Origin of the sequence: Lysinibacillus sp. NPDC093190 (assembly GCF_050280425.1) — a bacterium.
Lineage (GTDB): Bacteria > Bacillota > Bacilli > Bacillales_A > Planococcaceae > Lysinibacillus.
In genome coordinates this window covers 1-85,194 of record NZ_JBNNVG010000024.1, presented here as the reverse complement: position 1 = coordinate 85,194, position 85,194 = coordinate 1, and the positions used below count along the sequence as shown (strand labels likewise).

Here is an 85,194-nt window from a genome sequence, read left to right as displayed (position 1 = left end):
TATATCAACAACCGACCAAGAAAATGTCTTGGTTGGAAAACTGCAAACGAGGCTTTTAATGAGCAATTGTTGCACTTAATTTGACAAATCATCATTCAAAAAAACTTCTAACCCCAAATTTGATTAAGTAAAAATTGTAAGCATAATAATAAGGCTCATCACCAAAAGTTCGGGATATTATGTAATAAAAAGTTGATTGGAAAGGGAGCTAGCCAGTAGGGGAACAAAGGTTAAAGATATAACGTCCTGAGATATGCCTTCGTGGCCAATATCGTTTTACCCAATGGAACGGCCCCCCACGTATGAGGCCATTTTAAGATTTTTTCTTTTAAACAGTTGTTGACAACCAAAATAATTCGGAGTACAATTCACTTGAAAACTATATGTCCTCGTTAGGTGAGGCTCCTATGCAAACATAGGCCACTGCCCAGAAATATCGAAAGATACCCATGGGTAGAACAGGAATTGCCGAATTAAGGCTTTTCATAAGGTGGCTAAGAAATGATATCATTTCTTTACGGTGTATAGTGCTAAAACTCGATTAAGGGGAATCGAACGTACTTTTTTGTTTTTTCGTGCGCTTTTCACCCCCTCTAAATCGTTAGAGGGGTTTTTTATTTTATTTGACTAAAAAGGGGGAAACATGTGATGGATAGTTATTCGATATGGCATTTCATATTTTTAAATAATTCGAATATGGCAAAAGGCAGCGTTTTTGCGTTCAGTCCGCATATGTCCCTTTCTTCAAAAACCCAATTATGAATTTCCCGCAAAATTGGAGTTTACCAAGATAGGTTTATTTGATGTGTACGTCGAACAAGATACATTCTAAGCAAGAAGCTCCCTTTTTTACGGGAGCTTTTTTATATTATTTTTATTTTAGTGGCATTCTATAAAAAGAAATGAAGAGGTGATTGACGATGATAATGACAGTAGAAATGATAATCAAGTTAAGTCTAGCTTTACTATTCGGATTATTGATTGGGATTGATAGACAGATTAAACAAAAACAACTTGGCATAAGACCTAGTATGGTCATCTGTATTGCCAGCTGTTTATTAACAATTGTATCCATAGAAGCATTCGGAAAATTTGGAGGTGCCAATCATCCGAATATGGATCCGATGCGACTTGCTGCGCAGATTGTAAGCGGAGTTGGCTTCATTGGTGCTGGCGTTATTTTACGAAGAAGTAACGAGGTTATTTCTGGTCTTACTTCCGCTGCACTAATCTGGTCAGCTTCTGCCCTTGGAATTTCTATCGGGGCAGGGTTTTATCTAGAAGCAACATGTGCTGTCATCCTATTGATAGCGGCAGTCAACATTGTGCCCTTCTTCATTAAAACATTAGGTCTATCAACACTTAACCGACAGGATATTTCATTAAAGATTATCGTGGAATCGAATTATCGTATGACAGAATTAATTAAAATGATTAAGCATAGAGGGCAAAATGGATCTTCAAAAAAATATGAATATAAAATTCGGCATTTCAAGCTCAAAGATATTGATAACGATCACCAATTAATTGACTTAATTCTTTCGGTACCAGAAAACCAATATACGACGGAGATTTATTATTATGTCAAAAAGATTGATCACGTCCTGAGTGTCGAAATTGAGAATTTGTAATAGAAAGGAGCGTCAATAATGATTAGACTACATCAATATAAATATAAAGAAGAGTACACATACTACATGTTGCAATCTTTAAAGTCTGGAAAAAAAGATTCTTTTCGAAAGGATTTTCTAGATTTACATCCTATGGATCAAGCAACATTTTTTACAGAACTTAGTGAGGAAAAACGCTTCACAATTTATTCTTTTTTAACTCCGTCTGAATTTGGAGAAATTTTTAGCGAGCTAGAACCAGCCATGCAGAAAAAATGTATTATAGAGATTGACCGTCCATTTGCAGTGGAGATGTTAAATGAATTACCTCCAGATGACGCCACAGATTTCTTGGGGCTACTATCATATAAAGAAGCCGATTTTTATTTAGAATGCATGGAAAAAGATGAAGCCGATGATATTAAGCAATTACTTCAATACAAAAAAGGGTCAGTGGGAGCCTTGATGACAACAGACGTAGTAATAGTTGCAAAAGATGATTTAGTAATTGATGTGTTTGAACGCCTAAAGCATAGTGAAGCAGATGCAGAAACTTTTTATTACTTATATGTTACAGATACGAATAAACAATTGCTTGGAGTCGTATCATTACGAGAGCTAATAATTTCACCACCAGAGTGTCGAATGCGTGAAATTATGAACTCCGGAATAATTTCAGTATCTGCCCATACAAACCAATCTGAAGTAATCCAAATCATTCGGAAATATGGTCTTTTAGCAGTCCCTGTAGTAACTGAGAACCTTGAACTACTTGGAATTGTTACTTTTGATGATGTGCTGACTTATCTATAAAGATATTGATATATTTTATAGTACATCACACTCAAAGAGAAGTAATTGTATCAATTATGCCTCGGCATAATTGCGTCCGGAGGCTTTAGGGCAACATGATGTTGGTCACTCAGTCGTGTGTTGCTGTCGCTTCGCTTTCGCACAGATAAATTGCCACAGGACGTGGCGTTCTTAGACTGAGTTCCTCTATTTCAGCGGATGTCTTTTGTACCGAAAGCGTAGCGACAGGTACAGATGTTTGGACACCCGCTGAAATAAGTTAAATTAATTTTAAACAGTTACTTCCTCAAAACTAATTATTATTTTTCAAAAAGTTTTCTACCCGATTAACTAATTCTTCCCTGTTATAAGAATTATAAAGTGCGCTGGCTAAACGAACTGGATCCCCAAAGAAAAAGCGTTCATACAGTGTTTGTCTTGTACCAAAGCTACTCATCGTTAAATCCCAAGCTAAGCGGAATTTTTTGACGCGCTCCTCTCCACCATCCTGAAAAGACTGTAAATAATGCTCAAGTTCACCGTCATCCGCTGTAAATGCTTTTTCACTTGGAATGGACATTAATCCGCTTGCGCCAAGTAACTGGATAATTTCTGTAAAGGTCGGATATACTTTAGGGAACATCTGAATAGCTACTTGTACTGTTGGAAGGTCAGGTCTTATAAAACCAAAGTCATCTCTTTTCGCTTCTATTTCAGACTTTAACAGTAAGGCCTTCATCGTTTCTAATGTCACGATGATATCAACAACCTTTTGATGCACATGTTGGTATTCGCCGATATTTATCGTATTTATTATTGACTGTACAACACCTAAGACAAATTCTGTTTTGGCAATTTGACGTGTAAGAACTTGATGTAAACCATATGTCTGAAAACCACTTACGTTCAAAAAGTTATTGGCAACTTCCACATTCTCATAATAAAAGACGCGTTCCCAAGGTACTACAACATTATCAAATACAACGATTGCATCCATTTCCTCGTAACGACTACTTAATGGATAATCAAAAGCCGATTCCCCTCCGACAAATGATTGTCTGCATAAAAACTTTAAACCTTTTGTATTACTTGGTATTGAGAAAGCAAAGCCTTTTCCTTCATCAAAACCATTTGTTGATATAACAAGGAGTTCATCTGTAATTCCTCCCTGTGTCGCTAGTAATCTCGCACCTTTAATTACTAACCCCTCGCTCGTTTTAGCTACAATTTTAGCAGCAATTGTAACATCTTCATCTTCAAAATAAAATTTTTGACGGTTTACTTGTGGCTCGATAAATGTATGTGTCATCGTCAAATCGTTCTCTCGAGCATACTCATAGAATTTTAATAAATGCTGGGGGAAACAATTTGGCTTATCTTTCAAATATTCTGCTATGGATGCCAGAGCCATTAATGTCGTATTCATGTAATCTGGACTTCTCCCCATAAGGCCATGATTAGATAATGCCCACTCTCGTATTGCATTTCGTCTTTTCACGAGATCTTCGACTGTCACCGCTTGAAGAAAAGACATACCTACACGGTTATTACTCGTTGGTGAAACATATGTCATCTTTTCAAGCAATGCCTCTTCATTTTGTAAATCAAAAAGCCTTGCCTGACTTTGCATTACTCCCTTAAATGCTGGATGCTCCGACACCTTCCCTGTGACAACTTTCCCATCAATCGAAATATATGTTTTTAAAGCGTCAATACGGTCAATATATTGCTGTCCTGTAATTACTGGCATGCAGTCACCCCTAAACGTTACAAATGTTTTATACTTTTTCAGTATATGAAATTCCCTAATATTAGGTTCCACTTTATCCAACTGTATTATAGCAAAATCTCAAATTATCTAAACTGTACTATTTTATAAATACAGTTGAAAATCACCTTTATTGCACAATTTTTCAGTTACTTTAGATAAAAACGGTTTCAATTAGCACTTTTTTAACGAGTTCAATTTTGTGACACATTCACAAAAAAGCCCTCTTCGACTAGTACAGAATTGCTAGATTTTTTATATATCCAGGTGTAAGATAGCTTCGTAACTAAATCAAATACATCTTTTTATTAAAGGAGAATATATATGAACAAACAAATCATCTCGTACGTGGCGGAAATGGAAGCTGCTTTAATGAATAAAATGGAGGATCATAATGAAGAGAACCTTTTATTTTCTATTGCTTCAGACATGATTGCCAAAGAAAAAGATCAATTTAAAAATGTTTGCCAAGCATATGAAGTAGTTAAACATCACCTAGTTGGCATCCACTAAATCACTTATGCCTCAGCATAAGTGCGTCCGGAATCGGAAAGGAGTTCTTTGTGTTTGCACAAAGAACTCCTTTCCGATTCTGTGACATCCACTGCTTTAGGTCAACAGATGTTTTTTGTGCGAAAGCGTAGTGCTAACGCAGCGACAGGTACAGATGTTTGGACACCCGCTGAAAGAAGTTAAAAAAATTGCACAACAAAACCCGATCAATTCGAATTGATCGGGTTTTGTATTTTACTGCGCATATGGCAGGACCATTTTTTGGAATTGTATAAATGTTGTTTGTTGATTACTGGACAAGCGTTTAATTTGATATACATCATCGTACGGATTGTTATAGCCAATCTTCGTTGAAAATGCCATCGTGAATCCAGCTTCCTTTACCGCATTAATGATGTTGGCATTATATTGTCCAAACGGATAAGCAAAAGCTTTAGCCTTTGGAATAATTGTTGTGCTACGTTGTAAATCCTGAACAACCTCATGATATGGGATTAGAAGCATTTTGCCTTTATTCCCTACTAAGTCATGTAAATTATAAGTGTGTGATCCATACGCAAAAACATCTTGCATATTTGTCATGTCCTGACGTGAAAGTGCCTGTAAATCATTATAATTAAAAATTTGCCCATCATTCGAATTTTCATTACGGTAAGTAATTAAAAATTGTGTAGCTTTAAAGCCATTGTTTTTAAGTACTGGATACGCATATTCACGTGTCGACAATAGGCCATCATCAAAAGTTAAAACAATTGAGTAGGCAGGCAGTGTTATTTCATTGCGCATGAAACGCAAGAATTCGTCTACAGAAATGGTTTCGTAGTTTTTACTTTTTAAATACTGCATTTCTTTTGCAAATTGAACATCTGTCATCGTAGTACTTACATTTTTGAAACGTCCAAGCTCATGCTCTTTTAGAAAATGATGATACATCATTACAGGAACGCCACGATCAATCGCTACTTTAGAGCTATGGATATATCCTTCACGGCCGCCAAGTACTGTTACGTACCAATCCCCTTCTTTCCGCAATATCGGATAACGGCGATTTGTATCTAGTTTAGCAAATGGCTGTAACACTTTTGTTGTTTTATCATAAATTTCACTATTTGCAGAAATAGGGATGAAATACTCATTTTTCATGGTATTGTCCTTACCAACATTTATATACGAAGGCGTATTTAAAAATTTCACCTTTGATTTTTCTGCATAAATATATGATTTTCCCCAACGAACTTGAACATATGTTGGATCCATTGATTCTACAACCTCTAGCTGTTGTCCTTTCATTAACGTAGCAATAGCCATTTCTTTTTCACGGCGGAAATCATAAAGAATTACGTTTTCTAACGCCTCTATATAGCCATTTTGTTTAATAGGAGGAGTTGTAGTTGGTTTTTCAATAGGCTTTGTAGTATTCGTATTTGTTGTACCCTGACCTTTTTCTTCCACAACAAAATTACTATGTACATACCCTAAGCGTCCGTTCACAGCAATTCCATACCAATTACCCATTTTACTATATATAGGGAAGTGAACTCCCTCTGACAATGTGGCAAATTGAACAAGTTTATTGCCAGTATTATCGTAAATCGGTGCAACGCTTGTTGGGACAATATAGTCCTTTATTTTAGCAACAGCTGGGACTGTATTTTTATAGTTTTTTGCTGAAACAACCTTTGTATAACGTTTTTCAACATAACCATAATAACCACCCCAACGAATCTGCCACCAATTGGCTCCATAATCTTTTGTTACTTCAAAAGTTTGCCCTGCTGATAATGTTCCCACCTGAACTAGTGAGCCTGAACGATTATCAAAGACAGTTGCTTCCTCATTCACTTGGATGACGGTATTATTTGCATATGCTTTTTCTGCAAAAGGTAACAGCATCATGAACAGAAGCAATACTAGCATGCGTTTCACTATATTCACCTCATAAAATTTTTTCATCTTTTACTCATTTAAATAATCATACGGCGAGACACCATCCATTCCAATCAATGGATGGATATATGGTTCTGTTTCTACCGTTAGCTTGAAATCAATGGATTGTTTTTCATTTTGTAAATCTTCGTTTAATGGAACCATTTCTGCTTCTACAACTTCCTCTGCAACATTCATTGGATTGAGCCTTGCACGTAGAGACGTAAAGCGCTGTAAATCATCCGTACGCTGTAAACCATCTGCTAGCACATCAGGTTCACCACATAAAATCAAGAAATTTTTTGCACGCGTAATACCTGTATATAACAAATTACGACGCAGCATTTTAGAATAGCCTCGTACCACCGGCATTATAACTGTCTGGAACTCAGAGCCTTGCGATTTATGAATTGAACAACAGTAGGCAAGTGTCAATTGATTGAGATCACTCCGTTGATAAGTTACTTCAATACCGTCGAATGACACAACAAGTAAATCTTGTTTCTCAATTGTTTCCTTTGCCTTTATAATACTGATTACCTCACCCATATCACCATTAAAAACATTGCTCTCTGGTTGATTGACAAGCTGTAAGACTTTATCCTTTATGCGATATGTGACATCACCAAAGACGAGCTCTTTTCTAGTACCAGTGTCGTTTGGATTAATAAGATCCTGAATCATTTTATTTAAATTATCTATTCCTGCTGGACCTTTGTACATTGGTGCTAACACTTGGATATTACGAATTTCTTGACCTTTCGCAACCGCACTTTTCACAACTTGTGTAACAACGCTTGCTACCTGATCTGAGGAAGCTTTAATAAATGAACGGTCAGACGTTTTTAATGTTAGATCATTTGTGATATTACCACGTTTAATTTGATGAGCAAGTTCAATAATCGTTGAGCCCTCTGCTTGTCGATAAACCTCTGTTAATTCGACAGTAGGTATTTGCCCGGAAGCCAACAAATCCTTTAACACCTGTCCTGGTCCTACTGGTGGAAGCTGATCTTGATCGCCCACAAATACAACTTGCACATCCTCATGCAAGGACTTTAATAATTGATGCGCGAGCCAAGTATCGACCATCGACATTTCGTCTACAATAATGAGTTTCCCTGTAACCTCACGCTCAGTTTCTTCCTCTTTCTCCTGACCAGTAAAGCCTAGCAATCGATGGATTGTCATAGCTGGAAGTTCTGTTGATTCCGATAAACGCTTGGCAGCACGTCCTGTTGGAGCACATAAAATAATCGGAAAGGGCTCTTCTTTTTGTGCGTATTCCTTCGGGTTTAATGATAGTCCGTGTAACTTTGCATACACTTCTACTACACCCCGAACAACAGTTGTTTTACCTGTACCGGGTCCACCAGTTAAAATCATAACAGCCGAGTTTAAAGCTTGTTCAATAGCATTCGCTTGTGTTTCAGCATATGTGACATTGAGCATCTCTTCTGTTTCACCAATCGCTTTGCGTATTTCAGCCTTACTAAAATGTTCAGCCTTATTGTTACGTTCGATTAAAGCTAATATTTTTGATGCAATTCCTACTTCTGAGAAATATAGAGATGGTAAATATAATCTCGTTTCTTCCCCACAAATTTTACTTTCCTCACGCAATTCGATGCAAGCTTTAGAAATAGTCTCAAAAGGAATTACCTCTCGTTGGCTTTGCTCAAGCATATCTTTTACTAGCGGTAACACATGTTCTGCATCTAGATATACATGCCCATCCGATAATGCTGCTGTATTTAGAGTATGTAAAATCGCCGCCTTAATACGGTCTGGATGATTGCCAGTAATCCCTAATTTTGAACCTAGCTCGTCGGCACGAAAGAAACCAACACCCTCTACATCTTCAATAAGGCGGTATGGGTTTTCAGTTAATAATTCAACGGCCTCTGTTCGGTATATTTGGTAAATTTTCATACCGAGCTGTGGTCCGAAACCCCATTCATTCAGTTGAATCATCACTCGTTCTAAGCCTAAATTTTGTTCAATCGTACGATGGATAACCTCTTTTTTTTCAGCAGATAGTCGAGGTACAGCATCGAGCGCATTTGCGTCCTCTAAAATAAGACGTAACGCATTTGCCCCTAGTTTCTCTACGATTGTTTCAGCAGTTTTTTTTCCGATTCCAACAAACAAGTCACTCGATAAGTAATGAATAATTCCTTGCTCTGTTGCTGGCACTTCCTTTGTAAATGTCTCTACTTGAAATTGCACACCATATTTTGGATGTTGTCTCAATAATCCTGTAAAACGATATTGTTCATCCATCTGTAACGTCGGGAAATATCCAACAACTATTATTTCCTTATCCTCATACTGTAAGTTGGTCTCTTGAATTTTCACACGAACTATCGAATACATATTTTGTGCATTATGGAAGATAGAGACGATTGGACGTCCGAGTATAAAAAATTTATTTTGTTCAAATAAATCAAGATTCTCTGCCATTTTCGGTTCGTCCTTTCGTGTTTATTTCAATCATTATATTTTACCACACCATAATGTGAAAAATCGTTTAAAAAGAGAATTCACTAAATTCTTTTATAATTAGTTTGATAAATAACATTTCACGGTTATTATCAACCTTTACATGCTATGATATAAGTGAATTTGTTGCACGGAAGGATTGTGAAACTATTGGAATTTAGACCTTGTATCGATTTACACGATGGCAAAGTAAAACAAATTGTTGGTAGCACATTAGGTCATAAAGATCAAGAAGTTATTGAGAACTTTATTTCAAATCATGACTCTAGTTATTATGCAAAAATGTTTGCCACGGATCAATTAACAGGTGGTCACGTCATTATGCTAGGTAACGGAAACGAAGAAGCCGCATTAGCAGCACTAGCAGAATATCCTCAAGGGTTGCAGGTTGGTGGCGGCATCACCACGGAAAATGCAAAAAAGTATATTGATGCGGGAGCTACCCATGTTATTGTCACATCATTTATATTCAATGATGCCAAACTCCATTTAGATCGACTAAAGCAATTAGTACAGATTATTGGTAAACAGCATCTTGTCATCGATTTAAGCTGCCGTATGCGTGATGGAAAATGGTTTGTTGTTACTGATAAATGGACAAAGTTTAGTAATTTTGAAGTAAATGCTGAGTCTATTGCATTTATCGAAAATTTCTGTGATGAATTACTTATTCACGCTGTTGATGTGGAAGGAAAACAAGGCGGTATGCAGGAAAGCTTAGTGCAAGATTTAGCCACTTGGACAACTATTCCAACAACATATGCTGGCGGAATTCGATCTTTAGAAGACTTAAAGAAATTTAAAAATATCTCAAATGATAAACTTCATGTGACAATCGGTAGCGCTCTTTCAATTTTTGGTGGAGATTTATCTTATTCAGATGTGGTGCATTATTGCAAAAAAGGCGGGGTATTGTGAAGTTAATATATAAGGATTATGTTTTCCCTTTTCAAGAAACAAATTTAGAACGCATTATAGACGGTAAATATTTTAAGATAAATACGAAGGATAATTCTCTTTCGTTACATATACAGCTAGATGATGAACAAATGCTACTTGAGTTTTCAAAATCTTTAAAGGCAACATGCGGCTTCTTACGTGATCAAGAAACAGAGCCTTATATTGGCATTTATATCGATTTACAAATATTCGTTGATGAATTTAATAAACGATACAACTTAAATGCTGAAATTATCGTTGATTACGAAGGGGACTAAACACCCCCTTTTTTTAAATTTTACAATGTAAATTTATGAAACAAGACAATACATAGATTCAGAGCACTTATTTCTATTTAGTCGCTATTTTTGTTAAGCTAATATTGAATATTATATATTTAGTTACTTAGTTGTGAACTAACAACTAAAAGAAAGGATTTTATGTAATATGAAAAATGAACTTGAAGCAACCACTATAAAAACTCTGCAAACAGAATTAACACGCTTCTTTTTAAACTATAAATTTGCCTTGCAGGAAATTGAAACGAAAATAAATATTTTACAAGAAGAGTTCCAGCTAATTCATGAATATAACCCGATTGAGCATTTATCAACTCGAGTAAAGTCACCAAAAAGTATAATAATAAAGGTCAAGAAAAAGAACATTGAGCCATCTATTGAAGCGATTCGTGAAAACATTCGTGATATTGCAGGTGTCCGAATTACATGCTCCTTTGTAGAAGATATATATAAAGTGAGTACGATGCTTCAGGCACAAAATGATATTGAAGTTGTGGATGTAAAAGATTATATTGCAGATCCAAAGGAAAATGGCTATCAAAGCTTGCATCTTATTATAAAAATCCCAATTTTTATGTCTGATCGTATGGAAAAGGTCTATGTCGAAATTCAAATTCGTACGATTGCAATGGACTTCTGGGCCAGCCTTGAACATAAAATCTATTACAAATACAACAAGGAAGTACCTGAACATATTCGTTTTGAGTTGAAGGAGGCTGCCATTCAAGTAGCTGAACTCGATCGAAAAATGGAACGACTGAATGAAGAAATCAATATTTTAAAAGCGAACGAAGCAGAATCATCATTTTTAGAAACTACTCCAATTGCACATTTAGCACAATATATATATCAACTATCATTTGATGACCATTCAGAGGATGATGAGGACAAAAATAAATAAGGATGCTAAACTAGTTTCGGCATCCTTTCAAGTTGTTGAAAAACTATTACGTCAATGAATTAAGCTCCCCTTTAAATAAAGTATTACTCTTCGGCAAAACGAGGGGTTGATACACTTTAATATATATTTGTTCTCTTGTAGACAATTTGAAAGGATGCCAACGTAATTTTGGCATCCTTTCAGTGTTTAAGAGCTTAAATGATTTTAGTTAAATCGCTGTGCAATCATATCATAAATATAACGTGCTTGGTCGTATTCTGGCTGTAAAGTAAAGGCTTGTTTTAGGTGGTACATGGCATCTTCTGTTTGCTCAGTAGATACCGCATATAATACACCTAAATTATAATGTGCATCTGCGTTATTCCAATCCTGTTCAATCAAATAATCTAATTCCTTTTTACCTTCTTCAAACATTTCTAATGCACATAGCACGATTGCATATGCTAGACGAATTTGTGTATCTTCTGGCGCAAGCTCTGAAGCTCGTTGTAAATATGGCAGTGCAAGCTTCGGATTTTCCATTCGCTCAAAACATTTGCCCATCATATAATACACATCTGCGCCTTCAATTTTATGTTTTAGTGCTTGCTCATAAAGCTTTACTGCTTCCGCATATCGTTCCGCATTAAAATATAAATTTGCTAAACCATAATAAGCAGTTGCTGCCATTTCATCAACAGTGATTGCTTTTTGGAAAAAACGCTCTGCACGTTCAGTATCCTCTAAGACCGCTAAGAGATTTCCAAAATTTACATAACCAATTGAATTTTCAGGCTCCGCTTCAATTGCTTGAGTAAAAAGTTGTGCAGCATCCTCGTAGCGCTTTTCCTGAAACGCTTGAATGCCCTGCTCGTTAAAATTCATTATTTTTCTTCACCTCTATGTAGCGAAAGACTACCTAAACTCTATACGCTTTAGGAAAGAGTATAAGCAGTCTTTTCGCAAATTAACCTACATATGTTAGTTTTTCATTATTTTTGAAAACTTCGTCGATTGTACCGCCACCCAAACATTCTTCACCGTCATATAGTACAACAGCTTGTCCAGGTGTAATCGCACGTACTGGCTCAGCAAACGTAATATGTGTACGTCCATCTTCTAAAATTTCCACTTCTACTGGTGTATCTGTTTGACGATAACGGAATTTTGCTGTGCATGAAAATTTCCCGGGCAATTTTTTTGTCGAAGTATAGTTCATTTTCACAGCAGTCAGTGAAGTAGAAAATAGTGAATCATTATTGAAACCTTGTCCCACTAGTAACACATTGCGCTCCAAATCTTTCCCTAACACGAACCAAGGTTCACCGTCACCACCAATTCCAAGACCATGACGTTGACCAAGTGTATAGTACATTAATCCGTCATGCTGGCCCATCAGGACACCATCCATCGTCTCCATTTTACCAGGTTGAGCTGGTAAAAATTGACTTAAAAATTCTTTGAAATTACGCTCTCCAATAAAGCAAATTCCTGTTGAATCCTTTTTCTTCGCTGTAGCTAACCCAGCTTCCTCCGCAATTTTACGGACTTCCTTTTTCTCAATATGTCCAATTGGGAACATTACATGCGACAATTGTTCCTGTGATAATTGGTTTAAGAAATACGTTTGATCTTTATTATTATCAATACCACGAAGCATTTTAACTTCGCCATCGCCACTACGATCAATTTGAGCATAGTGACCTGTCGCTAAATAATCAGCACCAAGATCCATCGCATGCTCTAAAAACGCTTTAAATTTAATTTCCTTATTACACATAACATCAGGATTTGGTGTGCGTCCTGCTTTATATTCTTCTAAAAAGTATGTGAAAACCTTATCCCAATATTGCTTTTCAAAATTCACTGCATAGTAAGGAATCCCGATTTGATTACATACTTTAATAACATCATCATAGTCTTCTGTAGCTGTACAAACGCCATTTTCGTCTGTATCATCCCAGTTTTTCATAAAAATCCCGATTACTTCATATCCTTGTTGTTTTAGTAAATATGCAGCAACCGAAGAATCTACCCCACCCGACATGCCGACAACAACACGAATTTGTGAGGGGTCACGTGTTTCTTTCATTTTGGTCACCTTTTCTTTTATTCAAATTCAAAGCAAACTATTTTTTCGCTAGTCTTTTCACAATCGCTGCTGTTTTTTCAGCCGCATGTTGTGCATCAGCTTCTGTTAAACCTTGACCGAAGCTAAAGCGGATCGAGTTGCGTAATTCCTCTGCGCCTTGTCCAAACATCGCTACTAAAACGTGTGATGGATCAATCGAACCAGCTGTGCACGCAGAACCACTCGATACGCAAATACCTGCCATATCAAGATTTACTAGGAATGACTCTACTTCCATACCAGAAAAACTTACATTTAAAACGTGTGGGAGCGTATTTTCTAAATCTCCATTCATATGAAATGCTAGATTTTCCTTCGTGAAAACATCCAACATAATTTGCTTAAAGCGATTGTATAGCGCACGCTTCTCTTCTCGCAACTCATTTGCAATTTGCACTGCAGTAGCAAAGCCAATCACTGCAGGCACATTTTCAGTTCCTGCACGACGTTTTTTCTCATGCGCTCCCCCTAATGCATAACTAGTAAATGGTGTTCCTGTTTTTTGGTAAAGGAAACCAATACCTTTAGGACCATTAATTTTATGTGCGGAAACACTTAGTAAATCAACCTGTAAATCAGCAACATTAATTGACTCTAAACCATATACCTGAACAGCATCTGTATGGAAAACAGCCTTATGTTCACGTAACAAGTCACCAATTTCAGCAATCGGTTGAATCGTACCAACTTCATTATTGCCGTACATAATCGTTACTAAAATTGTATCCTCACGTAATGCATTTCGCACGTCTTCTACAGAAACACGTCCTTTTTCATCAACCGGTAAATATGTCACATCAAAGCCATCTCGCTCAAGCTTTTCACAAGTATGTAACACAGCGTGATGTTCAATTTGTGTGGTAATGATATGCTTCCCTTCAGCAGCCCGTGCATAAACAGTGCCAAAAATAGCCGTATTATCCGCCTCTGTTCCGCCACTTGTTATAATAATTTCCCCAGGTTGAGCACCAATTGATTGGGCAAGTATTTCACGTGCATTATCTAAATATTTACGTGCCTCTCGACCTATCCCATGAATACTTGATGCATTCCCATAAACCTGTTGCATTGCTATAGTCATAGCGTCTATTACTTTGTCATTCATTGGTGATGACGCTGCATGATCGAGATAAATATATGAATTCATGTTGAAAACTCCTTTGTACGAAAAGCGCTAAAGACTCAGCTCCCTTCCTCAGGATAGGGAGATGTGCTTTAGCCTAATTTTAAATATAGAACATATAGCCTTCCGCTACATTTTCCTCAGTATATTGAGCTAGATCCTCAATTGTCGTTGTATCCAATACATTTTTCACAGCATCACGAATGCGGAGCCATAACTCTCGCTGAGGTGCTTCTTCATTTTCAATACCTTCTACTGGTTGAATTGGACCCTCTAACACACTAATAACATTAGCCGCCGAAATTTCACTTGGTGGATTTGCTAGCATATACCCACCATATGCACCGCGTACACTTTTCACTAAGCCAGAATTACGTAATGGTGAAACCAACTGCTCTAAGTATGCCTCAGAAAGCTCCTTTTCAGCAGCGATTTTGCGTAGTGGAATAGGTCCTTCTCCATAATGCTTTGCTAATTCAATCATAATCGTTAGCCCATAACGGCCCTTTGTAGAAATTTTCATTTTATCACCCTCAAATAGTCTAGTCAAAAATACTACCAACAGTATATCATAATCTCCTCTCGAAGAACTCGGAAATACTCTCGGGAGGTTATGATATACTATTAATTGCGCCTTTGTATAGTTAGGCAAAATACTATTAACGCTTCATTATAAGCACAAAAAAACATAATAATTGAAAAACAGTTGAAAGGGGGAATTTTTAATGCATAATGAACCACTCGCTTATCGCATGCGTCCTTTAACCCTTGAAGAGATTGTAGGACACCAAGATTTTATCGGCCTAAACACCGCTCTTTATAAAATGATTCAAAATGAACATGTTCCATCCATGCTACTATACGGTGAGCCAGGTATCGGTAAAACGTCAATAGCGAATGCCATAGCAGGAAGCTCGAAGCTTCCCTTTTTCGCACTAAATGCTACTCGCGCTGGTAAAAAGGACGTTGAGGATATTGTACAGGAAGCTCGAATATCTGGGAAAGTCCTTCTTTTTTTAGATGAAATTCATCGTTTTAATAAATTACAGCAAGATGCTTTATTACCACATGTTGAAAACGGTTCAATCGTGTTAATTGGAGCTACGACGGAAAATCCGTACCATGATGTTAATCCCGCTATTCGCTCACGTTGCGGAGAAATATATCAACTAAAACGTTTAACGAAAGAAAATATAATCGAACTTATAAAAAAAGCACTTTCTGATGAAAAACGCGGGCTAGCTAAACATCATTTTGTATTAACAGATCATCAAATTGAGCAAATTGCTGAAGCAGCTAATGGTGACGCACGGAAGGCATTAACTTTGCTTGAATCAATTTATTATGCAAGTGATGAAGTAGACGGTCAAACCATTGCTGCTGATCATATCATTGAGCATCTTATCGGCAGAATTGGCGTTTATGGTGATAAAAAAGGATCCCATTTTTATAATTTACTATCTGCATTACAAAAATCAGTTCGTGGAAGTGATACGAATGCAGCATTGTACTATTTAGCTCATTTATTGGAAACAGGTGATTTAGTAGCTGTTAGTCGACGTTTACTTGTTATGGCTTATGAGGATATAGGCCTTGCCAATCCTGATGTAGGACCTCATATGCTTGCGGCTGTACAAGCGGCTGAACGTTTAGGGCTACCCGAGGCGCGTATTCCGCTTGCAAGTGCTGTTATTGAAATGTGCCTTGCATCCAAATCCAATTCTGCAATTATAGCTATCGATGCCGCCATTGCTAGCATTCATGAAGGAAAAACAGGCGATATTCCACATCATCTACGCGATGCTCATTATGAAGGGGCAAAAGATTTAGGTCATGTAGGTTATCAATATCCCCATAACAGCCCTGTTGGAACATTCGGTGGCTGGATCGACCAGCAATATTTACCCGATGAGCTTGTGGGCACCGAATTTTATAAACCTGTTATTGCGGGTGAAGAAAAACGAATGGCAGGAATATACGAAAAGCTTAAATCTTTTCATAAAGATGAAAAGTAATATCGTTCCTTGACTAGGTTACTGAAAAACATACTATAATGTTTTTTCATGAAATAGGGCACTTCAATAACTAGAAGCGCCTTATTTTTTTATCTTATTACTTTCCCTTAAAAGCAGGACTGACTGCTAAGCAATCACCCTGTAAAGGTTGCCTTATTGGTTGTATAGCGCTTATTGTAAAATTGGTTTAATATATCTTCTACATTTCTCATTGATGGTAATTTAGTCGTATCTTCTTTTTCCTCTTTTTCTTTTTCAATATCATGTAAATAATGAAGGAAATTGTGGGTTTGATAGAGTAGACTAGCAAACTCCTGGGCGTTCTCCCGTACTTCAGTGCGAATTGCTTTTACAGCAATTGCTTGACCAATTGATTGCTCTCTTGACGGAGAGGTTTGATCATCTACATGATCATCTGTAGTTCTATATAATAATTTTAATGCCTCATAAACTTCCTTGTTATCACTAAAACGTTCCTTTATCCACCGTAAGACAAACTGTAATAGGACAACGGCATAAATGAGTGACAGATACTCATCTCCAAAAGATTTTTTCGACAAACGTTTAAAGTAGTCGGCTTGTGTCACCAGTTCGAATATGATGAAACGAATTGGATACAGGAGCGCATGTCCACTGTTGATATATAATTTTTCTCGATCTTTATACATAGCCAACCAAAAATCCCTAACTAATGAGATAGATTTTCTTGTCGAGAGAGCTAATTGACATTGGATAAGCTCATGTTCAAGTGTTGGTTGGATAAGCTGTCGAAATAGAAGTTCCTCATCCTCACTTACTAATAAGAGTGGTTTTTCTAATTTCGCCAAATCGATTTCAATACCGTTTATTAACATTGCACAGCCCCCTTCTTAAAATACTTATTGTATGGAATAAACCATAATCATCACCATAACGTAGGGTTGAGTTTCATTGTGATTGGTACTCCAATCAACTTAAATATGGTGTACGTTTTGATGATGAGGCATAAACCTTACACATAGATTTTCAATTTTTTAACTATATTTCGACAAAAATTTATAAATCCCTTTTAAGAAAAAAGTCATTTTTTTATTTCCTACAACAAAATTTTAACACTACTATAACGATCTTCTCACAAAATCTATTAACATTCACAAAAAAATCTGCAAAAATTTAAGAGTTGGAAATCCAATCCTCCCTCACAAAGCAGTGTGCTGTAAGGATTGGTAGATCAACCGCAAAAACTTAGCAGATTCTAGATTACTATTTTATTTTAAGAAAATGATTCAATCACTCCTAAATTATTTCGTAATTTCATTATCAACAAATACTTTAAATTGTTGCAAGCATTGTTTGACTGCACCTTTTTGTTCAAGTACTGCATTTCGTAGTGATACTGTTTTCTCTTCATCCCCTACGACTTCACTATAAAGTGCAAAAATTGCTGATAATAATTGCTCATTCTCTTCTTGGTCAATGCTAGGTAAAGAATAGGCAGCAACAGTTAATAATTGCTCAACTTTTTCAGGTGTTTTTTGTAACTCATTGGATGAATAATAAGTTGATGCCGCTAAAAAGTAGCAAAGCTTTGCACAACAATCTATAAACAAATGCCAATATGTATTTGCACTTGGTAATTCACCCGCTCTATTGTTTAGATATTCTTTATAAAATGTTGTAGCTTGTGTATATAAAGGATTTAGTCCTTTCATAGCCTTTGGATAATTATTAGATGTATCCAAATAATCAAATACAATATCATTCATTTTCTCTTGAAGCTTTACAATGTCTAAATGATCACGAATTACTTGAATTTCCATTTTACCACTCTCCGATGTTGTCATTTGTTTTCTAAACGTCATTCCTACTCCCCTAAGCAGTCCTGCACATTCCAAACAAACTGATTTATTATCTATTGGAATTATTAAAATTATAGCAATAAACCAAATAAAGAAGTGGACACATGAAAAAAATAAGGCAATTTAGTGAATTAATAGCATTTTTGAGCACGTAAAGCGAACAATTTTGGTAAAATTATATTCTTTGTACATAATCATCAAATAAAGATTGCTCTTTCGTTCGATCAACAATTTCGATAATACTTCCTTGTGCATATATTTTTATTCTTTTTTGTGGTATATAAAAATAGGCAGTGTTTGTAATTAACCACTCACTAAGCGTTAGTTCACTGCCTGGCTGTTGATTTGTCAATATATGTTTATGTCGAAGTATATCCGCCATTTTGTAAAAACCGTCTGATAGCTCGAAAGCCGAAACATCAAAATTAAAAATAGGGCTAACAACCTGGCCAACATCAAAAATGTGTATCGTTTGCCCTTCTTCATCGATAGCTAATTCTACTGTGCTAATTTCATCGAATAGATTTAAGCCTCTATATTCCATTTGATAGATTTTCTCCATCATAAAACGCCTCCTATTATAGGTTCTACAGCAAATGTTGGAGGAGTCATAATGCGTCTCTTCAACATAAATTGAATAGAAATCCTAATAAATATCTTAGACCCCTTTTTTACAATGTTCCTATTGTAACATAGAAAAAGCAGCTGTCTTCAATCGAGACAGCCGCTTCCATAAAATGGTTCAATATCAGCTTTTTATTTTTATCGAGAAATTATTTAAGTTTATCGATAAATATTATTAATTTATCGGTGAAAATTCTTAATTTATCGCCCAACTTTTTAAATTTATCGACATAACAGATTTTTCAAAGTTTTTTAACCTTGTACACGTGTAATTTTTACATCTTTTAAGATTGTATTTACTACCCAACTTGCTGCAATTAAACCAGCTACTGAAGGAACAAATGCATTGGAAGATGGAGGCATTTTAGCTTTACGGATAGCTGCATCTGGTTTTCCGACATGCTCCACAACATCTGGACGAACTACAATAGGACTCTCATCTGAGAACACAACTGTTACTCCTTTATGAATACCATCCTTACGTAATTTTGTACGAATTACTTTAGCTAATGGGTCCGTATGCGTTTTAGAAATATCCGCAATTTTGAAACGAGTAGGATCCATTTTATTTGCTGCTCCCATACTAGATATCATTGGAATATTGCGCTTTAGACATTCCTTCATAATATGAATTTTATACATCACTGTATCACTCGCATCAATGACATAATCTATGCCTTGTGCGAAAAATTCCTCATATGTTTCCTCCGTGTAAAACATGTGCATATCAATTACTTCACATTCTGGATTAATATCAGCAATACGCTCTTTCATGACACCTGACTTAGATTTTCCAACCGTTGAAAGATAGGCAACTAATTGACGATTAACATTCGTAATATCTACATTATCCTTATCCACCAAAATAATGCGGCCAATACCACTTCGTGCACATGCCTCAGCAGCAAATGATCCTACACCGCCTACGCCAAGAATGGCTACCGTTGTATTTTTTAATTTTTCGAGTCCCTCTGTTCCTATTGCGAGCTCATTACGTGAAAATTGATGTAACATCCTTACACTCTCCGTCTATTGAATTTTGATACCGCTTTAACGGGCAGTCATTTATCTTTACCGCAAGCGAAGCGTCAGGTATAACACTCCCACCTCAACATCTAGTGAATGCAAAGAAGTTAGGTGGGCGATACACTGCCCGTAAAAGCCCGATTTGTGATCAGCGGTAGATAGAGCCCCCACAGATTACTTTATTAGTAAACCTAGTTATATACTAAGATAAAATCAAACCTATCTTACATTTTATCACGATATTCATCAAGTGAAAATTATAACTAAAAAAATTAAGTATTCCTAATCAAACACTTTATTAAGTATGTAAAGTTTGAATTGAACCCATAAAAATCTATATGTTCACAGCTTGAAGTAGAAAATTTAGGCAATTGAATAGCACACGTAATCCAATTGCCTTTAGTCTTATCACTTTCATTCCTGTTCATAATTTTTGGAGAAAGATTTCGCAAAATCTGAGCAGAGCTGAACGTTTATTTGCTTGAAAGCTGCAATTGCTGCCCCGCCAATTGGTTGTAAGACTGGTGCCATAAATTGCAATGGTATCTCGTCAGCTTGTGCGAATTGCTGTAATTTCGGTACAAAATATGTTTCATTATTAAAAACGCCACCTACCAATACGACAGGTACGTCCCCTTCCTCCCAAGTCATATGAGAGTAACATGCTTTAATCGCTACATAATATTTCTTACAAGCATCCTCAATGATCTGAATAGCAACACGATCTCCTTTTTCTGCCCCATCAAAAACATATTTACTTAACGGTGCAATCACTGTCCGAGGATGCTCCTCTCCATATATACACTCAATTAATTGTGGTACATTTTCCACAGAAAAATAACGCAATACAACATCTGTTAAAGCTGTTGGGTCTCCTCGTCCATCATAGCTTTGAAAAATAGCCTTCAGCACTTGAACCCCTAAATCATAGCCACTACCCTCATCATCAAAAAGATAACCCCAGCCCCCTACTCTATGAAAATGTTGCTCACGATCGTAGCCCATTGTGATGGCGCCTGTCCCTGCAATTTGCACAATACCTGCCTGCCCAAGTGTACCTGCATAAAGTGCAATTAGAGCATCATTATCAACAATAACATGTGCTGTTTTAGGAATGTATTGACGTACTATCGATTTTACAACTTCTTCTGCCTGTAGCTCCTTAACTCCAGCCATGCCAGCAAAACAACTATCTATGGCTGCAAATACTTGCAGATTTTGTTGTTGTAAATTTTGTAGTATATCATGAATCGTTGACTTAAAATATTGAATACCCATAGCTGTTGGGTTACTCCGAGTCGTTACTACTTTAGCATAAACATTGCCCAGTTCATCACAAATCACTGCTGATGTTTTCGTTCCACCACCGTCAATCGCTAATACATACATAATCTTCGCTCCTTTCTTCTTGGGTTAATTTCTCCTTGGCTTAATTGTAGCTGTCGCTTTGCTTTCGCTACAAAAACAATAGCCGAATCAAGAAAAAAGGGATTAAGCACTATCAACTAATAGCTTAACCCCTTCTTCTGTAATCATTTTGTAAAGCCAAATGATGCCCATGGCTGAATATTTGCTAATAAGAATTGCTCTTCTTCTACAACTCTTGCCACAACATTTGTTGATCCGGCATTCGGCATTTCCTTTAAAACAATTTGAAGCTCACCCTTATAACGTACATCTAAATTATTATCGATTGTCACATCCCCCAATTTTAATGGGTGGCTATCGTGTGCAGGGAAGTCACCATTTTTATATTTAACACGAGATTGTGTACTACGGATTACATAATCCGAAACATCGCCACGATTAAAATGTGGCTCCTTAAAAAGGATTGCTTCTTCTAAAACAGACGTTTCAACAGACTGCTCAACCTTCAGTTCTAGCTTATGGCGATTTAATTGGCCTAATGCACGTATTTCTTCCTGGGAAGCATACATATTGCCGATAATACAATCATCTATTAAACCCGTGTGCCATAAATCCTTTGCTTGCACAGTAATTGGCAGATGACGATGTTCTTCTAATGTTGGCAAGCCATGCTCAGTTTTTTCCCAAGGCCCAAACATAGCATGCTGTGATGAAATCATTGCTGCTGTTCGAATATGATTTGCTTTAAATTGTTGAGATGTTTGTAAAAAATGTTGACGTGATAGACCTGTGAAACGTCTCGGATAAAAATTATGACAACCAATAATATGATCTTTATTCGGTTGATAGGATAATATATTTTCTACATATTTCGTACCGTTACTAATATTTAATTCTATTTTTAAATTACTTGAATCGAGAGACATAAACGCTTCCTCCTGGCCAGAAAAACCCATATCTAAGCGCAATGCCGCTAAATGATAATGCTCCTTAAAGTAACCGATATCTTTAAACGTTAAGTCTAAATCTTCAAAAACAGCCGGTGCAATATCAGCTGAAATTTCAAAGCCAAGCTGCTGCGCAAATTTATTGATTTGCTGTAATTTTTGTCGTTCCTGATCGTTATTTAACGACATAAGACAAGTAAATATTCGATCAAAACCATTGTCATGAGCGAGCTGAACATATCGCTTCATATCTTCTAGTGTACTATGTTGAGGATATAGTGAAATCCCTAATCTTTTCAATTTAAATACCTCCGTTAGCTCACAATTACACTTCTACTTTTTGACTCTCTAATTTTGTAACTTGCTGTTCGTTTTTAGACTCTGCTTCAGCAGCTCGCTGTTCGTTCTGTTTCGCCATGCGGTTTGCCATTGAAATGAACGGTAAATAAATACAAACTGCGATTACAATTAAGACAATACTAAGGGCGGCGCCTTGCCAAGATTGAGTTGCTAAGAATCCATTAATAATCGGTGGCGTTGTCCATGGTGGTGAAACCGTAGCTGCTGGCACAAAGCCCCACTTCGTTGCAAAGAAAGCAATTGTTACGTTGACCATTGGTGTCAAAATAAACGGTACAAATAACACTGGGTTTAACACGATTGGAAGACCGAAAAGTAACGGTTCATTAATATTAAAAAGCCCTGGTGCCGCCGACAATTTTCCGACGGTATTATATTGTTTATTCTTTCTAGCAAAAAGGAAAATAGCAATAATAAGTGCTATTGTTGTCCCGGAACCACCCATATTGATGAAGGCATCAAAGAATGGTTTATTTACGATGTATGGCGCTACTTCACCAGATGAAATCGCTTTTACATTCGCTTCAATAGCTGGTAAATTTATTGTTTGCATAAATGGTTCGATAATGTTAGCACCATGAACACCTAATGTCCATAAAAACGTAGGAATGAATGCTAAAAGTAAAGCCGCAATCCATGAATTCGTTAAGCCCATAAACGGCTCTTGAATGGCTGAGTAGAATGAACCGACAATATCAGGAATATCAAAGCCTGCCGAAATAATTGTACGAACTAGAGCAAATAAACCAATTGTAATAATAGCAGGTAATAATGCAGCGAAAGATTTTGAAACAGCCGGTGGTACTCCATTCGGCATTTTAATTAGCAGCTTAGGATTGCCAGTCAATTTACAAAATAATTCAGTTGACAGCAACGCAATAATAATGGCAATAAATATACCACCTGTACCTGTCGTTAACCCTGTTAATCCACCTTCACCAAAGGTACCAAACGTCAAATAAGTTGAAAAGCTGATTACACCGGCAGAAAGTCCGTCCTTGTCGTAACTTTTCGCAAGATTGTAAGCAATTGTAAAAGCTAATAACAGAGAGATGATTCCAAATGTTGCTCCCCAAACATTGCCGCCCCACTGTGTCCAAGTTTCATGCTTCCAGATGGCATCGAGCGCATTTTGATAGAATTTGATAGGCAAATTATTCACAAGAACCGCAAGTGACCCAACAATTGTCAATGGCATGATCGTAATAAATCCATCTCGAATTGCAACTAAATGACGCTGATTCCCTACTCTAGCTGCGACTGGCACAAATTTTTCTTCTAAAAAACGGAACATTTCACACACTCCCTTTACTTTTTATTGTGACATCAAGGTTTGATGCTATTCCCCTTTGATTCGTTCATACAACTCAATCATTTCAGATGCTAAATCACGAAAGGTAATGGCATTCATTAAATGATCCTGTGCGTGAATTAACAGCATCGACACTTCTACTTTTTCTCCCCTTGCCTCTTGTGACAGTAGAGCTGTCTGAGAATGATGCGCTTCAATCAATGAATCGTTAGCTAACTGTATTTTTTCCTTTGCTTCCTGAATCTGCCCATTTTTTGCTAGCTGGATAGCCTCCATACACTCACTTTTCGTATTACCACTGTGCACAATCAGTCCCATAATGGATTCCATCAAAACTGTTTCTTCCATTGCTGTCTCCCCCTTAACCTATCAACGTTAACGCCTGCTTTAAAACATTTTCGCCATTCATCATGCCGTAATCCGCCATGTTAATGACTTCAATCGGAAAATTCATTGCCTTGTATTTTTTTTCATATGTCCCTTTTAAGTAACGGACTTGTGGACCCAATAGCAGCACATCCGCCATTTTAGTAGCTAATACTTTATCAACCTCACCTTCAGCAATCGCATAAATATCTGCCTCAATGTTTTGTTCTTGTGCGGCTTTTTGCATCTTTGACACTAGCAAACTAGTACTCATTCCCGCTACGCACACTAGCATAATATTTTTCATCAAAACACTCCTTTTCATGATAAAGTTCGTCTTTCTAGCAAACTTTAATTTTTGTAATTTCCAACTATGAAATCGCTTTCTTAAATTGAGAATAGCACCTATTGGTATATACCACAATATACTTTTTACACAATTTACTCCCTTAGGAAAAAGCTTCAAAAACTGGGCTATAACGTTGTTGCAGACTACTGAAAGGATTCACCTAGCTGGTATAGTCCAGAAAAAAACTTAAAAAATTTTAATTTTCCGAATTAAATGATCAAAAGTTATTCATTCATATTCACTTTTGAATAAATGTCTCTCATACATTGTTAATTTGCTTTTAAAAATATTCATAGAAGGCTGGTTTATTAGATGGTAACGCTAACTGCCATCGATCAATTATCTCTTCAGCCAATTGTTTATTTGCATACATGACCGCATCCTTTACAGAAAGATAGCCAACCATCATCGCTGAAAAAAGATTAATTGGTAATGTTAACATATGCATTTCTGGGATAGAATTTGTCTCAATAATCGAGACATCCCCACTTTTATTTATTTTATATACGTGCTCATTCCAACTACAAAACGCATCTTCAATTTGAATATATAACAGTTCCTGAATATCGCCCCACGGATAATGTTGCATAAACCTCATAGCGTCAACTATCCTTACCATCACATCTTGAACGACTTCCTTTTTAAACTGTGGTTCTTTAAAATAGAAGCCAAATTGATGGTTGTTAGAAGTAACTCCCTTGATGCTATTTACACTCGCCGCATGCGACGTTATAAAACGCCAAATTGCTTGTTCTGCTTGTAAATCCTCAGCTATAAAATCATGAATCTCAAACGTTCCATCCTGAATGATATAACGAATATAACCTGCAATTTTATCATCTTTAAAATAGGACGCAAAATGACTATCAGGCATCCTTCTCTCTATTCTTTTCCACCACGCGTCATCTCGTAGCATACTTCCATTATGGAAAAGTGCCTGTGCATTATGAAAATCCTTAATCGCCTGAAAAAGATCACGATCTGGCCATTCAAAGCTCATACGTTTTACTACGTCCAACTGCTTTCCGAAAGAAGGAAACATCGACTGAGGAATCGTATAATATAGCTTCTCAAAAAACAATTCCCATCCAAAATAACGATAAAAGGATATAGAAAACGGGGCTAACACAGAAATACTTTGCCCACTCTCTCGCATTTTCTTCAGTGCCTCTGTCATAAGCTTTTTGATAATGCCCCGCTGCCGATACTCAGGATAGCTTGCAACAAAGCCAATTCCACCCATATCATAATTTTTACCATGGATTGTCATATTAAGTGGCAATATTAATAGCTGTCCAACTACTTTATGTTCATCGTAAGCACCCAATGTTGTGCTATGCTCAACCCAATAATGAAAATCATCTCGCCGCGCATCAGTATACTTATTAGGAAAACAATAATCTCTTAATTGATGTACCTGCTTATAATCTTCTGGGGGAATTATTTTTATTTCCATATGCAAAATCACCTCCTTCCAACACTGAATATTCCCGCAAGCCCCTGAGATACAACAATGCCTTTTATTTTTAGCATTCCTCTCCAATTCCTTTAGAAACAATTACTTCTGTTATTGTTTGAAAAAGCTTCTCAGCATCGGGCCCATCTGCTGAAATTTCTACAATGCTTCCGGGTGCTACTCCTTGTGCCATAACACCCATAATTGATTTTAAATTGACCGATTTCTCTTTATACGTTAACTGAACATCACACTCAAATGGTGTGACTGCAGTTACAAGTAAAGCTGCGGGTCTAGCATGTAGTCCCTCCGGCGCTGTTATTTTATATATTTTCTTCATAGATATCCCTCCGCTTGTCATTTAAAGTTAATTCGATGTTGATAATAGGCAATCATAGCCTCATTATGAGACGAATCTGAGTCAACATTATTGCTTTTAAAAACTGGTAATACTTCGTCAGATATGGCCATGATCTCAATGACTTCACTGAATAATACATTTAAAATAATTGAACCAATAACTGTAGAGGAGGGTGCATACTGTATTTCATTGTGATGTAGCAAACCATCTCCTATTGGTATATGCGTATCGATAACTATATCTACTACATCCTCTAAGCGCTGTCCACTTTGATGGCGGCTCGGCTGTTCGCAATATGCAAGAGATTGCAGAGACATGACCAGCACTCCTGCTTCTTTCGCTAAAAATGCTACATCTATAGGTGCTTGATTTCTCCCGGATGTTGAAATAACAATGCAAACATCATTTTCATGAAAATCAAAATGATCTTTATACTGTTCAATGATAGTCGGGTCCTTCTCATTTTCAGATGACGTCATTGCTCCTGCGTGTAATGTTAAAGGTTCTATAATGATAGGACGTACAGGTACAAGCCCTCCCGCACGATAAAAACCGTCCTGTGCTAAAAGATGAGAATGGCCACAACCAAATAATTGGACAATTCCCCCGCGTTGAAGCCTTTGTACAATTAATTGTGCGGCTTCTTTTATTTGGGCATATTCTTGCTCCTTCACGACCTGCATTAGCTTTTGAATTTCTAGAAAATATGCATCCATAGAATCACCTTTTAATTTCACTAATGAATTTGTATCGATCAGCTCGATAAGTACTTCGCACAAGCTCAAACGGAACTCCATCTGATAAATAACTTGTACGTTTAATAATTAACACAGGTGCAGTATGATTGATTTGCAAAAATTTACTATCTTCTTTTGGAACAATAGCTGCCTCCATTTGCTGAATAGCATTTCCAATTTTTTGATGGAATTTTGCTTCGATTAACGCATACAATGACCCCATTATTTTCTTTTCATCTAATTCTGGATATACTCTTACTGGAATATATGTTCTTTCGATTGCCATTGGCTTGGAATCTGCACTACGAATTCGTACAACGAAGAATACCTCTTCGCCTGGCTCTAACATCAAATCTCCTGCAATATCAACTGTTGGTACGATTTTCTCAAAGCGTAAAACTTTACTGCTTGGTTCCATCCCTCTAGCCCGCATATCCTCTGTGAAACTTGTTAATCCTTTTAGCGGTTGTTCTAATTTTGGATTAGCGACATATGTACCTCTCCCTTTTTCACGATACAGCAAACCGCTATTGACTAAATTTGTGATTGATTGACGAACAGTCATTCTACTAACATCAAACTGCGTAGAAAGTTCTCGCTCAGAAGGTATATTTTCTCCGATTTTGTATTCTTCTAAATAAATCCGTTGTTTAATGATTTCTTCTATTTGTATATAGATAGGTATATGAGAATTTTTATCTAACAAGTGTTGCACCATCCTTATCGCCTCTTTACTTTCATTTCTCAAATACAACTTTACCCCGACAAATAGTTTTTTGTACATTTAAATTTTCATCCAGTAATACAAAATCTGCATCATAGCCTTCTTCAATACGACCTTTAGTCGCTAACTGTAATTGCTTAGCAGCATTCGTAGAGGACATTGCGACAATTTCCCGCAATGAGCAATTGGTAATTGCTTTCATATTTTTTACTGCCTGCTCCATCGTTAGCACACTTCCAGCTAAAGCCCCATTAGATAAATGAGCCCCATCCTTAGAAACATGAACGGTTTGACCTCCTAAATCATAATCACCGTAATGTAAGCCTTTAGCCCGCATCGCATCGGTAATTAAGATAATGCCCTTTGCACCTTTCATACGATAGGCTAGCTTTACAGCTTGAGGATGACTATGCACAAAATCTGCGATAATTTCTGTCTTTACCTGATCCTCTAAAAGCACTGCACCAACGACACCTGGATTACGATGATGGAAAGGGCGCATTTGGTTATATAAATGTGTAGCCTGCCTTACTCCCATTGCTACTGCCTTATCCACTTCCTCAATCAATGCATCAGAATGACCAATGGAAGCAATAACATTTAAATCCTTTAACGATTCAATAAACGTAAAGCCTCCCTCTATCTCAGGTGCAATTGTTACTTGTTTAATGCGTTGCTTACTTAAGTTCTGCCAGGATGCAAATTGCTCAGTAGACGGTAAAATAATGTACTCTATTGGCTGAGCACCTGCCCGTTTTTTCGATACATATGGCCCTTCTACATGTATACCTAATAAACTCGCCTCATCATCATTACTTTCAAATTGAGCAACATTAGCTAAAGCGCTTTCAATTGCTTCTATAGATTGCGTCATTGTAGTAGCAAGGAAGCCTGTAACGCCTTCCTCTACTAATGAGCGCGCCATTTGATGTAATGCTAATTGTGTAGCATCCATCACATCATGCCCAGCAGAGCCATGTATATGCATATCAATATAGCCAGGTAGCAGTAACCAATTTTTATCTTTGCCATCTATATAACGCTCGGCCTTATCGTATAAGTTATTACTTATTTTGATAATTCTACCATTTTCAATGAGTAGGTTGCCCTTAAAAGGTGCTTCATCATGATTGACTATCGTAACATTGGAAATTAAAAGCGTATTTTTCAATAGATCACCCCCTAAGCGTTTTTGAGGAGCTTGACTGAAGCTAACAAGCAACTATTCTATTCGGTATAGTTGTCTATACCAATTATATGATGATTTCCCAAAAATAAAAAGTGATTTTTTCATATTTTCTAAATTTTTATTCAACACATAATTTACAAACTATTAAACTATTCTAACTTTCACTTCTCTTAGAAGCAGAAGATTCCTAAGAACACCTTCGTACCAAAAGTTTGGATTAGGTTGAATCCTGCTTTTTGTAGTTGTATTTTTGAATAAACCAATTACTTGCACTAAAAAAAGGAGCTATTTTAAATGCTCCTTTTGTGCTTATTAATTATGTATGACGAATCCCGATTGTGCCGTTATGCCAAGAAACATTCGTTTTGAACCCGCATTTCGCAGGGGGGTGCCCGCTTTGCAGCTTTAAACGTCCCGCTCCGCATGGGGCTTGTTTGCGACTACAAAATGAAAGCTCCCGATTCTAAAGTGTTCGGTCAAAACTGTTAAGTAGAGCTAGCAATTAGACAAACACATCAGGATTCGTATTACAGTTATAATAACATTACATTTCTGATAATTCAAACTATTTTCTTTTAAAAAATCTAAATTCTTGCGAAAAAGCAAAAAATACCTAGATTCCCAACAGTTTTTGCTAGGAAATCCAGGTATTTAGAAGTACTAATTATTTTCTGAATGGTTTGATGGCTAAACTTAACTCACTCAATTGATCAGGAGACACTTCACTCGGTGCGTTTGTCATTAAGCAACTAGCACTTGCCGTTTTCGGGAATGCAATTGTGTCACGTAAGTTAGTGCGGCCAGCAAGTAACATGACAAAGCGGTCAAGACCAAATGCAAGACCTCCATGTGGTGGTACACCGTATTCAAATGCTTCTAATAAGTAGCCAAATTGAGCTCTTGCTTCTTCTTCTGTGAAACCAAGTAAATTAAACATTTTTTCTTGTAATTCACGTTCATAAATACGTAATGAACCTCCACCAAGCTCATAACCGTTTAATACGATATCGTATGCTTGTGCGCGGACAGCAGAAGGATCCGTTTCCATTAATTGAATATCTTCGTCAAATGGACGTGTGAATGGATGGTGTGCTGCTTTATAGCGACCATCTTCTTCAGAGTACTCTAATAATGGCCAATCTGTAATCCATAGGAATGCAAATTGTGATTCATCTATTAAGCTTAAGTCTTGACCTAATTTCGTACGAAGTGCACCTAATGAAGCTGCTACAACAGACGCTTGATCAGCTACAAATACTAAAATATCGCCCACTTCAGCTTTCATACGTTCGATTAATGCAGCTGCTAATGCTTCGTCAAAGAATTTTGCAATCGGTCCGTTTAAGCCCTCTTCCGTTACTTTTAACCAAGCAAGACCTTTTGCTCCGTAAATACCAACGAATTTTGTTAGCTCGTCCATGTCTTTACGAGAGTATTTATCTGCTGCACCTTTAATGTTGATACTCTTTACTTGCTTGCCTTGTGCTACTGTATCAGCAAACACTTTGAAATCACAGCCATCAAAAATGTCATTTAAATCAACAAGCTCTAAACCAAAACGCACGTCCGGTTTATCAGAACCGTAACGATCCATTGCTTCTTGATATTTCATACGTTGGAACGGAGCAGGGATATCAATGCCTTTTACTTCTTTCATAACTGCTTGGATTAAGCGTTCGTTCATTTCTATAATTTCTTCTTGCGTTAAAAAGCTTGTTTCAATGTCAACTTGTGTAAACTCTGGTTGACGGTCAGCACGTAAGTCTTCATCTCGGAAACAACGTGCGATTTGGAAGTATTTTTCGAAACCAGACACCATTAATAATTGCTTAAATAGCTGTGGTGATTGTGGTAATGCATAAAATTCACCTTCATGAACACGTGATGGCACTAAATAGTCACGAGCTCCTTCTGGAGATGATTTTGTTAAAATTGGCGTCTCTACTTCTAAAAAGCCTTCATTTTGTAAGAAGTTTCGAATTGTACGAGTAACGTCTGAACGCATTTTGAATGTATCAAACATAACAGGACGACGTAGGTCAAGATAACGATATTTTAAACGTAAATCTTCAGAAACGTCAGTGCGATCTTCGATTTGGAATGGTGTTGTTTTTGCCGTATTAATGACGATTAATTTTGTCGCTTCAACCTCAATTTTACCGTTTGGTACATTTGGGTTAATTTGATCTTCTGAACGAAGAATGACTGTCCCTTCCACTTCGATTACATACTCACTACGCACTTTATCAGCTAGTGCGTGTGCTTCTGCAACATCAGGGCTAAAGACAACTTGTGTAATTCCAGTACGGTCACGTAAATCAATGAAAATTAAACCACCTAGGTCGCGACGACGTTGTACCCAACCTTTTAATACGACTTTTTCGCCTTTTAATGCTTCTGAAAGTTCGTTACTAGCATGTGTTCTTGTTGCCATTTAATTAATTCCTCCAAAATTTATTTGGCTCATCACCATAACTTTTGATGATGGACCGTTTATTTTAAATATGTAGCATACACTTCCTACTAAGTAGTAAATCAATGCCATTGAAAATTAGATATCAGTTCTTTGTTAGATGAATTAACTGTCCAAAATGACGTTGGTATTTGAATCATTTGGACAGTTAATCCTGTAATGATATAAACGCTTTATGTTTTAACAGCTTGTGTTCGTTTATTGTTTTAATAGATAGTTCACTAACTCTGAGAATGCTACTTTTTGTTGTTCCCCTGATTCCATATGTTTAACAGTAGCTACTTGCTCTTCAAGTTCTGTTTCGCCTAAAACAATCGTATATTTCGCACCTAAACGGTCTGCGGATTTCATTTGAGCTTTCATTTTGCGATCTAAATAATCCATCTCTGTAGAAATGCCCTTTGCACGGAAGGTACTTGTTAATTCAACCGTTTTTAGCTTCGCTTCTTCGCCCATAGCAATCATATAGACATCGAGCCCTGATGCTGTGTCTAATTCAACACCCTCAGCTTCAAGCGCAAGCAACAAACGCTCAATACTTAATGCGAAACCGATACCTGGTACTTCTGGTCCTCCGATTTCTTGCACAAGGCCATTATAGCGCCCCCCACCACAAAGTGTAGTAATTGCTCCAAAGCCAGAAGCCGTTGACATAATTTCAAAAGTCGTATGATTGTAGTAATCAAGGCCCCTTACAAGATTTGGATCGACCTCATACGTAATTCCAAGTGTATCTAAATACGTTTTAACTTGAGCGAAATATGCTGCTGATTCCTCTGTTAGAAAATCAGTTAATGCCGGTGCAGATTTCATTAATGGGTGCTCGCGGTCTACCTTACAGTCCAAAATGCGCAGTGGATTTTTTGACAAACGATTTTGGCAGTCCGAACAAAACTCATGAATATGTGGTTCGAAGTGTTGTAGCAGTGCTGTGCGGTGTGTATCACGTGTTTCTTTGTCGCCAAGTGAATTAATGACTAATTTTAAATCCTTTAAACCTGCTGATTCATATACATCCATTGCTAGTGCAATAACTTCCGCATCAATAGCTGGATCAGCTGAACCAATTGCTTCTACTCCAAATTGAACAAATTGACGGTAGCGCCCTGCTTGTTGACGTTCATAACGGAACATTGGTCCTAAATATGAAAGCTTTACTGGTTGATCAGGTGCACCAAACATTTTATGCTCAACATAAGCGCGAACTACTCCAGCTGTATTCTCCGGACGTAATGTTAATGAACGGCCACCGCGATCTTCAAATGTATACATTTCCTTTTGAACAACATCTGTTGTTTCACCGACACCACGTGCAAATAAATCTGTTTGCTCAAAAATTGGTGTGCGAATTTCATTGTAGCGATAGACACGACAGATATCACGGATAATCGCTTCTATCTTTTGCCATTTTTCTGATTGACCTGGCAAAATATCTTGTGTCCCTCGTGGCACTTTAAAACTCATATAAAAACCTCCTTTATTAATTGCTTATGAGCAAGCTCTTCTGGACTTCTCTCATTTTTTTGTCCATAAAAAAAGCCCTCGCCCCCTGCACAATGCAAGGGACGAGAGCTATACAAGCTTCCGCGGTTCCACCCTAGTTGACGCATCAAATACATGCGTCCTCCTCCTAATCGGATAACGGCCGATTCCGTTTTTTCCTACTAAGCATTACTTTTCAGAAAAAAGCCTCTCAAGTGTTGTTCACGAAATACATTTTTGTAGGAAAGATTTCAGCCTAGGTCTCTCCCTCTCTTCTTCAATAGAGGTATACGCTACTTGCTTGGTCATAAGCGATTAATCATTTTTTGATTACCCTTTATGTTAGTCACAACAAAAGGCAATGTCAACTGTTTTTGTTTTTTTCACCACACATTCGCTAAAAAAACAAATTCCATTACCTTTTTCCCACGAATTCTATTACAAAAGCATGGTAAAATAGCACAAGATAGGAGGAATCTGATGAGGACAAAACTTTTAAATATTAGTATCATCTTCGTACTAGTGCTAATGATTGCGATTCCAAGCATGAATACTATTCAAAGTGCACTAGCCGACACCAGTGATTTAAAAGTAACTGGAACTATTCTTCATTTACGTGAGGGACCTGGACTGTCTTATCCAATCATTAAGACATTAGGTGAGGGTGATCCGTTAACTTCTATTAGCCGTGAAGGCGATTGGATTCAAGTAAAAGCAGGCGATTACGAAGGTTGGGTAGCATCCTGGCTAACAGCTTCAATAAACGATAAACAAACGATTGATCAAACCTTGATTTCACAGGTCGATCGTCTAAATGTCCGTACTGAGCCTGACGTATCTTCAGCAGTTCTTGGACAATTATCAATTGGCAGCCAAGCAAAACTTATTGAAAAAAATGGCGAATGGGCGAAAATAGATTGGAACGGACTAGTAGGTTGGGTATCTACTGACTATGTTACAATCAATGACCTACCTGAAAAGAAGGCTAAAGCTGAGACTGAGACAGATGAACCTAAAGTTGAAGTTTCCACAAAAAAAGTCAACAAAGATACAACATTTACTGTTTTAGTAGATGCACTTAATGTGCGCCAAAATCCAGACTTAAATACTAAAAAAATAGGAACTGTTTCAAAAGGACAAGCCTTTAAAGTGCTGTCTCAAGAGCATAACTGGGTACAAATTCAATATAGCGATAAAAAAGCAGGCTGGGTTTATAGCTTTTATGGCACTTTTTCAAATATAGAAAATACGACATCTAAATCTTCTTCTTCCTCAGAGCTTGAATCTGTCACAATTATTTATAATGGGACTAACTTACGGACAGATGCAACAACAACTGCTGATGTTGTTGCACGTGTAGATGCTGGTGAAACCTACCCTATTGTAGGCGCTAAAAATGACTTTTATGAAATACAAATAGATGACAAAACTGCATTTGTAGCGAACTGGGTCGTTACTACTGCTTCGTCCAGCAAAGCTGCTACTACGATAAAAAAAGAAAAATCTGAACCACGCAAGAAAGGCACTTTAAATGGACTAACTATTGTCGTAGATGCTGGACATGGTGGAAATGATCACGGCACTACAGGACAACGTGGAACAAATGAGAAGGAAATTACATTGAAAACGGCATCCCTTCTTGCTTCAAAGTTGAGTGCTGCTGGAGCAAATGTTGTTATGACAAGAGAATCAGATGAATATATTGCACTCCGTAAACGTGTATCAATTGCGCACCAGAATGAGGCAGATGCTTTTATCAGTATTCATTATGATGCAACAGACGATAGCTCCATTAATGGCTTCACCTCATATTATATGAACAGTAATCAACAAGGTCTTGCAGAGGCAATAAATAATGGACTCTCAAATAAAATCGATTTAAAGAATCGCGGGACTCAACAAGGAAATTATTTAGTTCTACGAGAAAATCGTCAAAAAGCAGTACTCATTGAGCTAGGATACTTAAGTAATGGTAGTGAAGAACGTATTATTACAACCGCTAAATTCCGGGAACAAGCTACTCTCGGCATCTACCAAGGTATTTTAAATTACTTTAACAAGAATCAATAAAGATCAATTATGCCTCGGCATAGTTGATTGTGGGATAAATAAATAAGCTGCAAAGGAAAGTAGACTTGTACTTCCCTTGCAGCTTATTTATTTTTACTAGTCCACTACGAGATTGTTTTATATGACTCTTTCGTTATAGAAGTTATTAGTTAATGGAACTGAATCAATCCTAAGTTATGGTGTTTACCTTCAGTACTCACTGTCAAATACTATACACATGCTAAAACGAAAAAAGGCCTCCAACTCACATTACATAAGTATAGAAGTCCTTTATGCGCGCTTATTTTTTCCTCGTTGCTAACGTAACCCATACAATTTCCTTCATACGAATGAAAAAAGGTGTACGGTTAACCTCTACTACGATATCATCAGGTAATACAGAGATTAATTTTCCTTGCTGGATATTTTCCCTAGTTTGCACTACAATTGCCTGACCAATCATCATGTTAAGAGTTTCGTATAAATATGGATTTGATATGCTTCCTGCTTGCGTCATCTTTAATGCACTTCCTTCCTACAAAACTAACCATACTATTTAATGTATGAAGGAATCATAGGAAATGTACCATTTATTTGGACTCAAGAAGTATTGTAATCGGGCCATCATTTGTAAGTGCAACATCCATCATTGCACCAAATATTCCTGTCTCCACATGTAAACCGTGTTCACGTAAGGCATTATTAAAAGCCTCCCATAACGGCTCCGCAACTTCTGGTCTTGCTGCACTTGTAAAACTTGGACGATTCCCCTTTTTTGCATCCCCATACAATGTAAATTGCGAGACGGATAGAATAGCCCCTCCTTGCTCTAGAATGGAATGATTCATTTTTCCATCAGCATCTTCCCAAAGGCGGAGATTAGCTACTTTTTTTGCTAAATATACAACATCCTCTTGCGTGTCCTCGTGTGTAATGCCAACTAGAAGAACATAACCGCTATCAATAGCTCCCGTTACTTTTCCGTCAACCGTAACAGAGGCTGCTTTACTACGCTGTAAAACTACTTTCATTCTTTAAAACCTCAATTCTCGCTTTGAATGCACCAGAAGATCCACCTTCAGTACATAATAAAGTTGCTACTGTCCAACCATCCCAATTAGTTAATAACACGTTGTACTGAATATATATCAGGTGTTTGCTTAATACGTTCCACTACTTTATGCAAATGCGAAATATTTGAAATCGAAATCGTTAAATGAATCGTTGCCATTTTATCACGATCTGCACGACCACTCACTGCTAAAATATTCGTTTTCGTTTCGCTAACAATTTGCATGATTTCATTTAAAATACCTGGTCTGTCGAATGCTGAAACTTCAATATCGACAGGGTATTCTTTTTTCTCCGGAGTAAGTCCGTTTTCCCATTCAACTTCTATTAAGCGCTCCTGCTCATCATCGACTTGAATATTTGGACAGTCTGCACGGTGCACTGAAACACCTCTACCTTTCGTAATGAAGCCTACAATCTCATCTCCAGGAACTGGCGTACAGCAACGAGAAAGTCGAATAAGCATATTGTCGATATCTTTTACGATAACGCCCGATTCCGTACGTTTTTGTGGAATAGGGTTTTTCATTTTTTGTTCAATTTTTTCAAGCGCTTCTTCCTGTTCACGCTCTTTGCGACGTTTTTCCGCTAGACGATTAACAACTTGCTGAGCTGTAATTCCATTCACGCCGACAGCTGCATATATATCTTCTTCATTTGTATAGTTAAATTTTTCACATACACGCTTCAAGTTTTCCGCTGACATTGTTTCTTTTACATCAAAATCTTGTGCACGGATTTCCTTTTCTATCATCTCTTTACCTTTGATGATATTTTCCTCACGAAGATGACGTTTGAAAAACTGCTTTATTTTATTTTTCGCCTGTGAGGATTGAGCTATTTTCAGCCAATCACGGCTCGGACCAAATGATTGCTTAGAAGTTAAAATTTCAATAATATCTCCCGTTTTTAACGGTGTATCAAGCGGTACCATTTTACCATTGATTTTCGCGCCAATTGTACGATTTCCAACTTCTGAATGCACACGGTATGCGAAGTCGATTGGTACAGAGCCTGCTGGTAATTCAATGACATCTCCTTCAGGTGTGAAGACGTAGACCATATCAGAGAATAAATCAAACTTTAACGATTCCATAAATTCTTCAGCATTAGAAGATTCGTTTTGGAATTCTAAAATTTCTCGGAACCACGTTAATTTTTGGTCGACATTTTGTTTTTCATTATCAACTTTTTTACCTTCCTTATACGCCCAATGCGCTGCAATCCCGTACTCCGCAATTTTATGCATTTCCTTCGTACGAATTTGGACTTCTAGTGGGTCACCATAAGGACCAATTACTGTTGTATGCAGTGATTGATATAGGTTTTGTTTTGGCATCGCAATATAATCTTTAAAACGTCCAGGCATCGGCTTCCATAATGTATGCACAATCCCAAGTACGGCATAGCAATCTTTAATACTATCGACAAGTACACGAATGGCTAATAAATCATAAATCTCGTTGAATTGTTTCTTTTGTAACACCATCTTACGATAAATACTGTAAATATGTTTTGGGCGACCATAAATATCCGCTTCAATTTCAACCTCTGTAAGCTGTGACTTCATTTCAGCCATTACATTTTCTAAATATGCTTCACGCTCATCACGTTTTTTCTTCATAAGACTGACAATGCGATAATATTGCTGTGGATTTAAATAACGAAGTGCTGTATCCTCAAGCTCCCATTTAACAGTCGAAATCCCAAGACGATGCGCAAGTGGTGCAAAAATTTCAAGCGTTTCTTTAGAAATACGGCGTTGTTTTTCTGCTGGTAAATGCTTTAACGTGCGCATATTATGTAGACGGTCTGCCAGTTTAATTAAAATGACACGTATATCCTGGGCCATAGCTACAAACATTTTTCGATGATTTTCTGCTTGTTGCGCTTCTTTAGATAAATATTTAATTTTCCCTAGCTTTGTTACACCGTCTACAAGCATCGCAACCTCTTCGCCGAATTCACGAACCAAATCGTCGCGCGTAAAATCCGTATCCTCGACAACATCATGTAAAAAACCAGCCGCAACTGTTTCAGGATCCATTTGTAATTCAGCTAAAATACCAGCTACTTGCACAGGGTGAATAATATACGGTTCACCTGAGCTTCGGAATTGCTCAATATGGGCATCCCTTGCTAATTCATATGCTTTTTTCACGAATGCGACATTTTCATCATTCATGTAGGATTTGACTAACTCAAAAACGTCCTCAGGAGTCAAAATTTGCTCTTTCGCCATAACATGTCCACCTTGCCCGTCAAATTTTTCAGATTAGATATAAACTTAATTGTATAAAATTTTATGGGCTATTGTAAAGTAACTGTGTCATTTTGTTTAGTTATTCTCGTGAACAATGTGAAAAATGGAAAAAATATTCTCCATAATGAATAAAAAGACCCTTTGCGAATGCAATATTTCGCAAAGAGTCTCTCTTATCGTATCATAGTTGTTACTTATTTATTATACGCTACAGCAATTTTTGTACCAATTACTGCATTATTTTTTACTAATGCAATATTGGCATCCAGGCTTTTACCTTCTGTTAATTCTTTAACTTTTCCAAGTAAGAATGGTGTCACGTTTTTACCTTGAATACCATTTTCTTCTGCTTCTACAAGAGCTTTTTCAATAATTCCTGTAATGAATGAATGCTCAAGTGCTTCAGACTCTGGAATTGGGTTAGCAATGACAGCTCCACCTTTTAAGCCTAATTGCCATTTTGCACGTAGCATTTCTGCCACTTCCTCTGGTGTATCAATCTTGAAGTTTACATCAAAACCGCTTTGACGTGTATAGAATGCTGGTAGTTCATCAGTACCGTACCCAACGACTGGCACACCTTTTGTTTCAAGATATTCTAAAGTTAAACCAATATCTAAAATAGACTTAGCACCCGCACAAATTACAGCAACATTTGTTTGTGCTAATTCTTCTAAATCTGCTGAAATATCCATTGTTGTTTCAGCACCACGGTGTACGCCACCGATACCGCCAGTTACAAAAATTTCAATACCAACTAGCTCCGCACAAATCATTGTTGCAGCTACAGTTGTCGCTCCTAATTTTTTTGTTGCTAAAAGATAGCCTAAGTCACGACGAGATGCTTTTGCTACATCTTGTGCATTACCGAACATTTCAAGTTCTTCATCTGATAAACCAATTTTGATTTTACCATCGATTAATGCAATAGTTGCTGGTACTGCACCATTATCACGAACTATTTGTTCTACTTCACGTGCTGTTTGTACATTTTGTGGATATGGCATTCCGTGAGAAATAATTGTTGATTCTAATGCTACGATTGGTAAGCCTTTTGCTTGTCCTGCTTTTACTTCTTCTGATAATACGATGAATTCTTTCATGTTGTTATTCCTCCATTTCACTGTTTAACAAATCAACTGATAGCTCAGGTCTTACTGTATATGGGGATGCAAGCGTATTTTTGGCATTCGTTAAGCCTGCATCAATACAAGTTGCAAAGGATTGACCAGTAAGCCAGCTGTGAATTACAGCACTGACAAAGGCGTCTCCTGCACCTGTTACATCTTCAATTTTTTCTATAGCTTTCGCTGAGAAATGACTTGGTATGGTTGTAGTTGAAGCTGCATACACACCCTTGCTACCCGCTGTAATAATTACATGTTCAGCACCTAATGTAAGAAGTTGCTGTAAAGCCTTTTCATAATGCGCAGAGTTTTCGATTTTATGACCTACAATCGTCTCTGCTTCATCTGTGTTACAAATAAACCACGTTACACCTTGCAACGTATCCGGTAATCGATTCATTTTTGGTGAAGATACCGGTACGATGACAAATGGAATGTCACGTGCAATCGCAACCTGCTGTATGTAAGCCACTGTTTCCTTTGGACAGTTTAAGTCCATAATAAAGCAGCCCGCATTCATCAGCATTGCCTCATGTTTTTTTAGCAAACTTGGCAATAAAAGATCATATACTTCCATATTTGCTACCGCTAAAGCTAGCTCGCCCTGCTCATCCATAACCGCAGTATAGGAACCAGTCGAAGCGTCAGGTAGCTGCTCCACATAACGTAAATTCATAAATGGCTCTGAAGCTTCTTGAATCACTTGCCAATCAGCATCTTTGCCGGCAGTAGTCAGCATTGTTACCTGATGATTTAATCTGCCTAAGTTTTCAGCAATGTTACGGCCAACACCACCTACACTAAATGAAGAGCTAGCAGGATTGGATGTACCTAATTGGACATTCCCCTTTACATGAAATTTTCGGTCAAGATTGGCTCCACCGATACAAATAATTTCATTTTCCTCTGGCAAAATATAAGCACGCCCTACAATTTTCCCCTGCTTCGTTAAGCTCGACACTAAATTAGCAAGGACTGGTCTAGATAGATTCATCTTATCTGCCATCTCTTGCTGAGACATAAACGGATTCTGGCGAATTAATGCAAGGACCGCCTGTTCTCTTTCATTCATAGCATCACCTTTTGTTATATTTGTTTACATTATAAACTTTTGTTTAGTCGATGTCAAAAAGATTTTAAACAAAAAAGTTGAAGCCGATTTTTTTTGCGCGAAAGCGAAGCGGCAGAATTTCAGGTTTTTGCGGCGTTCCTTGCTTGGTTAGCGGCGCAATTTTATGTTTTGGCGGCGTTAGTCCTTTGGTTAGCGGCGAAACTCACACTTTTAGCGGCGAATTCCAATATAAGTTGGACAATTGTTTTCTGTGCGAAAGCGTAGTGTTAACGAAGCGGCAGCATCAAACAAAATCGGAGGAACGTCTCGATGCTCCAAAATGCCGATCGTTGATAAAATTTCGAAAATCGACGAATCGCACCCACAGGAAAGCGAGTAACCTAGTTATCAAGTATTGGCTTGATGAGGTGTTTGTTTTTTTACGATGATGACAAATAAACTTGCCAATGCACAGAACATCCCAGCAAGGAAAAAGGCCCAAGTATATGAATCGAAAAACTTATAAATAAGGCCTCCACCATAAGCAGCAACTGCAGCTCCTGCTTGATGCGAAGCGAAAATCCACCCATAAATAATGCCACTTTTATTTGTACCAAAAATTTGTCTTGAAATACTAATCGTTGGAGGTACTGTAGCAATCCAATCTAATCCATAAAATATCGTAAAGATTGTCAGTAATGTGAGTGAGCCTTGCATTAATGCATACGGGAGTATAAGCAAAGACGCTCCTCTTAAAAGGTAATACCAAAACAATAACCATCGATTATCAAATCGATCAGACAACCATCCTGATAAAGTGGTGCCAACGAGATTAAACACTCCCATAAAAGAAAGAAAGGATGCAGCGGTTATTAAAGGCACACCAAAGCTAATACAGTAAGAAACGAAATGAGTACCAACTAACCCACTCGTTGAAAGCCCGCAAATAAAAAAACTTCCCGCTAGTAACCAAAATTCTTTCTTCTTTATAGCCTCAAATAAACCGTTAAAAGCAATACTAATCGGGTTTTTCTTATGATTCTCTTGTTGCATTTCTAGATCTTCTTCCATCCCATAAGGAAGAATTCCTATATCCTGTGGTTTATTTTTAATAAATATAGAAATAGTGATGAACATAACAATACTTAAAATGAGAATTAATCCAATCGCCCATCGCCAAGAATAATGCTCAATAATAATTGCTAATATAGGAAGGAGAATTAACTGCCCTGTTGCAGTACTTGCCGTTAAAATCCCTACGGCCAACCCTCTGCTTTTCACAAACCAACGATTGGCTACATAAGGACTTAACACAGTTAAAAAGACACTTGCTCCTAAGCCAATAATACAGCCCCATATAATAATTAATTGCCATGACTGTGTCATGAAAAGCGTAAGCATCATGCCTATGAATAATGTAGCCATCGCACCTAGCATCATTTTCTTTAATCCTACTATTTCTAGTAATGCCGCCATAAACGGGCCTGAAAAACCATATAAAAATAGACTCACTGCAAAAGCTAAGGCAATTAAAGATCGATCCCAATTAAATTCTTTTTCAAAGGAATCTATAAAAACTCCTGATGATGACATTGTAATCCCTGCAACAATAATTGAGAAAAATGTTATAACCAAAATAAACCAACTGTAATGAATACGCTTCATCTTAACACCTTCATTTCTTGAAAGTTTTTTGAAATACTCTTTAATGAAAAAGATTACAGCTCAATATATGTATATGCATATATTACTTTGATAAATACTTTTCTAAAGCATGTATATACATATATAATCTTAGTAATCGCATTTATTACTGTCAAGGAACATTTTCCAGCTTAACAAAATAAATCAATAAGGCTACTATAATATTGAACCAACTCGAAAAGGAGTACGGAGCAATGAAAAATATAGATTACACACAAATATGTGTATGTGCAAACCTTCGAAAAAAAACAAGAGTCGTGACACAACTGTATGATAAATTACTACTGCCCACTGGCTTAAAAGTTACACAATACTCCATGCTAGCAAATATCGACCATCAACAATCAGTTTCTATAAGTAGACTAGGTGAAATTTTGCTGCTCGATCAAACAACCATTACACGCAATGTTAACTTGTTAAAGCAAAATGGCTATGTGGATATTACGAGAGATCCGCAAGATGCTCGAACAAAGGTCATTACACTAACTGAAAAAGGGGTTGAAAAATTAAACGAGGCAGCTCCAATTTGGGAAGATATCCAAGAAAGAATTATCAATGATATTGGCATAGAGAAATACGAGGATTTTTATGAAACATTGAAAACTATGCAAAAAATAATTCAATCTTATGATGAAGAATAAAAAAGTAGACATAAACAATAGTTACTAGCATTTTAAGAATCCATTTTGAAAATGATTGATCAAATTGGATTCTTCATGCTGTTCTAAAACTAATATCCCACTGAAATTAAGGTGTCATATTAAATGAAGTATGGCTCTGCTTTAGCACAAAATCATTTGTTGCTGTCGCTATGTTTTCACCATAAATTAGAGTGAGATGCCAAGTGAAGTAGTTGATTGGAGTGGAGACTGAGCGACTCCTCGGGGATTAGCGTCACAGATGAGACCCTGGAGCGAGCAGAGCGAGTGAAGCGGCTCATCGGACGCCCCCAGGAAGCTTTGCTCTGTGCGAAAGCGAAGCGACAGCAACAAAGCGCTCGGTCGGAACGGAAATCAACCACTCGTTTTGCCGAAGTAAGAAGTCAACCTAGCACAGTTCCCCTTTTGACAAAATAATTGCTTGCCCTCCTACCATAACTCTTGGATTATTTTTATTTATTAATTTTGTAAGGATGTTAGAAGGTCTGCCCATACTATGCCCTTGAAAGAACGAGTACTCTTGATCAAATTCATTTAGTATGTGGTTATGAAAAAGATAATAAGTTAATGCCCATTTGAAGTACCCGTTGCGGCTTCCTCATCAATACCGTAGAGTGGGCAAAAGTTCCTACTCTCTGCTATCCCTTCTTCTGTGTCGAGCGTAAATGCATGAACGCCTCCCACTTTATTAATCTTTGTATATTCAGCGAGTGCTTTAAAATCAGGATTTAACGCATACAAATCATCCTTTGTTTTTATTGGAAGCATTATATCCCAAAGACCAGTGCTTGCAGCTTGAGGCACTAAATTGAAATTTATATCTCCTATTTGGCTTTTATCAATCTTGAAAAGGTTAGACAAAATATCATAATCATCGAATATTTTTCCTAACTGAGGTTCAGCTTGCTCCATCATGATAAATGATTGATTCACTACAACAGTAAGTGTGCCAGCGAGTGTTTTCATAAAATATGTATTATTATCTTCAATAGCACAACTGTCTAATAATGCCTTGAAGGATGCAATTGTAGCATGTCCACAAAGCTCAACCTGTGCAGTCGGCGTAAAAAACTTTATATCAAAATTTTCATTGTCTATTTTTTTAATAAATGCTGTTTCTGAAAATCGAACTTCTGCAGCAAATTTCTGCATAAACTCTTCATCTAAATTTTCATGGATCACTACGCCTGCTGGATTACCACCAAATTTTGTTTCTGTAAAAGCATCAATTACATAATATGACAAAGCTAACTCCCCCTTAATAATTAATTTAAAATATCTTTATTCGATATTCCTCATATAAATCATAAATAAAAAAAACGCCACAAAAATGTGACGCTTTTCATTCTGTTGAAGAACTATTATGCCAATGAACTCCAATCAACCAATTCATTTAGCAAGTAACCAATCATTTATTAATATTGAATAAGTGTTTTTATGTTTATGTCGCCAAGTTTTGCACGACCGTTTAGCTCTGTTAATTCGATAAGGAATGCACAGCCAACAACTTGACCACCTAATTGTTCAATTAAACGTACAGTCGCTTCAACTGTACCACCTGTCGCAAGTAAATCATCACAGATTAATACTTTTTGACCTGGTTTAATTGCATCTTTGTGCATTGTAAGCGTATCTTTACCGTACTCAAGCCCGTAGTCAGCACTTATCACTTCACGTGGTAATTTTCCTGGCTTACGAACAGGCGCAAAACCAATTTCAAGCGCATATGCAACTGGACATCCGATAATGAAGCCTCGAGCCTCAGGACCTACTATAATTTCAGCACCTAATTCTTTTGCGTAACTTACGATTTGATCTGTTGCATATTTGTATGCAGGACCGTTATCCATAATTGTTGTAATATCTTTGAAGCTGATGCCCTCTTTCGGCCAGTTTTCAACCGTTGTTACGTATTGCTTTAAATCCATATTATTGTTCCTCCTACGAAACTTTTTCGTATATTAATGTAATCGTTCATCAAACCATTGTTTTAATTCTATATAAGGGGCATATACAAGCTTCTGCTCCATTTCAATCTGTTCTGAACGCTGTTTGTAAGACGGTGCCTCTGTAAGTGCCTGTTTTGGTGCATTCACGTTGACAGTCGTCAGTCCACTCTCCATTTTAACAAAACCAAGCTCAAAAAACACCTGTGTCATAAATTTTAATGCATCTAATGGCCAACCTGTATGCTTTGCTAATTCAGCCAAATGCATATTCAGTGGAAAAGCAGGGCGATTTTTTAAAAACTTATAATACCAGGAGAATTGCTCACGCGTAGGCAATCCATTGAAATACTGTGAATCAGGCATGTAAAAGTGTGCATAAATACGGGAAGATGCTGTTTTTTGTAATACATTTTCTAACATTTGAACATTTTGTGGCAAATCTAATAGCACGATATAATTGCTTTGTTTTACATTTGAAAGCGTAGGATCCACTGCTAGGATCGGTACACTAAAAAGTGATTGGTAATAGGTCACCGTCTCTGAACGGAAGGCGATGAATGTTGCCTCCTCTTTTGGGACCGTATTTAACCAGCGTGATGTTTGTCGTATACCACGAATATCAAATAATTGCCATTCAGTAGTTTGGACATCTTCTATCATAAATTGTGCTTTTTTACGTCCCTGCCACTCGTTAATTTGTAAATCCCCAGTAAACGATACTTTTATTCCATATGTTAGCTCGTCGTGTAAATGTCCTTTATTGAAACCGACACTATCCAATTTTTCATAGCCATCCGTCAATTCCATTTTTATATGATTTTCTGCTGCCCCAATTTTCCGCATGGAGGATATTTCTACATCTTCGAGCACATAAACAGGCTTTGGAAAATCCGTACCATATGGACCAAGCGTTGAAATTTCTTCAATCGCATCTGCTGAAATTTCATCCATTTTTAATGGGATATCAATATTGAGTACTGGTGTTAATTGTTCTTCTGATAAACAAGCTTTTGCTTGAGTATCTAAGCGTGATCTTAATTCATCCACATGCTCAATAGATAATGTCATCCCCGCTGCCATAGGATGCCCACCAAAATGAGGTAATATATCTCGATTCTTCGCTAGTTCATTATACAAATGGAAGCCTTCAATACTACGAGCTGAGCCTTTAGCTGTTCCTTTTTCATAGTCTAGTGACAGTACAATTGTTGGACGATAATAAAGCTCTACAAGACGAGATGCGACAATCCCTACTACCCCAGCATTCCAACCTTCTCCCACAATAACTAAAACGAGTGAGTCCCCAATTTTTTTATCTGATTCAATGAGAGCAATGGCCTCATCTGTAATACTCTTTACAATATCTTTGCGCTCACTATTACACGTATTAAGCTGTTTTGCCAATGCTGTTGCCTTAGCATTATCCTCAGCCATTAATAGCTCTACACCTGGGGCTGCTTCTCCAAGTCGACCAACTGCATTTAAGCGCGGTCCAAAGTAAAAACCGATTGTTTCTTCGTTAATTTTAGCTTGCTCTGCACTGGCTACTTCACACATTGCTTGTACCCAAGGGCTGAGTGAACGGCGCATTTCTTCTATTCCTCGTTTTACTAGGTAGCGGTTTTCATCAACTAATGGTACTAAATCCGCTACTGTTCCAACAGCGACATATTCAATTAAATGCGTTGGTAGTTCTCCATATAGAGCATGAGCTAACTTAAAAGCTACACCCACACCTGCAAGCTCGCCAAATGGATAGTGTCCTTCTGGTATACGAGGATGTAAAATAATATCGGCAGGTGGTAATTCATCGCCTGGTTCATGGTGATCTGTAACGATAACATCCATACCTAGTTCCTTCGCGACACGAATCGGTTCAATGCCTGAAATACCATTATCAACTGTAATAATTAGCTGAACGCCCTCGTCATACGCTTCACGAAATAGTGCTTCATGCGGTCCATAGCCGTGAATAAAACGATTCGGTATTTTAAACGAAACATCGGCACCGAGATCAAACAACACATTCAGCATTACCGTCGTGCTAGTGACACCATCCGCGTCATAATCGCCATATACTAGGATTTTCTCTCCGTTTTCAAGCGCTTGCTCAATTCGTGCCACAGCTTCTGCCATACCATGCATTAAAAACGGATCGTGGATACTTGTTTCTGTCATATTTAATAAGCTCTCTGCGTCAGCAGTTGTTTCGCAGCCTCGTGCTGCTAAAATTTTCGCTGCAATCGCAGAAAGTTGTAGGTCATTTTGTAATGTTTGGACAAGCTTAGCGTCTGGGCGCTCTACCTGCCATCTCTTTTTCGATAGAATCATCTTTTCACTTCCTTACGAAAGCTATTATACCTAAAATCTAGCCTATCCGCACTATCCGTCAGAATGATAGTTTTACCTGTCAATTTGTGGCAGTCCGTCGTTTCTACTTATATCTATCAGTCTCAAAAGAAAAAAGCCCACTCTATTAAAGAGTAGACTTCTCAAGCACACCTTTTGAAACAGAAACTAATGCTTCAACCTTCTCTAATTTCCCTTCATGCAATGCTGTCACGATTGCACTACCTACGATTACACCATCACTAAGTGCCCCCATGCTTACCACTTGTTCGGGAGTGGAAATGCCAAAGCCAGCCAGTACTGGTATTTGGCTTGCTTCACGTAAGCGAGCAAAATGATCCTTTAAATCATTAGCAAAGCTTGTGCGAGCCCCTGTGATTCCATTGACTGTCACAGCATAGACAAAACCTTGACTGGCCTCCGCGATACGTGCAATTCGCTCTGGTGGACTTGTTAACGAGACAAGCTGGACGATGTCGATACCATGAGGATTTAATGTGTCACGTAAAACGGCACTTTCTTCAAGTGGTACATCAGGAACGATTAATCCTTTAACGCCCCCCGCCACACAATCGTTAGCAAAAGCCTCTAACCCGTAAGCTAAAACAGGATTAAAATAAGTCATAACAACTAACGGAACTTGAATTTCTTCTTTAAATGAAGCTAATACTTCTAGCACTTTACGTAATGTCACACCTTCTGCTAAAGCCCGTTCACCTGCTTGCTCTATCGTCGGCCCATCCGCTACAGGATCCGTGAACGGTATACCCACTTCAATGGCTGTTACCCCCATTTGCTGTAGCTTTAGGATCGTTGGCTTCAAAGTTTCTAGACCCCCATCGCCCGCCATAATATATGGTATAAATGCTTTATTACCAGCGATTTTCGTTTGTTCAATTGCCTGCTGAAGTGTTGTCATTACATATCTCCTCCTAATGCTTTACGAACAGTATGAACATCTTTATCTCCTCGGCCGGATAAGCACACAACAATGATGTCATCTGTAGACATTGTCTTCGCGAGTTTTGCTGTATAGGCAATGGCATGAGAGCTTTCTAGTGCTGGTAGTATACCTTCTGTTCTACTTAGTAACTGTAAGCCCTCAAGTGCTTCACTATCTGTGATCGAATCAAATTTAACACGCCCTATATCATGTAAATAACAATGCTCTGGCCCCTTCCCTGGATAATCTAGACCAGCTGAAATAGAATGTGCTTCTTGCACGAAGCCATTTTCATCTTGTAATAAATACATGTATGCACCATGTAAAACTCCTAGCTGTCCACCGGCAATTGCTGCTGCATGCTTTCCTGTCTCAATGCCACTGCCTGCAGCCTCTACTCCGTATAGCGCTACAGTTTCATCATCGACAAAAGGATGGAACATACCGATTGCATTACTACCACCACCTATACAAGCAACGACTGCATCTGGTAAACGTCCTTCCTTAGCTAAAATCTGCTCTCTAGTTTCAACACCAATTACACGTTGAAAATCCCTTACGATTTTCGGGAATGGATGTGGTCCTAAAGCTGAACCTAAAATATAATGAGTATCTTCAACATTTGTCACCCAGTAGCGCAGTGCTGCATTAACAGCATCCTTTAATGTTTTTGAACCTGTTTCTACAGACTCTACTTTGGTACCGAGTAACTCCATACGAAACACATTCAACTGTTGGCGTTTTATATCCTCTTCTCCCATAAATACAACACATTCAAGATTCAATAATGCGCATGCAGTTGCCGTGGCCACTCCATGCTGTCCCGCGCCTGTTTCTGCCACTATTTTCCTTTTCCCCATTCGTTTTGCAAGAAGCGCTTGACCAATTGCATTATTAATCTTATGGGCTCCAGTGTGATTTAAATCTTCACGCTTTAAATAAACCTTCGCGCCTCCTAGCACCTTTGTTAAATTTTCTGCGTAATACAACGGCGTCTCACGACCGACATATTGTTGTAAATAATAGGCCAGTTCCTCAGTAAATGTTTGATCATTCATTGCCTCATCATAGGCCGTTTCTAATTCCAACAAAGCTGTCATTAATGTTTCCGGAACAAATTGTCCACCAAATTTTCCGTAACGCCCTTCCTTTGTCGGAACACTATTTGCAATTGAATTCATCATTATGCTCTCCCCTTCTGCACTGCCTGTAAAAATGCGTTTATTTTGGCTATGTCTTTTACACCGTCTGTCTCTACACCACTCGATACATCTACCATAAATGGCGACACTAGTGATACTGCTTCTTCAATATTTTCAGCTTGCAAACCACCTGCTAAAATTATTTTTTCTCGAGGAATCCCTACCATCTCTAAGAAGGTCCAATCAAACGTGTGACCACTACCTCCTTTAAAATCTGTCCCTGGTGCATCAAATAAGTAATAGTCTGCATCATATTTTGCAGCAGCCTGAACATCTTCAACACCTCTTACGGACAAAGCTTTAATGGCTGGATAGCCTTGCTGACGAATAAACTCCGGAGATTCTTCCCCGTGGTATTGCACATAATCTAATGGCACGCTTTCTACCGCTGTGCGTAATTCCTCTGCACTTGGATTGACAAAAACACCAATTTTTAAAACACTCTCTGGCACATGTTTGGCTAATTGCTGTGCCTGTTCAACCGTCACCCGTCGTTTACTTGGCGCAAAGACAAAACCAATTGCATCTGCTCCTGCCTCTACTGCTACCTGCACATGCTGTTGTTCCTTCAGTCCACAAATTTTTATCTTCGTCATACAGATGCCCCCATCTTATTGACCTGTAAACTTTTTAACGCAGTACCCGCATTACCACTGCGCATTAATGACTCACCTACAAGAACGCCACTAGCTCCCATGGTTGCCACCACTTTAGCGTCTTCTTGCGTCCAAATCCCACTTTCACTTATTAATACTTTCTCTTCTTCGAACGGAAAAGCTTTAGCAATTTCACGTGTCCGTTCTAAGCTCACCTCAAAGGTACGTAAATCACGGTTATTGACGCCAATTAATTTGGCACCAACTGCAATAGCACGTTCAAGCTCCTCAAGATCATGCACCTCAACTAACACCTCTAGATTTAAGCTTGTTGCATAGCTATACAGGTCACGTAATGCCTCATCTGTTAACGCGGCTACAATTAGTAAAATAATAGATGCACCTGATGCCTTTGCAAATCGAATTTGCACACGATCGATCATAAAGTCCTTACAAAGAAGTGGCGTTTGAACAGCAGTTGCAACTGCCGCTAAATCATCAAAGGAGCCTTTAAAAAACTGTTTATCTGTTAAAACAGAAATGGCCGCTGCTCCAGCTTCTGCATAAGCTTTTGCCTGCGCAACCGGATCTGCCCCTTCTGCGATTAGCCCCTTCGAGGGGGAAGCACGCTTCATTTCAGAAATAACCTGTAATGTTTCAGCTTTTCTCAATCGTTCAAATAATGACGGACGCAGCTTTTCTGTAAAATTAGCTAACGGGTCGGGCTGTTCAAGTAACGCACTAACTTCTAGCTTTTTTTGTTCGAGAATTTTATTTAAGATATTCATTGTCGGACCTCCACTTCTTTAATATGCTCACTATAAGCAACGACTGCCTCTAATTTTCGTAGTGCACGCCCGCTAAAAATACTATCCTTCGCCATTTCTACACCTTCTTTAACGGTTTCAGCCATTCCATAGCTGAACAACCCAATACCAGTATTCAATAAAACTGTGTCAAAATAAGCACTTTGTTCACCAGCTAATAATTTACGCATAATCGCAGCATTTTCATCTGCATTACCTCCACGAATAGCCTCTAATGGGGCATAGCGAAGACCCGCATCCTCTGCAGTTAATGAAAATGGAATTAAGTCACCCTTATCTACTAGGACAAAAGTATTTTGACCAGCTAAAGAAGCCTCATCCAAACCTAGTGGCCCAGAAACGACCATTGCTCGTTCACGCCCGAGCATTTGTAATACGGAAGCATACTCCATGACAAAATTAGGACGGTTAATGCCTGTAAATTGCGTCGATAGAGGCACTGGATTCGTGAGTGGACCGACAAGATTAAATATTGTTGGCTTACCTAGTGCCCGACGTACCTCGCCAATCCTCTTTAATTTCGGATGGACATTTGGAGCATATAAAAAGGCTATTCCTTCTTTCTCTAACAGATCAACAGTTTGTTCAATGGAAATATTCGTATGAATACCGAGTGCTTCTAAAACATCCGAGCTTCCTGATGCCGAAGAAATTTTACGATTGCCGTGCTTCGCCATTTTGACACCTGCCCCTGCTAATACAAAGGCGCAAGTTGTACTTATATTAAATGTATTAAGACCATCCCCTCCAGTACCGCAATTATCCATATAGACACCTGCTTTGGCTGGTACGTCTAATGCAAAGGAACGCATAATTGTGGCTAATGCCGCTACTTCATGTGCTGTTTCACCTTTGACAGATAGTGCCGTTAAAAAGCTTGCGATTTGTTCCTTCGGTGTGTCATCTTGGAACATCCAGTTTGCTGCCTGTAGCATTTCCTCATACATTAAATGCTCTCGTTGTTGAACTTTTTGACGAATACCGTCCATTAGTGTTGACCTCCTTCTTTTTCAAGTAGCTGTAAAAATTCCTGTTCGTCTTTTTCTACCTGTTTTAATACTTCTTTGACGTTTGTGTATTTGGTCACCGTTACAGTTGATTGCATATGCATCGTTTCATTTTCTATAACAATGGATTTTCCTGTTAAAGCAAAATCAAGATGACCGTTAAAACCAATAAATCCGAGAGCTCCTCCAAAAATCCCTGAAGTTTGACTAGATTTTTCTAAATAGTCTTTTGCCTGATCCTTTGGAATACCTATTGATGCAAAGGGTGGTAACGTTGCAGCTAATACATCAAGTGCATGAAGCATCGGTAATATTTGCCCTTCAACTCTCGATGTCATGTGTAATGCATGCTTTGAACGCTCAATTCTCATCGCCTCAATGACTTGAATGGAATCTCGGAAGCACACAGACTGTAACTCTTGTCGCACGGCAGAAACAAGTACAGCATGTGACTTTCTAATATTTGTGTTTTCATAGAGCTTTCGTTCCTGTTCTAAGTCTTGACCTTTTGTGGAACCTCTAGGATATGTCCCATCTGTTGGTGTCGCAATCACACGCTCACCTTGTACTCGAATTAGGCTTTCAGGAGATGTTCCTAAAACAACATGATCCTCAAACTCTACATAATACATATACGGAGCAGGATGTTTTTTACGTAATTGACGATATAAAGCGAAAGCATCTCCTTGTAAATTTGCTAAAAAACACTTTGATAGGACGACTCTTGTAATATCTTCATCTAAAGTAGCTTTGCTAGATGTAAGAGATGTTGTAAATTGTTCATTCGTAGTCGATTCAAAAGGTTCGTAACTACAAGCTGTATCCTCACCCTCTCTACCTTTTAGAAGCTGCTCTGCTAAATCTTCTAAATTTGGTTCTTTTTTCTCTGCATCAATATTCGTATGAATCAAAGTAACTTCATCTGTTACATGATCAAACACAATGACAGTCTCATACACGTGGAAATGCACATCTGGTAGCTGCACTTTATCCTGAGCAGTCGATAATATCGTTGTTGTCCCATGACCAACATAACCAACAGCTCCGCCTGAAAACGGGAATTGTGTCGTATTGGAGATACGTGGCATTAATCTTTTCAGTAAAACAAACATATCGCCCTTATGTGTATATGTGTTTCCCGTCTTATATGAGTATTCCTGAATTTCATCTCCAAAGCCTTTATACGTTTTTCTCGGATTTGCACCGATAAAAGAAAAACGTCCTGCTCCCTCATGCTGTGCTGAACTTTCAAGCAAAAATTTACGGTTCCCTTGCAGGCGTCTAAAAATTAAAATCGGTGTTAAAGAATCAGCATTAATAGTTTTCATTTTTGTTCTTGAACTCGTCGATTGCATAATTACCAAGCTCCTTTTCCTAAAAATTCACTACCGTTTAACTTACAAATGTTTAGCAGCTGAATCGGTTCTTGTTAAAAAAGGATCATCATCAAAGCGTAGGGCTGATTTCCGTTCCAACTGGGTGCTTTCCTGGGGACGTCGGGGCAACAATTGGTTTCTGTGCGAAAGCGAAGCATTCATCCCCTTGCAATTAGAAGCAACAAAAAAAGTCCTCTGCAAATAGGATTTTTCCTAATTGCAGAGGACGATCATGACCGCGTTGCCACCTCATATTAGAGCATATTTGCTCTCCCTTATGTGCTTGGCCTTAGTTCGCCTGTTAAATTGACGTATCTTTTATCTAAGTTGAAGCACCCCCCTATAACGTGGGGAATCCGTTCGCTATTAATAATTAGCGACTCTCATAAGTCCATTCACATAAGCTACAAATCAGTTTGCACCATCCACTGACTCTCTAAATTGCACACTTATACTACTAATCTTATTCAACAATTTCTCAGCTATTCTCATCTAAACTCAGCTCATCTGTTCTAAGGCTGACCTCGCTCCCGAGACCAACTACCTTGTATCGAACAAAAAAGTTAGCCTTATTCTATGCCAAACCACAAGAATTGTCAATCAATTCAGAGAAAAAGAAAAATGTTGAAAGGAGTTTTGAAATTATATAATAGGGAAAATAACCCTCTTCACATACCAAAAAAGGAGATTAAACTGCCTACTTTTGAGTATTTATCAAGTATTGACCTTGTAAAAATATCAAGTTATAGTAATTTTAGAACACTCATTCTCTAATACACAAAAGAAAGTAGGAACGAATATGACCGTTCGAAAAAAACTAAATATAGGCTTTATTTCACTCACCTGTTTACTTTTAATATCAAGTATTATTGCATTTTTTCAATTTAAGTCGGTTGAAGGAGATCTAGTAGAGGTACTTGATCACAGAATCGTGCAAATTCAATTAACAGAGAAAATACAGCAAGAGCTTGCTTCACAAGGGCTCTTTTTACGTTCCTATATTCTAAATAGTAAGGATGAGACGACAAAATCAAATTTAGAACGTTATGAAAAACTATTACCTGAGACGATTCAAGAGCTTTCAGGCATTGTTCGTTCCGATTACACAAAAAATATTATGAAGCAAGTAACCGAATTACAGCAAGATTTACTAACAAGTTCTGATAAAGCAGTGCAAGCATTTAATAGTGGAAAGACAGATTTAGCTTTATCATACATAAATGGAGAAGTTACAAAAAGCAACAAAGAAATTTATACTCTGACAAATGATTTATTAAAATATCATGACGAACAGCTGCAAAAGGTTAAAAGCAGTGTTGTCCAAACAGTTGCTCGAGCTATTATTATTTCTATTGCCTTACTTGTTTTAAGTGTAATTGTTGGTTTATATTTTATATATTTTGTAAAACACTACATCATTCAACCGCTTCGTAAAGTAATTGACACAGCCGATACATTAGCACACGGTGACTTAACGATTGCTCAGCTTGAACATAACTCAAAAGATGAGATTGGTACACTTGCCACAGCTGTGAATGCATTAAAACAGAATTTATCTGTACTGCTTAAAAATGTTCAGGACAATGCTACACAATTATCTGCTGCTTCTGAAGAACTTTCCGCAAGCACTGTAGAAGTGACAACAACATCAAGCGACATTTCACATCGAGTACAAGACACGTCAAACCATTTATCTTCATCTGCTAGTGCTTCTCAACAAAGTGCTCTAGCTATGGACGAAACAGCTGCTGGTGTACAACGAATTGCTGAGGCTACTCAAAATTTGCATCACAATGCTATAAATATGACTCAGCTTGCCAATACCGGGGGGAAAACTATTTCAACTGCCAAAGAGCAGATGGATACAATTTCTGAATCAACTACACGGATTGCCAATTTAACACAAAAGCTAAGTAAGCAATCTGAAGAAATCGGGCAAATTACAAAAGTAATTACGGCTATTACTGAACAAACAAATTTACTGGCACTCAATGCTTCCATCGAAGCAGCACGAGCTGGTGAGCATGGCAAAGGCTTCGCGGTTGTAGCAGATGAAGTAAGAAAGCTTGCTGAAGAATCTAATCAATCTGCTGGCCAAATTGTTGCCATCACAAATGAAATTCAAACGGATACAAGAAATGTAGCAGCTGCTGTGCATGAAGGATTAGCATCAGTCCAGGATGGTGTAGCAAAAATTCATGAAGCCGGTGATGCATTTGATTCCATTACAGAGTCTGTGCAAGCATTTACTGACCAAATTGAAGATATCTCAGCCACTTCGGAACAAATTTCAGCAAGTGCTGAAGAAGTCGCTGCCTCTGTAACAGAAATTGCAAATGGTGCGAGCATTTCAGCGAGCAATTCACAAATCATTGCTGAAGCAGTAGAAGAGCAAGCTGCAACAATGCAGCAGGTGAATGTGGTAGCTGAGGAATTAAGCGTCAACGCGCAGCAATTGCAATCATTACTACTGCAATTTAAACTTTAAACGCAACAAAAGAATCTGCTGCTTTCCTAAGAAAGCAAGCAGATTCTTTTTTTCATCAAAAAACAGGGAAGGAAATGTTCCTTCCCTGCTTCATTTGAAGTTAAACAGTAGGCTCGTCAGTGCCCCATTGTTTTTTCTCTTTTTTGTGTATTTGACCATCTGATTTTTTCATTTCACGAATTTTAAGTGAATACCAGATTTGTGCAGCAATACAAATTGAAGAATACATACCTGTTATTAAACCAACTAATAACGCGATTGAGAAGTTTTGAATCGATGGTGCACCTAAAATAAGAAGTGCCACTGTAACGATAATAACCGTTAACACTGTATTGACAGATCGACCCATTGTTTGACGTAGTGATTTGTTAACGATATCCGCTAACACTTCACGGTCCTTAATCGTATCATATCGATCTAAGTTTTCACGCATACGGTCAAACGTAACGATCGTATCATTAATAGAATAACCGACAATTGTCAGTACAGCTGCAATAAACGTAATATCAACTTCTAAGCGCATAAAACTAAATACAGCAACAATTAAGAATACGTCATGTAGTAACGAGACAATTGCCCCAACACCCATGCGCCACTCGAAACGAACTGCTACATAGATAATGATACCGATAGCCGCAAAAGATAAAGCTTTGATTGCGTTTTTCACAAGCTCTTTACCAACCGTGTCAGATACTGTACTAACTGTTGGCTTATGCCCATACTTTTCAGTAGCATCTTTTTGTATTTTTAAAATATCCGCTTGAGATAAATCATCTTTATAGCGAATTACTGCACTGTTACTTTTCTCCCCAGAAAGAACGATATCTTCCGATGAGAGGTCGATGCTATCTAAATATTTGGATACTTCTTCTTTATTCAACGTTTGATCTGCTTCAATTTGAACACGGGTACCACTTGAGAAATCAACACCAAGGTTTAGTCGGAATATACCAAGAACCACTAAACCAGCTACTAAAATAGCTAATGAGAATGTATAGAATTTCTTACGGTTGTGCACAAAGTCAAAACGATCAAATTTCGTTGATAAATCTAATGTTCCTATATTTTCATCTAGGCTATGCTGTTTTGATTTCGCAATACCAAACCACGCTGGATTATTGAAATAGCCACTATTTACAAGTAATCCTTGTAGTACACGAGAGCCCCAAACAGCTGTTACGAAGCTTAGTAAAATACTTATAATTAATGTTGTTGCAAACCCTTTAACAGAGCTTGTACCCCATTGGAATAATACAGCAGCTGCTAATAATGTAGTTAGCTGTGCATCGACAATTGCTGATAAAGACTCCTTAGAGCCAATCTGGAATGCTTGTTTAACCGAATAACCGACACGTAACTCTTCACGAATACGTTCTGCGGCAAGAATATTCGCATCTACCGCCATCCCTATACCAAGCACGATAGCTGCGATACCTGGAAGTGTTAACACCGCATTAATCCAGTCAAATACAACTAGTACTAAGAAAGTGAAAATGGCTAGTGTAATAATGGAAATGAAGCCAGGCAAACGGTAGTAGAATAGCATAAATAAGAAAATTATTACTACACCCACAACACCTGCGAAAACCGTACTTTTCAATGCATCATCACCGAACTGTGCACCAACTGAAGTAGAATAAGTTTCATTAAGCTTTACAGGAAGTGCCCCAGCATTTAAAATACCTGATAAATTTTTCGTTTCTTCAACTGAGAAATTACCACTAATCATTACATCTGTTGTATTTAATGTTTGGTTAACTGTTGCTGCAGATGCATAGCGAGGCTTCGCTTTTTGTGATTCAGCTTTATATGAATCAACACCTTCTTCAAAGTCTAACCATACAACGAGTAAGTTTTGACCTGCTGGTTTAGCGGCAATTTTACTTGTTATATCAGCAAATTTTTGCGCATCTTTTAATGTTAGTGAAACAATTGGACGATTTTGTTGGTCAAAAGAATCTTTAGCGCCACCTGGTTTTAAGTCGTCACCATCTAATAGTAAATTGTCATCAACATCACGGAATGTTAAATTCGCAGACGTAGATAATAATTTACGTGCTGATTCTTGATCTTCAACACCTGCTAATTGCACACGAATACGATTTTCACCTTCAATTTCAATGCTTGGCTCACTTACACCAATTTCATTAATACGTTTATCGAGTGCCTTCGCAGTTGCGGAAACAACTTCCGGTGTAATTTTCTGTCCTTCTTTTAATTCATTCACCTCATAAAGAACCTCAAACCCGCCCTGTAAGTCAAGGCCTAGCTTAATGTCCTTTAAGACGCCGCCTACAGTCGTACCGATGGTTGCTGCAAAAATAACCATTAGTAGTACGAATGCAACTATACGACTTTTTAGTTTCATTTATAAATCCTCCTCGAATTGGTGTAAGGCAAGTCCTTACACTACAAACAAGTATAATAGCAAGTCCTTTTGAAACGTTTATTCCTCCTTTTCCTTTAGAATAATGTTGCCTGTGCTTCAAAAAGGTTGCTCTACTTATTTCAATCGTTCATAACGCGCAAATTTATTCCTGTATTTGAATAGGTGTATGCCTCCAAATTTAGAAAAGAATTATTAGGAGGTTTTTGAATAAATATACTTATACAAATAAAAAAAGCGCAACACACTCATTATGAAACACGTTGCGCTTGGTGTCAATTCAACACTTTTAGTATTCTTTTATTATTTGACAAATTTCACACATTCTTCTTAAGTTTTAACCGGGCCAAGTAGCATTTTTAACTCTTCCGTATTCAATTCTGTAAACCAATCATTATTTTGTAAAAATTCTACTTGATTAAATGATACGATATCGGATGGTGATACTGCAAAAATAGTTGCGATAATTTCATGTAAACGTAATTGATCAATATTTTTTCTGCGCCATTTTTTCTCTACACAATAGCGCCATAGTTCTTCTGCTGTAATCGCATCGTATTGATAATGTTTAAACTCTTCTATCTTACTATCGATTGCAGGACGAATTTTTTCAAATAGTTGCTCATACTGCATACTCATTTTGAATCATCTCCAATCAAAGTTGTATCGTAAGACATGTTTGCATACAAATAGTGTAAATGAATTTTTGTGGCTTGAGAAGGGACGGATGGCATGAGTTCTTTTGTACGGGGTACACTATTTTTAATGTTCGTGATTTTTTTATCAAAACTCTTTGGCTTCTTTTATAGAATGCAATTTATGCGTATCGCTGGTGGAGAGGCAGTCGGCATTTATATGACCGTCTATCCGGCGTTCATTTTCTTCATCTCACTCATTCAACTTGGACTACCTATCGCTGTGGCAAAAATTGTAGCAGAGTTACTAGCAAAAAACAAACGCGAAGGCATCTATGGTGTTATGCGTACGGCTATTCTTTGGTCATTTATTGGCATGATCATCTTTATGCCGATTGTTGCGCTTACAATACCATATATCTCGACTACGCTTTTACATAATGAACAAACAACATTTACGCTTTGGATTGCACTCTTTGCTGTTCCAGTGTCAGTTGGTTCTGGATTATTGCGCGCTTATTTACAGGGTATTGCAAAAATTACACCAACAGCTTGGGCTCAAATGATTGAACAAATTATCCGCATTAGCTTCATCACATTTACACTACCTTTTGTGGCTGCCTATGATAATGCTGCCGTTACAGCAGCCTCTGCTATGGGTATTACGCTTCTAGCTGAAGTCGTTGCTTTCTTGTATTTGTGGATGCATTATATTGTTTCAAAGAAAAAATTATTGACACGAAAAAACAAAATCGAGGCTTATCCTGCCTCTCCGATGTTACGAATTGCCCTTCCTTCTGCAGGAAGCAAACTATTTGGATCTTTTACTTGGTTTTTAGAACCTATCATTTTTTTAAAGGCTTTAACTATGGCTGGATTGACAGCCTCCGCAGCAACAATTTTATATGGGGTTATTTCGGGTGTACTAGTCCCTCTATTACTATTCCCGGCATTTGTGTCTGCAGCACTTTCGATCGTTCTTATACCAGCTGTTAGTGACGCCGTTGCACGCCAGCATATTCCGCTCCTACAGGAACGCATTTCTGTATCATTGCGACTTTCATCATTAGTGGGCTGTGTTGCTGCTACGTACTTTTTCGTTCATGGAGACGACTTAGCGGTGAAGCTCTTTCACTTAGAAGAAAATCGTGGTTATGTGAAAATATTAGCGCCTATTTTTTATTTTTATTATATACAAAGTCCATTGCACTCTATATTACAAGCAATCGGTGAGGCTCGCGCAGCAATGATGAACTCCATTTACGGTGGTCTTGGTAAGCTCTTTGTCATGTTCGTACTTGCTTCTCAACCTGGTATACAGGAAAAAGGTGCCGTTGTAGCAATTGGCTTTGGCGTTTTATTAACTTCGTTTTTGCATATTGCAACAGTAAGACAGCGCAAAAATTTGCGTGCTGGATTTAGAATGTTTGTTGTTCCATATAGCTGCTTTATAGCTGTTTGTGTTACTCAGTATTTCCTGATGCAAATGATGCCACTGCCTTTTATTTTAAGTAGTTGTGTAACCCTGTTTTTACTATTTACTTTTTTACTATTTTCCAATCAGTTACGCATAACTGATTTGCGCTACCTTCGTAAGTTGGCCAAGAAAGTTTAAGATTCTTTCAGCTGGATATGGAGCCGATCTTCCTCCCAAACACAAAAAAATACAGTGTTACTATCCGTAATATTATTTTTAGCAAGCTCTGCCATTAACCAATCAACATCTTTATGCAATACCTGTAAATGCCTATCCTGAATATCACCGTCGATAATCAGTGGGTAAACAAATGCCTTTTCATCTTTTTGGTATACAGACAGATTGCCCGAGGGCTCTAGATAAGCATAAGCAATATCTGTAACGGAAGCATTTCCGTTTTCGCGTAATTGTTGACACAAATCATCTAAATTATAGCGTTGCTTGCGCATTTCACTTTCTAAAATGACACCATCTCTTATCAGTAATACTGGATCACCATCAACTAGATCACGGAATTTTTTACTTTTGAGTGAAATATATGCAGTTGTTATTTGAATGAAAAACAATATGATGATTGGTAAAATCACACTAAATAAAGGACTTTCGAAATCATCAAGTGCAAACGCAGCAACCTCAGCCATTAAAATGGATACAACTAAATCTATTACAGATAATTCGCCGACCTCACGTTTACCCATTAAACGAAAAATTATTAGGATAAACACATATAAAAAGCATGTTCTAAAAATAATTGTTAAATATTCTTCCATGCAGTCACCCCCATATAATAAGGTGACCGTGTACGTTACTTTTTATACAAAAAAAGCCTTGTCAAAAATGAACTCCTGCATTTTGACAAAGCTATTTATATGGTGTAAGGCGTTGTCCACTAATGTTGGACAACGCCTTTAAGACCTAATATTAGTTATTAACAATACGTCCAATTGCCTGACGATCAAATTTTACGCGCACATTGTCTGCGATTTTTAATGTTATAGTTGTGTCCTCAATTGAGTCAACCTCACCATGTAAGCCACCGATTGTAATAACTTTATCTCCACGTTGCAAATTACTCTGCATACTTTGTGTTTCCTGCTGTCTCTTTTTAGCAGGGCGGATTAAAATAAACCACATTGCAACGAACATTAATAATATTGGTGCAAATTGTAGTAATGATGATGTATTCATAATTCTTCTTGCCCCCTTTCTAATTCTCACTTTTTTAGTATAGACTATTCCACCCTAAAAAAGCGATGGACAAACCTAAAATTTTTCTATATTACTAATATTTTTTCTATGATAGACAATAATTTGCTAGAAATATTCATAAATCACACAAATTCACATGATCTTTTTACTAAATATTAGAAGTTTTTCGCATTTGGTCTATTAAAGCCGTATTTCTCGAAAAATTCTTCTCGGAAATCACCCAGACGATCTTCACGGATTGCCTCACGCACTTGCTCCATTAATTTCAATAAGAAGTGTAAGTTATGGTAAGTCGTTAAACGGATACCAAATGTTTCTTCCGTACGAATTAGATGGCGGATATAGGCGCGTGAATAGTTTTTACATGTATAGCAATCACAGTTCGGATCAATTGGTCCGAAATCACGTGCATATTTTGCATTTTTAACAACTAAACGACCTTCAGATGTCATTAATGTGCCATTACGGGCAATACGTGTTGGTAATACACAGTCAAACATATCAATACCACGAATAGCACCATCGATTAATGAGTCAGGTGACCCGACACCCATTAAATAACGTGGTTTATTAGTTGGCATTAATGGTGTTGTAAACTCTAATACTCGGTTCATAACGTCCTTAGGCTCACCAACAGATAGCCCTCCAATTGCATAACCTGGGAAATCTAGCTCTACTAATGCTTCTGCAGAACGACGGCGTAAATCCTCGTATTCTCCCCCTTGAATTATACCGAATAAACCTTGTTCTTCTGGTCGATTATGTGCCTCTTTACAACGTTTAGCCCAACGTGTTGTACGGTCTACTGATTGCAGCATATAGTCATATGTCGCAGGGTAAGGTGGACATTCATCAAAAGCCATCATAATATCCGAGCCTAAATCATTTTGAATTTCCATCGCCTTTTCTGGACTTAAAAACAATTTGTCCCCATTCAAATGATTGCGGAAATGAACCCCTTCTTCTTCAATTTTACGGAATTGACTGAGTGAGAACACTTGGAAACCACCTGAGTCTGTTAAAATCGGGCGATCCCAGTTCATAAATTTATGCAAGCCCCCTGCTTCCTTAACAATATCATTACCTGGTCGGAGCCATAAATGATACGTATTTGACAGAATAATACCTGCATTCATTTCTTTTAATTCTTCAGGTGACATGGTTTTAACAGTTGCTTGTGTACCAACAGGCATGAATGCTGGCGTTTCAAAAGAGCCATGCGGCGTATGCACGATGCCAAGGCGTGCTCCTGTTTGCTTACAAGTATGAAGTAGCTCATAACGAATTGCTGGTTGTGTCATATTATAAAAAATTCCTCTCTTATCTAAAGTAAAAACAGTACTCCGATTTTTTTCTTTATTCTCCTTTTGGACGAATAAACATAGCATCACCAAAGCTAAAGAAGCGATATTTTTCTTCTACAGCTTGTTGATAAGCACTTAAAATGGTATCTCTTGTCGCAAGTGTACTAACAAGCATTACAAGGGTCGATTTTGGTAAATGGAAGTTTGTGATTAAACCATCTACAACCGTAAATTCATATCCTGGATAAATGAAAATAGACGTCCAACCTTGTTCTGCTCGCACTTCACCTTCATATTTAGAGCCGATAGTTTCTAATGTACGTGTAGAGGTTGTACCAACCGCAATCACTTTTCCACCGTTACTCTTTACTCGGTTTATGATAGATGCCGTTTCTTCCGTTACACTATAAAATTCGGAATGCATTGCGTGATTTTCAATTGAATCTACACTTACAGGACGGAAAGTTCCAAGTCCCACATGTAACGTGATAAATACAACTTCGACCCCTTTTGCTTTCACTTGCTCTAGTAATTCTTCTGTAAAATGCAGACCTGCAGTTGGTGCTGCAGCTGAGCCACGCTCTTTTGCATAAACGGTTTGGTAACGATCCTTGTCCTCTAATTTTCCACGAATATATGGAGGTAGTGGCATCTCACCAAGTCGCTCTAAAATTTCATAAAAAATCCCATTATATTTAAACTCAAATGTACGTCCACCATGATCAAGTTCTCCTGTACAAGTAGCTGTCAGTAAGCCATCTCCAAATGTTACAACTGTGCCGACTTTTACACGTTTAGCTGGTTTAACAAGTGTTTCCCACTCATCTGTACCTGCCACTTGCTTTAATAGCAGTACCTCTATATGAGCACCAGTTTCCTCCTTAACGCCCATTAAACGCGCTGGTAAGACCCTTGTATCATTTAACACAAGGCAGTCTCCAGCTTGTAGCTCATCTAAAATATGAGCAAAATGATGATGCTCAACATTGTTCGAGCCTGGCGTCACTACCATTAAACGACTAGCTGTACGGTCCAAAAGTGGTGTTTGTGCAATAAGCTCTTCTGGCAATTCAAAATCAAAATCTTCTACACGCATGAAAATACTTCCTTCTTCTAGGTTTGTTGGGGATATTCATATCCAAAATGTTCGTAGGCTAAATGTGTTGCCACACGTCCACGTGGCGTCCGTTGTATAAAGCCAATTTGCATCAAATATGGCTCGTACACATCCTCTATCGTTACGCGTTCCTCGCCAATAGATGCTGCCAACGTATCTAAGCCTACAGGGCCACCACGGAAGCGCTCAATCATATTGGTCACAAGTTTATGGTCAATATGGTCAAGCCCTCTAGGATCGACTTGTAATAGCTCAAGCCCTTGCTTAGCAAGTCCCTCCGTTATCATACCATCTCCAAGCACCTGTGCATAATCTCGCACTCGTTTAAGCAAACGGTTAGCGATACGGGGTGTACCACGCGAGCGTGTCGCCATTTCAAGTGCTGCTACTTGCTCAATCTCAACATCAAACAAATGCGCACTACGTACAACAATTTCTGCAAGTGACGTATTATCATAATACTCCAATCTCAATAACACGCCAAAGCGATCCCTTAAAGGTGCTGATAATGCGCCAGCTCTTGTTGTTGCACCAACGAGTGTAAATGGCGGTAAATCAAGTCGAACAGAACGTGCTTCAGGGCCTTTACCAACGACAATATCTAAACAAAAGTCCTCCATGGCAGGATAAAGCACCTCTTCTATTGCACGAGGCAGGCGATGGATTTCATCGATAAATAGCACATCCCCTGGCTCCAGTGAGCTTAAAATAGCTGCTAAATCTCCAGGGCGCTCGATCGCAGGGCCGCTAGTCATACGCACATTGACATTCATTTCATTAGCGATAACAGCAGCTAAGGTAGTTTTACCAAGTCCAGGCGGTCCATATAACAGCACATGATCTAAACTTTCCTGACGAAGCTTTGCCGCTTCAATGAAAATTTGTAAATTCTCCTTTACCTTATGTTGACCAATGTATTGTGCTAATCTTTGTGGCCGTAAAGATAATTCAAACTGTTCATCATAGCTACCTGCCTCACTAGCCATCATACGCTCAGACATGTACTTTCCCCCCTTTCACTATTTTAACTTTAATAGCAATTGTAAAGCTTGTTTCATAAATGCATCTGTTGTTTCAAGCTTGTCGTTTTCTTCGAGCTGTGGACGTATTTTTTCTAATTCTTTTTCAGAATAACCAAGTGCCATTAAGGCAAGAATAGCTTCTTCAAGCTCATGTTTATATGGATTCACACCAAATAACGGTAGCTCATCTTCTGTACTTGGTAGCTCAATAGTCTCCAACAATCCGCCAAGTTTACCTTTTAAATCTAGAATCATTTGACGTGCCGTTTTCTTACCCACACCAGGAAACTTTACTAAAAATGATTCATCTTCTCGTTCAATGGCACTGATAACCTGTTGTGGATTCCCAGTAGCTAAAATAGCAAGTGCACCCTTCGGTCCAATTCCCGACACTAAAATAAGTTTACGAAACAGCTCTCGTTGGTCTAAATTTGGAAAGCCATATAACACTTGTGCATCCTCACGTACATGCAAGTGAACAAAAATTTGTTGTTCAAGGGCAGATGTCCGGAACGCAAATGGATTTGGTGTATTTAGCTGCCAGCCAATCCCTTGCTGTTCAAGGACGATATACTCAGGAGTTATACGCTTTACTTGTCCTTTTAAATAATCATACATTCTATAATCCCTCACAATCATCGTCTTCGATTATAGCATATTACGAACGAATGCTCGACTATAAGAAATAACACAAGTAGTCGTTCACATACAAAAATGACCGCCGAAAGACGGTCATTTCTTTATCATTTTATCAATATCGTACCACAGTTTCGGCCAATATGTGAGAGCTCGTTTTGTAAATGGCACTAAATAATCTAAAAATACAAGCTGTTGATCTAATGGTAAATCTACTGCAAAAAGCCATTCACGTAATAGCTCATTCGGATATTTTAAACGATGTAGCTTTCTTTTATCTAATCGTTTCATCTCTGGTAGCTCTGCAAATATTTTACCAAGGTCATAATCTACAGCTGGCAATACACGATGTAACCATAAAATATATTCATCATCCGCTTCTCCAAGGTGAGCCAAATCAAAATCAATTAAACGTAATTTCCCATCTGAGCACCATAAAAAATTATGATGTACGACATCTCCATGTAAAAGCGTTATTTCTTTTTCAGGTACATCTTCCTGAGCGATTAGCTGTAACGATTTCTCACTATAATGTACAATTTGATCGATTTCTTCTTTTGTTAAAAATGCACGAAATTCATTCCGTCTGCTTTTAAAACGCATATGACGCATTTGCCATTTTAAAAGCTGTGAATAAGTGTGCAAGCCTGGCACCCGCTGCCAAGCAATTTTTTTATGTGTATCATGTAACGTATTTAATAACTTGAGTGATTCCTTCCGATCCTTTTTATGTGCAAAATTAGCACTATGACTTCCTTCTTGCCAATCTTGCACGATTAAATACTCATCATCACTTTTCATTAAAGGTAAGATCAGCGAGGGTTCCAGATGTCCAAGCTGTCGATGAATAACCCTCACCTTTTCAGCTATTTCTATCTGCTTTGCTCGTTTCACAAAATAATTATTGGATTGATATTTATACTTCCAAATATTCGACTTTACTTCTTCAATGATATACGCTTTTTTACCATCGATAAGGCGTCATCCCGCCTGGGAAAAAGTGCGGTGTCATCCATGGTCCTACCGAAGAATGTGGCATATGGCAATGTGATGGACATGGCGTTGGGCATGGTGGTGGACATGGCGGTGGACAGAAACATGGGTCCATTTGCCAAGTCGGCATCATAACTGGTTGTGCATGACAACCACATGGCTGTTCCATTTCCGGCATCATTTCCGGCATCGGCTGAAATTCAGGCTTCATAGGGAAGAATGGAGATGTACTAGATTCTAAGAACTCCTCCGCCCCAGCAACTTTTTCGCATGGCATTTCACATGATGTTGGTTGTTCTGGCATAGTATAAGCCTCAACTTGTGGCTCCATCTGCATTGGCATCTGCATCGGCATTGGCCACCACATATGATGATGCACTGGTTGATGGCAGCTTGCACAATGTGGTACTGCTGGCATTTGTGGCATGATAAAAATCGGTTGCGGCATTGGCATTGGTGGTGGCGCCTCCGGTTGGGCTACAGGCTGTGGTTGTGGTTGAATTTGGATTGGAGATACAGTTTGCTCTACACTTGGCATGACAACTTGTTGATTCCAGCTAAGCTCAACAGGCGCTGGCTGAGGCATCGGCATTGGCATTGGATAAGGAATTGGAATCATCTGTGGTTCTGGCATTGGTGGTGGTGGTACAATAATTGGTGGTGGCATTGGTCTTTGAACCTCTTTTTCTTTAACGTGCTTTGTAGGTGACTCCTTGTGCATATGTTCTTTGTGCATATGTTCCTTATGCCCCTCTTTATGTGATTCCCTATGTCCTTCACTATGACCTTCTCTATGTCCCCCCTCTCTATGCATTCCCCAATCTGTTTCTCGATGATGTTCTCTATGTGGTTCTTTGTGTATTTTTTCAGGTAGGATAATTTCCATGCCCGGTACAATATAATCTGGATTAGCAAGATGGGCATTAAGCCGCTTTAAATCCTCAAACGAAACTCCGTACTCTTTCGCAATCTTCCACAACGTGTCTCCCTTTTGGACAATATGAATACGCAATTTTTTCCTCCCTTCCTCTCTTCGTATCATATGTTCAATGTTTCATTTGGATACAAAAATTTCACGCATGTTGGAAGTGCTTCATGGTACACTAGTTTTTAAGGAAAACTGCTTCCTTTATTACAGGCAGAGGTGATCTCTTATGAAAAAAATGTTAGGCGAAGAACGCCGACTGCAACTCCTAGCACAACTAAAAAAAAGCACAGCACCTATAACTGGGACGGACCTAGCTAAATTCGCTAATGTTTCTAGACAAGTCATTGTCAATGATATGACATTATTAAAGGCTAGAAATGAACCTATTATTGCAACTAGCCAAGGATATATTTATATGCATCAGGAACAATTACATCAAACTGTTGAACGTACAATTCCTTGCTTCCACACTGCAGAGGATGCTGAAGACGAACTTATAACAATAGTTGATTGCGGTGGTACAGTAAAAAATGTTATTGTTGAACATCCTATTTATGGAGAAATTACCGCATCTATTATGGTCGCTAACCGTCATGAGGTAAAAAAATTTATTCAACGCGTCAACGAAACACAAGCAAGTTATTTATCCGAACTAACAGGTGGTACACATCTTCATGTTATTTCTGCTCCTTCTGTTGAAATTTTAGATTTAATTGAGCTTACTTTACAAAAAAAAGACTATTTAATTGTAGATCAATAATTTAACTTCTGCTGAAAGAAGTTAAAAATCCTTTTAAATATTTTCAAGTCACAATCATACGCAAACGTTTAGGGCATTTTTAAATGATTTGCTATAAAATTATGATTAAATTTTTATAGTTTATTTCCGTTGTTCCTTATTTATTTGGTTATTCTTGTGAATTACTGTTGCAGTCCCTCTAAAAAAAGAGCTATCCACTTAAATTGGATAGCTTCAGAGTTAGAGAAATCTTTTTAGTTGTGAAGGTGTTGGCAATAAACATATTTCTTTTCGTCCGAAAAGACGATATCTATTTTTAGCAAATATTCGGTATATTATATTTCGTATAGATGGAGGAATAAGGATGAAAATATAGCAGACTGGCCAAAAACTATCTAATCTCCTGCAGATTTTAAGTGCTGCTGTGGATTCAAAATATACCTTTCCATGCTCAATTAACATGACACTATCTATATTTTCTAGTACCTCGTATTGTGCAAGTAATGCCTGCCCTGCATCACTTTGAATAGCAGCAAATTGAAAATATGCTGCCTGATCATATTTGATAATAAATTGCACACTACTATCACAAAAATTGCACACTCCGTCAAATAAAATAATACCACCCACAATGATTCCTCCTAGCCAAGGCGAAATTGATTACTCGTCCGATGTTAGATAAGTAAAGTATGTACCAAGTGACTTCACCTTGCAACCAAGTGCAGCTAGTTCTTCCATAGCCCCACGCATCATAGGCTCCTTTTCATCTGCCAATACATCAATCATAAAGAAATAATCACCTAAGCCCGTTTTTAATGGTCTTGATTCTATCTTACTTAAGTTCAACTGTCGCCATGCAAATACTGATAATACTTGATGTAATGCCCCTGAACGGTCCATTGGCAATGTAATCATGAAAGTTGTCTTTGCCTGTCCATCTGATAATTCTTGTGGTAATCGTATATTTTGCTTAGATAATACGAAGAAACGTGTATGATTAAAATGGAAATCATGAATATTAGGTTGAACTATTTCTAAGCCATATTTATCTGCCGCCGCTGCATTTCCAACTGCCGCAATGCACTCATTTGGATTTTCGGAAACAAATTTTGCGGCTGCTGCTGTTGATGTTGTTTGATGTAACGGAGCATGGCTGAAGCGATAAAATAAATATTTATGACATTGGGCTAGAGCATGTGGATGTGAATAAACTCCTACAATTGACTCCCAATTGTCCTTCTGCGATTTATTGACCATTAAATGCTGCTGTATCTTTAACTGAAGCTCACCTGTAACATATAAAGTTGCCTCATGGAATAAATAATCGAGCGTTAACGATACAGAGCCTTCTAAAGCATTTTCCAGTGGTACAACTGCTAAATCTACCTTCCCCTTTGCTACTGCCTCGATACATTCTGGAATTGTAGTACAAGGGACAAGCCACTCATTCGGAAAGGTTGCCTTTGTTGCTAAGTATGTAAATGATGCCTCCGGTCCTAAATATCCTATTCGTTTTTCCCATTGTTGCTCTGTCATTACATTTACCTCCTGTTTAAGGTTTGATTTTATTGGCTCAACACCATAAATGTTATTCTTAACTTTTTGATAATGAGCCTCTTAAATTTCACTAATGCAAAAATTTAGAATTTTTAATTCCCAAAAATCACTTTATATTTCTACATCAAATGTTAGGCAAAGGCATAATGTGAAGCTTTCCTAAATGCTCCGGCGATTGCCGCACCTCTTAAATCAAATTATAGATTTTTTTGTGATAGTCTTTATTTTTTGTTATAGAATAAGGAGCTGTCCCATGAAGTGATCATTTCATCACATGGGACTGCTCCTTTTGAGCTTATTTACATTCTGTCAAAAAATCAAGCTTACTTTCAGTCATTACAATGCACCAGAACTAATTACTTCCGCTGACTCTACAAAATCTAAACGTTTGAGTTGCTGTATTAAATCATCAAGTTCACATGTCATACTAGTGACATCTAATGACAATGTAACATTAGCACGTCCTTGAATCGGTATTGTTTGATGGATAGTCAGTACATTGCAATGCGTAATTGTCACTGTTTCTAAAAGCTTTGCAAGTGTTCCTTTACGGTCCTGAAGCTGTAAAAAGACTGTTAAAATGCGTTCCTGCACAATTGAGTGAAAAGGAAATACAGCATCACGATATTTGTAAAACGCACTACGCGATAAATCCACCTGCTTTACCGCATCCCAAATGGAAGATACCGAACCACTTGAAAGTAAGTGTTTCGCCTCCAAAGTTTTTTGCATAGCATCCGTTAAAACATCTTCACGAACTAAATAATATCGCTGATTCGCAACATTCTTCATACGCTTCCCCCTAAAACCTATTCTTAGTCGACAAATTCAAATTCGAATTCCAATAAGCGTACAATATCTCCATTTTGTGCACCACGTTCACGTAATGCTTCATCGACGCCCATACCACGTAATTGACGTGCAAAACGACGTACACCGTCCTCGCGGCTGAAGTCTGTCATTTTGAAGATACGCTCAATCGCATATCCACCAAGAATGAATGTACCATCAGGATCACGAGAGATTTCGATTGAATCTGCTTCAGATTGGTGTTTGTAAAGTACCGTTGCATCTGATTCTTCATCTAGATCGTCGAATAATGGGAATTCAGGAGTCACTTCCAGTAAGTCGGCAATTTCAAATAATACCGGCTTTAAACCTTGGCGAGAAACCGCTGATACTGGGAAGATTTTCACATCTTCGCCCACTTTTTCACGGAAAATTTCTAAGTTTTCCTCTGCATCTGGCATGTCCATTTTATTTGCCACAATAATTTGTGGACGTTCTGTTAAACGAAGATTATATTGTTTTAGCTCATCATTGATTGTTAAGTAATCTTCATAAGGATCGCGCCCTTCCATACCCGACATATCAATTACATGTACGATAACACGTGTACGTTCAATATGACGGAGGAATTGGTGACCTAGACCAACACCTTCGTGCGCACCTTCGATTAAACCTGGTAAATCGGCCATTGCAAAGCTACGATGATCATCCGTTTCAACCATTCCTAAGTTCGGTACGATTGTAGTGAAATGATAAGCACCTATTTTTGGCTTTGCCGCAGAAACAACAGATAATAATGTTGATTTACCTACACTTGGGAAGCCAACTAATCCTACATCTGCTAGTACTTTCAACTCTAATATAACATTTAATTCTTGTCCTGGCTCACCTTTTTCAGAAAGTTCTGGAGCAGGATTGGCTGGTGTTGCAAAGCGAGAATTCCCGCGTCCACCGCGACCAGCTTTTGCGATAATCGCTTGTTGACCATGCTCGACTAAATCCGCAATAACAACGCCTGTTTCTTCGTTCATTACAACCGTGCCTGGTGGTACTTTAACGATTAAATCATCTGCACGTCTACCATGCATCCCTTTACTCATACCATGCTCACCACGGTCAGCCTTGAAGTTGCGTTTGTAGCGGAAATCCATTAACGTTCGCAGACCTTCTTCAACTTGAAAGACAACATTCCCACCGTGACCACCATCGCCACCAGCTGGACCACCATTCGGTACAAATTTTTCACGACGGAAGGCTACCATTCCATCCCCACCGTCGCCACCTTTTACATAAATCTTGACGTGATCGACAAACATTTAATTCACTCCCTGCTTGCACTCAATACATATATCCAAGACGTATTTGTCTCTTCCACTGTTTGAATGTCTAATTGTTTCAAACCTTTTTCGGTGAATGCATCAGCACTCCATAGCCCATTTAACGTGAATGTCACGGCAAATGTATGATCGTCAACACGTACATCGAGCACAAAGCTCTGCTCTGTAAATGGATCTAATGTATCATAAACATGCATAACTGTTTTGTTTAAGTAATCTACAACTTCCAAATCAATAGTATTTGTGACAGGCCTTTTTATCTCACAGCTTAGCTTCATTGGTAATGAAGGGTAGCGCCAGCCTGCTGTTTGCAGCCACTCTATTGTTTGGGGTAATTGTAGACGATTAAGGATAGAAAATACTTGTAACTGCTCTGAATACTCTTTAATAAGTTTTTTTGATTCATCAATTCTACCTAAATCTAAATTCATGCGAATAAGCTGAAGCTGATTCACATAATCATGATTTGCAAAACGTAATACTTCACTAATGGTTAGTGATTGATTATTCATCCCATTCACTCCAATAAAGTTATCCTTACTAGTATAACAAGTTTTGCTGTATTTTTCCCTTAATTCTTCATTGAAATTTAGCCAAAAAAAGGACTGCAATAAATGCAGTCCTCCGCTTTATGTTATCTTTTTTGAAGATTAAGCTTCTTGTGATGCTGGGTATACAGATACTTGTTTGCGATCGCGACCTAAGCGTTCGAATTTAACAACGCCGTCAACTTTAGCAAATAGTGTATCGTCACCACCACGACCTACGTTTGTACCTGGGTAAATTTTTGTACCGCGTTGACGGTAAAGAATTGATCCACCAGTTACGAATTGGCCATCAGCACGTTTAGCACCAAGACGTTTTGACTCAGAGTCACGTCCGTTTTTTGTAGAACCTACACCTTTTTTAGATGCGAAAAGTTGAAGGTCTAATGCTAATAATAATTTCATCGTGTTCCACCTCCTACTTGGTTGTAGTTGATTTGGATGTATTGTCCGTAATTTTGCACCATTGAATACACTTGGGCAGTCATTACTTGGACAATTAACTGTAGTTTTGCATCAATCTCAGGCTCTAAATCTGACGGTAAATCTACCTTAAGATAGCCTCCACCTTCAGCAGCTTGTTCGACTTCTGGCTGTAATTGTAATAGTGCATAAATAGCATTCACCGTACCTATGGCAATTGTAGATGCCCCTGCACATACTAAATCCTTACCAGATTCATCGTATTCCGCATGTCCTGAAAATTCAAATGCAGACACATGTCTATTTTCATCGTGATGAATCGTAACTTGTATCATTCGCTACACCTCACAATTAAGCGTTGATAGTTTCAACAACTAATTTTGTGTAAGGTTGACGGTGACCTTGTTTACGACGGTAGTTCTTTTTAGCTTTCAATTTGAAAACAACGATTTTTTTCGCACGGCCTTCTTTCACAACTTTAGCTGTTACAGTAGCGCCTTCTACGAATGGAGCTCCAACTTTAACGTTTTCGCCACCAACGAATAAAACTTTATCGAAAGTTACAACCTCGTCAGCCTCTACACCTAATTTTTCAACATAGATTTCTTGACCAGCTTCTACTTTGATTTGTTTACCACCAGTTTCAATAATTGCGTACATTTTACTGCACCTCCTCTTAGACTCAGACTCGCCTGTATATAAAGGTGATCATACGATACTTAAACCTTTCCAGTGCGGTTGCAGTAGCACAGGTGCTACAAACAATAACATTAAAATATTACCACACCATTTTTTTTAAGTCAATCTATTCATTACATATTTCTCAAATGCCAAACGATATTTTCGATAATTCCATTCTTTTAACACTTGAAGCCATATAAATAAACATAGAATTGCTAAAAAAATAGATTGTGGGAGGTAATATAAAGTTATCATAAATAGTATAAAAGCAATTATGAGAGAAAGCCAGTAGTAATATTCAAACGCACGAACACTAGGATGGAATAAAAATAAGCACGCTAAAAATATTCTGCCACCATCCAACGGAATAATCGGTAAAATATTGATTGCTAATAGCACAAGTTGCACATTAATAAGCTTAGTAGCAAGCAGTTCTGGCATAAAAAAAGCGAGGCCAATCCCTAATATTGTAGCGATTGGTCCCCCTAAGGCAATCCAAAGGAGTGACGTTGCAGGCACAACCGCTGGATTTTCAAATTCTATTTCCCCTCCGTAAGGTGTAATAACGCATGATTTTACCTTAACACCACAAAGCATCGCCGTTAACAAATGACCAGCTTCATGCCATAATAACGAAGATAAAATAATGGCGTAATAAGCAATTTGGCCAGTAAAAATCATTAAAAATACGAGAGGGATACATAGAAGATGCAGTTTAATCTTCATTGGACGCCGCTGTTTCAAGCCACTGTACAATCTGCTCTAAACTATAATTTGTCTTATCTTTTTCAATCGAGATATAGAGTTGTCCCGCCTCTTTCATGCCGATTAAATCATTTGCCTGCACTGTCGTATATGGAAGTTGTGCTAAACTATCCAGCATACCGTAGGATACTGTTGTACCATCATCATAGCTTATCGTCATTGTTTTACCAGTATATTTTGTATGACCAGTAAAAACGACAAGACCATTCTTTCCAGCATAAACAGGTAAGCCCATGTCATATTGCAATAAAAAACCTTCCTTAAAAACTTGCGCATTGGCAAATGATAATAATTCAGTTTGCCCAACATCGCTCGATACCAAAATTGTTGTATCCTCTTTATTTAGCCAACTTTGTCCGAGCTCACTTAAATAGGTTAAATCTGCTGATGTTGTAACTAGTTTTCGCACTGGTGTTTCTAATACACCTTGATCCTCTAAACGAATTACGAGCATAATTGCAGCCACAAGCAGTATTGTGACCAACCATTTCCATATCTTAAACAAGCCCTCATCCTTTTTTCACACTATATGAGATTGCATGTCCATTCATGCACAAGAAAAAAACCTTCTCGTACATATGCACGAAAAGGCTGATGATTATCTTGAAAATAACGCTTTTAGTTTTGAAAATACACCTTTATGTTCATCTTCAATTGCCATAAGTGGCACAGACTCTCCAAGTATTCGACGGGCAATATTACGATAGCCTAAAGATGCTTTATTAGTAGGATCCATTACTACTGGTTCACCTTTATTGGATGATGAAATAACCCCTTCATTATCTACGATGATCCCTAATAAATCGATAGACAAATGTGTTGTAATTTCATTCACATCCAACGTATCACCTCTTTTCATCATATGCTGGCGAATGCGGTTAATGATTAGTTTAGGTGCAGAAATTTCTTCTTGTTCAAGCAAGCCAATAATTCGATCTGCATCACGTACAGCAGAGATTTCTGGCGTTGTTACTACAATTGCATGATCTGCACCAGCAACAGCATTGCGATAGCCTTGTTCAATGCCCGCTGGACAGTCTATTAAAACATAATCATAGTCTCTTTTTAATTCCTCTACTAAGTTCTTCATTTGCTCAGGTTTAACAGCATTTTTATCTGTCGTTTGAGCAGCAGGTAATAAAAATAATTTCTCATCTACACGTTTATCTTTTATTAATGCTTGGTGAATCTTACAGCGCCCTTCCACAACATCAACTAAATCATAGATAATTCGATTCTCAAGACCTAAAATTACATCTAAATTACGCAGGCCAATATCAGTATCTACTAGACATACTTTTTTACCTTGTAGAGCCAATGCAGTCCCCAGGTTAGCCGTTGTCGTAGTTTTTCCGACACCGCCTTTACCTGAAGTTATGACGATCGCTTCTCCCACACTAGCTACCTCCCCTAGACACATTTAACAATGGTCGAATATTTTTTAACGCTTGAATTTGATCGTACGTAATACGCCCTTCATAGCCAATAAATGCACAAGTCATCTCTTCCTGATTAATTACTTTTACATGTTCGTCTGACATTACCTGAACCTGATCAGCAATCATGATATGAGTAGCTTCAAAACGAGATGCTGCAATGATCGCTTCCTTATTACCATTAACACCAGCATGTGCAATTCCTTTGAGTTTACCTAGGACATACACATTGCCACCCGCTTCTACTCGTCCGTTCGGATTGACATTCCCTACAATAACAATATCTCCTGCCGAACGCAGAACTTGCCCCGATCTGACCACACCTATATATGTATCTTGTTGACTTTCAATCCTTTTCTGGTTGCTCTCATGGACAGTCAGTACTTCACTTTGCACCTTTGAAACGATTAGTTGCTCAGTTTCCTGAACAATTTTAATAAGCTCTTTGATTTGTTCATCAGAACAGTATCGATAGCCTAAATATAATTGTACATCTACTTTGCTATCGATACCGCTCTCTGAAACTTTCTTTTTCAGCTCTTCTACTAAATCGGCATACGCACATTGATCGTCTAAACGAAGAACAAATCCATCCTTTGTTCCCTTCATATTAACTAACTGTTTTTTCATGAATGCCTCACCCCACGTTGCTCTTTGTTAAGAAACTTCACGTGCTCTCTGTAAGACACGCGCATTAATTAGATACTTGAAGGCCCAACCAAGAATCATTAAAAATAGTGCATTAGCAATGATCGTTGGCAGTAGTCGTGAAAGTAAGAAATCCGATAACGGAATCGTTGTAAAGTCGATAAGATAGAAGAATTGATAGAGTATAAATTCTAAAATTGCTACTAAAACAACTGAAATCGTCGTTGTCACAACTAAGTGCTGATGAATAACTTTCACAATAGATCCTGCTAAAAAACAAATAAGCGGAAACAGTACTGAATATAATCCAATAATATCAATGTAAAACACATCATACAAGACACCAAAAAAAAGTCCATACATTACCGCTCGTTGACGGCTGTAATAAATGGATATAAATATTAAATATAAGATTAAAAATCTCGGAACTAAATAAAAGATTTGCCCTTTCACTTCAATTGGTGAAAGCATAGCAAACTCGGGTTCTAGTAAAAATAGTAAAACTGCCACAGTAGGGATGAGAAACCGAACCATTATTCCGCCTCCTCTTTACCCTTTTGTGGATGTGTTAAATCCTCGTTCGATGTATTACCATCAGATCCATCTATCGCAGTAGCGGAACGTTTAGCAATAACAACATAGTCTAAAATTGAAAAATCAGCAGATGGTTTTACATAGGCCATTTTTGTTAAGCCAAAATCATCTGTACTTACTTCAGTTATTTCTCCGATTGGCACATTTTTAGGGAAAATACCGCCAAGTCCTGATGACACTACTCGCTGACCTTTTTTAACTGTTAAACTTGAATCGATTCGCTTCATAATGAGTTCATTACGCTCTTTATCATAGCCCTCGATTAAACCGTATGCTTGTTTATCTCCTTGAACCATCGCAGAAACACGATAATTTGGATTATTTGTATATAAAAGCTCTACCTCAGAGGTGAAAGGTGTCACTAAAGTAACTTTACCGACTAACCCTTTCGCTGTCATAACTGCCATATTTTTTTCCACACCGTGTGAAGATCCTTTATCTAAAATAATTTTTTCTTCCCACTGATCAGGATTTCTAGCGATAACTGTGGCATGAATCGGATCATATGCTTTTAAGCTTTCCGATTTATCTGTGAGCTCTTGAAACTTTTTAATATCTGATTTCAAGTCCGATGCCTCAGCTTGTACAGCTGCAAATTCTTCTAAGCGCGCTTTTAAACGTTTATTTTCTTCGTACGTGTTTAAGAGGGAATCAATACTATTAAAAACACCAGTAATATAATTCGCCGGCTTCGCAACAAGAGATTGTGCGACGCCGACAGTGTCTTTAATAATTTGCTCTGGTAAAGTTGCTTTCGTCCGTTCACGTAATGAGAAGCTAATCAATGCCACAAGAAAAACCATGCCCACGAGTAGCAAAATTAATTTCTTATTGAAAAAAAACTGTGGCATTGCCTAAACCTCCTTAACCTTTAACTTGTTGTTGACGAATTAAATCAATATGATCTAGAGCCTTACCCGTACCAATAGCAACACAGTCTAGTGGATCTTCTGCGATAAATACTGGCATATTAGTTTCTTGGCTAATAACTTTGTCTAAATTCGTTAATAGCGCTCCACCACCTGTTAGTACAATTCCGCGCTCCATTACGTCTGCAGATAATTCAGGAGGTGTTTGTTCAAGCGTTTTTCGAACACCATCAATAATAGATGCTACCGCTTCACGTAAAGATTCAGAAATTTCTTGTGAAGAAATTTCGATTGTTTTAGGTAAACCTGTTAAAAGGTCACGTCCTCTAATTTCCATTTTTTCTTCTGGACCCTCAGCCAACGCTGTACCAATTTCCATTTTCACTGCTTCCGCAGTACGTTCACCAATTGTTAAGTTATATGTTTTACGAATATACGAAATGATGGATTGGTCCATTGCATCCCCGCCAACACGCACGGATTCACTAGTTACAATACCACCTAATGAAATAACTGCTACCTCTGTTGTACCACCACCGATATCAACGACCATTGACCCTGTTGGATCCCATACTGGTAAGTTCGAACCGATTGCTGCTGCAAATGGCTCTTCAATTGTAAATGCGTCTTTAGCACCTGCTTGGCGAGCAGCATCAATAACCGCACGTTGTTCAACCGATGTAATACCGTAAGGCACACAAATCATAACATTCGGCTTTTTCCAATTACCACCAGAATTTTTACAAGCTTCTTTTAAATAGTATTCTATCATTGCTGTAGTAATATCAAAATCAGCAATAACGCCATCTTTCATTGGACGAATTGCTACGATTGAGCCAGGTGTACGACCAATCATATTTTTCGCATCATTACCAACTGCAACGATATCTCCAGTTTTTGTATTTTTTGCTACGACTGAAGGTTCGCGTAAAACGATTCCCTTCCCTTTAATAAACACTAATGTATTCGCTGTGCCAAGGTCAATCCCGACATCTTTACTTCCTAATCCAAACAAATTGTGTACTCCCTTTCTATTTAAGCCATACTTTCGTTGACATCAACTACGCCCAGGCGTGTTTACACCCGAAGCTCTATCTTCATTCACTCAGTGTTAGACACCTACTGAAAAAAACTACACCCTCAATTATCTCACACCTGTTGGAGTGAGAGTCTTTTTCTGAATAAAAATAAAATCATACCGTTCATTATAACGGAAAAACGCAAGAATTTGTAGTGCCACATACCTCTTCTCGCGGAAAAGATACTATTTTAATTCCCTCCTAAACAAAAACAGTACGTATAGATTAGCATATAATTTTTATTCTTGTAAGACAACGTGTAATAGGCTACCAATTTTTGTGAATATTATAGACATTTCTACGAATACAATAACGTTTTCTATAAAAAAAGGTTCGTTTTTATTTTTAGCTTTTCGCAAAAAAATACAAAATATTTATTTTTAAAATAATAAAGTGATTTGATTCTTCACTAAATTTTGGAAACAAAAAACACTGTAAGGCTTCCCGAAATGATTCGGCAACTGCTTTACAATTCTAAATCGTGTAAATACCTCAACAACCCCCAAAGATTTTCATCAAAAAAACTCTGCAAAACATATTGCAGAGTTAAAAGTATCCTTTTTCTTTCAAACTAATAAACTGATGATCACCGATGATAAGATGATCTATTAAATCAATGCCTATAATATAACCAGCCTCTAAAATTCTTCTCGTCACTTCAATATCCTCATCACTAGGTGTTGGAACGCCACTAGGATGGTTATGTGCACAAATTATAGAAGCTGCAGATCTTTTTACAGCCTCGCGATAAATCTCCCTGGGATGAACAATTGAAGCATTTAGACTGCCTATAAAAATCGTCTGTCTATGAATAATTTGATTTTTTACATTTAGAAAAAGAACTACGAAATGCTCCTGGTTCAGTGAAGTCATATCAGGCATTAAATAGGTAGCGGCATCTTGAGGTGAACGAATCGTATATTTTTCATCGCTATGTTTCTGTGCGAGACGTCTACCGAGTTCAATTGCCGCTAATAATTGAATGGCTTTAACCTCACCAATTCCTCTAATAGCAACCATTTCTTCTATTGTTGCATGTTTCAAATGATGTAAACGCTCAAAAACACTTAGTACGCGATTGGCAAGTACAAGAACAGACTCATCTTTAGTGCCTGTCCTTAGTAAAATAGCCAGTAGCTCCTGATTCGATAAACTCATAGCTCCTTGTCTCCGTAGTCTTTCACGAGGTCGATCCTCTATATTAACGTCTCGTATCATCGTCCTTGGTAAAACATCATTTGGCAAAAAAGCCTCACTCCTTCACAAATTGGATAATATTGAGTGCTACCATTTGCGTAAACAACGCTGCAAGTGGTAAGCCGACAACATTGTTATAATCTCCTTCAATTCGTTTTACTAGAAGGGTTCCAGCAGTTTGAATGCCATAACCACCTGCTTTATCAAATGGATCTCCCGAATCTACATATGCTTCGACGAGCTCCTGCGATAAATGATGAAAGACAACATTTGTCTCTTCAACAAATATAGTTTCATTACCGTTAGGTTCAATAATGGCAACAGCTGTCATGACCGCATGACACTTACCTGATAAACGCAATAAGTGAGAAATTGCCTCCTCACGATTTTTTGGTTTGTGGAGTAGCTCATCAGCATAAACAACAATAGTATCTGCTCCAATAATTGTTGCATTTGGAGCTTTTTTTGCCACATCACGTGTTTTTAAAAGAGCTACACCTTTTACATAATCTTGCATTGTAGTTGCCTGAACGCTTGTCTCTTCTACTTCACTAGTTATTATGTCGAATGGAAGTGATAGCATAGCAAGTAATTCTTTTCGTCGTGGTGAAGCTGAAGCAAGCACTAGCTTGTGATTTGTTTTAAACATTATCTGACCATTCCTCCTTATTAGTTATCATAACGGAGAATTGAGGATTTGAAAATTTTCTAAAAATCAAGATAATGCTTATTTCACAATCTTTTGTGCTTAAAATTTCACTTGAAGACAAGCATTTTTCGATTTGTAATGGGCAAAAACTTGTAAGCGAACGATGCTGATATCGCTTGAAATAGACGAGGCTGCCGCTCCAATAGATTGCCAATCAGCAGGCAGCGTAGAATCCTTCGATTTATCCTTAAAATTTAATTTTGTTGCATTTTTGTCAGCTAGTACAGATGGAAGTTCTGCAATCGTTGCCTCCTTACAACTGTCACCGCTCAAAGTAAATGCTTTTTTAAAGGTTGCAGGATCTTTTAAAAAGACAAGCTGACTTTCATCTGTTACCACACTTGTCCAAACATAAAATTTTCCATCAACCTCGACAACGGCACTTTCTTTTAATGTAGGATGTTCAGATACAAACGAGCTCGCACTTTCATAATTTGAATAGACCCCTGCTTGACTTGCAAAAAACATGGGTCCGTTCGTTGCTCCTCCCGCTGTTGGAATTGTTTCTCCGGCTGAATTACCATTATTGCTTTTATTGGCTACCTCAGGGCTATCATTTTTTAACGAAAATTTAGTACTTGCTTGAAGAATACCTAAAAAAAGGGCTACACCAAAAAGTCCGACTATACCTCCAATAACCATCGCTCGAAATACTTGTTTTTTCATCACATGACTGACAATTTTCATTCGATCATCACCTCTTTCTCCAACGTATCAAAATAAATTTAGAAAAGACGATATTGTTTCAATTTGATATATAAGTATATGTATAAAAGGATGTGTAAATGCGAATTTACTACATTTTGATTTAATAGTTATTTTCGAAGTTTTACTGCAAAATTAAATATTTTTGTATCGAAAGATTTACTATAAATAAAAAAAGAGGTGGATTCTTTACTTTACTCTTTGTATCTCTATCAAAGAACAATTTTGCTGAAGGAGTTAATAGAAAGGAAATAGAAATAATATTATTTACTGACAAATAATCGTTATTGAGGTGATATGTTGGACAAACAAAAACTGTTTGATTTTAAGAAGGAATGAAAATATATTTGAAAAAGTCCTTGAGGAAATCAAAGAGAGAATACCCAAAAATTAATTATATTTACCTAAACTGATTGGGAGTATAAAAAAATCAGGACTCATTTTTTAATGAGTACCTGATTCTTTACTGTAAATATATTGTCCGTCCAACTATATGTTAAATATTTTTTAATCCGCTACGTACTTCGGTTAATAAATACAACGAACCCGATACAATAGTTCTCGATTTGCTTTCTGACTGTATTTTTAAAAATTGTACATAATCTTCTAAAACTGCTTTATGAGAGGCGTTCGACAACTCAAGCATGCTGTGAGCAGCCATCGCACGGGGATTATTGAAATCAACAAAGTAAAAATAATCACTTACCTGCTCAAATAGTTGCAAAATCTCTTTTACAGCCTTATCAGCAAGAATACCAATTACAAACGTAATCTGCTCATCTGGGAATTCCTGCTTAATCGTTTCTACTAATTTCTCAGCACTCGCTGGGTTATGTGCACCGTCTAAAAAAATATTAGGCATAATTTCTTCAAAACGTCCTAAAATAGTTGCGTTTTTCACAGCTTTTTGAATAGCTTCTTTACTAACTTTTAATTCTAATGCGGTTGCCACTTCAAAAAAGGCTGTAATAGCTAGTGCCATATTATTCGCCTGATGTGCTCCTTTCATTGTGCGTGTAAGCTTTGTTATACAAAAGCCATTGTCATTATACTTATAGCTCTCTCCATCATTCTCTTGTTTCACAAAAAATTGATGATTTAGCCCAAGAACAGATGAATGTTTTTTTTGAGCTTCCTGATAGACTATATTCTTCGCTTCTAACGGCAGGTCCCCGATAATAACTGGACGATATGGCTTAATAATTCCTGCTTTATGATGGGCAATACTTTCAATCGTATTTCCTAAAAAATTCGTATGCTCTAATGCGATACTCGGTATAATTGACACAATTGGTGTAACCACATTCGTACTATCAAGTAAGCCCCCCATACCTGCTTCAATAAGGGCAATATCTACATTACTGGCAATAAAATGTAAAAATGTTGCAACAGTTAACAGTTCAAAATCTGTTAGTTTCCCACTTAGTCCGGCTGCCTGCATTTTTTTGAATACATCATTCATTTCCTCTTCTGTAATAGCTTGACCCTCTACTTGAATTTGGTCATGCACGTCCACAATACAAGGAGACATAAATTTACCAATACGTAAGCCATGTTCTTCGGCGATTGATTCTAGAAATGTAAGTGTCGAGCCTTTACCGTTAGTCCCTGCTAAATGCACGACTTGCAATTTGTTTTCTGGATTACCCACTCGTGCCAATGCCTCTTCAATGGCAGTTAGACCAGGTTTAATAACATCATCACTTTGAACATTCCACTTTTCCTTGTAGCTATTCAATTTTGGGATCATCGTTGTTCCCCCTGTAGCCATTGTCGTATTTCAGCTATAAAATACAATGAGCCTGTAATGACTATAACATCCTCATGATTTCTTTGATGTAGCATCGTTTGAACCATTTCACGCCAATTCGCATTATACATTTTGTTCGTATTTGTAGATAATGCAGCTAATTGATCAGCAGGCATAGCATTCGGTAGCTCAATTTGTGTAAACGCAATTGATGTAGCAATACTATCCATTAAAGCAATACTTTTCGCATGATCTTTATCCGATAATACTGCATATATAAATCGATAGTTTCGGTTTGGATAAACCGTTTTAAGAGTTTGAATAAGTGCTGCAGTTCCTTCAGAATTATGTGCTCCGTCTAATATAATGTTGCCCGGTAATTGATCAAAACGGCCTGCCCACTGAGCTTTTGCCAAAGCTTGACGGATTGATTCATCTGAAATGTCAACGGCTCCATTGTCTCGTAACTTTAAGATCGCCGTAATCGCAAGGCTTGCATTATTAATTTGATGCGGCCCAGCCATTTTTAATGGGACAGCTACCATCTCCACATTTGCTTTTCGGTAATTAAAGTGCTGTATATTAGTACCTTGTTCAATGATTTCAACCGTAAAGTCCTTCCCTAAAACAAGACATGAGGCATGACGCTCATTTGCTATCTCCTCGATAACAGTAAGTACATCCTCACTTTTAACACCTACTACAACAGGTATATTTTCTTTAATAATGCCCGCCTTCTCAAACGCTACCTTTGCTAATGTATCCCCTAAAAACGCAGTATGTTCTAGTGAAATCGTTGTAATAATTGAAATTAGGGGCGTAATGACATTCGTAGCGTCTAAACGTCCACCCAGTCCTGTTTCAATCAGCGCAATATCCACTTCTTGATCCGCAAAATGTTGGAACATAATAAGTGTTACAACTTCAAAAAAGCTCGGAAAGTCACCTTCATAATGTGTCTCAATTATCTCAGCAATTTTGTTCATATAGTGTAAAAATTGTTCATCAGAAATTTGAATTCCATTAATAGTCATACGTTCATTAACACGCTCTAAATGGGGTGAAGTAAAGGCGCCAACTTTATAGCCAGCATGTTGTAACATTTCTCTAAGCGCATTCACTGTTGATCCCTTTCCATTTGAGCCTGCTAAATGGATAGCTCGTAACCTATCCTGTGGGTTATTAAGAAGTGCTAATACCTCTCGCATCAATACGAGCGGTGCACGTTTATGATCAACTGCCTTTAACGTAAAAATAAAATCTGTACATTCTTTCATCGTTTTAAACAAAAGAAACACTCCCTCTTACTACAATATCTCTATTTTAGTATAAGTAGCGCCCAATACACATACATTTCGAAAAAAACTCTTGTACTTTGAATGAAAGCTAAAAAAACACACAGAAAAACACTTTAAAAAGTGAGAATCCGTGTGTTTTATATTAATTTCATACTATTGGAGTTGTTGTGCACCTGATAGTGCTCTCATCTAATTTCTATATATTTTTACCTAAAACAACACATATCTTTTGTTGCATATAAAATTAATATAATCAGAACCACCAGTCTAACTGGTGGTTTGCTCTACGCGTGAAACGCTGGGGTACTGGCCCATGTCTAAAGACACACTGAAAGGTCCGCCAACCGCACTCCGTTTTCACGCTACCACTAAAGTGGTTTTATCATTTTCGCTTTTTTGCTTTGATTTCTTCTCCTGTAAATGGATCAATGAATTCTTTCATGCTCATTTGATCCTCAAGAATATCCTCTTGTAATTGATTTTTTATATATTCCTGAATGATTTTTCTGTTTCTTCCTACTGTATCTACATAATATCCGCGACACCAAAACTTCCTGTTTCCATATTTGTATTTTAGGTTCGCATGTCGATCGAA

The 85,194-nt window shown here is 37.7% G+C and carries 82 protein-coding genes, 1 other RNA gene, 1 riboswitch and 3 other annotated features; of the genes, 13 read left to right on the top strand and 70 right to left on the bottom strand.

Annotation, left to right across the window (positions count from 1 at the left end; translation table 11 throughout):
• Nucleotides 1–381 precede the first annotated feature (381 nt).
• Nucleotides 382–555: riboswitch (M-box (ykoK) riboswitch) on the top strand.
• A gap of 365 nt (nucleotides 556–920) precedes the next feature.
• Together ACQKOF_RS17975 and ACQKOF_RS17970 are read left to right on the top strand one after the other, a co-directional pair.
• On the top strand, nucleotides 921–1,631 hold the full coding sequence (locus ACQKOF_RS17975) for an MgtC/SapB family protein (protein WP_427559880.1): 711 nt from the start codon (nucleotides 921–923) through the stop codon (nucleotides 1,629–1,631).
• A gap of 18 nt (nucleotides 1,632–1,649) precedes the next feature.
• Nucleotides 1,650–2,423, top strand: coding sequence for a magnesium transporter (locus ACQKOF_RS17970; RefSeq protein ID WP_427559877.1), 774 nt, complete (start codon nucleotides 1,650–1,652; stop codon nucleotides 2,421–2,423).
• Nucleotides 2,424–2,715: 292 nt separating this feature from the next.
• On the opposite strand, the gene hpaB is transcribed toward ACQKOF_RS17970, so the two are convergent.
• Nucleotides 2,716–4,152, bottom strand: a complete 1,437-nt coding sequence (gene hpaB / locus ACQKOF_RS17965; RefSeq protein ID WP_427559875.1) for a 4-hydroxyphenylacetate 3-monooxygenase, oxygenase component — start codon at nucleotides 4,150–4,152, stop codon at nucleotides 2,716–2,718.
• Between the two features lie 342 nt (nucleotides 4,153–4,494).
• On the opposite strand from hpaB, the gene ACQKOF_RS17960 reads away from it, so the two are divergent.
• Nucleotides 4,495–4,683, top strand: a complete 189-nt coding sequence (locus ACQKOF_RS17960) for a hypothetical protein (RefSeq protein ID WP_132356928.1) — start codon at nucleotides 4,495–4,497, stop codon at nucleotides 4,681–4,683.
• A 54-nt stretch (nucleotides 4,684–4,737) separates the two neighbouring features.
• The gene (locus tag ACQKOF_RS17955; RefSeq protein ID WP_427559873.1) at nucleotides 4,738–4,866 is read left to right on the top strand and encodes a hypothetical protein; all 129 of its coding nucleotides are present in this window, start codon (nucleotides 4,738–4,740) and stop codon (nucleotides 4,864–4,866) included.
• A gap of 51 nt (nucleotides 4,867–4,917) precedes the next feature.
• Here the strand turns inward: ACQKOF_RS17955 and ACQKOF_RS17950 are convergent, their stop codons facing one another.
• Together ACQKOF_RS17950 and recD2 are read right to left on the bottom strand one after the other, a co-directional pair.
• Nucleotides 4,918–6,636, bottom strand: coding sequence for a polysaccharide deacetylase family protein (locus ACQKOF_RS17950; RefSeq protein WP_427559870.1), 1,719 nt, complete (start codon nucleotides 6,634–6,636; stop codon nucleotides 4,918–4,920).
• Between the two features lie 3 nt (nucleotides 6,637–6,639).
• On the bottom strand, nucleotides 6,640–9,072 hold the full coding sequence (gene recD2, locus ACQKOF_RS17945; RefSeq protein ID WP_427559867.1) for an SF1B family DNA helicase RecD2: 2,433 nt from the start codon (nucleotides 9,070–9,072) through the stop codon (nucleotides 6,640–6,642).
• A gap of 189 nt (nucleotides 9,073–9,261) precedes the next feature.
• On the opposite strand from recD2, the gene hisA reads away from it, so the two are divergent.
• From hisA to ACQKOF_RS17930, 3 genes are all read left to right on the top strand, one after another.
• On the top strand, nucleotides 9,262–10,029 hold the full coding sequence (gene hisA / locus ACQKOF_RS17940; protein ID WP_427559865.1) for a phosphoribosylformimino-5-aminoimidazole carboxamide ribotide isomerase: 768 nt from the start codon (nucleotides 9,262–9,264) through the stop codon (nucleotides 10,027–10,029).
• Complete coding sequence (locus ACQKOF_RS17935) at nucleotides 10,026–10,328, top strand: hypothetical protein (protein ID WP_427559862.1); 303 nt, start codon at nucleotides 10,026–10,028, stop codon at nucleotides 10,326–10,328. The genes hisA and ACQKOF_RS17935 overlap by 4 nt, the downstream gene beginning before the upstream one ends.
• A gap of 169 nt (nucleotides 10,329–10,497) precedes the next feature.
• On the top strand, nucleotides 10,498–11,250 hold the full coding sequence (locus ACQKOF_RS17930) for a GTP pyrophosphokinase (RefSeq protein ID WP_427559860.1): 753 nt from the start codon (nucleotides 10,498–10,500) through the stop codon (nucleotides 11,248–11,250).
• A 204-nt stretch (nucleotides 11,251–11,454) separates the two neighbouring features.
• On the opposite strand, the gene ACQKOF_RS17925 is transcribed toward ACQKOF_RS17930, so the two are convergent.
• The 4 genes from ACQKOF_RS17925 to cymR all read right to left on the bottom strand — a co-directional run bounded on the left by ACQKOF_RS17925 (nucleotide 11,455) and on the right by cymR (nucleotide 15,006).
• A complete protein-coding gene (locus ACQKOF_RS17925) occupies nucleotides 11,455–12,114 on the bottom strand; it encodes a tetratricopeptide repeat protein (protein ID WP_427559857.1) in 660 nt (219 codons plus the stop codon).
• An 82-nt stretch (nucleotides 12,115–12,196) separates the two neighbouring features.
• Complete coding sequence (mnmA, locus tag ACQKOF_RS17920) at nucleotides 12,197–13,321, bottom strand: tRNA 2-thiouridine(34) synthase MnmA (protein ID WP_427559854.1); 1,125 nt, start codon at nucleotides 13,319–13,321, stop codon at nucleotides 12,197–12,199.
• Between the two features lie 37 nt (nucleotides 13,322–13,358).
• Nucleotides 13,359–14,507, bottom strand: a complete 1,149-nt coding sequence (locus tag ACQKOF_RS17915) for a cysteine desulfurase family protein (protein ID WP_427559851.1) — start codon at nucleotides 14,505–14,507, stop codon at nucleotides 13,359–13,361.
• A gap of 79 nt (nucleotides 14,508–14,586) precedes the next feature.
• Nucleotides 14,587–15,006 (bottom strand): cysteine metabolism transcriptional regulator CymR, encoded by a 420-nt coding sequence (gene cymR / locus ACQKOF_RS17910; RefSeq protein WP_053484768.1) that lies wholly within the window; start codon nucleotides 15,004–15,006, stop codon nucleotides 14,587–14,589.
• 202 nt (nucleotides 15,007–15,208) lie between these two features.
• Here cymR and ACQKOF_RS17905 point away from each other — a divergent pair, with 202 nt between their 5' ends.
• Nucleotides 15,209–16,498 (top strand): replication-associated recombination protein A, encoded by a 1,290-nt coding sequence (locus ACQKOF_RS17905; RefSeq protein WP_427559848.1) that lies wholly within the window; start codon nucleotides 15,209–15,211, stop codon nucleotides 16,496–16,498.
• A gap of 134 nt (nucleotides 16,499–16,632) precedes the next feature.
• Here the strand turns inward: ACQKOF_RS17905 and ACQKOF_RS17900 are convergent, their stop codons facing one another.
• The 17 genes from ACQKOF_RS17900 to hisS form a co-directional block, all read right to left on the bottom strand.
• A complete protein-coding gene (locus ACQKOF_RS17900) occupies nucleotides 16,633–17,352 on the bottom strand; it encodes a hypothetical protein (protein ID WP_427559846.1) in 720 nt (239 codons plus the stop codon).
• A 426-nt stretch (nucleotides 17,353–17,778) separates the two neighbouring features.
• Entirely contained in the window at nucleotides 17,779–18,339 is a 561-nt protein-coding gene (locus tag ACQKOF_RS17895) for a hypothetical protein (RefSeq protein ID WP_427559843.1), read from the bottom strand.
• Nucleotides 18,340–18,511: 172 nt separating this feature from the next.
• Nucleotides 18,512–18,901 carry a hypothetical protein gene (locus ACQKOF_RS17890; protein ID WP_427559840.1) on the bottom strand — a complete coding sequence of 130 codons (390 nt, stop codon included), beginning with the start codon at nucleotides 18,899–18,901 and terminating at the stop codon, nucleotides 18,512–18,514.
• Nucleotides 18,902–19,212: 311 nt separating this feature from the next.
• Entirely contained in the window at nucleotides 19,213–19,974 is a 762-nt protein-coding gene (locus ACQKOF_RS17885; RefSeq protein WP_132356940.1) for a tRNA threonylcarbamoyladenosine dehydratase, read from the bottom strand.
• 426 nt (nucleotides 19,975–20,400) lie between these two features.
• Nucleotides 20,401–21,375 (bottom strand): N-acetylglucosamine kinase, encoded by a 975-nt coding sequence (locus tag ACQKOF_RS17880; RefSeq protein WP_427559837.1) that lies wholly within the window; start codon nucleotides 21,373–21,375, stop codon nucleotides 20,401–20,403.
• A 143-nt stretch (nucleotides 21,376–21,518) separates the two neighbouring features.
• Entirely contained in the window at nucleotides 21,519–22,601 is a 1,083-nt protein-coding gene (locus ACQKOF_RS17875) for a DUF871 domain-containing protein (RefSeq protein WP_427559834.1), read from the bottom strand.
• 25 nt (nucleotides 22,602–22,626) lie between these two features.
• Nucleotides 22,627–23,955 carry a PTS sugar transporter subunit IIC gene (locus ACQKOF_RS17870; protein WP_427559831.1) on the bottom strand — a complete coding sequence of 443 codons (1,329 nt, stop codon included), beginning with the start codon at nucleotides 23,953–23,955 and terminating at the stop codon, nucleotides 22,627–22,629.
• Nucleotides 23,956–24,000: 45 nt separating this feature from the next.
• Nucleotides 24,001–24,321 (bottom strand): PTS lactose/cellobiose transporter subunit IIA, encoded by a 321-nt coding sequence (locus ACQKOF_RS17865; RefSeq protein WP_370041943.1) that lies wholly within the window; start codon nucleotides 24,319–24,321, stop codon nucleotides 24,001–24,003.
• A gap of 13 nt (nucleotides 24,322–24,334) precedes the next feature.
• Entirely contained in the window at nucleotides 24,335–24,646 is a 312-nt protein-coding gene (locus ACQKOF_RS17860; RefSeq protein ID WP_427559828.1) for a PTS sugar transporter subunit IIB, read from the bottom strand.
• A gap of 322 nt (nucleotides 24,647–24,968) precedes the next feature.
• Entirely contained in the window at nucleotides 24,969–26,144 is a 1,176-nt protein-coding gene (locus tag ACQKOF_RS17855) for a GNAT family N-acetyltransferase (protein WP_427559825.1), read from the bottom strand.
• Nucleotides 26,145–26,214: 70 nt separating this feature from the next.
• On the bottom strand, nucleotides 26,215–26,484 hold the full coding sequence (locus ACQKOF_RS17850) for an HPr family phosphocarrier protein (RefSeq protein WP_427559822.1): 270 nt from the start codon (nucleotides 26,482–26,484) through the stop codon (nucleotides 26,215–26,217).
• 17 nt (nucleotides 26,485–26,501) lie between these two features.
• Nucleotides 26,502–27,221, bottom strand: a complete 720-nt coding sequence (locus ACQKOF_RS17845; protein ID WP_427559887.1) for a sugar isomerase domain-containing protein — start codon at nucleotides 27,219–27,221, stop codon at nucleotides 26,502–26,504.
• Between the two features lie 4 nt (nucleotides 27,222–27,225).
• Nucleotides 27,226–27,948, bottom strand: a complete 723-nt coding sequence (locus tag ACQKOF_RS17840; RefSeq protein ID WP_400723088.1) for a GntR family transcriptional regulator — start codon at nucleotides 27,946–27,948, stop codon at nucleotides 27,226–27,228.
• 31 nt (nucleotides 27,949–27,979) lie between these two features.
• Nucleotides 27,980–29,137, bottom strand: a complete 1,158-nt coding sequence (gene nagA, locus ACQKOF_RS17835; RefSeq protein WP_427559819.1) for an N-acetylglucosamine-6-phosphate deacetylase — start codon at nucleotides 29,135–29,137, stop codon at nucleotides 27,980–27,982.
• A gap of 343 nt (nucleotides 29,138–29,480) precedes the next feature.
• Nucleotides 29,481–29,680: non-coding RNA, 6S RNA (ssrS, locus tag ACQKOF_RS17830), on the bottom strand.
• Nucleotides 29,681–29,819: 139 nt separating this feature from the next.
• Complete coding sequence (aspS, locus tag ACQKOF_RS17825) at nucleotides 29,820–31,589, bottom strand: aspartate--tRNA ligase (protein WP_427559816.1); 1,770 nt, start codon at nucleotides 31,587–31,589, stop codon at nucleotides 29,820–29,822.
• Nucleotides 31,590–31,826: 237 nt separating this feature from the next.
• Nucleotides 31,827–33,092, bottom strand: a complete 1,266-nt coding sequence (gene hisS / locus ACQKOF_RS17820) for a histidine--tRNA ligase (protein WP_427559813.1) — start codon at nucleotides 33,090–33,092, stop codon at nucleotides 31,827–31,829.
• Nucleotides 33,093–33,186: 94 nt separating this feature from the next.
• Nucleotides 33,187–33,428 (bottom strand) — a binding site (T-box leader).
• 162 nt (nucleotides 33,429–33,590) lie between these two features.
• Between hisS and ACQKOF_RS17815 the strand changes: the two genes are divergently transcribed.
• On the top strand, nucleotides 33,591–35,180 hold the full coding sequence (locus ACQKOF_RS17815) for an N-acetylmuramoyl-L-alanine amidase (RefSeq protein ID WP_427559810.1): 1,590 nt from the start codon (nucleotides 33,591–33,593) through the stop codon (nucleotides 35,178–35,180).
• A 280-nt stretch (nucleotides 35,181–35,460) separates the two neighbouring features.
• Here ACQKOF_RS17815 and ACQKOF_RS17810 read toward each other — a convergent pair whose 3' ends face one another.
• From ACQKOF_RS17810 to ACQKOF_RS17785, 6 genes are all read right to left on the bottom strand, one after another.
• Nucleotides 35,461–35,676, bottom strand: a complete 216-nt coding sequence (locus ACQKOF_RS17810; RefSeq protein ID WP_370041926.1) for a DUF2642 domain-containing protein — start codon at nucleotides 35,674–35,676, stop codon at nucleotides 35,461–35,463.
• A 73-nt stretch (nucleotides 35,677–35,749) separates the two neighbouring features.
• Nucleotides 35,750–36,190 (bottom strand): D-aminoacyl-tRNA deacylase, encoded by a 441-nt coding sequence (gene dtd / locus ACQKOF_RS17805; protein ID WP_427559807.1) that lies wholly within the window; start codon nucleotides 36,188–36,190, stop codon nucleotides 35,750–35,752.
• Between the two features lie 86 nt (nucleotides 36,191–36,276).
• On the bottom strand, nucleotides 36,277–38,472 hold the full coding sequence (locus tag ACQKOF_RS17800; protein WP_427559804.1) for a RelA/SpoT family protein: 2,196 nt from the start codon (nucleotides 38,470–38,472) through the stop codon (nucleotides 36,277–36,279).
• A 215-nt stretch (nucleotides 38,473–38,687) separates the two neighbouring features.
• On the bottom strand, nucleotides 38,688–39,596 hold the full coding sequence (locus ACQKOF_RS17795) for a pseudouridine-5'-phosphate glycosidase (RefSeq protein WP_427559802.1): 909 nt from the start codon (nucleotides 39,594–39,596) through the stop codon (nucleotides 38,688–38,690).
• Between the two features lie 4 nt (nucleotides 39,597–39,600).
• The gene (locus ACQKOF_RS17790; RefSeq protein ID WP_427559799.1) at nucleotides 39,601–40,692 is read right to left on the bottom strand and encodes a carbohydrate kinase; all 1,092 of its coding nucleotides are present in this window, start codon (nucleotides 40,690–40,692) and stop codon (nucleotides 39,601–39,603) included.
• A 387-nt stretch (nucleotides 40,693–41,079) separates the two neighbouring features.
• The gene (locus tag ACQKOF_RS17785; protein WP_427559796.1) at nucleotides 41,080–42,336 is read right to left on the bottom strand and encodes an MFS transporter; all 1,257 of its coding nucleotides are present in this window, start codon (nucleotides 42,334–42,336) and stop codon (nucleotides 41,080–41,082) included.
• A gap of 233 nt (nucleotides 42,337–42,569) precedes the next feature.
• On the opposite strand from ACQKOF_RS17785, the gene ACQKOF_RS17780 reads away from it, so the two are divergent.
• The gene (locus ACQKOF_RS17780; protein ID WP_427559794.1) at nucleotides 42,570–43,016 is read left to right on the top strand and encodes a MarR family winged helix-turn-helix transcriptional regulator; all 447 of its coding nucleotides are present in this window, start codon (nucleotides 42,570–42,572) and stop codon (nucleotides 43,014–43,016) included.
• 582 nt (nucleotides 43,017–43,598) lie between these two features.
• On the opposite strand, the gene ACQKOF_RS17775 is transcribed toward ACQKOF_RS17780, so the two are convergent.
• From ACQKOF_RS17775 to ACQKOF_RS17735, 9 genes are all read right to left on the bottom strand, one after another.
• The gene (locus ACQKOF_RS17775; RefSeq protein ID WP_427559791.1) at nucleotides 43,599–44,279 is read right to left on the bottom strand and encodes a PhzF family phenazine biosynthesis protein; all 681 of its coding nucleotides are present in this window, start codon (nucleotides 44,277–44,279) and stop codon (nucleotides 43,599–43,601) included.
• Nucleotides 44,280–44,449: 170 nt separating this feature from the next.
• The gene (locus ACQKOF_RS17770; RefSeq protein WP_053484790.1) at nucleotides 44,450–44,962 is read right to left on the bottom strand and encodes an adenine phosphoribosyltransferase; all 513 of its coding nucleotides are present in this window, start codon (nucleotides 44,960–44,962) and stop codon (nucleotides 44,450–44,452) included.
• Nucleotides 44,963–44,995: 33 nt separating this feature from the next.
• Nucleotides 44,996–47,314: a single-stranded-DNA-specific exonuclease RecJ gene (gene recJ / locus ACQKOF_RS17765; RefSeq protein WP_427559789.1), complete on the bottom strand. Its 2,319-nt coding sequence runs from the start codon at nucleotides 47,312–47,314 to the stop codon at nucleotides 44,996–44,998.
• A 145-nt stretch (nucleotides 47,315–47,459) separates the two neighbouring features.
• On the bottom strand, nucleotides 47,460–48,251 hold the full coding sequence (gene trpA / locus ACQKOF_RS17760) for a tryptophan synthase subunit alpha (RefSeq protein ID WP_427559786.1): 792 nt from the start codon (nucleotides 48,249–48,251) through the stop codon (nucleotides 47,460–47,462).
• Nucleotides 48,251–49,459, bottom strand: a complete 1,209-nt coding sequence (gene trpB / locus ACQKOF_RS17755) for a tryptophan synthase subunit beta (RefSeq protein ID WP_427559784.1) — start codon at nucleotides 49,457–49,459, stop codon at nucleotides 48,251–48,253. Before trpB ends, trpA begins: the two co-directional genes overlap by 1 nt.
• Entirely contained in the window at nucleotides 49,459–50,073 is a 615-nt protein-coding gene (locus tag ACQKOF_RS17750) for a phosphoribosylanthranilate isomerase (RefSeq protein ID WP_427559781.1), read from the bottom strand. The genes trpB and ACQKOF_RS17750 overlap by 1 nt, the downstream gene beginning before the upstream one ends.
• Nucleotides 50,070–50,861 (bottom strand): indole-3-glycerol phosphate synthase TrpC, encoded by a 792-nt coding sequence (trpC, locus tag ACQKOF_RS17745; RefSeq protein WP_427559779.1) that lies wholly within the window; start codon nucleotides 50,859–50,861, stop codon nucleotides 50,070–50,072. The genes ACQKOF_RS17750 and trpC overlap by 4 nt, the downstream gene beginning before the upstream one ends.
• Entirely contained in the window at nucleotides 50,858–51,889 is a 1,032-nt protein-coding gene (gene trpD, locus ACQKOF_RS17740) for an anthranilate phosphoribosyltransferase (RefSeq protein ID WP_427559776.1), read from the bottom strand. The genes trpC and trpD overlap by 4 nt, the downstream gene beginning before the upstream one ends.
• Nucleotides 51,889–53,262 carry a chorismate-binding protein gene (locus ACQKOF_RS17735; protein ID WP_427559773.1) on the bottom strand — a complete coding sequence of 458 codons (1,374 nt, stop codon included), beginning with the start codon at nucleotides 53,260–53,262 and terminating at the stop codon, nucleotides 51,889–51,891. Before ACQKOF_RS17735 ends, trpD begins: the two co-directional genes overlap by 1 nt.
• Before the next feature lie 240 nt (nucleotides 53,263–53,502).
• Nucleotides 53,503–53,763 (bottom strand) — a binding site (T-box leader).
• A gap of 319 nt (nucleotides 53,764–54,082) precedes the next feature.
• Here ACQKOF_RS17735 and ACQKOF_RS17730 point away from each other — a divergent pair.
• Complete coding sequence (locus tag ACQKOF_RS17730; RefSeq protein WP_427559771.1) at nucleotides 54,083–55,771, top strand: methyl-accepting chemotaxis protein; 1,689 nt, start codon at nucleotides 54,083–54,085, stop codon at nucleotides 55,769–55,771.
• A gap of 100 nt (nucleotides 55,772–55,871) precedes the next feature.
• On the opposite strand, the gene secDF is transcribed toward ACQKOF_RS17730, so the two are convergent.
• Both secDF and ACQKOF_RS17720 read right to left on the bottom strand, forming a co-directional pair.
• Nucleotides 55,872–58,139 carry a protein translocase subunit SecDF gene (gene secDF, locus ACQKOF_RS17725; protein WP_427559768.1) on the bottom strand — a complete coding sequence of 756 codons (2,268 nt, stop codon included), beginning with the start codon at nucleotides 58,137–58,139 and terminating at the stop codon, nucleotides 55,872–55,874.
• A gap of 348 nt (nucleotides 58,140–58,487) precedes the next feature.
• On the bottom strand, nucleotides 58,488–58,796 hold the full coding sequence (locus ACQKOF_RS17720) for a post-transcriptional regulator (RefSeq protein WP_370041887.1): 309 nt from the start codon (nucleotides 58,794–58,796) through the stop codon (nucleotides 58,488–58,490).
• A gap of 93 nt (nucleotides 58,797–58,889) precedes the next feature.
• On the opposite strand from ACQKOF_RS17720, the gene ACQKOF_RS17715 reads away from it, so the two are divergent.
• The gene (locus ACQKOF_RS17715; RefSeq protein WP_427559765.1) at nucleotides 58,890–60,407 is read left to right on the top strand and encodes a putative polysaccharide biosynthesis protein; all 1,518 of its coding nucleotides are present in this window, start codon (nucleotides 58,890–58,892) and stop codon (nucleotides 60,405–60,407) included.
• Here ACQKOF_RS17715 and ACQKOF_RS17710 read toward each other — a convergent pair.
• The 8 genes from ACQKOF_RS17710 to ACQKOF_RS17675 form a co-directional block, all read right to left on the bottom strand.
• Nucleotides 60,404–61,039, bottom strand: coding sequence for a DUF421 domain-containing protein (locus tag ACQKOF_RS17710; RefSeq protein WP_427559762.1), 636 nt, complete (start codon nucleotides 61,037–61,039; stop codon nucleotides 60,404–60,406). The genes ACQKOF_RS17715 and ACQKOF_RS17710 overlap by 4 nt on opposite strands.
• Nucleotides 61,040–61,190: 151 nt before the next feature.
• On the bottom strand, nucleotides 61,191–61,457 hold the full coding sequence (gene yajC / locus ACQKOF_RS17705; protein ID WP_427559759.1) for a preprotein translocase subunit YajC: 267 nt from the start codon (nucleotides 61,455–61,457) through the stop codon (nucleotides 61,191–61,193).
• A gap of 176 nt (nucleotides 61,458–61,633) precedes the next feature.
• The gene (tgt, locus tag ACQKOF_RS17700) at nucleotides 61,634–62,779 is read right to left on the bottom strand and encodes a tRNA guanosine(34) transglycosylase Tgt (protein ID WP_427559756.1); all 1,146 of its coding nucleotides are present in this window, start codon (nucleotides 62,777–62,779) and stop codon (nucleotides 61,634–61,636) included.
• Nucleotides 62,780–62,834: 55 nt separating this feature from the next.
• Nucleotides 62,835–63,878 (bottom strand): tRNA preQ1(34) S-adenosylmethionine ribosyltransferase-isomerase QueA, encoded by a 1,044-nt coding sequence (queA, locus tag ACQKOF_RS17695; RefSeq protein WP_427559754.1) that lies wholly within the window; start codon nucleotides 63,876–63,878, stop codon nucleotides 62,835–62,837.
• Between the two features lie 17 nt (nucleotides 63,879–63,895).
• A complete protein-coding gene (gene ruvB, locus ACQKOF_RS17690; protein ID WP_370041877.1) occupies nucleotides 63,896–64,900 on the bottom strand; it encodes a Holliday junction branch migration DNA helicase RuvB in 1,005 nt (334 codons plus the stop codon).
• A gap of 18 nt (nucleotides 64,901–64,918) precedes the next feature.
• A complete protein-coding gene (gene ruvA / locus ACQKOF_RS17685) occupies nucleotides 64,919–65,539 on the bottom strand; it encodes a Holliday junction branch migration protein RuvA (RefSeq protein WP_053596159.1) in 621 nt (206 codons plus the stop codon).
• Between the two features lie 114 nt (nucleotides 65,540–65,653).
• Nucleotides 65,654–66,451 carry a phosphotransferase gene (locus ACQKOF_RS17680; RefSeq protein WP_427559751.1) on the bottom strand — a complete coding sequence of 266 codons (798 nt, stop codon included), beginning with the start codon at nucleotides 66,449–66,451 and terminating at the stop codon, nucleotides 65,654–65,656.
• Between the two features lie 70 nt (nucleotides 66,452–66,521).
• Nucleotides 66,522–67,562, bottom strand: coding sequence for a LysM peptidoglycan-binding domain-containing protein (locus tag ACQKOF_RS17675; protein WP_427559748.1), 1,041 nt, complete (start codon nucleotides 67,560–67,562; stop codon nucleotides 66,522–66,524).
• A 142-nt stretch (nucleotides 67,563–67,704) separates the two neighbouring features.
• Here ACQKOF_RS17675 and ACQKOF_RS17670 point away from each other — a divergent pair, with 142 nt between their 5' ends.
• On the top strand, nucleotides 67,705–68,238 hold the full coding sequence (locus ACQKOF_RS17670; protein ID WP_427559745.1) for a transcription repressor NadR: 534 nt from the start codon (nucleotides 67,705–67,707) through the stop codon (nucleotides 68,236–68,238).
• Nucleotides 68,239–68,457: 219 nt separating this feature from the next.
• On the opposite strand, the gene ACQKOF_RS17665 is transcribed toward ACQKOF_RS17670, so the two are convergent.
• The 21 genes from ACQKOF_RS17665 to ACQKOF_RS17565 form a co-directional block, all read right to left on the bottom strand.
• Nucleotides 68,458–68,847, bottom strand: a complete 390-nt coding sequence (locus tag ACQKOF_RS17665; protein ID WP_427559743.1) for a thiol-disulfide oxidoreductase DCC family protein — start codon at nucleotides 68,845–68,847, stop codon at nucleotides 68,458–68,460.
• 30 nt (nucleotides 68,848–68,877) lie between these two features.
• On the bottom strand, nucleotides 68,878–69,753 hold the full coding sequence (gene pheA, locus ACQKOF_RS17660; protein WP_427559741.1) for a prephenate dehydratase: 876 nt from the start codon (nucleotides 69,751–69,753) through the stop codon (nucleotides 68,878–68,880).
• A gap of 357 nt (nucleotides 69,754–70,110) precedes the next feature.
• A complete protein-coding gene (locus tag ACQKOF_RS17655; RefSeq protein WP_053484814.1) occupies nucleotides 70,111–70,566 on the bottom strand; it encodes an ACT domain-containing protein in 456 nt (151 codons plus the stop codon).
• 23 nt (nucleotides 70,567–70,589) lie between these two features.
• Complete coding sequence (gene obgE / locus ACQKOF_RS17650) at nucleotides 70,590–71,879, bottom strand: GTPase ObgE (RefSeq protein ID WP_107950619.1); 1,290 nt, start codon at nucleotides 71,877–71,879, stop codon at nucleotides 70,590–70,592.
• Nucleotides 71,880–71,884: 5 nt separating this feature from the next.
• Nucleotides 71,885–72,412: a Spo0B domain-containing protein gene (locus ACQKOF_RS17645; RefSeq protein ID WP_427559739.1), complete on the bottom strand. Its 528-nt coding sequence runs from the start codon at nucleotides 72,410–72,412 to the stop codon at nucleotides 71,885–71,887.
• 138 nt (nucleotides 72,413–72,550) lie between these two features.
• Nucleotides 72,551–72,850 (bottom strand): 50S ribosomal protein L27, encoded by a 300-nt coding sequence (gene rpmA / locus ACQKOF_RS17640; protein WP_053484817.1) that lies wholly within the window; start codon nucleotides 72,848–72,850, stop codon nucleotides 72,551–72,553.
• Nucleotides 72,847–73,203, bottom strand: coding sequence for a ribosomal-processing cysteine protease Prp (locus tag ACQKOF_RS17635; RefSeq protein WP_068983764.1), 357 nt, complete (start codon nucleotides 73,201–73,203; stop codon nucleotides 72,847–72,849). The genes rpmA and ACQKOF_RS17635 overlap by 4 nt, the downstream gene beginning before the upstream one ends.
• A gap of 16 nt (nucleotides 73,204–73,219) precedes the next feature.
• The gene (gene rplU / locus ACQKOF_RS17630; RefSeq protein ID WP_053484819.1) at nucleotides 73,220–73,528 is read right to left on the bottom strand and encodes a 50S ribosomal protein L21; all 309 of its coding nucleotides are present in this window, start codon (nucleotides 73,526–73,528) and stop codon (nucleotides 73,220–73,222) included.
• 14 nt (nucleotides 73,529–73,542) lie between these two features.
• Nucleotides 73,543–73,618: a sequence feature (ribosomal protein L21 leader region), on the bottom strand.
• A gap of 45 nt (nucleotides 73,619–73,663) precedes the next feature.
• Complete coding sequence (locus ACQKOF_RS17625; protein ID WP_427559737.1) at nucleotides 73,664–74,275, bottom strand: stage IV sporulation protein FB; 612 nt, start codon at nucleotides 74,273–74,275, stop codon at nucleotides 73,664–73,666.
• Nucleotides 74,265–74,819 (bottom strand): peptidoglycan DD-metalloendopeptidase family protein, encoded by a 555-nt coding sequence (locus ACQKOF_RS17620; RefSeq protein ID WP_427559734.1) that lies wholly within the window; start codon nucleotides 74,817–74,819, stop codon nucleotides 74,265–74,267. The genes ACQKOF_RS17625 and ACQKOF_RS17620 overlap by 11 nt, the downstream gene beginning before the upstream one ends.
• Nucleotides 74,820–74,912: 93 nt before the next feature.
• Nucleotides 74,913–75,710 (bottom strand): septum site-determining protein MinD, encoded by a 798-nt coding sequence (gene minD, locus ACQKOF_RS17615; protein WP_427559731.1) that lies wholly within the window; start codon nucleotides 75,708–75,710, stop codon nucleotides 74,913–74,915.
• Between the two features lies 1 nt (nucleotide 75,711).
• Nucleotides 75,712–76,380 (bottom strand): septum site-determining protein MinC, encoded by a 669-nt coding sequence (gene minC / locus ACQKOF_RS17610; RefSeq protein WP_427559728.1) that lies wholly within the window; start codon nucleotides 76,378–76,380, stop codon nucleotides 75,712–75,714.
• Between the two features lie 27 nt (nucleotides 76,381–76,407).
• On the bottom strand, nucleotides 76,408–76,932 hold the full coding sequence (mreD, locus tag ACQKOF_RS17605; protein ID WP_370041849.1) for a rod shape-determining protein MreD: 525 nt from the start codon (nucleotides 76,930–76,932) through the stop codon (nucleotides 76,408–76,410).
• Complete coding sequence (gene mreC, locus ACQKOF_RS17600; protein WP_427559725.1) at nucleotides 76,932–77,843, bottom strand: rod shape-determining protein MreC; 912 nt, start codon at nucleotides 77,841–77,843, stop codon at nucleotides 76,932–76,934. Before mreC ends, mreD begins: the two co-directional genes overlap by 1 nt.
• 13 nt (nucleotides 77,844–77,856) lie before the next feature.
• On the bottom strand, nucleotides 77,857–78,876 hold the full coding sequence (locus tag ACQKOF_RS17595; protein WP_427559722.1) for a rod shape-determining protein: 1,020 nt from the start codon (nucleotides 78,874–78,876) through the stop codon (nucleotides 77,857–77,859).
• 610 nt (nucleotides 78,877–79,486) lie between these two features.
• The gene (gene radC, locus ACQKOF_RS17590) at nucleotides 79,487–80,158 is read right to left on the bottom strand and encodes a RadC family protein (protein ID WP_427559883.1); all 672 of its coding nucleotides are present in this window, start codon (nucleotides 80,156–80,158) and stop codon (nucleotides 79,487–79,489) included.
• Nucleotides 80,159–80,192: 34 nt separating this feature from the next.
• Nucleotides 80,193–80,786, bottom strand: a complete 594-nt coding sequence (locus ACQKOF_RS17585) for a Maf family protein (protein WP_427559719.1) — start codon at nucleotides 80,784–80,786, stop codon at nucleotides 80,193–80,195.
• Between the two features lie 99 nt (nucleotides 80,787–80,885).
• Nucleotides 80,886–81,533: a hypothetical protein gene (locus ACQKOF_RS17580; protein ID WP_427559717.1), complete on the bottom strand. Its 648-nt coding sequence runs from the start codon at nucleotides 81,531–81,533 to the stop codon at nucleotides 80,886–80,888.
• 514 nt (nucleotides 81,534–82,047) lie between these two features.
• The gene (locus ACQKOF_RS17575; protein ID WP_427559714.1) at nucleotides 82,048–83,301 is read right to left on the bottom strand and encodes a bifunctional folylpolyglutamate synthase/dihydrofolate synthase; all 1,254 of its coding nucleotides are present in this window, start codon (nucleotides 83,299–83,301) and stop codon (nucleotides 82,048–82,050) included.
• On the bottom strand, nucleotides 83,298–84,590 hold the full coding sequence (locus tag ACQKOF_RS17570) for a bifunctional folylpolyglutamate synthase/dihydrofolate synthase (RefSeq protein WP_427559712.1): 1,293 nt from the start codon (nucleotides 84,588–84,590) through the stop codon (nucleotides 83,298–83,300). The genes ACQKOF_RS17575 and ACQKOF_RS17570 overlap by 4 nt, the downstream gene beginning before the upstream one ends.
• 391 nt (nucleotides 84,591–84,981) lie before the next feature.
• Nucleotides 84,982–85,194: transposase (locus ACQKOF_RS17565; RefSeq protein WP_427559709.1), on the bottom strand; the 213-nt coding region annotated here is incomplete at its 5' end.

Excerpts from the sequence above, each read along its gene's own strand:
- rplU (WP_053484819.1), bottom strand. The coding sequence starts at position 73,528 with ATGTACGCAATTATTGAAACTGGTGGTAAACAAATCAAAGTAGAAGCT.
- queA (WP_427559754.1), bottom strand. The coding sequence starts at position 63,878 with ATGCGTGTAGAAGATTTTGATTTTGAATTGCCAGAAGAGCTTATTGCA.
- hpaB (WP_427559875.1), bottom strand. The coding sequence starts at position 4,152 with ATGCCAGTAATTACAGGACAGCAATATATTGACCGTATTGACGCTTTA.
- ACQKOF_RS17720 (WP_370041887.1), bottom strand. The coding sequence starts at position 58,796 with ATGAGTATGCAGTATGAGCAACTATTTGAAAAAATTCGTCCTGCAATC.
- ACQKOF_RS17770 (WP_053484790.1), bottom strand. The coding sequence starts at position 44,962 with ATGGATTTAAAGCAATACGTAACAACGGTTGAAAACTGGCCGAAAGAG.
- ACQKOF_RS17865 (WP_370041943.1), bottom strand. The coding sequence starts at position 24,321 with ATGGAAGAAACAGTTTTGATGGAATCCATTATGGGACTGATTGTGCAC.
- mnmA (WP_427559854.1), bottom strand. The coding sequence starts at position 13,321 with ATGAAAGAAACACGTGACCCCTCACAAATTCGTGTTGTTGTCGGCATG.
- ACQKOF_RS17900 (WP_427559846.1), bottom strand. The coding sequence starts at position 17,352 with ATGTTAATAAACGGTATTGAAATCGATTTGGCGAAATTAGAAAAACCA.
- trpB (WP_427559784.1), bottom strand. The coding sequence starts at position 49,459 with ATGATGAATTCAATTGCAAATAGTGTTCCGACAAAGGAAGGGCGTTAC.
- ACQKOF_RS17860 (WP_427559828.1), bottom strand. The coding sequence starts at position 24,646 with ATGAAAAATATTATGCTAGTGTGCGTAGCGGGAATGAGTACTAGTTTG.
- ACQKOF_RS17905 (WP_427559848.1), top strand. The coding sequence starts at position 15,209 with ATGCATAATGAACCACTCGCTTATCGCATGCGTCCTTTAACCCTTGAA.
- ACQKOF_RS17890 (WP_427559840.1), bottom strand. The coding sequence starts at position 18,901 with ATGATGGAGAAAATCTATCAAATGGAATATAGAGGCTTAAATCTATTC.
- secDF (WP_427559768.1), bottom strand. The coding sequence starts at position 58,139 with ATGAAACTAAAAAGTCGTATAGTTGCATTCGTACTACTAATGGTTATT.
- ACQKOF_RS17670 (WP_427559745.1), top strand. The coding sequence starts at position 67,705 with ATGAAAAAAATGTTAGGCGAAGAACGCCGACTGCAACTCCTAGCACAA.
- ACQKOF_RS17655 (WP_053484814.1), bottom strand. The coding sequence starts at position 70,566 with ATGAAGAATGTTGCGAATCAGCGATATTATTTAGTTCGTGAAGATGTT.
- ACQKOF_RS17625 (WP_427559737.1), bottom strand. The coding sequence starts at position 74,275 with ATGAAGATTAAACTGCATCTTCTATGTATCCCTCTCGTATTTTTAATG.
- ACQKOF_RS17810 (WP_370041926.1), bottom strand. The coding sequence starts at position 35,676 with ATGACGCAAGCAGGAAGCATATCAAATCCATATTTATACGAAACTCTT.
- recD2 (WP_427559867.1), bottom strand. The coding sequence starts at position 9,072 with ATGGCAGAGAATCTTGATTTATTTGAACAAAATAAATTTTTTATACTC.
- trpC (WP_427559779.1), bottom strand. The coding sequence starts at position 50,861 with ATGAATATCTTAAATAAAATTCTCGAACAAAAAAAGCTAGAAGTTAGT.
- trpD (WP_427559776.1), bottom strand. The coding sequence starts at position 51,889 with ATGGACGGTATTCGTCAAAAAGTTCAACAACGAGAGCATTTAATGTAT.
- ACQKOF_RS17710 (WP_427559762.1), bottom strand. The coding sequence starts at position 61,039 with ATGGAAGAATATTTAACAATTATTTTTAGAACATGCTTTTTATATGTG.
- yajC (WP_427559759.1), bottom strand. The coding sequence starts at position 61,457 with ATGAATACATCATCATTACTACAATTTGCACCAATATTATTAATGTTC.
- tgt (WP_427559756.1), bottom strand. The coding sequence starts at position 62,779 with ATGACACAACCAGCAATTCGTTATGAGCTACTTCATACTTGTAAGCAA.
- ACQKOF_RS17970 (WP_427559877.1), top strand. The coding sequence starts at position 1,650 with ATGATTAGACTACATCAATATAAATATAAAGAAGAGTACACATACTAC.
- ACQKOF_RS17885 (WP_132356940.1), bottom strand. The coding sequence starts at position 19,974 with ATGTTACATCAATTTTCACGTAATGAGCTCGCAATAGGAACAGAGGGA.
- ACQKOF_RS17575 (WP_427559714.1), bottom strand. The coding sequence starts at position 83,301 with ATGATCCCAAAATTGAATAGCTACAAGGAAAAGTGGAATGTTCAAAGT.
- ACQKOF_RS17785 (WP_427559796.1), bottom strand. The coding sequence starts at position 42,336 with ATGAAGCGTATTCATTACAGTTGGTTTATTTTGGTTATAACATTTTTC.
- ACQKOF_RS17580 (WP_427559717.1), bottom strand. The coding sequence starts at position 81,533 with ATGAAAATTGTCAGTCATGTGATGAAAAAACAAGTATTTCGAGCGATG.
- minC (WP_427559728.1), bottom strand. The coding sequence starts at position 76,380 with ATGAAAAAACAGTTAGTTAATATGAAGGGAACAAAGGATGGATTTGTT.
- radC (WP_427559883.1), bottom strand. The coding sequence starts at position 80,158 with ATGATACGAGACGTTAATATAGAGGATCGACCTCGTGAAAGACTACGG.
- hisS (WP_427559813.1), bottom strand. The coding sequence starts at position 33,092 with ATGAGTTTTAAAGTGCCACGAGGGACACAAGATATTTTGCCAGGTCAA.
- ACQKOF_RS17585 (WP_427559719.1), bottom strand. The coding sequence starts at position 80,786 with ATGTTTAAAACAAATCACAAGCTAGTGCTTGCTTCAGCTTCACCACGA.
- ACQKOF_RS17845 (WP_427559887.1), bottom strand. The coding sequence starts at position 27,221 with ATGGATGCATATTTTCTAGAAATTCAAAAGCTAATGCAGGTCGTGAAG.
- obgE (WP_107950619.1), bottom strand. The coding sequence starts at position 71,879 with ATGTTTGTCGATCACGTCAAGATTTATGTAAAAGGTGGCGACGGTGGG.
- ACQKOF_RS17850 (WP_427559822.1), bottom strand. The coding sequence starts at position 26,484 with ATGAAGAAAATATATAAAATAACAGCGCCGGAGGGACTACATGCTAGA.
- ACQKOF_RS17960 (WP_132356928.1), top strand. The coding sequence starts at position 4,495 with ATGAACAAACAAATCATCTCGTACGTGGCGGAAATGGAAGCTGCTTTA.
- ACQKOF_RS17645 (WP_427559739.1), bottom strand. The coding sequence starts at position 72,412 with ATGAATAATCAATCACTAACCATTAGTGAAGTATTACGTTTTGCAAAT.
- ACQKOF_RS17780 (WP_427559794.1), top strand. The coding sequence starts at position 42,570 with ATGAAAAATATAGATTACACACAAATATGTGTATGTGCAAACCTTCGA.
- ruvA (WP_053596159.1), bottom strand. The coding sequence starts at position 65,539 with ATGTATGATTATTTAAAAGGACAAGTAAAGCGTATAACTCCTGAGTAT.
- ACQKOF_RS17895 (WP_427559843.1), bottom strand. The coding sequence starts at position 18,339 with ATGACGTTTAGAAAACAAATGACAACATCGGAGAGTGGTAAAATGGAA.
- ruvB (WP_370041877.1), bottom strand. The coding sequence starts at position 64,900 with ATGTCTGAGCGTATGATGGCTAGTGAGGCAGGTAGCTATGATGAACAG.
- ACQKOF_RS17815 (WP_427559810.1), top strand. The coding sequence starts at position 33,591 with ATGAGGACAAAACTTTTAAATATTAGTATCATCTTCGTACTAGTGCTA.
- ACQKOF_RS17870 (WP_427559831.1), bottom strand. The coding sequence starts at position 23,955 with ATGTTCCGTTTTTTAGAAGAAAAATTTGTGCCAGTCGCAGCTAGAGTA.
- ACQKOF_RS17915 (WP_427559851.1), bottom strand. The coding sequence starts at position 14,507 with ATGAATTCATATATTTATCTCGATCATGCAGCGTCATCACCAATGAAT.
- rpmA (WP_053484817.1), bottom strand. The coding sequence starts at position 72,850 with ATGAAATTATTATTAGCATTAGACCTTCAACTTTTCGCATCTAAAAAA.
- ACQKOF_RS17880 (WP_427559837.1), bottom strand. The coding sequence starts at position 21,375 with ATGTATGTATTAGCGATTGACGGTGGTGGAACGAAAACATCAGCAGTG.
- ACQKOF_RS17735 (WP_427559773.1), bottom strand. The coding sequence starts at position 53,262 with ATGCAATCGACGAGTTCAAGAACAAAAATGAAAACTATTAATGCTGAT.
- mreC (WP_427559725.1), bottom strand. The coding sequence starts at position 77,843 with ATGCCACAGTTTTTTTTCAATAAGAAATTAATTTTGCTACTCGTGGGC.
- pheA (WP_427559741.1), bottom strand. The coding sequence starts at position 69,753 with ATGACAGAGCAACAATGGGAAAAACGAATAGGATATTTAGGACCGGAG.
- ACQKOF_RS17635 (WP_068983764.1), bottom strand. The coding sequence starts at position 73,203 with ATGATACAAGTTACGATTCATCACGATGAAAATAGACATGTGTCTGCA.
- ACQKOF_RS17795 (WP_427559802.1), bottom strand. The coding sequence starts at position 39,596 with ATGAAAGAATTCATCGTATTATCAGAAGAAGTAAAAGCAGGACAAGCA.
- ACQKOF_RS17975 (WP_427559880.1), top strand. The coding sequence starts at position 921 with ATGATAATGACAGTAGAAATGATAATCAAGTTAAGTCTAGCTTTACTA.
- ACQKOF_RS17730 (WP_427559771.1), top strand. The coding sequence starts at position 54,083 with ATGACCGTTCGAAAAAAACTAAATATAGGCTTTATTTCACTCACCTGT.
- ACQKOF_RS17855 (WP_427559825.1), bottom strand. The coding sequence starts at position 26,144 with ATGGAAATAAAAATAATTCCCCCAGAAGATTATAAGCAGGTACATCAA.
- recJ (WP_427559789.1), bottom strand. The coding sequence starts at position 47,314 with ATGATTCTATCGAAAAAGAGATGGCAGGTAGAGCGCCCAGACGCTAAG.
- ACQKOF_RS17950 (WP_427559870.1), bottom strand. The coding sequence starts at position 6,636 with ATGAAAAAATTTTATGAGGTGAATATAGTGAAACGCATGCTAGTATTG.
- ACQKOF_RS17925 (WP_427559857.1), bottom strand. The coding sequence starts at position 12,114 with ATGAATTTTAACGAGCAGGGCATTCAAGCGTTTCAGGAAAAGCGCTAC.
- aspS (WP_427559816.1), bottom strand. The coding sequence starts at position 31,589 with ATGGCAACAAGAACACATGCTAGTAACGAACTTTCAGAAGCATTAAAA.
- ACQKOF_RS17790 (WP_427559799.1), bottom strand. The coding sequence starts at position 40,692 with ATGAATGAAAGAGAACAGGCGGTCCTTGCATTAATTCGCCAGAATCCG.
- ACQKOF_RS17750 (WP_427559781.1), bottom strand. The coding sequence starts at position 50,073 with ATGACGAAGATAAAAATTTGTGGACTGAAGGAACAACAGCATGTGCAG.
- ACQKOF_RS17800 (WP_427559804.1), bottom strand. The coding sequence starts at position 38,472 with ATGGCGAAAGAGCAAATTTTGACTCCTGAGGACGTTTTTGAGTTAGTC.
- trpA (WP_427559786.1), bottom strand. The coding sequence starts at position 48,251 with ATGACAACACTTCAGCAGGCAATTGAACAAACGAAAATCGCTGGTAAT.
- cymR (WP_053484768.1), bottom strand. The coding sequence starts at position 15,006 with ATGAAAATTTCTACAAAGGGCCGTTATGGGCTAACGATTATGATTGAA.
- ACQKOF_RS17930 (WP_427559860.1), top strand. The coding sequence starts at position 10,498 with ATGAAAAATGAACTTGAAGCAACCACTATAAAAACTCTGCAAACAGAA.
- mreD (WP_370041849.1), bottom strand. The coding sequence starts at position 76,932 with ATGGTTCGGTTTCTCATCCCTACTGTGGCAGTTTTACTATTTTTACTA.
- ACQKOF_RS17715 (WP_427559765.1), top strand. The coding sequence starts at position 58,890 with ATGAGTTCTTTTGTACGGGGTACACTATTTTTAATGTTCGTGATTTTT.
- dtd (WP_427559807.1), bottom strand. The coding sequence starts at position 36,190 with ATGAAAGTAGTTTTACAGCGTAGTAAAGCAGCCTCTGTTACGGTTGAC.